General features: G+C 52.0%; 101 protein-coding genes, 1 tRNA gene and 3 rRNA genes (2 of these 105 only partly in view). 49 read left to right on the forward strand and 56 right to left on the reverse strand.

What is annotated here, in order from left to right; genetic code table 11:
* Nucleotides 1-1,274 carry the 5' portion of an ATPase RavA gene (gene ravA / locus ABSH60_RS09690; protein WP_390973750.1) on the reverse strand. 235 nt of this gene lie to the left of the window's left edge, so 1,274 of the gene's 1,509 nt are visible here — the first part of the coding sequence; the start codon lies at nucleotides 1,272-1,274; the stop codon falls past the left edge of the window.
* A gap of 267 nt (nucleotides 1,275-1,541) precedes the next feature.
* On the opposite strand from ravA, the gene kup reads away from it, so the two are divergent.
* From kup to rbsR, 7 genes are all read left to right on the forward strand, one after another.
* Entirely contained in the window at nucleotides 1,542-3,410 is a 1,869-nt protein-coding gene (gene kup / locus ABSH60_RS09695; protein ID WP_112165435.1) for a low affinity potassium transporter Kup, read from the forward strand.
* A 214-nt stretch (nucleotides 3,411-3,624) separates the two neighbouring features.
* The gene (rbsD, locus tag ABSH60_RS09700) at nucleotides 3,625-4,044 is read left to right on the forward strand and encodes a D-ribose pyranase (protein WP_112165437.1); all 420 of its coding nucleotides are present in this window, start codon (nucleotides 3,625-3,627) and stop codon (nucleotides 4,042-4,044) included.
* 7 nt (nucleotides 4,045-4,051) lie between these two features.
* Nucleotides 4,052-5,557, forward strand: coding sequence for a ribose ABC transporter ATP-binding protein RbsA (rbsA, locus tag ABSH60_RS09705; RefSeq protein ID WP_056775974.1), 1,506 nt, complete (start codon nucleotides 4,052-4,054; stop codon nucleotides 5,555-5,557).
* 6 nt (nucleotides 5,558-5,563) lie between these two features.
* Entirely contained in the window at nucleotides 5,564-6,535 is a 972-nt protein-coding gene (rbsC, locus tag ABSH60_RS09710; RefSeq protein ID WP_056775976.1) for a ribose ABC transporter permease, read from the forward strand.
* 23 nt (nucleotides 6,536-6,558) lie between these two features.
* Nucleotides 6,559-7,449 (forward strand): ribose ABC transporter substrate-binding protein RbsB, encoded by an 891-nt coding sequence (gene rbsB / locus ABSH60_RS09715; RefSeq protein ID WP_056775977.1) that lies wholly within the window; start codon nucleotides 6,559-6,561, stop codon nucleotides 7,447-7,449.
* Between the two features lie 70 nt (nucleotides 7,450-7,519).
* Nucleotides 7,520-8,449 (forward strand): ribokinase, encoded by a 930-nt coding sequence (gene rbsK / locus ABSH60_RS09720; RefSeq protein WP_122097117.1) that lies wholly within the window; start codon nucleotides 7,520-7,522, stop codon nucleotides 8,447-8,449.
* Entirely contained in the window at nucleotides 8,450-9,460 is a 1,011-nt protein-coding gene (rbsR, locus tag ABSH60_RS09725; RefSeq protein ID WP_390973755.1) for a ribose operon transcriptional repressor RbsR, read from the forward strand.
* Here rbsR and ABSH60_RS09730 read toward each other — a convergent pair.
* On the reverse strand, nucleotides 9,443-10,132 hold the full coding sequence (locus ABSH60_RS09730; RefSeq protein ID WP_390973757.1) for an FCD domain-containing protein: 690 nt from the start codon (nucleotides 10,130-10,132) through the stop codon (nucleotides 9,443-9,445). The two genes, rbsR and ABSH60_RS09730, sit on opposite strands and share 18 nt — an antisense overlap.
* Nucleotides 10,133-10,664: 532 nt before the next feature.
* Here ABSH60_RS09730 and ABSH60_RS09735 point away from each other — a divergent pair.
* The 4 genes from ABSH60_RS09735 (at nucleotide 10,665) to rrf (ending at nucleotide 15,788) form a co-directional block, all read left to right on the forward strand.
* Nucleotides 10,665-12,207, forward strand: a 16S ribosomal RNA gene (locus tag ABSH60_RS09735).
* Nucleotides 12,208-12,349: 142 nt separating this feature from the next.
* Nucleotides 12,350-12,425, forward strand: a tRNA-Glu gene (locus ABSH60_RS09740).
* A 223-nt stretch (nucleotides 12,426-12,648) separates the two neighbouring features.
* Nucleotides 12,649-15,557: ribosomal RNA gene (locus tag ABSH60_RS09745) — 23S ribosomal RNA — on the forward strand.
* A 115-nt stretch (nucleotides 15,558-15,672) separates the two neighbouring features.
* A 5S ribosomal RNA gene (gene rrf / locus ABSH60_RS09750) occupies nucleotides 15,673-15,788 on the forward strand.
* The 16S, 23S and 5S rRNA genes sit together here with 1 tRNA gene alongside, the layout of an rRNA operon.
* Before the next feature lie 82 nt (nucleotides 15,789-15,870).
* Here rrf and mobB read toward each other — a convergent pair.
* Together mobB and mobA are read right to left on the reverse strand one after the other, a co-directional pair.
* Nucleotides 15,871-16,401: a molybdopterin-guanine dinucleotide biosynthesis protein MobB gene (gene mobB / locus ABSH60_RS09755; RefSeq protein ID WP_217203050.1), complete on the reverse strand. Its 531-nt coding sequence runs from the start codon at nucleotides 16,399-16,401 to the stop codon at nucleotides 15,871-15,873.
* On the reverse strand, nucleotides 16,398-16,973 hold the full coding sequence (gene mobA / locus ABSH60_RS09760) for a molybdenum cofactor guanylyltransferase MobA (RefSeq protein WP_390973759.1): 576 nt from the start codon (nucleotides 16,971-16,973) through the stop codon (nucleotides 16,398-16,400). Before mobA ends, mobB begins: the two co-directional genes overlap by 4 nt.
* A gap of 151 nt (nucleotides 16,974-17,124) precedes the next feature.
* Here mobA and ABSH60_RS09765 point away from each other — a divergent pair, with 151 nt between their 5' ends.
* From ABSH60_RS09765 to polA, 4 genes are all read left to right on the forward strand, one after another.
* Nucleotides 17,125-17,394 carry a YihD family protein gene (locus tag ABSH60_RS09765; protein WP_122097113.1) on the forward strand — a complete coding sequence of 90 codons (270 nt, stop codon included), beginning with the start codon at nucleotides 17,125-17,127 and terminating at the stop codon, nucleotides 17,392-17,394.
* A 92-nt stretch (nucleotides 17,395-17,486) separates the two neighbouring features.
* On the forward strand, nucleotides 17,487-18,473 hold the full coding sequence (locus tag ABSH60_RS09770; RefSeq protein WP_056777627.1) for a serine/threonine protein kinase: 987 nt from the start codon (nucleotides 17,487-17,489) through the stop codon (nucleotides 18,471-18,473).
* A gap of 46 nt (nucleotides 18,474-18,519) precedes the next feature.
* On the forward strand, nucleotides 18,520-19,143 hold the full coding sequence (gene dsbA, locus ABSH60_RS09775) for a thiol:disulfide interchange protein DsbA (protein ID WP_056777623.1): 624 nt from the start codon (nucleotides 18,520-18,522) through the stop codon (nucleotides 19,141-19,143).
* Between the two features lie 389 nt (nucleotides 19,144-19,532).
* Nucleotides 19,533-22,337: a DNA polymerase I gene (gene polA, locus ABSH60_RS09780; RefSeq protein ID WP_390973762.1), complete on the forward strand. Its 2,805-nt coding sequence runs from the start codon at nucleotides 19,533-19,535 to the stop codon at nucleotides 22,335-22,337.
* 382 nt (nucleotides 22,338-22,719) lie between these two features.
* On the opposite strand, the gene yihA is transcribed toward polA, so the two are convergent.
* Nucleotides 22,720-23,364, reverse strand: coding sequence for a ribosome biogenesis GTP-binding protein YihA/YsxC (gene yihA, locus ABSH60_RS09785; protein ID WP_390973764.1), 645 nt, complete (start codon nucleotides 23,362-23,364; stop codon nucleotides 22,720-22,722).
* Between the two features lie 586 nt (nucleotides 23,365-23,950).
* Here yihA and yihI point away from each other — a divergent pair.
* On the forward strand, nucleotides 23,951-24,508 hold the full coding sequence (yihI, locus tag ABSH60_RS09790) for a Der GTPase-activating protein YihI (RefSeq protein WP_136375025.1): 558 nt from the start codon (nucleotides 23,951-23,953) through the stop codon (nucleotides 24,506-24,508).
* Nucleotides 24,509-24,694: 186 nt separating this feature from the next.
* Entirely contained in the window at nucleotides 24,695-26,068 is a 1,374-nt protein-coding gene (gene hemN, locus ABSH60_RS09795; protein ID WP_390973766.1) for an oxygen-independent coproporphyrinogen III oxidase, read from the forward strand.
* An 88-nt stretch (nucleotides 26,069-26,156) separates the two neighbouring features.
* Here hemN and glnG read toward each other — a convergent pair whose 3' ends face one another.
* From glnG to glnA, 3 genes are all read right to left on the reverse strand, one after another.
* Nucleotides 26,157-27,569: a nitrogen regulation protein NR(I) gene (gene glnG, locus ABSH60_RS09800; protein ID WP_056777602.1), complete on the reverse strand. Its 1,413-nt coding sequence runs from the start codon at nucleotides 27,567-27,569 to the stop codon at nucleotides 26,157-26,159.
* A 7-nt stretch (nucleotides 27,570-27,576) separates the two neighbouring features.
* Entirely contained in the window at nucleotides 27,577-28,626 is a 1,050-nt protein-coding gene (gene glnL, locus ABSH60_RS09805) for a nitrogen regulation protein NR(II) (RefSeq protein WP_056777597.1), read from the reverse strand.
* 243 nt (nucleotides 28,627-28,869) lie between these two features.
* Complete coding sequence (gene glnA / locus ABSH60_RS09810) at nucleotides 28,870-30,279, reverse strand: glutamate--ammonia ligase (protein WP_056777594.1); 1,410 nt, start codon at nucleotides 30,277-30,279, stop codon at nucleotides 28,870-28,872.
* Nucleotides 30,280-30,735: 456 nt separating this feature from the next.
* Between glnA and typA the strand changes: the two genes are divergently transcribed.
* The 5 genes from typA (at nucleotide 30,736) to fabY (ending at nucleotide 35,614) form a co-directional block, all read left to right on the forward strand.
* Nucleotides 30,736-32,559, forward strand: a complete 1,824-nt coding sequence (typA, locus tag ABSH60_RS09815) for a ribosome-dependent GTPase TypA (protein ID WP_056777589.1) — start codon at nucleotides 30,736-30,738, stop codon at nucleotides 32,557-32,559.
* Nucleotides 32,560-32,722: 163 nt separating this feature from the next.
* Entirely contained in the window at nucleotides 32,723-33,310 is a 588-nt protein-coding gene (yihX, locus tag ABSH60_RS09820) for a glucose-1-phosphatase (protein ID WP_390973770.1), read from the forward strand.
* Between the two features lie 11 nt (nucleotides 33,311-33,321).
* Complete coding sequence (locus ABSH60_RS09825; RefSeq protein WP_056777582.1) at nucleotides 33,322-34,191, forward strand: virulence factor BrkB family protein; 870 nt, start codon at nucleotides 33,322-33,324, stop codon at nucleotides 34,189-34,191.
* Between the two features lie 18 nt (nucleotides 34,192-34,209).
* Entirely contained in the window at nucleotides 34,210-34,647 is a 438-nt protein-coding gene (dtd, locus tag ABSH60_RS09830; RefSeq protein WP_056777579.1) for a D-aminoacyl-tRNA deacylase, read from the forward strand.
* A gap of 34 nt (nucleotides 34,648-34,681) precedes the next feature.
* Nucleotides 34,682-35,614, forward strand: a complete 933-nt coding sequence (gene fabY / locus ABSH60_RS09835) for a fatty acid biosynthesis protein FabY (protein ID WP_056777576.1) — start codon at nucleotides 34,682-34,684, stop codon at nucleotides 35,612-35,614.
* A gap of 66 nt (nucleotides 35,615-35,680) precedes the next feature.
* On the opposite strand, the gene ABSH60_RS09840 is transcribed toward fabY, so the two are convergent.
* Both ABSH60_RS09840 and ABSH60_RS09845 read right to left on the reverse strand, forming a co-directional pair.
* On the reverse strand, nucleotides 35,681-37,372 hold the full coding sequence (locus ABSH60_RS09840; protein ID WP_390973773.1) for an AsmA family protein: 1,692 nt from the start codon (nucleotides 37,370-37,372) through the stop codon (nucleotides 35,681-35,683).
* A gap of 150 nt (nucleotides 37,373-37,522) precedes the next feature.
* Nucleotides 37,523-38,917: a solute carrier family 23 protein gene (locus ABSH60_RS09845; RefSeq protein WP_390973775.1), complete on the reverse strand. Its 1,395-nt coding sequence runs from the start codon at nucleotides 38,915-38,917 to the stop codon at nucleotides 37,523-37,525.
* 238 nt (nucleotides 38,918-39,155) lie between these two features.
* Here ABSH60_RS09845 and gltS point away from each other — a divergent pair, with 238 nt between their 5' ends.
* Complete coding sequence (gene gltS, locus ABSH60_RS09850; RefSeq protein WP_056777567.1) at nucleotides 39,156-40,367, forward strand: sodium/glutamate symporter; 1,212 nt, start codon at nucleotides 39,156-39,158, stop codon at nucleotides 40,365-40,367.
* 57 nt (nucleotides 40,368-40,424) lie between these two features.
* On the opposite strand, the gene ABSH60_RS09855 is transcribed toward gltS, so the two are convergent.
* The 6 genes from ABSH60_RS09855 to gmk all read right to left on the reverse strand — a co-directional run bounded on the left by ABSH60_RS09855 (nucleotide 40,425) and on the right by gmk (nucleotide 47,829).
* A complete protein-coding gene (locus tag ABSH60_RS09855; protein ID WP_183850496.1) occupies nucleotides 40,425-41,750 on the reverse strand; it encodes a PTS sugar transporter subunit IIC in 1,326 nt (441 codons plus the stop codon).
* 215 nt (nucleotides 41,751-41,965) lie between these two features.
* Nucleotides 41,966-44,047 (reverse strand): ATP-dependent DNA helicase RecG, encoded by a 2,082-nt coding sequence (gene recG / locus ABSH60_RS09860; protein ID WP_390973777.1) that lies wholly within the window; start codon nucleotides 44,045-44,047, stop codon nucleotides 41,966-41,968.
* Nucleotides 44,044-44,742 (reverse strand): tRNA (guanosine(18)-2'-O)-methyltransferase TrmH, encoded by a 699-nt coding sequence (gene trmH / locus ABSH60_RS09865; RefSeq protein WP_056777558.1) that lies wholly within the window; start codon nucleotides 44,740-44,742, stop codon nucleotides 44,044-44,046. The genes recG and trmH overlap by 4 nt, the downstream gene beginning before the upstream one ends.
* A 5-nt stretch (nucleotides 44,743-44,747) precedes the next feature.
* On the reverse strand, nucleotides 44,748-46,856 hold the full coding sequence (spoT, locus tag ABSH60_RS09870) for a bifunctional GTP diphosphokinase/guanosine-3',5'-bis pyrophosphate 3'-pyrophosphohydrolase (protein WP_056777553.1): 2,109 nt from the start codon (nucleotides 46,854-46,856) through the stop codon (nucleotides 44,748-44,750).
* A 19-nt stretch (nucleotides 46,857-46,875) separates the two neighbouring features.
* Nucleotides 46,876-47,151: a DNA-directed RNA polymerase subunit omega gene (rpoZ, locus tag ABSH60_RS09875; RefSeq protein ID WP_056777549.1), complete on the reverse strand. Its 276-nt coding sequence runs from the start codon at nucleotides 47,149-47,151 to the stop codon at nucleotides 46,876-46,878.
* 54 nt (nucleotides 47,152-47,205) lie between these two features.
* Nucleotides 47,206-47,829: a guanylate kinase gene (gene gmk / locus ABSH60_RS09880; protein ID WP_056777546.1), complete on the reverse strand. Its 624-nt coding sequence runs from the start codon at nucleotides 47,827-47,829 to the stop codon at nucleotides 47,206-47,208.
* A gap of 281 nt (nucleotides 47,830-48,110) precedes the next feature.
* On the opposite strand from gmk, the gene ligB reads away from it, so the two are divergent.
* Nucleotides 48,111-49,808 carry an NAD-dependent DNA ligase LigB gene (gene ligB, locus ABSH60_RS09885; RefSeq protein ID WP_390973781.1) on the forward strand — a complete coding sequence of 566 codons (1,698 nt, stop codon included), beginning with the start codon at nucleotides 48,111-48,113 and terminating at the stop codon, nucleotides 49,806-49,808.
* Between the two features lie 19 nt (nucleotides 49,809-49,827).
* Here the strand turns inward: ligB and ABSH60_RS09890 are convergent, their stop codons facing one another.
* Nucleotides 49,828-50,448 (reverse strand): trimeric intracellular cation channel family protein, encoded by a 621-nt coding sequence (locus ABSH60_RS09890; protein ID WP_056777538.1) that lies wholly within the window; start codon nucleotides 50,446-50,448, stop codon nucleotides 49,828-49,830.
* A 346-nt stretch (nucleotides 50,449-50,794) separates the two neighbouring features.
* Here ABSH60_RS09890 and ABSH60_RS09895 point away from each other — a divergent pair, with 346 nt between their 5' ends.
* Nucleotides 50,795-51,415, forward strand: a complete 621-nt coding sequence (locus tag ABSH60_RS09895) for a TetR/AcrR family transcriptional regulator (RefSeq protein WP_056777535.1) — start codon at nucleotides 50,795-50,797, stop codon at nucleotides 51,413-51,415.
* A gap of 139 nt (nucleotides 51,416-51,554) precedes the next feature.
* A complete protein-coding gene (gene fabF, locus ABSH60_RS09900) occupies nucleotides 51,555-52,829 on the forward strand; it encodes a beta-ketoacyl-ACP synthase II (RefSeq protein ID WP_183850487.1) in 1,275 nt (424 codons plus the stop codon).
* Nucleotides 52,830-52,909: 80 nt separating this feature from the next.
* On the opposite strand, the gene ABSH60_RS09905 is transcribed toward fabF, so the two are convergent.
* A complete protein-coding gene (locus ABSH60_RS09905) occupies nucleotides 52,910-53,773 on the reverse strand; it encodes a YicC/YloC family endoribonuclease (protein ID WP_122097101.1) in 864 nt (287 codons plus the stop codon).
* 127 nt (nucleotides 53,774-53,900) lie between these two features.
* Here ABSH60_RS09905 and rph point away from each other — a divergent pair, with 127 nt between their 5' ends.
* Entirely contained in the window at nucleotides 53,901-54,617 is a 717-nt protein-coding gene (gene rph / locus ABSH60_RS09910) for a ribonuclease PH (RefSeq protein WP_056777524.1), read from the forward strand.
* 85 nt (nucleotides 54,618-54,702) lie between these two features.
* Nucleotides 54,703-55,344 carry an orotate phosphoribosyltransferase gene (gene pyrE / locus ABSH60_RS09915; RefSeq protein WP_056774439.1) on the forward strand — a complete coding sequence of 214 codons (642 nt, stop codon included), beginning with the start codon at nucleotides 54,703-54,705 and terminating at the stop codon, nucleotides 55,342-55,344.
* A gap of 68 nt (nucleotides 55,345-55,412) precedes the next feature.
* Here pyrE and slmA read toward each other — a convergent pair whose 3' ends face one another.
* From slmA to coaBC, 3 genes are all read right to left on the reverse strand, one after another.
* Nucleotides 55,413-56,009: a nucleoid occlusion factor SlmA gene (gene slmA / locus ABSH60_RS09920; RefSeq protein WP_056774442.1), complete on the reverse strand. Its 597-nt coding sequence runs from the start codon at nucleotides 56,007-56,009 to the stop codon at nucleotides 55,413-55,415.
* Between the two features lie 171 nt (nucleotides 56,010-56,180).
* On the reverse strand, nucleotides 56,181-56,639 hold the full coding sequence (dut, locus tag ABSH60_RS09925; RefSeq protein WP_056774445.1) for a dUTP diphosphatase: 459 nt from the start codon (nucleotides 56,637-56,639) through the stop codon (nucleotides 56,181-56,183).
* Nucleotides 56,617-57,834, reverse strand: a complete 1,218-nt coding sequence (gene coaBC / locus ABSH60_RS09930; RefSeq protein WP_390975720.1) for a bifunctional phosphopantothenoylcysteine decarboxylase/phosphopantothenate--cysteine ligase CoaBC — start codon at nucleotides 57,832-57,834, stop codon at nucleotides 56,617-56,619. The genes dut and coaBC overlap by 23 nt, the downstream gene beginning before the upstream one ends.
* 182 nt (nucleotides 57,835-58,016) lie before the next feature.
* On the opposite strand from coaBC, the gene radC reads away from it, so the two are divergent.
* The 4 genes from radC to mutM all read left to right on the forward strand — a co-directional run bounded on the left by radC (nucleotide 58,017) and on the right by mutM (nucleotide 60,329).
* Complete coding sequence (gene radC / locus ABSH60_RS09935; protein ID WP_390973785.1) at nucleotides 58,017-58,697, forward strand: DNA repair protein RadC; 681 nt, start codon at nucleotides 58,017-58,019, stop codon at nucleotides 58,695-58,697.
* A 266-nt stretch (nucleotides 58,698-58,963) separates the two neighbouring features.
* Nucleotides 58,964-59,200 (forward strand): 50S ribosomal protein L28, encoded by a 237-nt coding sequence (gene rpmB, locus ABSH60_RS09940; protein ID WP_004953342.1) that lies wholly within the window; start codon nucleotides 58,964-58,966, stop codon nucleotides 59,198-59,200.
* An 11-nt stretch (nucleotides 59,201-59,211) separates the two neighbouring features.
* Nucleotides 59,212-59,379: a 50S ribosomal protein L33 gene (gene rpmG, locus ABSH60_RS09945; protein WP_004392084.1), complete on the forward strand. Its 168-nt coding sequence runs from the start codon at nucleotides 59,212-59,214 to the stop codon at nucleotides 59,377-59,379.
* A gap of 140 nt (nucleotides 59,380-59,519) precedes the next feature.
* Complete coding sequence (gene mutM, locus ABSH60_RS09950; RefSeq protein WP_390973788.1) at nucleotides 59,520-60,329, forward strand: bifunctional DNA-formamidopyrimidine glycosylase/DNA-(apurinic or apyrimidinic site) lyase; 810 nt, start codon at nucleotides 59,520-59,522, stop codon at nucleotides 60,327-60,329.
* A gap of 9 nt (nucleotides 60,330-60,338) precedes the next feature.
* Here the strand turns inward: mutM and coaD are convergent, their stop codons facing one another.
* The 12 genes from coaD to rfaD all read right to left on the reverse strand — a co-directional run bounded on the left by coaD (nucleotide 60,339) and on the right by rfaD (nucleotide 72,812).
* Nucleotides 60,339-60,821 (reverse strand): pantetheine-phosphate adenylyltransferase, encoded by a 483-nt coding sequence (gene coaD / locus ABSH60_RS09955; RefSeq protein ID WP_136376048.1) that lies wholly within the window; start codon nucleotides 60,819-60,821, stop codon nucleotides 60,339-60,341.
* Nucleotides 60,822-60,827: 6 nt separating this feature from the next.
* Nucleotides 60,828-61,595 (reverse strand): glycosyltransferase, encoded by a 768-nt coding sequence (locus tag ABSH60_RS09960; protein ID WP_390973791.1) that lies wholly within the window; start codon nucleotides 61,593-61,595, stop codon nucleotides 60,828-60,830.
* Entirely contained in the window at nucleotides 61,595-62,869 is a 1,275-nt protein-coding gene (gene waaA / locus ABSH60_RS09965; protein WP_056774466.1) for a lipid IV(A) 3-deoxy-D-manno-octulosonic acid transferase, read from the reverse strand. Before waaA ends, ABSH60_RS09960 begins: the two co-directional genes overlap by 1 nt.
* A 120-nt stretch (nucleotides 62,870-62,989) precedes the next feature.
* Nucleotides 62,990-64,117: a glycosyltransferase gene (locus ABSH60_RS09970; RefSeq protein WP_390975722.1), complete on the reverse strand. Its 1,128-nt coding sequence runs from the start codon at nucleotides 64,115-64,117 to the stop codon at nucleotides 62,990-62,992.
* A gap of 1 nt (nucleotide 64,118) precedes the next feature.
* On the reverse strand, nucleotides 64,119-65,201 hold the full coding sequence (gene rfaQ / locus ABSH60_RS09975; protein ID WP_390973793.1) for a putative lipopolysaccharide heptosyltransferase III: 1,083 nt from the start codon (nucleotides 65,199-65,201) through the stop codon (nucleotides 64,119-64,121).
* Between the two features lie 159 nt (nucleotides 65,202-65,360).
* On the reverse strand, nucleotides 65,361-66,368 hold the full coding sequence (locus ABSH60_RS09980; protein ID WP_390975724.1) for a glycosyltransferase: 1,008 nt from the start codon (nucleotides 66,366-66,368) through the stop codon (nucleotides 65,361-65,363).
* 68 nt (nucleotides 66,369-66,436) lie between these two features.
* Nucleotides 66,437-67,723 (reverse strand): O-antigen ligase family protein, encoded by a 1,287-nt coding sequence (locus ABSH60_RS09985; protein WP_390973795.1) that lies wholly within the window; start codon nucleotides 67,721-67,723, stop codon nucleotides 66,437-66,439.
* Entirely contained in the window at nucleotides 67,720-68,724 is a 1,005-nt protein-coding gene (locus tag ABSH60_RS09990; protein ID WP_122097094.1) for a glycosyltransferase family 8 protein, read from the reverse strand. Before ABSH60_RS09990 ends, ABSH60_RS09985 begins: the two co-directional genes overlap by 4 nt.
* Nucleotides 68,717-69,814 (reverse strand): glycosyltransferase family 9 protein, encoded by a 1,098-nt coding sequence (locus ABSH60_RS09995; protein WP_390973797.1) that lies wholly within the window; start codon nucleotides 69,812-69,814, stop codon nucleotides 68,717-68,719. The genes ABSH60_RS09990 and ABSH60_RS09995 overlap by 8 nt, the downstream gene beginning before the upstream one ends.
* Nucleotides 69,811-70,800 carry a lipopolysaccharide heptosyltransferase RfaC gene (gene rfaC, locus ABSH60_RS10000; protein WP_390973799.1) on the reverse strand — a complete coding sequence of 330 codons (990 nt, stop codon included), beginning with the start codon at nucleotides 70,798-70,800 and terminating at the stop codon, nucleotides 69,811-69,813. The genes ABSH60_RS09995 and rfaC overlap by 4 nt, the downstream gene beginning before the upstream one ends.
* The gene (gene rfaF, locus ABSH60_RS10005; RefSeq protein ID WP_390973801.1) at nucleotides 70,800-71,849 is read right to left on the reverse strand and encodes an ADP-heptose--LPS heptosyltransferase RfaF; all 1,050 of its coding nucleotides are present in this window, start codon (nucleotides 71,847-71,849) and stop codon (nucleotides 70,800-70,802) included. The genes rfaC and rfaF overlap by 1 nt, the downstream gene beginning before the upstream one ends.
* Nucleotides 71,850-71,879: 30 nt before the next feature.
* On the reverse strand, nucleotides 71,880-72,812 hold the full coding sequence (gene rfaD / locus ABSH60_RS10010; RefSeq protein ID WP_112165143.1) for an ADP-glyceromanno-heptose 6-epimerase: 933 nt from the start codon (nucleotides 72,810-72,812) through the stop codon (nucleotides 71,880-71,882).
* A 241-nt stretch (nucleotides 72,813-73,053) separates the two neighbouring features.
* Here rfaD and kbl point away from each other — a divergent pair, with 241 nt between their 5' ends.
* Both kbl and tdh read left to right on the forward strand, forming a co-directional pair.
* Nucleotides 73,054-74,250: a glycine C-acetyltransferase gene (gene kbl / locus ABSH60_RS10015; protein ID WP_390973803.1), complete on the forward strand. Its 1,197-nt coding sequence runs from the start codon at nucleotides 73,054-73,056 to the stop codon at nucleotides 74,248-74,250.
* A gap of 9 nt (nucleotides 74,251-74,259) precedes the next feature.
* The gene (gene tdh, locus ABSH60_RS10020) at nucleotides 74,260-75,282 is read left to right on the forward strand and encodes an L-threonine 3-dehydrogenase (RefSeq protein WP_056774507.1); all 1,023 of its coding nucleotides are present in this window, start codon (nucleotides 74,260-74,262) and stop codon (nucleotides 75,280-75,282) included.
* Nucleotides 75,283-75,348: 66 nt separating this feature from the next.
* On the opposite strand, the gene ABSH60_RS10025 is transcribed toward tdh, so the two are convergent.
* From ABSH60_RS10025 to gpmM, 5 genes are all read right to left on the reverse strand, one after another.
* A complete protein-coding gene (locus tag ABSH60_RS10025; RefSeq protein WP_390973805.1) occupies nucleotides 75,349-76,278 on the reverse strand; it encodes a hypothetical protein in 930 nt (309 codons plus the stop codon).
* A 2-nt stretch (nucleotides 76,279-76,280) separates the two neighbouring features.
* On the reverse strand, nucleotides 76,281-77,504 hold the full coding sequence (locus ABSH60_RS10030; RefSeq protein ID WP_056774513.1) for a glycosyltransferase: 1,224 nt from the start codon (nucleotides 77,502-77,504) through the stop codon (nucleotides 76,281-76,283).
* 129 nt (nucleotides 77,505-77,633) lie between these two features.
* Nucleotides 77,634-78,614, reverse strand: a complete 981-nt coding sequence (locus tag ABSH60_RS10035) for a divergent polysaccharide deacetylase family protein (RefSeq protein WP_390973807.1) — start codon at nucleotides 78,612-78,614, stop codon at nucleotides 77,634-77,636.
* A 2-nt stretch (nucleotides 78,615-78,616) separates the two neighbouring features.
* Entirely contained in the window at nucleotides 78,617-79,882 is a 1,266-nt protein-coding gene (gene envC / locus ABSH60_RS10040; protein WP_390975726.1) for a murein hydrolase activator EnvC, read from the reverse strand.
* A gap of 172 nt (nucleotides 79,883-80,054) precedes the next feature.
* Nucleotides 80,055-81,599: a 2,3-bisphosphoglycerate-independent phosphoglycerate mutase gene (gpmM, locus tag ABSH60_RS10045; protein WP_136376075.1), complete on the reverse strand. Its 1,545-nt coding sequence runs from the start codon at nucleotides 81,597-81,599 to the stop codon at nucleotides 80,055-80,057.
* A gap of 303 nt (nucleotides 81,600-81,902) precedes the next feature.
* Between gpmM and ABSH60_RS10050 the strand changes: the two genes are divergently transcribed.
* From ABSH60_RS10050 to cysE, 5 genes are all read left to right on the forward strand, one after another.
* Nucleotides 81,903-82,334, forward strand: a complete 432-nt coding sequence (locus ABSH60_RS10050; RefSeq protein WP_056774527.1) for a rhodanese-like domain-containing protein — start codon at nucleotides 81,903-81,905, stop codon at nucleotides 82,332-82,334.
* A 53-nt stretch (nucleotides 82,335-82,387) separates the two neighbouring features.
* Entirely contained in the window at nucleotides 82,388-82,639 is a 252-nt protein-coding gene (grxC, locus tag ABSH60_RS10055; protein ID WP_056774530.1) for a glutaredoxin 3, read from the forward strand.
* 63 nt (nucleotides 82,640-82,702) lie between these two features.
* Nucleotides 82,703-83,173 (forward strand): protein-export chaperone SecB, encoded by a 471-nt coding sequence (gene secB / locus ABSH60_RS10060; RefSeq protein ID WP_056774533.1) that lies wholly within the window; start codon nucleotides 82,703-82,705, stop codon nucleotides 83,171-83,173.
* Nucleotides 83,173-84,192, forward strand: a complete 1,020-nt coding sequence (gpsA, locus tag ABSH60_RS10065) for an NAD(P)H-dependent glycerol-3-phosphate dehydrogenase (protein ID WP_056774536.1) — start codon at nucleotides 83,173-83,175, stop codon at nucleotides 84,190-84,192. The genes secB and gpsA overlap by 1 nt, the downstream gene beginning before the upstream one ends.
* A gap of 89 nt (nucleotides 84,193-84,281) precedes the next feature.
* Nucleotides 84,282-85,103, forward strand: coding sequence for a serine O-acetyltransferase (gene cysE, locus ABSH60_RS10070; RefSeq protein ID WP_056774538.1), 822 nt, complete (start codon nucleotides 84,282-84,284; stop codon nucleotides 85,101-85,103).
* A gap of 49 nt (nucleotides 85,104-85,152) precedes the next feature.
* Here cysE and trmL read toward each other — a convergent pair whose 3' ends face one another.
* Genes trmL through cpxR form a run of 3 tightly spaced genes read right to left on the reverse strand, consistent with a single transcriptional unit; the run spans nucleotide 85,153 to nucleotide 87,732 of the window.
* Nucleotides 85,153-85,626 carry a tRNA (uridine(34)/cytosine(34)/5-carboxymethylaminomethyluridine(34)-2'-O)-methyltransferase TrmL gene (gene trmL / locus ABSH60_RS10075; RefSeq protein WP_056774541.1) on the reverse strand — a complete coding sequence of 158 codons (474 nt, stop codon included), beginning with the start codon at nucleotides 85,624-85,626 and terminating at the stop codon, nucleotides 85,153-85,155.
* A 37-nt stretch (nucleotides 85,627-85,663) separates the two neighbouring features.
* Complete coding sequence (gene cpxA, locus ABSH60_RS10080; RefSeq protein WP_056774544.1) at nucleotides 85,664-87,034, reverse strand: envelope stress sensor histidine kinase CpxA; 1,371 nt, start codon at nucleotides 87,032-87,034, stop codon at nucleotides 85,664-85,666.
* On the reverse strand, nucleotides 87,031-87,732 hold the full coding sequence (cpxR, locus tag ABSH60_RS10085; RefSeq protein WP_056774547.1) for an envelope stress response regulator transcription factor CpxR: 702 nt from the start codon (nucleotides 87,730-87,732) through the stop codon (nucleotides 87,031-87,033). Before cpxR ends, cpxA begins: the two co-directional genes overlap by 4 nt.
* A gap of 151 nt (nucleotides 87,733-87,883) precedes the next feature.
* Here cpxR and cpxP point away from each other — a divergent pair, with 151 nt between their 5' ends.
* The 3 genes from cpxP (at nucleotide 87,884) to ABSH60_RS10100 (ending at nucleotide 90,902) form a co-directional block, all read left to right on the forward strand.
* Nucleotides 87,884-88,393, forward strand: coding sequence for a cell-envelope stress modulator CpxP (gene cpxP / locus ABSH60_RS10090; protein WP_056774550.1), 510 nt, complete (start codon nucleotides 87,884-87,886; stop codon nucleotides 88,391-88,393).
* A gap of 345 nt (nucleotides 88,394-88,738) precedes the next feature.
* Complete coding sequence (pfkA, locus tag ABSH60_RS10095; protein ID WP_056774553.1) at nucleotides 88,739-89,725, forward strand: 6-phosphofructokinase; 987 nt, start codon at nucleotides 88,739-88,741, stop codon at nucleotides 89,723-89,725.
* 187 nt (nucleotides 89,726-89,912) lie between these two features.
* Complete coding sequence (locus ABSH60_RS10100; protein ID WP_056774555.1) at nucleotides 89,913-90,902, forward strand: sulfate ABC transporter substrate-binding protein; 990 nt, start codon at nucleotides 89,913-89,915, stop codon at nucleotides 90,900-90,902.
* A 71-nt stretch (nucleotides 90,903-90,973) separates the two neighbouring features.
* On the opposite strand, the gene tpiA is transcribed toward ABSH60_RS10100, so the two are convergent.
* Complete coding sequence (gene tpiA / locus ABSH60_RS10105; protein WP_122097084.1) at nucleotides 90,974-91,741, reverse strand: triose-phosphate isomerase; 768 nt, start codon at nucleotides 91,739-91,741, stop codon at nucleotides 90,974-90,976.
* Between the two features lie 127 nt (nucleotides 91,742-91,868).
* Entirely contained in the window at nucleotides 91,869-92,477 is a 609-nt protein-coding gene (locus ABSH60_RS10110) for a DUF1454 family protein (protein ID WP_056774560.1), read from the reverse strand.
* A gap of 158 nt (nucleotides 92,478-92,635) precedes the next feature.
* On the opposite strand from ABSH60_RS10110, the gene ABSH60_RS10115 reads away from it, so the two are divergent.
* Nucleotides 92,636-93,058: a DUF805 domain-containing protein gene (locus tag ABSH60_RS10115; protein ID WP_056774563.1), complete on the forward strand. Its 423-nt coding sequence runs from the start codon at nucleotides 92,636-92,638 to the stop codon at nucleotides 93,056-93,058.
* 14 nt (nucleotides 93,059-93,072) lie between these two features.
* Here the strand turns inward: ABSH60_RS10115 and fpr are convergent, their stop codons facing one another.
* On the reverse strand, nucleotides 93,073-93,819 hold the full coding sequence (fpr, locus tag ABSH60_RS10120) for a ferredoxin--NADP(+) reductase (RefSeq protein WP_056774565.1): 747 nt from the start codon (nucleotides 93,817-93,819) through the stop codon (nucleotides 93,073-93,075).
* Between the two features lie 297 nt (nucleotides 93,820-94,116).
* Here fpr and emrD point away from each other — a divergent pair, with 297 nt between their 5' ends.
* Nucleotides 94,117-95,310: a multidrug efflux MFS transporter EmrD gene (emrD, locus tag ABSH60_RS10125; RefSeq protein ID WP_390973813.1), complete on the forward strand. Its 1,194-nt coding sequence runs from the start codon at nucleotides 94,117-94,119 to the stop codon at nucleotides 95,308-95,310.
* A gap of 62 nt (nucleotides 95,311-95,372) precedes the next feature.
* On the opposite strand, the gene glpX is transcribed toward emrD, so the two are convergent.
* From glpX to ABSH60_RS10140, 3 genes are all read right to left on the reverse strand, one after another.
* A complete protein-coding gene (gene glpX / locus ABSH60_RS10130; protein ID WP_136375877.1) occupies nucleotides 95,373-96,383 on the reverse strand; it encodes a class II fructose-bisphosphatase in 1,011 nt (336 codons plus the stop codon).
* A gap of 142 nt (nucleotides 96,384-96,525) precedes the next feature.
* On the reverse strand, nucleotides 96,526-98,049 hold the full coding sequence (gene glpK, locus ABSH60_RS10135; RefSeq protein WP_056774575.1) for a glycerol kinase GlpK: 1,524 nt from the start codon (nucleotides 98,047-98,049) through the stop codon (nucleotides 96,526-96,528).
* Nucleotides 98,050-98,094: 45 nt separating this feature from the next.
* Nucleotides 98,095-98,943 carry an MIP/aquaporin family protein gene (locus ABSH60_RS10140; protein ID WP_056774579.1) on the reverse strand — a complete coding sequence of 283 codons (849 nt, stop codon included), beginning with the start codon at nucleotides 98,941-98,943 and terminating at the stop codon, nucleotides 98,095-98,097.
* Between the two features lie 587 nt (nucleotides 98,944-99,530).
* Between ABSH60_RS10140 and zapB the strand changes: the two genes are divergently transcribed.
* Nucleotides 99,531-99,770 carry a cell division protein ZapB gene (zapB, locus tag ABSH60_RS10145; protein ID WP_056774584.1) on the forward strand — a complete coding sequence of 80 codons (240 nt, stop codon included), beginning with the start codon at nucleotides 99,531-99,533 and terminating at the stop codon, nucleotides 99,768-99,770.
* A 63-nt stretch (nucleotides 99,771-99,833) separates the two neighbouring features.
* On the opposite strand, the gene rraA is transcribed toward zapB, so the two are convergent.
* The 7 genes from rraA to priA form a co-directional block, all read right to left on the reverse strand.
* Nucleotides 99,834-100,319 (reverse strand): ribonuclease E activity regulator RraA, encoded by a 486-nt coding sequence (rraA, locus tag ABSH60_RS10150; protein ID WP_056774588.1) that lies wholly within the window; start codon nucleotides 100,317-100,319, stop codon nucleotides 99,834-99,836.
* Nucleotides 100,320-100,439: 120 nt separating this feature from the next.
* Nucleotides 100,440-101,366 carry a 1,4-dihydroxy-2-naphthoate polyprenyltransferase gene (locus tag ABSH60_RS10155; protein ID WP_136375876.1) on the reverse strand — a complete coding sequence of 309 codons (927 nt, stop codon included), beginning with the start codon at nucleotides 101,364-101,366 and terminating at the stop codon, nucleotides 100,440-100,442.
* Nucleotides 101,367-101,464: 98 nt separating this feature from the next.
* The gene (gene hslU, locus ABSH60_RS10160; protein ID WP_056774596.1) at nucleotides 101,465-102,799 is read right to left on the reverse strand and encodes an HslU--HslV peptidase ATPase subunit; all 1,335 of its coding nucleotides are present in this window, start codon (nucleotides 102,797-102,799) and stop codon (nucleotides 101,465-101,467) included.
* A gap of 12 nt (nucleotides 102,800-102,811) precedes the next feature.
* The gene (gene hslV / locus ABSH60_RS10165) at nucleotides 102,812-103,342 is read right to left on the reverse strand and encodes an ATP-dependent protease subunit HslV (RefSeq protein ID WP_056774599.1); all 531 of its coding nucleotides are present in this window, start codon (nucleotides 103,340-103,342) and stop codon (nucleotides 102,812-102,814) included.
* Between the two features lie 115 nt (nucleotides 103,343-103,457).
* Nucleotides 103,458-104,423 (reverse strand): cell division protein FtsN, encoded by a 966-nt coding sequence (ftsN, locus tag ABSH60_RS10170; protein ID WP_390973817.1) that lies wholly within the window; start codon nucleotides 104,421-104,423, stop codon nucleotides 103,458-103,460.
* A gap of 102 nt (nucleotides 104,424-104,525) precedes the next feature.
* Entirely contained in the window at nucleotides 104,526-105,554 is a 1,029-nt protein-coding gene (gene cytR / locus ABSH60_RS10175; protein WP_056774605.1) for a DNA-binding transcriptional regulator CytR, read from the reverse strand.
* A gap of 194 nt (nucleotides 105,555-105,748) precedes the next feature.
* Nucleotides 105,749-107,944 carry a primosomal protein N' gene (gene priA / locus ABSH60_RS10180; RefSeq protein ID WP_056774608.1) on the reverse strand — a complete coding sequence of 732 codons (2,196 nt, stop codon included), beginning with the start codon at nucleotides 107,942-107,944 and terminating at the stop codon, nucleotides 105,749-105,751.
* Nucleotides 107,945-108,146: 202 nt separating this feature from the next.
* Between priA and rpmE the strand changes: the two genes are divergently transcribed.
* The gene (gene rpmE / locus ABSH60_RS10185; protein WP_072158085.1) at nucleotides 108,147-108,359 is read left to right on the forward strand and encodes a 50S ribosomal protein L31; all 213 of its coding nucleotides are present in this window, start codon (nucleotides 108,147-108,149) and stop codon (nucleotides 108,357-108,359) included.
* A gap of 168 nt (nucleotides 108,360-108,527) precedes the next feature.
* On the opposite strand, the gene metJ is transcribed toward rpmE, so the two are convergent.
* Complete coding sequence (gene metJ / locus ABSH60_RS10190; protein WP_004392248.1) at nucleotides 108,528-108,845, reverse strand: met regulon transcriptional regulator MetJ; 318 nt, start codon at nucleotides 108,843-108,845, stop codon at nucleotides 108,528-108,530.
* A gap of 339 nt (nucleotides 108,846-109,184) precedes the next feature.
* Here metJ and metB point away from each other — a divergent pair, with 339 nt between their 5' ends.
* The 3 genes from metB to metF all read left to right on the forward strand — a co-directional run bounded on the left by metB (nucleotide 109,185) and on the right by metF (nucleotide 113,939).
* Nucleotides 109,185-110,345 carry a cystathionine gamma-synthase gene (metB, locus tag ABSH60_RS10195; RefSeq protein WP_056774610.1) on the forward strand — a complete coding sequence of 387 codons (1,161 nt, stop codon included), beginning with the start codon at nucleotides 109,185-109,187 and terminating at the stop codon, nucleotides 110,343-110,345.
* Between the two features lie 2 nt (nucleotides 110,346-110,347).
* Nucleotides 110,348-112,783 (forward strand): bifunctional aspartate kinase/homoserine dehydrogenase II, encoded by a 2,436-nt coding sequence (locus ABSH60_RS10200; RefSeq protein ID WP_056774613.1) that lies wholly within the window; start codon nucleotides 110,348-110,350, stop codon nucleotides 112,781-112,783.
* Nucleotides 112,784-113,030: 247 nt separating this feature from the next.
* Nucleotides 113,031-113,939 (forward strand): methylenetetrahydrofolate reductase, encoded by a 909-nt coding sequence (gene metF / locus ABSH60_RS10205; protein ID WP_056774615.1) that lies wholly within the window; start codon nucleotides 113,031-113,033, stop codon nucleotides 113,937-113,939.
* A gap of 72 nt (nucleotides 113,940-114,011) precedes the next feature.
* On the opposite strand, the gene ppc is transcribed toward metF, so the two are convergent.
* Nucleotides 114,012-115,343 carry the 3' portion of a phosphoenolpyruvate carboxylase gene (ppc, locus tag ABSH60_RS10210; RefSeq protein ID WP_056774619.1) on the reverse strand. The gene runs 1,314 nt beyond the window's last position, so the window shows 1,332 of its 2,646 coding nt (coding positions 1,315-2,646); its start codon lies beyond the right edge, outside the window; it ends in the stop codon at nucleotides 114,012-114,014.

Consider the following 115,343-nt stretch of genomic DNA (forward strand, 5'->3'; position numbering starts at 1 on the left):
ACGTCCAGCACCAGCAGTTGCTGTTTATCATCAATCTCAGCATCAAGGGTTTGCGCAAAACCAATACCGTTCAGTTTGGCTTTCAGGATGCCGCCTTTATTGAGCCACTCTTCCAGCGCCTTGTGGTCGAAGAGCAGATGCGTGACCTTGATTTCATGCAGGTGCAAAGGCGTTTGCAACAACAGCGTCAGGCTGCTGGCGGAAAGAGTGTCTGGCAGGCTGTGCTGAGGTTTCCGGCTGAAAATTCCGGCTTTTTTGCTCAGTTTTATCGACTGGCGCGAGCTTTGTTGCTGCTGATATTGCATCCATTGCTGATCCAGTTGCTGGATTTTCATCAGGAGTGTTTGCTGATGATAAGCCTGCTCGGTGATCAGCTGTTCAATCTGAGTTTGCAGAAGATGGTAGGTATTGAGGTCATGCCACAGGCAGTCTTTCAGCAGGATCAAATCGACAGGCGTGATGGCGTTTCGTCCGCTGAAAAAGGCGCAGGCCTGCAACAGACGCAAGGCTTTCTTCCAGCGCCGATCCGACACATATGGCGCTGTATCAAGGGCATCAAGGCGCTGACGAAGCTGGAATATCAGTTCAAAGCACTCGTCCGGCAGACTGACTTTTTCTATCTCGCCCTGCCATTGCTGATACTCTTCATCGCTGATGCTCAGAGATTCAGCCACCGGATTGGCGCTTTCGTTAGTCCTGCTGGTCAGCAGGGAGCGGAAATTTTGCTTATCCTGTACCTTATCGAGCCACAAACGGATAAGCATGCGGTCGTATAACGCTTCCAGGCTGCCGTCGGCTTCGGGCAATTCATTGGATGCGCTGACCAGCAAACGCAAAGGGATCGCCTCTTCGCGTTCGCCATTACGAAAGCGACGTTCGTTAATCGCAGTTAGCAGGGTATTGAGGATGGCGGGACCCGCTTTCCATATCTCATCCAGGAAGACGATTTCTGCTTCCGGCAGATACCCTTCGGTCAGACGCAGATAACGGCCCTCATCTTTCAGGGCCTGAATTGAGAGCGGACCAAAGACTTCTTCCGGCGTGGAAAATCGCGTCATCAGATATTCAAAGGCGCGTGCATGGCGGAAGGCATACTTCAGACGACGGGCGATCAAACTTTTCGCAATGCCCGGCGGGCCCAGCAGAAAAACGCTTTCACCGCACAGTGCGGCCAGCAGGCATAAACGAATGGCGTCCTGTCGTTCGTACAAGCCATGTTCCAGTGCGTTAGCAAGACGGGCGATCCGTTCTGCCAGAAGGGGAGATTGCGCCATACTGTCTCTTCCGGTTTCCATTTAGATATTGAATAGTGTACTGGCTCGCAGCGATAAGCCATGATTATTTTTCACTGTATAGCTTGTTGATTACTAAAAATTTTCTATTATCAGAATTGTGACCTCGTTCATCTGAACGCCGGTTTAGCTGCACATTTAAGGGTAGGCAATCTGATTTATTCGTGCATACTGTGCGCCTTTTAGTGGGCATCATTGGACTGAGCGCACGCATCGCTTACGGATGTTCGAGCAAAAAAGAAACGAAATATGAGCACTGAACATAAACGGTCACTCCCAGCAGTAACCCTGGCCGCCATTGGTGTGGTCTATGGCGACATTGGTACCAGTCCTCTCTATACCTTAAGAGAGTGTTTTTCCGGACACTATGGTTTCAATGTTGAGCCTAGCGTCGTATTTGGTTTTCTTTCTCTGATTTTCTGGATGCTGATCCTGATTGTGTCGCTCAAATACCTCACTTATGTGATGCGGGCGGACAATGCGGGCGAAGGCGGTATTTTGACGCTGATGTCTCTGGCGGGCAGGAATACGTCCTCACGCACCACGGCGGTTCTGGTGATCCTCGGCCTCATCGGGGGCAGCTTCTTCTATGGTGAAGTGGTGATCACGCCGGCCATCTCAGTGCTTTCCGCGATGGAAGGTCTGGAGATCGCGGCACCGTCCCTTGATCCTTATATCGTTCCTCTTTCTATTACTGTCCTGACGTTGCTTTTCATTATTCAGAAACACGGTACCGGTATCGTGGGGAAACTTTTTGCCCCGGTAATGCTGGTGTGGTTCCTGACGCTGGCGGTTCTTGGCGTGAACAGCATCATGCAGAACCCGGAAGTGCTGCGTGCCATGAACCCGATGTGGGCAGTTAACTTCTTTATTGAGCATAAATCCTTCTCCTTCCTGGCACTCGGCGCGGTGGTTCTGTCGATTACCGGTGTGGAAGCGCTGTATGCCGATATGGGCCATTTCGGGAAATTCCCGATCCGTCTGGCCTGGTTCACCGTGGTATTGCCGTCTCTGGTTCTGAACTATTTCGGTCAGGGCGCGCTGCTGCTTAAAAATCCGGAAGCGATCAAAAACCCCTTCTTCCTGCTGGCTCCTGACTGGGCGTTGATTCCGTTACTGGTTTTAGCCACGTTAGCGACCATCATCGCTTCTCAGGCGGTGATTTCCGGTGTGTTCTCCCTGACGCGTCAGGCTGTGCGACTGGGCTACTTACCGCCAATGCGCATCATCCACACCTCGGAAATGGAAGCGGGTCAGATTTACATCCCGGCCATAAACTGGTTGCTGTATTTCGCGGTGGTTATCGTTATCGCCAGCTTCGAGCATTCAAGCAATCTGGCGGCGGCGTACGGTATCGCCGTGACCGGCACCATGGTGCTGACCAGCATTCTCTCCTGCACGGTGGCGCTGAAAAACTGGCACTGGAAACCGTTCCTGGTGGGAATTTTGCTGATCGGTCTGCTGTTTATGGATATTCCACTGTTCGCCGCGAATGCCACCAAACTGTTCTCCGGTGGCTGGTTGCCGCTGACGCTCGGTTTGTGCATGTTTATCGTGATGACCACCTGGAAAAGCGAGCGCTTCCGTCTTATGCGCCGTATGAACGAACACGGGAATTCTCTCGAGGCAATGATCGCTTCTCTGGAGAAATCGCCGCCGGTTCGTGTTCCGGGCACCGCGGTCTACATGTCCCGTGCCATCAACGTCATTCCTTTTGCCTTACTGCACAACCTCAAGCACAACAAAGTGCTGCATGAGCGGGTGGTCTTGCTGACGCTGCGAACGGAAGATGCGCCTTATGTGCATAACGTCCGGCGCGTCACCATTGAGCAACTGTCGCCAACGTTCTGGCGGGTGGTGGCGAGTTACGGATTTAAAGAAACGCCGAATGTGGAAGAGATCTTCCATCGCTGCGGTCTGGAAGGGTTGCCGTGCCGGATGATGGAAACGTCGTTCTTTATGTCGCATGAATCGCTGATCCTGACCAAGCGTCCGTGGTATCTCTACTTCCGCGGTAAGCTGTTTATGGCCCTGAGCCGAAACGCCCTGCGCGCGCCAGATCAGTTTGAGATCCCGCCGAACCGCGTTATCGAACTGGGTACTCAGGTGGAAATCTGACGTTCAGTTGAGTCTCTGACAGGGTACCTTCGGGTACCCTGTTTTGTTTGCGCGTAATCCTTTCTGAAACGACTAACTCAAATTGCCCTCTGATTTCTGAATCATTCAGCGAAACGTTTCGACGCTGATCACAATTCCATCACATCTTCGTTGCCTTGTGCGGACATTTTCATAAACTCATCCGTGAGCGAAACGTTTCGCTGTAGGAGTCAAAATGAAGAAGTCACCGCTGTTAAATGCCGAAATCTCAACTGTTATTGCCCGGTTAGGTCATACCGATCAGCTGGTTATTGGCGATGCCGGACTTCCGGTGCCAGCAGCTTGCCAGCGCATCGATCTGGCGCTAACCCAGGGAGTTCCCACCTTTTTACAAGTCTTAGAGGTAGTGACACACGAGATGCAGGTTGAGCGGGCTATCCTCGCAGAGGAAATCCTCACGAAAAATCCTCAACTCCATGAAGCGTTACTCGCCCGTTTGACACAACTCGAACAACACCAGGGAAACACCATTGCTTTGGATTACGTCAGTCATGAGGCATTCAAAGCGCAAACCGAAAAAAGTCGGGCTGTCATCCGCAGCGGGGAATGTTCGCCGTACGCGAATGTGATCCTGTGTGCCGGCGTAACCTTCTGAGGCCTTTATGCAACCTTTGCTGCAACTGACAGGGATTGATAAAGCCTTTCCCGGCGTAAAAGCACTTTCCGGCGCGGCGCTCAGCGTTTATCCGGGACGTGTCATGGCGCTGGTGGGTGAAAACGGCGCGGGTAAATCCACGATGATGAAAGTGCTGACCGGCATCTATCAAAAAGATGCCGGTTCAGTGCATTTCCTCGGAAAGGAAACGGTGTTTAACGGTCCGAAAGCGTCGCAGGAAGCCGGGATCGGCATTATCCATCAGGAATTAAACCTAATCCCTCAACTGACCATTGCCGAGAATATCTTCCTTGGCCGCGAGTTTGTGAACGGTTTTGGCCGCATCAACTGGAAAAAGATGTATGCCGAGGCCGATAAACTGCTGGCGCGCCTGAATCTGCGTTACAAAAGCAACCGGCTGGTGGGGGATTTATCCATCGGCGACCAGCAAATGGTCGAGATTGCCAAGGTGCTGAGCTTTGAATCCAAAGTCATCATTATGGATGAACCGACGGATGCCCTGACCGATACCGAAACCGCCTCTCTGTTCAGCGTCATTCGTGAGCTGAAAGCGGCTGGCTGCGGCGTGGTGTATATCTCCCACCGTATGAAAGAAATCTTTGAAATCTGCGACGACGTCACCGTTTTCCGCGACGGGCAGTTCATCGCTGAGCGTCCGGTCAGTTCGCTGGAGGAAGACACGCTGATTGAAATGATGGTTGGCCGTCGCCTCGAAGAACAATATCCCCGCATTAATCATGAACGCGGTGCGCTGCGTTTGCAGGTGCGTAATGTCAGCGGGCCGGGCGTGGATAACGTCAGCTTTGATCTGCACAGCGGCGAAATCCTCGGCGTTTCCGGGTTGATGGGTGCGGGTCGTACCGAACTGATGAAAATCCTGTATGGCGCGTTGCCGCGCAAAAGTGGCAACGTTTCACTGGATGGCCGCGAAGTGGTGACTCACTCACCGCAGGACGGGCTGGCGAACGGCATCGTTTACATTTCTGAAGACCGCAAACGTGATGGTTTAGTGCTTGGGATGTCAGTGAAAGAGAACATGTCGCTGACAGCGCTGCGTTATTTCAGCCACGGCGGCGGACGTCTCAAACATGCTGATGAACAACAGGCTGTCGGAGATTTCATTCGTCTCTTCAATATTAAAACACCATCGATGATGCAGCCTATTGGCCTGCTCTCCGGTGGTAATCAGCAAAAAGTGGCGATTGCCCGCGGATTAATGACGCGGCCAAAAGTCCTGATCCTCGACGAACCGACGCGCGGCGTTGACGTCGGTGCAAAAAAAGAAATTTACCAGCTTATTAACCAGTTCAAGCGCGAAGGGCTAAGCATCATTTTGGTTTCCTCAGAAATGCCTGAAGTCATTGGCATGAGTGACCGGGTTCTGGTGATGCACGAAGGTCATTTAAGCGGTGAATTCCCGATAGCACAGGCTACGCAAGAAGTGTTGATGGCAGCCGCTGTCGGCAAGCAATACCGCGTGACGCAGGAGTAATCAGATATGAGTTCTCAGACATTATCAGCCAAAAAGCGCTGGATCAGTAAAGAGTGGTTGTTGGAGCAGAAGTCTCTGATTGCGCTGCTGGTGTTGATTGCCGTTGTCTCTTCAATGAGCCCGAATTTCTTCACAGTGAATAACCTGTTTAACATTCTTCAGCAAACCTCCGTTAACGCCATTATGGCCGTGGGCATGACGCTGGTGATCCTGACATCGGGCATTGATTTATCCGTCGGCTCTTTGCTGGCGCTGACCGGTGCGGTTGCCGCCTCGATTGTCGGGCTGGAAGTGAATGCCTTTGTAGCCGTCGGCGCCGCGCTGGCGCTGGGGGCGGCGGTGGGCGGCGTCACCGGTATGATTGTCGCCAAAGGTAAAGTGCAGGCATTCATCGCCACGCTGGTCATGATGCTGCTGTTGCGCGGTATCACGATGGTGTACACCAACGGCAGCCCGATCAGCACCGGTTTTAATGATGTGGCAGATGTCTTTGGCTGGTTTGGTATCGGTCGCCCGCTGGGTATTCCGACACCGGTCTGGCTGATGGCCGTGGTGTTTATTGCAGCCTGGTACATGCTGCATCACACCCGGTTAGGGCGCTATATCTACGCGCTGGGCGGTAATGAATCCGCGACGCGCCTGTCAGGTATCAGCGTTGATAAAGTTAAAATTATCGTCTACTCCCTGTGTGGTTTGTTAGCCGCTCTGGCCAGTATCATCGAAGTGGCGCGCCTGTCTTCTGCGCAGCCTAACGCGGGTACCGGTTACGAGCTGGATGCGATTGCCGCTGTTGTTTTGGGGGGAACCAGCCTGTCCGGGGGTAAAGGACGCATTGTTGGAACGCTGATCGGTGCACTGATCCTTGGCTTCCTGAATAACGGTTTGAACTTATTAGGTGTTTCTTCCTACTACCAGATGATCGTGAAAGCAGTTGTCATTCTGCTGGCGGTTCTGGTGGATAACAAAAGCAACAAATAAACTCTCCTACAGGACTTATGACCATGAATATGAAAAAACTGGCTGTCTGGGTTTCCGCCGCAGCGATCACCGCTTCTTTCAGTGCTAACGTGATGGCGAAAGACACCATTGCCTTGGTCGTTTCAACGCTGAACAACCCGTTCTTCGTTTCCATGAAAGACGGCGCGCAGAAAGAAGCCGACAAACTGGGCTACAACCTGATTGTTCTTGATTCTCAGAATAACCCGGCGAAAGAACTCGCGAACGTGCAGGATCTGACCGTTCGTGGCACGAAGCTGATGCTGATTAACCCGACCGATTCTGATGCCGTAGGCAACGCCGTAGCAATGGCAAACCAGGCCAAAATCCCGGTGATCACCCTTGACCGCCAGGCAACCAAAGGGGTTGTCGCCAGCCATGTCGCTTCTGATAACGCCTTCGGCGGGAAAATGGCCGGTGATTACATCGCGAAAAAACTGGGCGAAAACGCCAAAGTCATCGAACTGGAAGGGATTGCGGGGACGTCCGTTGCCCGTGAACGTGGTAAAGGTTTCGCTCAGGCAGCTGAAAAACACCATTTCCAGATCCTCGCCAGCCAGCCTGCTGACTTCGACCGTACCAAAGGTCTGAACGTTATGCAGAACTTGCTGACTGCGCATCAGGACGTGCAGGCCGTGTTCGCTCAGAATGACGAAATGGCGCTGGGTGCATTGCGTGCTCTGCAAACTGCCGGTAAAACTGACGTTCTGGTTGTCGGCTTCGACGGCACTGAAGACGGTATTAAAGCGGTAAACAGCGGCAAAATGGGCGCGACCGTGGCACAGCGTCCGGAACAAATTGGCGTGATCGGTGTTCAGACTGCCGATAAAGTGCTGAAAGGCGAAAAAGTCCCGGCGGTTATCCCGGTTGATTTGAAACTGGTTGCTCAGCCGTAAAATCCGCATGATTGATGCTGTAACAAGCGCCTCCTGACGGGAGGCGCTCTTTAAACTCAGGGATTTCCACATGAAGACAGGCAAACTGGTGGTACTCGGCAGTATCAACGCTGACCACATTCTGAATATCAACCACTTCCCGCAACCGGGCGAAACGGTGATCGGTAAGCAATACACCGTTGCTTTCGGCGGTAAAGGTGCGAATCAGGCGGTAGCCGCCGGCCGCAGTGGCGCAGATATTTCGTTTATTGCCTGTGTGGGAGACGACGATATTGGCGAAAGGGTTCGCAAACAACTGGCCAGTGACCAGATTGATACGCACCCGGTTGAAGCCATCAAGGATGCCACCACCGGCGTTGCGCTGATTTTTGTGAATGCGGAAGGTGAGAACGTTATTGGTATTGATGCCGGGGCGAATAATGCCGTCACGCCTGAGTACCTCGATCGTTACAAACAGCAGGTCATTGAAGCCTCGGCTTTATTAATGCAACTGGAATCCCCGTTAGACACGGTGATTGCGGCGGCAAAAATAGCCAAAGAACACGACACTCAGGTGATTCTTAACCCTGCACCGGCTTGTGAATTGCCGGACGAATTACTTTCGCGGGTGGATATCATCACTCCGAATGAAACCGAAGCTGAAAAGCTGACCGGTATTAACGTCGACAATAATGAAGATGCCGCACGTGCTGCAAAAGCCCTGCATGACAAAGGTATTGCGACCGTCATTATTACGCTGGGGAGTAAAGGCGTCTGGTTGAGTCAGAACGGTGAAGGGAAGTTAGTCGCAGGTTTCCGTGTGAAAGCCGTCGATACCATTGCGGCTGGTGATACCTTTAATGGCGCCTTAGTGACCGCTTTGCTCGAGGGCAAGCAGATGGACAGCGCGGTACGTTTTGCTCACGCCGCGGCAGCTATTGCCGTGACGCGTCCCGGTGCGCAACCTTCTGTTCCGTGGCGTAAAGAAATAGACGATTTTCTCGCACAGCAGGAGGCCTGATTGGCCACCATGAAAGATGTCGCCCGCCTCGCGGGCGTTTCAACCTCTACCGTTTCTCATGTCATCAACAAAAATCGTTTTGTCAGTGAAGCTATTGCCGGCAAAGTGAATGCCGCCGTAGAACAGCTCAATTACGCGCCTTCAGCCCTTGCCCGCAGTCTTAAATTGAATCAGACCCGCACTATTGGCATGTTGTTGACCGCCAGCAGTAACCCGTTTTATTCAGAAGTGGTACGGGGGGTTGAACGCAGTTGCTATGAACGTGGTTACAGCCTGATCTTGTGCAATACCGACGGCGATGCCGAGCGCATGAATCGCAGCCTGGAAACTCTTCTGCAAAAGCGGGTCGATGGCCTGCTATTAATGTGCACCGAAAATCACCGGCCTTCAAAAGATGCCATCAGCCGCTATCCTTCTTTACCCATAGTAATGATGGACTGGTCACCGTTTGACGGCGCGAATGACGTCATTCAGGACAATGCGCTGCTGGGAGGAGAGATGGCGACGGAATATTTGATCCGTCAGGGCTATCGTAAAATCGCTTGTATCACCGGGCCGCTGGATAAAACGACGGCGCAGGAACGGCTGAATGGTTACCGTCAGGCGATGAATAAAGCTGGCCTGGAAATTTTACCGGGCTATGAAGTCAGTGGAGATTTTGAATTCGAAGGTGGCGTCCCGGCGATGGAAAAACTGCTGGCACTCCCCGAACCGCCTCATGCTGTGTTTGCCGGAAATGATGCCATGGCCGTCGGCGCCTATCAGGCTCTCTATCAGCGCGGATTACGTGTGCCTGACGATGTGGCTGTCATCGGCTACGATGATATCCAGCTGGCGCAATATATGATGCCACCGCTGACGACTATCCATCAGCCGAAAGATTCGCTGGGTGAACTCGCTGTCGATGCTCTCTTGCATCGCCTGCAGGACCCGGAGGCGGAACCGCAAGTCCTGGTACTTACGCCGGAACTGGTTGTGCGTCAGTCCGTAGGGTCATTGGTCACTAAGTAACAGACGCTGACAGGCCAGCAGTGCCGCATTGGCATCGCTGGCAAGGATGGCATCGGTCAGGCGCTGATGATATTCCAGCTTAATCACTTCATTCCCCGTGATCGCCCGGAAGTAACTCTGATAGACCGAACTGAATAAATTCGAAAACGACGTCAGGAAAGGATTTTTCCCCGCCTCATAAATCAGCTGGTGAAACTGAGCATCCACCCTAATCCAGCGCTCCCGATCAAAGCTGTTATGCAGCATTCTCATTTGATACATATAAAGAGAGAGCTGATGCTTTTGATCATCACTGGCCGAAAGAGCGGCTAATGCACAGGCCTGCGGTTCGAGCGCTCTGCGCAATACAATAAAATGTGCCATCACCTGATCGAAGTTTTCACGCGTCATCCACCAGGTGAGCAAATCCTGGTCGAGAAAGTTCCAGCTGGATTGCGGCATCACTCGCGTACCAATACGGGGACGGGGTAAAAGCATGCCTTTTGCCGCCAGCGTCTTCACGGCTTCCCGAACTGCTGTCCGGCTGACGCCAAAAATCTCACCTAACTCATTCTCTCCGGGCAGTATCGAACCTTCCGGGTAATCGCCAGACAGAACCCGCTGGGCAATCTTCTCTGCCAGCAAATAGGAAAGATTGCGCTGGGCAGCTTGTTGCTGTGCATTAAGTAACATGGAGGTGATTCCTGAATACCTTTTCTCTTTATTAAAGAGAGTTTACTCCAGCTCCGGGCTTTAAACCGGCGTGTTTTTCGCTGAAATCGGTCGAAATTTATCCGTTACGGGCTTTTTTGATGAATTAGTGAACGGTTGGTAAAATAATTGAAATTAGGGGTTGCGGCCTTCGGAGAACTCCCTATAATGCGCCTCCACTGACCGGGAACAACGACTCCTCTAACGAGAACAAGTCGCCCAGCCAGGAAGAATCAACCCGGTGAAAACACCGCATCTTGTAAAAGAAAATGGTTGACTCTTCAGGGAGAAAGAGTATTATCTGCCTCCCACGTTGCTGAGTTAAGTCTCGCAACGTACGCTCTTTAACAATTTATCAGACAATCTGTGTGGGCACTCACAAGACGATATCAGCCACCTCGGTGGCAAAAAATATCAAGTCTTAAAGAGTGACCAAGCAGTAATTCATTTTAGTGAATTATTACGAAAGTTAATTTTTGAGCACCGCTTAACTTGTTTAAGCAAATCGAACTTTTAATTGAAGAGTTTGATCATGGCTCAGATTGAACGCTGGCGGCAGGCCTAACACATGCAAGTCGAGCGGTAGCACAGGAGAGCTTGCTCTCTGGGTGACGAGCGGCGGACGGGTGAGTAATGTCTGGGAAACTGCCTGATGGAGGGGGATAACTACTGGAAACGGTAGCTAATACCGCATGACCTCGCAAGAGCAAAGTGGGGGACCTTCGGGCCTCACGCCATCGGATGTGCCCAGATGGGATTAGCTAGTAGGTGGGGTAATGGCTCACCTAGGCGACGATCCCTAGCTGGTCTGAGAGGATGACCAGCCACACTGGAACTGAGACACGGTCCAGACTCCTACGGGAGGCAGCAGTGGGGAATATTGCACAATGGGCGCAAGCCTGATGCAGCCATGCCGCGTGTGTGAAGAAGGCCTTAGGGTTGTAAAGCACTTTCAGCGAGGAGGAAGGGTTCAGTGTTAATAGCACTGTACATTGACGTTACTCGCAGAAGAAGCACCGGCTAACTCCGTGCCAGCAGCCGCGGTAATACGGAGGGTGCAAGCGTTAATCGGAATTACTGGGCGTAAAGCGCACGCAGGCGGTTTGTTAAGTCAGATGTGAAATCCCCGAGCTTAACTTGGGAACTGCATTTGAAACTGGCAAGCTAGAGTCTTGTAGAGGGGGGTAGAATTCCAGGTGTAGCGGTGAAATGCGTAGAGATCTGGAGGAATACCGGTGGCGAAGGCGGCCCCCTGGACAAAGACTGACGCTCAGGTGCGAAAGCGTGGGGAGCAAACAGGATTAGATACCCTGGTAGTCCACGCTGTAAACGATGTCGACTTGGAGGTTGTGCCCTTGAGGCGTGGCTTCCGGAGCTAACGCGTTAAGTCGACCGCCTGGGGAGTACGGCCGCAAGGTTAAAACTCAAATGAATTGACGGGGGCCCGCACAAGCGGTGGAGCATGTGGTTTAATTCGATGCAACGCGAAGAACCTTACCTACTCTTGACATCCAGAGAATTCGCTAGAGATAGCTTAGTGCCTTCGGGAACTCTGAGACAGGTGCTGCATGGCTGTCGTCAGCTCGTGTTGTGAAATGTTGGGTTAAGTCCCGCAACGAGCGCAACCCTTATCCTTTGTTGCCAGCGAGTAATGTCGGGAACTCAAAGGAGACTGCCGGTGATAAACCGGAGGAAGGTGGGGATGACGTCAAGTCATCATGGCCCTTACGAGTAGGGCTACACACGTGCTACAATGGCATATACAAAGAGAAGCAAACTCGCGAGAGCAAGCGGACCTCATAAAGTATGTCGTAGTCCGGATTGGAGTCTGCAACTCGACTCCATGAAGTCGGAATCGCTAGTAATCGTAGATCAGAATGCTACGGTGAATACGTTCCCGGGCCTTGTACACACCGCCCGTCACACCATGGGAGTGGGTTGCAAAAGAAGTAGGTAGCTTAACCTTCGGGAGGGCGCTTACCACTTTGTGATTCATGACTGGGGTGAAGTCGTAACAAGGTAACCGTAGGGGAACCTGCGGTTGGATCACCTCCTTACCTAAAGATACGCATTGTGCAGTGTCCACACAGATTGTCTGATGAAATTAATGAGCAAGAGCACCTGTTGATGCGGTAAGGGCAACCTTACGCTGATGCGAAAAGTGCCAAACCACGGCGTGGTCTGGTGCGGATTTTTCGTGTCCCCATCGTCTAGAGGCCTAGGACACTGCCCTTTCACGGCTGTAACAGGGGTTCGAATCCCCTTGGGGACGCCACTCCGATAATGTGTGAAAGACATTATCACCGAATATCTTAAAGATGACTTTAACGAGTCGTGTTTAAGATATTGCTCTTTAACAATCTGGAACAAGCTGAAAATTGAAAGTTTACAGCTGAACATCACTCTCCGTAGAAGTGCTGAGTGGTGGATTAGTCTGTAACAGAGTCTCTCAAATAATCGCAGCGCGATGATGTCTTTAAGACACCTTCGGGTTGTGAGGTTAAGCGACTAAGCGTACACGGTGGATGCCTAGGCAGTCAGAGGCGATGAAGGGCGTGCTAATCTGCGAAAAGCGTCGGTAAGGTGATATGAACCGTTATAACCGACGATACCCGAATGGGGAAACCCAGTGTGTTTCGACACACTATTGCATGGTGAATACATAGCCATGCAAGGCGAACCGGGGGAACTGAAACATCTAAGTACCCCGAGGAAAAGAAATCAACCGAGATTCCCCCAGTAGCGGCGAGCGAACGGGGAAGAGCCCAGAACCAACATCAGCGTATGTGTTAGTGGAAGCGTCTGGAAAGTCGCACAGTATAGGGTGATAGTCCCGTACACAAAAATGCATGCATTGTGAGTTCGATGAGTAGGGCGGGACACGTGACATCCTGTCTGAATATGGGGGGACCATCCTCCAAGGCTAAATACTCCTGACTGACCGATAGTGAACCAGTACCGTGAGGGAAAGGCGAAAAGAACCCCGGCGAGGGGAGTGAAATAGAACCTGAAACCGTGTACGTACAAGCAGTGGGAGCCTACTTTGTTGGGTGACTGCGTACCTTTTGTATAATGGGTCAGCGACTTATATTTTGTAGCAAGGTTAACCGTATAGGGGAGCCGTAGGGAAACCGAGTCTTAACTGGGCGTCAAGTTGCAAGGTATAGACCCGAAACCCGGTGATCTAGCCATGGGCAGGTTGAAGGTTGGGTAACACTAACTGGAGGACCGAACCGACTAATGTTGAAAAATTAGCGGATGACTTGTGGCTGGGGGTGAAAGGCCAATCAAACCGGGAGATAGCTGGTTCTCCCCGAAAGCTATTTAGGTAGCGCCTCGTGAACTCATCTTCGGGGGTAGAGCACTGTTTCGACTAGGGGGCCATCCCGGCTTACCAACTCGATGCAAACTACGAATACCGAAGAATGTTATCACGGGAGACACACGGCGGGTGCTAACGTCCGTCGTGAAGAGGGAAACAACCCAGACCGCCAGCTAAGGTCCCAAAGTCATGGTTAAGTGGGAAACGATGTGGGAAGGCATAGACAGCCAGGATGTTGGCTTAGAAGCAGCCATCATTTAAAGAAAGCGTAATAGCTCACTGGTCGAGTCGGCCTGCGCGGAAGATGTAACGGGGCTAAACCATGCACCGAAGCTGCGGCAGCGACGCTTAGGCGTTGTTGGGTAGGGGAGCGTTCTGTAAGCCGTCGAAGGTGACCTGTGAGGGTTGCTGGAGGTATCAGAAGTGCGAATGCTGACATAAGTAACGATAATGCGGGTGAAAAACCCGCACGCCGGAAGACCAAGGGTTCCTGTCCAACGTTAATCGGGGCAGGGTGAGTCGACCCCTAAGGCGAGGCTGAAAAGCGTAGTCGATGGGAAGCTGGTTAATATTCCAGCACTTGGTGTTACTGCGAAGGGGGGACGGAGAAGGCTAGGCTAGCCGGGCGACGGTTGTCCCGGTTCAAGCGTGTAGGGGGTGTGACTTGGTAAATCCGGTTACATACTAACCCTGAGGCGTGATAACGAGCCACTACGGTGGTGAAGTAGTTGATGCCATGCTTCCAGGAAAAGCCTCTAAGCTCCAGGTAACACGAAATCGTACCCCAAACCGACACAGGTGGTCAGGTAGAGAATACTCAGGCGCTTGAGAGAACTCGGGTGAAGGAACTAGGCAAAATGGTGCCGTAACTTCGGGAGAAGGCACGCTGGCGCGTAGGTGAAGGGACTTGCTCCCGGAGCTGAAGCCAGTCGCAGATACCAGCTGGCTGCAACTGTTTAATAAAAACACAGCACTGTGCAAACACGAAAGTGGACGTATACGGTGTGACGCCTGCCCGGTGCCGGAAGGTTAATTGATGGGGTTAGCAGCAATGCGAAGCTCTTGATCGAAGCCCCGGTAAACGGCGGCCGTAACTATAACGGTCCTAAGGTAGCGAAATTCCTTGTCGGGTAAGTTCCGACCTGCACGAATGGCGTAATGATGGCCAGGCTGTCTCCACCCGAGACTCAGTGAAATTGAACTCGCTGTGAAGATGCAGTGTACCCGCGGCAAGACGGAAAGACCCCGTGAACCTTTACTATAGCTTGACACTGAACATTGAGCCTTGATGTGTAGGATAGGTGGGAGGCTTTGAAGCGTGGACGCCAGTCTGCGTGGAGCCAACCTTGAAATACCACCCTTTAATGTTTGATGTTCTAACTCGGCCCCGTAATCCGGGGTGAGGACAGTGTCTGGTGGGTAGTTTGACTGGGGCGGTCTCCTCCTAAAGAGTAACGGAGGAGCACGAAGGTTAGCTAATCACGGTCGGACATCGTGAGGTTAGTGCAATGGCATAAGCTAGCTTGACTGCGAGAGTGACGGCTCGAGCAGGTACGAAAGTAGGTCATAGTGATCCGGTGGTTCTGAATGGAAGGGCCATCGCTCAACGGATAAAAGGTACTCCGGGGATAACAGGCTGATACCGCCCAAGAGTTCATATCGACGGCGGTGTTTGGCACCTCGATGTCGGCTCATCACATCCTGGGGCTGAAGTAGGTCCCAAGGGTACGGCTGTTCGCCGTTTAAAGTGGTACGCGAGCTGGGTTTAGAACGTCGTGAGACAGTTCGGTCCCTATCTGCCGTGGGCGTTGGAAGATTGAGAGGGGCTGCTCCTAGTACGAGAGGACCGGAGTGGACGCATCACTGGTGTTCGGGTTGTCATGCCAATGGCATTGCCCGGTAGCTAAATGCGGAAAAGATAAGCGCTGAAAGCATCTAAGCGCGAAACTTGCCTCGAGATGAGTCTTCCCTGTGGCTTTAAGCCACCTGAAGGGACGTTTAAGACTAAGACGTTGATAGGCTGGGTGTGTAAGTGCAGCGATGCATTGAGCTAACCAGTACTAATGACCCGAGAGGCTTAACCTTACAACACCAAAGGTGTTTTAGAGTGGCTCTGAAGTAGATTTTCAGCTGAAGTTCCGAGATTGGTTCGTAGTGCAAGCCTGACTTAAGGTGCGCGTTATGGATAAAACAGAATTTGCCTGGCGGCACTAGCGCGGTGGTCCCACCTGACCCCATGCCGAACTCAGAAGTGAAACGCCGTAGCGCCGATGGTAGTGTGGGGTCTCCCCATGCGAGAGTAGGGAACTGCCAGGCATCAAATAAGTGGAAAGCCCTGTACTGACGTACAGGGCTTTTTGCTATGTGGAATTTAGGGAAAGCAGGAAAGTAAAACCTGCTAATTAGCTTGTTTTTCCAGCCATTCGACAATAAAACACTCTATTTCTTCGATCTTATTGAGATCCAGCACCCTGATTGATTCCAAATTCAGAGCCGGTAATTGATTGCTGGCAACCGCAATGACATAAGAATCAATCAACTGCTCTAAATGCATGCCGCTTTCTTCCCTGTACAACACAATTTTATCTATCCTCTCGTGTTTGAATCCCTCAACCAAAATCATATCGAGACTTTTACTGTCGAAACGTGTCGCAAGGTACCTGAGATCAAGAGGTTCCTGATGCGCTGTCTCTGTCATTAATGCCCATCTGTCACTGCTTGCGACCATAGTTTGATCTGCGCCAGCCTTTCTCAGTTCGAAGCTGTCTTTTCCTGGCGTATCAACGTCAACGTCGTGATGAGTGTGTTTGATAAGGCCTACACGGATGCCTCGTTGGCGAAGATGCGGAATGAGTTGTTTCAATAGTGTCGTTTTGCCCGTGCCACTGTAAGCCACTATTCCGAGCAGTGGTATTTCACGATTGTTCATTGTGATTCGCTCTGCCAACGCGAAACATCTTGCGGGCAATTGAGGTTGGAAAAATCTGCAGCATGATTAAACATAACTGATTTGGCACCGACGTTATGGAAGAAAATCATGAGTTTACGGTCGCCATTTTCAAGATAGGATGTCAAGGCTGGAATAAGATTGCGGTTGAGCAGGCAAAGTGTCGGATGCTCCCGTTCCGGATCTCGTGCATAGAGGGCCTGACAGCCTGATAACTCGGACAAAAACGTTTCGGCTAAGTTAATGGGGAATCCCGGGACGTCACAAGGTACGAACAGCACCCATTCTGTCTGACTTACCGTTAAAGCGGCCAGCATACCGGCAAGTGGACCGGAGAAATCCTGTGTGAGGTCTGGGACAGTCTGAAATTTTTTGCCGTAGCGATCCGCATTTTGGTTACAACTGATCAGTATATTACCCACCTGTGGAGAGAGCCTGTCAGCTATGATTTCGAACAAAGGCTGACCTTTTACCTCAACCAATCCCTTATCCTCCCCCATCCTGCTCGAGCTTCCGCCCGCTAAAATAACGCCGGTAATGCTGCTGCGATCCATAATATTCACCTGCCAAAATCTTTGTATTCCGGCCATTGTAACGTCAAATTTTCAACGCAAGCAGATTTAACTTTGTCATGTCAGCTTGTCCTTCCCCTGAAGAAATAACCCTGTTATTTTTAGGGACTCAACAAATAAAGGAAGAAACCTCATGAAAGAACATCGCGTCAATGAGCTGATTGAATTACTGCACCCAGCCTGGAAAGAAGACAGTGATCTTAACCTGATGGAGTTTATCCAGAAGCTGGCGGGTGAATGCGGTTATCAGGGCCCATTGGCGGAACTGAGTGATGACACATTGATTTATCACCTGAAAATGCGTGGAACAGAAAGCTCTGCGGAAATTCCCGGTCTGAAGAAAGACTATGAGGATGACTTTAAAACGGCGCTTCTGCGAGCCCGTGGTGTGATTAAAGATTGATGTAAACTTATGTGAACTTCATGCGAACCACGAAAAATAGGTGATACTATTTCCCATTATCATTTTTCTGTGCGGCCAATCCGAATGAAGTTATGAATAGTTCAGCTTTCAATTTTCAGGCATTGTCGCCGGATCTTATCCTTGATGCACTCGAGAGTGTCGGTCTGCGCGCAGAGTCCGGGCTCACTGCATTAAACAGCTATGAAAATCGGGTATATCAGTTTCTCTGTGAAGACAGAAAACGCTATGTGGTGAAGTTCTATCGTCCGGAACGCTGGAGTGAGGAACAGATCCATGAAGAGCATCTTTTTTCACATGATATGTCCGAGGCTGAAATACCGGCCGTTGCCCCGCTTTCTATCAATGAAAATACGTTGCATCACCATCAGGGTTACATGTTTACCGTGTTTCCCAGCGTAGGTGGTCGGCAGTATGAAATAGATAACCTTGATCAGCTGGAGTGGGTTGGGCGTTTCCTGGGACGTATTCATCAGGTGGGCAGTGAGAGCCTTTTTACTGCTCGTCCGACAATGGGGCTGGATGAATATCTCGTACAGCCGCGTGAAGTTCTCGCACAATGCCCTCTGATCCCGAAGAGTCTGCGCGAGCCTTTCTTGCTGGCGACAGATAATCTGATCAATACCACACAAACATATTGGCATACGGACTGGAAACCTTTGCGTTTGCACGGCGATTGCCACCCGGGGAACATTCTCTGGCGTGATGGGCCGCTGTTTGTCGATATGGATGATGCCCGCAATGGCCCGGCGATACAGGATCTCTGGATGTTGTTGCACGGGGATCAAAGTGAGCAGCGCCTTCAGCTGGATGTATTGCTCGAAGCGTATGAAGAATTCGCCGATTTTGACTCTCGCGAGCTGGCACTCATTGAACCGCTGCGCGCGATGCGCATGGTTTATTATCTGGCCTGGGTCGCGCGCCGCTGGGAAGACCCTGCATTCCCTAAAAGTTTTCCGTGGATGACGGATGAAGACTTTTGGCGAGGCCAGATTGCTGCTTTTAACGAGCAAATTAAGAAACTAAAGGCACCTCCTTTGCAGTTGATGCCAATGTATTAAGTCACGTTTAATGTTCGAAGTTTAATTAATTGGAGATAGGCTTTATATGAAAAAGATATTCCTGGCACTGGTTGGTATGGTTATGGCCTTCAGTGTGTCTGCGGCACAATTTTCTGATGGTGCACAGTACGTTACTTTAGATAAAACCGTTGCTAATGAGCCGCAGGTACTCGAGTTCTTCTCATTTTATTGCCCGCACTGTTATCAATTTGAACAAGTTTGGCATGTGTCTGACAGCATCCGTAAGAACCTGCCAAAAGACGTTAAATACACCAAATACCATGTGGAATTCCTGGGCCCGTTAGGTAAGCAATTAACTCAGGCATGGGCTGTGGCAATCGCGTTGGGCGTTGAAGATAAAGTCAGCCCACTGATGTTTGATGCCGTACAAAAACAACAGTCCGTTCAGAATGCCGATGATATCCGCAAAGTCTTTATTCAGGCTGGCGTGAAAGGCGAAGATTACGATGCCGCACTGAATAGTTTTGTGGTGAAATCTCTCGTCGTACAGCAGGAAAAAGCCGCCGCTGATTTAGGCCTGCAAGGTGTCCCATCTGTATTTGTGAATGGCAAATATATGGTTAAAAATGATGGCCTTGATACCAGCTCAATGGATATGTATGTCAAACAATATTCAGATGTTATCAATTTCCTAGCCACCAAAAAATAAGATATCGTCTTCTCAATGCCAGCCATCCGGCTGGCATTATATCCTTTCGAATTTACGGCCTGGCCAAATAAAAAATCTGAAATATAATTGATTTTATTTGTATGATGTCGTCTCACAAATATTACTATCCACAATAGCTATTAAGCTTCTATTACATGAATGTTTCATGCAAAAATCAGATAACCTGATGAAAGCAGTGAGTAAAATGGTAAATTTTTTTCTCAATACATCTCATTAATAATTTCTCATCAAAACTATTCACAAAGTTATCCACAGGAAGATCCTTCGAGATCCCCCGCATTATCGCAATGAATTTCCCTCGTAAGGTTCGTCTTTCTCGCTGGCTATGGCATCCTTAGCGTATGTCTGATCACGAATAAAGAAGAGTTATGGCCCAGATAGCAGAAAACCCATTGATACTGGTAGACGGTTCGTCCTACCTCTACCGCGCTTACCATGCGTTCCCCCCGCTGACAAACTCTGTGGGTGAGCCAACCGGCGCGATGTACGGCGTGCTTAACATGTTGCGTAGCTTATTGCTGCAATACACCCCAAGCCACGTTGCTGTGGTGTTTGACGCGAAAGGCAAAACCTTCCGTGATGAGCTCTTTGATCAGTACAAATCTCACCGCCCGCCAATGCCTGACGATCTCCGTTCGCAGATTGAACCATTGCACCAGATGGTTAAAGCCATGGGGCTGCCATTACTGGTGGTATCTGGCGTGGAAGCGGACGACGTGATTGGCACACTGGCTCTCGAAGCTGAAAAGGCCGGACATGCGGTACTGATCAGCACCGGTGATAAAGACATGGCGCAATTGGTCACGCCCGGCGTGACGCTGATTAATACCATGAACAATGCGATCCTTGGGCCGGATGAAGTCGTTGAAAAATACGGCGTCCCTCCTGAACTGATCATCGATTTCCTGGCATTGATGGGTGACTCCTCGGACAACATCCCCGGTGTTCCCGGCGTGGGTGAGAAAACGGCGCAGGCGCTGTTGCAAGGCATCGGTGGTCTTGATGCGCTGTATGCCGATCTCGATAAAATTTCTACATTGAGTTTCCGTGGTTCCAAAACCATGGCTGCTAAACTTGCCGACAATAAAGACGTTGCTTATCTCTCCTATAAACTGGCGACCATCAAAACTGACGTTGAGCTGGACGTCACATGCGCTGAGCTGACCGTTAATGAGCCGAATGCAGATGAACTTCATCAGCTCTTTGGTCGTTATGAGTTCAAGCGCTGGCTGGCAGATGTTGAATCGGGTACCTGGTTGAGCGGTAAAAAGTCAGCGGCAAAAGCGACGACATCCGGTAAGAAAGGTGCCGCAGCTGAAGAGACGCTGGCTTCAGAACCCGTCGAGCGTAATCAGCTAACACAGGACGGTTATGTCACCATTCTGGATCAGGCAACGCTTGATGAATGGATTGGCTACCTGAAAGCTTCTGATGTTTTCGCGTTTGATACGGAAACGGATGGCCTGGATACGCTGACAGCGAATCTGATTGGTTTATCTTTTGCAACGCAAGCGGGTAAAGCGGCGTATCTTCCCGTGGCTCACGACTATCTTGACGCGCCGGTGCAATTAGATCGCGCTGACGTTCTGAAACAGCTCAAGCCTTTACTGGAAGATGAAAAGCAGCTGAAAGTCGGACAAAATCTGAAGTTCGACCGCGGTATTCTGCTGCGTTATGACATTGAGATGAAAGGGATCGCATTCGATACCATGCTTGAGTCATACGTACTCGACAGTGTGTCAGGCCGTCATGATATGGACAGTCTTGCGGATCGTTATCTCGGCCATAAAACGGTCGGTTTTGAAGAGATTGCCGGAAAGGGCAAAAATCAGCTCACTTTCAACCAGATCGCTCTTGAACAAGCCGCCCCGTATGCAGCGGAAGATGCTGATGTCACCTTGCAGTTGCACCAGACGTTGTGGCCGCGCATCCAGGAAAGCGAATCGCTGAAGAAAGTCTTCACCGATATTGAGATGCCGCTGGTCCCTGTTTTGTCGCATATCGAACGCACCGGCGTTCTGATCGACCAGAACATTTTGGCCGCGCACTCTAAAGAACTGGCCATCCGCCTGAATGAATTGGAAACCAGGGCGCATGAACTGGCTGAAGAGCCTTTCAACTTGTCCTCGACCAAGCAGCTGCAGGCCATTCTGTATGAAAAACAGAAATTGCCGATTCTGAAGAAAACACCGGGTGGCGCGCCTTCGACGAACGAAGAAGTGTTAGCTGAACTGGCGCTGGATTATCCATTGCCAAAAGTCATTCTGGAATATCGCGGCCTGGCGAAGCTCAAATCGACCTATACCGACAAACTGCCGTTGATGATCAACCCTCAGTCCGGACGTGTACACACGTCTTACCATCAGGCTGTGACGGCCACCGGGCGTCTGTCCTCCAGTGATCCAAACCTGCAAAACATCCCGGTGCGTAACGACGAAGGCCGACGTATTCGTCAGGCGTTTATCGCTCCGAAAGATTACTGCATTCTGGCTGCCGACTACTCGCAAATCGAACTTAGGATCATGGCGCATCTGTCGAAAGATGCAGGTTTGCTGACAGCATTTGCCGAAGGAAAAGATATCCACCGGGCGACAGCTGCTGAAGTCTTCGGTACGCCGCTGGAAAGTGTGACCGGCGAGCAACGCCGCAGCGCGAAGGCGATTAACTTCGGGCTGATCTACGGTATGAGCGCGTTCGGTCTTTCCCGCCAGCTGAACATTCCGCGTAAAGAGTCCCAGCGTTATATGGATTTGTATTTTGAGCGCTATCCTGGCGTGCTCGAATACATGGAACGCACCCGTACGCAGGCTTCTGAACAGGGCTACGTTGAAACGCTGGATGGTCGCCGGCTGTATCTGCCGGACATCAAGTCCAGCAACGCAATGCGCCGTAAAGGTGCCGAGCGTGCCGCGATCAATGCCCCGATGCAGGGAACTGCGGCTGATATCATCAAACGCGCCATGATAAGCGTCGCTGACTGGCTGAAACAGCCGGATGCTCCGCGCGCGCGCATTATCATGCAGGTACATGATGAACTGGTCTTTGAAGTGCACAATGACGACGTTGCGGCAGCCAGTGAGAAAATTCGTAGCCTGATGGAAGCGAGCATGGAACTGGCCGTTCCATTGAAAGTGGATGTCGGTACGGGTGAGAACTGGGATCAGGCTCACTAAGTGAATAGTTATTAAGCTTTTATTGTAATTAAGCTACAGGATTATGGCCTCAGACCATGAAGGTGATCGCATAATCCGCAGTTTTTGTGTAAGTAAACTACAAAAAGTTCTTTTTCCCCGTCATGAAATAGGGTAAAGTTCCTCTTGTAGGGTACAGAGGTAAGATGTTCTATCTTTCAGACCTTTTACTTCACGTAATCGGATTTGGCTGAATATTTTAGCCGCCCCAGGCATTTATGTCTGGGGCGTTTTTTATTGTGCTTTTCACTGCGTTATCCCGCATTTTTTGGGGTTATAGGCAGCCATGTTAAAAAAGCACATAAAAAAACGGGCGACCTGCAGGCCACCCGTCATGTTCTTTACTTACGATCCTGCCTGCGACTTACTCGCCTGACAATTCGTCTTCCACTACTTCTGGCGGGATTTCATTAAACCAGGTGTCCAGTTTATCACTGAGTTTATCCACACCCATTTTTTTGGGTGAAGAGAACGCTTCAACCTGAATGTCCCCCATAAATTCTTTTACTGCTTCGCGTACCATTTTGATCTGTGCCTGACGTGCGCCGGAAGCCAGTTTATCGGCCTTAGTCAGCAGCAGCATCACCGGCGTACCGACATCCACGGCCCACTGAATCATTTGCTGATCGAGATCTTTCAGCGGGTGACGGATATCCATCAGCACCACCAGCCCTTTCAGTGAATTACGCATTTGCAGATACTCACCCAGTGAGCGCTGCCATTTGCGTTTCATCTCTTCCGGAACCTGAGCATAGCCATAACCCGGAAGGTCGACCAGACGAATTCCTGGCTCCACTTCAAACAGGTTAATTAATTGCGTACGGCCAGGGGTTTTACTGATACGTGCCAGGCTTTTCTGCTGGGTCAGCGTATTCAATGCACTGGATTTGCCGGCGTTTGAGCGACCAGCAAATGCGACTTCAATGCCTGCGTCACTCGGCAGATGCCGGATATCCGGGGCGCTCATGACGAAATGGGTCATATGATAGTTGTAAGTTTGGCTGGTCAAAACGTGCGTCTCCGTGAGGCTTGTGTATCTGGCTGACTGGAGATTATAACTGCAACAGCGCCGCGATACGTTCAGTGTTTTTTACAATCCGAATGATGATGCGAAGGGACCACAGAGATGAAGGCGGGGGAAAATGGCCTTCATGATGTAAGACATTTGCTATTCATAATGCGGGTTATTTCGCTAATTAAGTCGCCGTATATTTTAATTCACTTTAAATTCAATTCGATAACATCAGAGCATCGGCTGAAGGCGTGAGACGGCAGGGCGGTATCTTGAGCCTTTGCGGCGATAGGGTAAAGTCTTTCTTACGCGATGAAGGCAAGAATGGAAACACGGATGATTTACGCCTTCAGGGAATACGGGAAATGCATGGCGCTTTAAGGATGAACGGGGCCGGAAGCCCTGAAAGGCAAAGGAAAAACCGGGACGTTGAGGCTATACAGGGAAAGTGTTTGTTGAATATCCTTCGCAGGAAGGAAAGAAAAAGGCAGCAAGGTCCACTTGCTGCCTTTTTTCTTTGGTCGCTTTCTGCTAGATTCCGCCGCAAATCTATACTAAATGTACACACCTAAGAGCAGAATCCATGAAACAGCCAGCGAAAGCCCCGCGCGCCAATACCGCGACAGCCAAACCGAAGAGAAAAAAGAATCGCGTCGAGCTCGATATTGAAGCGCGCGAACGCAAACGTGACAACCGCCGCCGCGGCCGTAAGGCTGGTTCCCGTGCGAACCCGGATGCCAACCAAAATCAAAGTGGTGCAGCCGCGAAGAAAACCGATCCGCGCATTGGCAGTAAAAAAGCCGTGCCACTGATTGTTGAAACCGTCATGAACAATGCACCTAAAGCGAAGAAAGCGGCGCAGCCTGTGCAAGATGCAAAACCAAAAATGACCCCGGAAGAAGAACTGACATTACTGGAAAATGATCAACGTCTGGATGCTTTGCTGGATCTTATCGATGACGGTAAAGCCCTGAGCGCTGAAGATCAGGCTTATGTTGATCAGACTCTGGATCGCATCGACGTTCTGATGGAACTGCTGGGTATCGAACTTGGCGATGATGAAGATGACGAAGAAGAAGAAGAAAAGAACGAAGACATGATGCAGTTGCTCAAGCGCGGGAATCCAAAAGAAGGTTTCTAAGCCATGAGCTGGGTCATTCCGGCAATAGCCTTACTCTTTGCATGTTATCTGCTTTGGTTATTCGGTAAACTACGACGGTTATCGAAAACCAAAGCACGTTTGCGCAGAGCGACCTTTGCACGGCAGGCCAACAGCCTGCCGGTAAGGCGAACCGGCAGCATCCGACGCCGGAAGGAGTGAGTCACCATGTCAGAACAGACAACCGTTTGGGATTTAGCGCTGATCCAGAAGTACAACTACTCTGGCCCGCGGTACACATCCTACCCAACCGCACTTGAATTCAGCGAAAGCTACAACGACGCAGCCTTTGAAAAAGCCGCTGCCCGTTATCCGGATCGTTCCCTCTCGTTGTATGTCCACATTCCTTTCTGTCATAAGCTCTGCTACTTCTGCGGCTGCAATAAACTGGTTACCCGCCAGCAGCATAAAGCCGAAGAATATCTGAATGTGCTCGGTAAAGAGATCCGCCACCGTGCGCCGCTCTTTAAGGGCCGTCACGTGAGTCAGCTCCATTGGGGCGGTGGTACTCCCACTTATCTCAACAAAGCCCAGATAGGCCGTCTGATGAGCCTTCTGCGTCAACATTTCACTATCCTGCCTGATGCTGAGATGTCGCTGGAGATTGATCCGCGTGAAATTGAGCTGGATGTGCTGGACCATCTGCGCAACGAAGGCTTCAATCGCCTGAGCATGGGCGTGCAGGATTTCAACAAAGAAGTGCAGCGTCTGGTTAACCGCGAGCAGGATGAAGAGTTCATCTTTGCGCTGATTGAACGCGCCAGGGCGCTCGGTTTCAACTCAACCAATATCGATCTGATTTACGGTTTGCCAAAACAAACCGCCGAAAGTTTTGCTTATACTCTGCAACGTGTGGCGGCGCTCAATCCGGACCGTCTCAGCGTTTTCAACTACGCTCACATGCCGAAGCTGTTCGCGGCACAACGCAAAATCAAAGATGCCGACTTACCCGGTGCTGAAGAGAAACTGAAAATCCTGCAGGAAACCATCAGTTCACTGACGGCGTCCGGTTACCGGTTTATCGGGATGGATCACTTTGCGCGCCCTGATGACGAACTGGCGATTGCTCAGCGTGAAGGCAAACTTCACCGTAATTTCCAGGGATATACCACGCAGGGCGACAGCGATTTACTGGGCATGGGCGTGTCGGCCATCAGCATGTTGGGCGACACCTACGCGCAGAACGAGAAAGACCTCAAAACGTATTACGCCAGAGTTGAAGAGCAGGGGAACGCACTGTGGCGCGGTCTGGAAATGACCGATGACGACTGTCTGCGCCGCGATGTTATTAAATCGTTGATCTGCCATTTCGAGCTGAGTTTCGCCGATATCGAACAGCGTTATGGTATCCGCTTTACCGATTATTTTGCCGACGATCTGGCGCTGCTGACGCCGCTGGCGGAAGACGGGCTTGTCGAGGTGAGTGAAAAACACATTCAGGTCACGCCGCGCGGACGTTTGCTGATCCGTAATATCTGCATGTGTTTTGATATTTATCTGCGCCGGCAGGTACGTCAGCAGCAATTCTCCCGCGTTATCTGATTCTTCGCTGCAAATCGATTCGCATCAACGCAAAACAAAGCAAAACAGCCGCATGCGCGGCTGTTTTGCTGTCTGGCGCAGGAAAGGATTATTCCATGCCCAGTTCTTTTAGTTTGCGGGTAAGGGTGTTTCGTCCCCAGCCCAGCAACCGTGCAGCTTCCTGTTTATGCCCCTGAGTATGGCGCAACGCCGTAGTCAGTAATGTCCGCTCCATTTCAGGTTGTGCTTCCGACAGCAGGTTTTGATGACCGGAGCGCAGTGCGCGATCCGCCCACTGTGCCAGCAGCGTTGCCCAGCTGTCCGGCAAACTCTGTCCGCCTGCTTCCGGCGCAGAAGTCTCAAACAGTTCACTCGGCAAATCCTGAATCAGAACTTCCTGGCCCGCCGCCATCACCGTCAGCCAGCGACAAGTGTTTTCCAGCTGGCGCACGTTACCTTGCCACGGCAGACGCGTCAGCGCCGTTTCGGTTTCCGGATGCAGATTTTTTGCTTCCACGCCCAGTTCTTTTGCCGCCACTTGCAGGAAGTAACGCGCCAGACGCGGAATGTCTTCACGACGTTCACGCAGCGGTGGCAGATGGACGCGGATAACGTTCAGGCGATGGAATAAATCCTCACGGAATTTTCCTTCCTGAACCCTAAGCTCCAGATTCTGGTGGGTCGCCGCAATGATTCGCACGTCCACTTTCACCGGTGCATAGCCGCCGACGCGGTAGAACTGACCGTCTGCCAGCACGCGCAGAAGACGGGTTTGCACATCGAGCGGCATATCACCGATTTCATCCAGGAACAGCGTGCCATTGTCGGCCTGCTCGAAACGCCCCTGACGAACGGTATTCGCTCCAGTAAATGCCCCTTTTTCGTGGCCGAACAGTTCGGACTCGATCAGGTCTTTCGGGATTGCCGCCATATTCAGCGCGATAAAAGGCGCTTTAGCGCGAGGGCTGTGACGATGCAAGGCATGAGCCACCAGCTCTTTACCGGTACCGGATTCGCCGTTAATCAGCACGCTGATTGAAGAGCGGGACAAACGGCCGATGATGCGGAACACGTCCTGCATGGCTGGCGCTTCGCCAATAATGTCAGCAGTCGGGCCGCTGGCTGGCTGAGTTCGGGCCGGTTGTTGTTGTTCCTGATAATGACTGATGGCGCGCTCTACCAGCGCCACGGCTTCGTCAATGTCGAACGGTTTTGGCAGATAATCAAACGCGCCTTGCTGATAGGCGCTGACCGCAGCATCCAGATCGGAATGGGCTGTCATTATGATGACCGGAAGCATCGGATGGCGTTGTTTAATCTGCTTAAGCAGCGCTAAACCGTCCATCCCAGGCATGCGGATATCGGATAACAACACGTCAGGGGTTTGAGTCGCAATGGCTTCCAGCACTTCATTACCGCTGTCAAACGTGGTGCAGGTTAAACCGGCTCCAGTGAGCGCACGTTCAAGAACCCAGCGGATGGAGCTATCGTCATCGACGATCCAGACTATCCCTCGTTGCATAAGAACCTCACTGGCGAATAGGCAGGAAAACCGAGAATTCGGTATGACCTGGCCAACTGTTAAATTCAACTTTACCCGAATGCTGATCAATCAAACTGCGCGCGATGGACAGGCCCAAACCGGTGCCCCCCTCGCGGCCACTGACCATGGGGTAAAAAAGGGTGTCCTGCAAATGGCCCGGTACGCCGGGGCCGTCATCTTCAATATCGATGCGGGCCGCCAGACGATAACGCACACCATGTAACGTGATCTGGAAGGCAGTGCGCGTACGCAGTGTAATTGTGCCGCCTTCCTCCCCGAGTGCCTGCAGGGCATTGCGGGTGATGTTTAACAAAATCTGTTCTATCTGATCGGGGTCGTGCGCCAGTTCCGGCAGGCTTGGGTCATAGTCCCTCACCAGTTGAACGTTATCTGGCTTTTCCATCGATACCAGCTGACAAACACGCTCTGCAACCTGATGAATACTTTGCGTAACGTGCTGGCTTGGGCGCTGTGGCCCCAGCAAACGGTCGACCAGATTACGCAGGCGGTCTGCCTGCTCAATAATGACTTTGGTGTATTCCAGCAGCGCCGGATCGGGGAGCGCTCTTGAAAGTAACTGCGCTGCACCACGCAAACCGCCGAGCGGGTTTTTAATTTCATGTGCCAGACCGCGGATTAAATCACGCGCGGCAACCTGTTGAGCGTGCTGCAATTGTTCCTGGCTCAGCTTACGCTGATTATCCATCGGAGCCAGTTCGACCAAAATGAAGCCTTCCGGCAGCATCTGCGCGGTCAGTGACAACACGTGCGCGCGGCCATCCACGACCAGAGTCACTTCGCTGTCTGTAAAGCCCTGTCCGGCAGTCAGACTTTCACGCATCAACTCGATATTCAGGGAAAAATATCCCACCAGCTCAGGCAACGGTGTGCCAAAAAGTTTGCGGGAACTTTGCGCCAGTAATTGCTGAGCCGCCGGATTGGCGTAATGCACAGCCAAATCGTCGTCCAATAACAGAACGCTGTTGATTAAGGAATTCAGGATCTGCCCAGCATCGGGCAGTTTGCCAGTTGCCATACCGCAGTCTCCCGCACCTGATCGGTGCATTTTATCTCGTTACCCGGCGAAATCACGGGGCTGAGGGGTTAAGCAGGAAAGAGTGTGGAGAAAAAAGCCCATCCGGAGATGGGCTGAAAGTTTCCACGGCAACAAATTAAATCGTCTGACTTGATTTTGACGCTGAAGGTTTTCTCACTACCGGGCCTTCAGTCGGGTATTACGCTCAGCGTCCGTCCTGAAGACGAACGCTGAGTTAAGGGCTTAAACGCTGTAATACAGTTCGAATTCAACCGGATGCGGAGTCATACGCACGCGGTCCATTTCTTCTTTACGCAGATCGATATACGCTTCGATAGCGTCGTCAGTGAACACGCCGCCACGGGTCAGGAACTCGCGGTCTTCGTTCAGTGCGTTCAGGGCTTCTTCCAGTGAACCTGCAACTTTTGGAATTTCTGCTTCTTCTTCCGGTGGCAGGTCATACAGGTTTTTGTCCATCGCATCGCCAGGGTGGATCTTGTTGATGATGCCGTCCAGGCCAGCCATCATCAGTGCTGCAAACGCCAGGTATGGGTTAGCCGCTGGATCAGGGAAACGCGCTTCGATACGCATCGCTTTAGGGCTTGATACGTGTGGAATACGGATAGAGGCAGAACGGTTACGCGCAGAGTAAGCCAGCATAACTGGCGCTTCGTAGCCCGGGACCAAACGCTTGTAGGAGTTGGTTGTCGGGTTAGCGTAGGCGTTGATTGCTTTAGCGTGCTTGATGATACCGCCGATGTAGAACAGTGCCATTTCAGACAGGCCGCCGTATTTGTCGCCAGCGAACAGGTTGTTACCGTTCTTGGACAAAGACATGTGGCAGTGCATACCGGAACCGTTATCGCCAAACATTGGTTTAGGCATGAAGGTCGCTGTTTTACCAAATGCGTGAGCCACGTTGTGCACCACGTATTTGTAGATTTGGATTTCGTCTGCTTTTTTGGTCAGGGTGTTGAAGCGGGTTGCCACTTCGTTCTGGCCAGCAGTTGCCACTTCGTGGTGGTGAGCTTCAACAACCAGACCCATTTCTTCCATGGTCAGACACATGGTAGAACGCAGATCCTGGGAGGAGTCGACCGGAGGAACCGGGAAGTAACCGCCTTTCACTGCAGGACGGTGGCCTTTGTTGCCGCCTTCGTATTTGGTGCTGGAGTTCCATGCGCCTTCGATATCATCGATAGCGACGTGGGAACCGGAGATGCTGCTGCCGAAGCGCACATCATCAAACAGGAAGAATTCTGGCTCTGGCCCGAACAGTACGGTGTCCGCGATACCGGAAGAGCGCAGGAAATCTTCTGCACGTTTTGCGGTAGAACGTGGGTCACGGTCATAACCTTGCAGCGTTGTCGGCTCAAGGATGTCGCAACGGATGATCAGCGTGGTTTCTTCATAGAATGGGTCAAGAACAGCAGTGCTGGCATCTGGCATCAGAACCATGTCAGATTCGTTAATGCCTTTCCAGCCACCGATTGAAGAGCCATCAAACATTTTGCCTTCTTCGAAGAAGTCAGCGCTAACCTGGTGTGCAGGAATGGTGACGTGCTGTTCTTTGCCTTTGGTATCAGTGAAACGTAAATCTACGAATTTCACTTCATGCTCATTCAGCATCGTCAAAACGTGTTCAGCGGACATACTAGTTCTCCCGAATTTCTCATTATCGTCGTGGAACGAATAACCATTTTTGGTCTTTAGTTGGAAATAACAGCTTTACTTGAACTGGCGTGTAGCCTAAACCGCACTATCATTTGTCTGGTCAGACTCTTTTCACCCTGTAAAAACTTTTTACCCTAAAAACTATTAGCGAAAAGTGTGCCAACTTTGAGAAAATCCAAACAGCGCCATTTTACAGGGCTCTTGCACTCAATAAGTATGCACCATAACGGAGTTTATGCACTACAATGGTGCTAATCGTGAGATGCAAGGCACCAAAAAGGTGCGTCATATTGGTTCAGTGTTCTTTTTGCACCGTGAAAGGGATCACAAAGTAACCATCCTTAAGTTGTTTCTACAAGATCCTTGTGATCTTGTTTAGAACCTCGCTTAATACGTGTACAATAGCGCGCTATTTCTAATGCCTGAGGCAAAGCTGTGATCGAAAATTTGCGTAACATCGCCATTATTGCCCACGTTGACCATGGTAAAACCACCCTGGTCGACAAGCTGCTGCAACAATCCGGTACTTTCGGAGAGCGTGTAGAAGCCACTGAACGCGTAATGGACTCCAACGATTTGGAGAAAGAGCGTGGGATTACCATCCTCGCAAAAAACACCGCCATTAATTGGAAAGACTACCGCATCAACATCGTGGATACCCCAGGACACGCCGATTTCGGCGGTGAGGTTGAGCGTGTGATGTCAATGGTCGACTCGGTGCTGCTGGTTGTGGATGCAATGGATGGCCCAATGCCGCAAACCCGTTTCGTGACCAAAAAAGCATTCGCTAATGGTCTGAAACCGATCGTGGTAATCAACAAGGTTGACCGCCCTGGCGCGCGTCCTGACTGGGTTGTTGATCAGGTCTTCGACCTGTTCGTAAACCTGGACGCAACCGACGAACAACTCGATTTCCCAATCATCTATGCATCAGCACTGATGGGTATCGCGGGTAACGACCATAACGATATGGCCGAAGACATGACCCCGTTGTACCAGGCGATCGTTGACCACGTATCTCCGCCACAAGTTGAGATGGATGCACCGTTCCAGATGCAAATCTCTCAGCTGGACTACAACAACTATGTTGGCGTCATCGGCATCGGCCGCATCAAACGCGGTACCGTTAAGCCAAACCAACAAATCACTGTCATCGACAGCGAAGGCAAAACCCGTAACGGTAAAGTCGGTAAAGTTCTGACCCATATGGGTCTTGAGCGTATCGAAGCCACCGTTGCTGAAGCGGGCGACATCATCGCGATCACTGGCCTTGGTGAACTGAACATCTCCGACACAATCTGTGATCCGGCGAATGTTGAAGCTCTGCCAGCGCTGAGCGTTGATGAACCAACCGTAACCATGTATTTCTGCGTAAACACCTCTCCGTTCTGTGGTAAAGAAGGCAAGTATGTGACTTCACGTCAGATCCTTGATCGTCTGAACAAAGAACTGGTGCACAACGTGGCACTGCGTGTTGACGAAACTGAAGATGCTGATGCATTCCGTGTTTCAGGCCGTGGTGAACTTCACCTGTCGGTTCTGATCGAAAACATGCGTCGTGAAGGTTTCGAGCTGGCGGTTTCCCGTCCTAAAGTAATCAACCGTAAAATCGATGGCCGCATGCAAGAGCCATTCGAGAACGTGACACTGGATATCGAAGAGCAACACCAGGGTTCTGTTATGCAGGCCATGGGTGAGCGTAAAGGCGATGTCAAAGACATGATCCCAGACGGTAAAGGTCGTATCCGTCTTGATTACCTGATCCCTGCACGTGGCCTGATCGGCTTCCGTACTGAATTCATGACCATGACTTCAGGTACCGGTCTGCTGTACTCCACGTTCAGCCACTACGATGACGTTCGTCAGGGCGAAATCGGCCAGCGTCAGAACGGCGTGCTGATTTCTAACGGTCAGGGTAAAGCAGTTGCGTTCGCACTGTACAGCCTGCAAGACCGCGGTAAATTGTTCCTGGGCCACGGCGCAGAAGTGTATGAAGGCCAGATCATCGGTATTCACTCACGTTCTAACGACCTGACTGTGAACTGTCTGACCGGTAAGAAACTGACCAACATGCGTGCGTCCGGTACTGACGAAGCAACGACTCTGGTTCCTGCAATCAAAATGTCTCTGGAGCAAGCTCTGGAATTCATCGATGATGACGAGCTGGTCGAAGTGACTCCTCAGTCTGTGCGTATTCGTAAACGTCACCTGACCGAGAACGATCGTAAACGTGCAATGCGTGGTCCTAAAGAAGCGTAATCTTCTTTCACGTACGCCGTTACACAGAAACAGGGTGCCTTTGGTACCCTGTTTTTTTTATGTTTTTTTTCTGCTCCTGCGTAACATCCCCTCCTTCTGTCACTGTTCACCTGTACGTTTTACCGCTAAAGTTAACAGTCATCTTTGAAATCAGGAGCATGCAATGCTGTACATTTTTGATATGGGAAACGTCATTATTGATATTGATTTCAAACGTGTCCTTGGCGTCTGGAGCAATTTCAGCGGAACACCGCTTGCCACGCTGACCGAGCGATTCTCGATGGGAGAAGCCTTCCAAAAGCATGAGCGGGGAGAAATCAGCGACCAAGACTTTGCCGCCGAGCTTTGTCATGAGATGGGCATCGCGCTGAGTTTCGAACAATTCAGTTTGGGCTGGCAGTCAGTCTTTGTTGGATTGCGGCCTGAAGTGATTGAAATCTTTAAATCGCTACGTGAGAAAGGGCATCGCGTAGTGGTGTTGTCCAACACCAACCGTTTGCACCTCGATTTCTGGCCGCATAACTACCCGGAAATAGAAGCCAATACTGATGCCATCTATCTCTCACAAAACATTGGTATGCGTAAGCCTGAACCGGGTATTTTCCAGCATGTTCTGGAACAGGAAGGCGTTACAGCGGGCGACGCTGTGTTCTTCGATGACGTGAAAGAGAATATCGAGGCAGCGCGGGAGGCTGGCATCGAATCCGTGTGGGTGGAAGATAACCAGACAGTACCGAAGTACTTTTCCTGAAGGATGCTCAAATGCAGAAAAGGGCGCTGAGCCACTACCTGAAATCATGCTGGAAATTTACGCGTCTGCTTCTGCGGCGTTCAGATAAGGATGGCCTGACGCTTCTGGCGGGCCATTTAGCCTATGTTTCCTTACTTTCGCTTGTACCACTGATTGCGGTGGTCTTCTCACTGTTCGCCTTATTCCCGGTCTTTTCGGATATCAGTGCGCAGCTAAAGACCTTTATTTTCTCCAACTTTATGCCGGCGACCGGCAACACCATTCAGCGCTATCTCGAACAGTTTGTGGCGAACTCCAGCAAAATGACTGCCGTAGGCACCTGTGGCTTAATCGTCACGGCGCTGCTTTTGATAGCCTCGGTAGACAGCGTGCTGAACAAAATCTGGGACAGCAAAACCAAGCGCCCGATCGTGTTCTCTTTTGCCGTTTACTGGATGGTGCTGACGCTCGGGCCGATCCTGCTGGTTGCCAGTGTGGCTATCAGCTCCTATTTGCTCTCGCTGAACTGGCTGAACATCAGTGGCGTACATTCGGTGATCGACCATGCCCTGCGCATTCTGCCCTTGCTGATCTCGTGGATATCCTTCTGGCTGCTGTATCAGGTGGTGCCCACTGTCCGGGTTCCGGCCAAAGATGCGATGATTGGCGCGCTCTTTTCCGGTGCGCTGTTTGAATTGAGTAAGAAAATCTTTGCCTTATACATCCAGCTTTTCCCATCATATCAACTGATTTATGGCGTACTGGCCGTGATCCCGATTTTATTTCTTTGGGTGTATGTCAGCTGGTGTATCGTGCTTTTGGGCGCGGAAATTACCGTCACGCTCGGCGAGTTTCGTTCCCTGAGAAAATTGCAGTCTGCTCAAGATGTAGCAGCAGAATAATCAGTCTGAAGGATTTATATGATTGCGTTAATTCAGCGGGTTTTGAATGCCAGCGTCACGATTGATGGCGAGGTCTGCGGCGAGATCGGGCCGGGACTGTTGGTCTTGCTGGGTGTTGAACAGGGCGATGATGAGCAAAAAGCCAGGCGCCTTTGTGAACGGGTGATCGGGTACCGGATATTCGGTGACGAAAACGACAAAATGAATCTCAACGTTCAGCAGGCGGGCGGAAGTTTGCTGGTCGTGTCGCAGTTTACGCTGGCGGCAGACACCTCAAAGGGTATGCGCCCCGGTTTCTCTCGCGGCGCAGAGCCGCAGGAAGCCGACCGCTTATATCAGTATTTCTGCGGGCAGTGCCGTGAAAAAGGCATCGCGACCGAAACCGGGCGCTTTGCTGCGGACATGAAAGTGGCGCTGGTGAACGACGGGCCGGTGACCTTCTGGCTACACGTCTGATCAAAAAGGCATAAACGCCGGAGAGAAAGCATCTATGTATCATCTGAGAGTACCGACGACCGAAAAAGAGCTGGCCGCCTATTACCGATTCCGCTGGGAAATGCTGCGCAAGCCGTTGCATCAGCCCGAAGGTTCAGAGCGTGATGCGTATGATTCCATCGCGCATCATCAGATGGTCGTTGATGAGCAGGGCGAACCGGTCGCAGTAGGCCGTTTATATATCAATGCCGACAACGAGGCCTCTATCCGCTTCCTGGCGGTTGACCCGGAAGTGCAGGATAAAGGGCTGGGAACGCTGGTTGCGATGACCCTGGAGTCTGTGGCGCGTCAGGAAGGCGTTAAACGCGTGGTGTGTAGCGCCCGTGAAGATGCGGTCGAGTTCTTTGCCAAGCTCGGGTTTGTGAATCAGGGCGAAATTACCACGCCGCAAACCACGCCGGTGCGCCATTTCCTGATGATCAAACCGGTCGAAACGCTGGATGACATTCTCCATCGGCCCGACTGGTGCGGGCAACTGCAACAAGCCTGGTACGATCACATCCCGCTCAGTGAAAAAATGGGCGTGCGCATCAGCCAGTACACCGGTCAGAGATTTGTGACGACGATGCCAGAGAACGGTAATCAGAACCCGCACCACACGTTATTTGCGGGCAGTTTGTTCTCGCTGGCCACGCTGACCGGCTGGGGGCTGATTTGGCTGCTGTTGCGCGAACGTCATCTGGGCGGCACCATCGTGCTGGCGGATGCACACATCCGCTACAGTTCACCGGTGACCGGCAGACCGCGTGCGGTGGCCGATCTCGGTTCCGTCAGCGGCGATCTGGACAGACTGGCGCGTGGACGCAAAGCCCGCGTGCAGCTCGAAGTGAATTTGTACGGCGATGAAGCCGAAGGTGCCGTGTTTGAAGGGACTTATCTGGTACTTCCTGCCGCGCCCGGCGCACCGCTGGAACCGGAAATCAACTGAGTTTTCGGGCACAAAAAAGGCACCGCGATGGCGGTGCCTTTTTCTTATCAGTGCCGCAACCATACCCTATGGCGTCGCAGACCCATTCACCAGCCCGTTGACCATCTTCTGATCGATGACCTGACCTCCGGTGGCGTTAACCTGAAGTGTGCCGTTCAGCGTCGGTTTATAATCCACGCCGGCAGGCATTTTTCCTTGCAGGTTGAGCTGCATATTCGCGTTACCGTCGGGGGCCAGATGCGGCCAGCCCCAGTTTTCCAACTGATTAACGGGTACGGCGCGGCCAGTCACTTTTACTGAGAACTGGCGCTGCGGTTGCTGATCCACTGTCCCGGTCGCTTCCAGCAGCCCTTCCTTGGTGAAAGCACTCAGCTCTGAAATAGTCACCTGATGGTCGTTGGCTTCCAGCATGATGGAAGGGCGGCGCACATCATTTCGGTTGAACGTGGCTTCGCTGGCGTTCAGATTCAGTTTTCCGTCCCACATCCCCCACTGGTGATTACGCGCCAGCAGCAGATTATTGCCGAGGCCGTCGAGCGACGTCAGCTGGAAAGGAAACTGCGGATTGATATCGATAATCAGGTTCCGGTTGGCAATAAACCGGCCCACTGATATTTCCGCCAGTGAATCCGGCAGCGGCTGAAGCCAGAGCTGTTTCCAGTTTTGCGGCAACGTGTATTCCAGCCCGGCGATGGAAAACTCATCGAGTTGCAGCCGCTTATTCGCCCGCCGCCAGTTACCTGTGGTCCGCAGTAAACTGCGCTCCCAGCGCGCGGTGGCCTGCTTGATCGAAATGCCCTGAGGCGACAGGTCGAGATTAATGATCGGATCCTGAATGTGCAGATTGCCGTTAATCATGTCAGTCGCGTTCAGCGTGATCTCACCGTCATCACTTTGCCAGTCGCCTTTTTCCAGCGTCACATCCTCAACGGAAAGATCCACATCGCTGAATGCCCAGTCAGTGCCTTGCAGACGGGCGTCGATCAGGTCCATCCGCTGAATGGTGACTTTTGGAAGGGTTTGGAAATCATCGAAAAATGCAGAAAGTGATTTTGAGGTTTGCAGACGTACATTGCTCAGACGCAGATTTTCGATATTCCAGCTGCCGTCCGCCGCCTGGCTGGCCTTACCCGTAAGCTGGCCCCGCGCCAGGTCGCCGCCGAAATTCGCGAGTGTCAGGTTTTTATTGTTCAGGTTACCCTGGATCAGGACGTGTTCGGCTGGCAGCCCGTTGACGGTCAGCGTCGCGGCACTCAGCTGGAAATCGGCTTTATCGCCCAGCAACTGGTGTGCTTTCGGTTGCCACGGTGAAATACCGGCGTTGATTTGCTGGCCCTGGATCTCCAGCCCCGCCGCGTTACCGGTCAGCGCCATTTTACTCAGCTGAAGCGTGTTCGCCTGCAACGGTAAATTCATGGCGGAAGGACTGACGTTCAGGCGGCCATCAACCAGAACCACTCGGTCGAAAAAGCGCGGTTCTGTTATCTGACGCCAGCTCAAATCCAGATCAACTTCGCCAGCACTGAGCGTCTCAGGCTGATTTTTTTGTCCGAAAATGACATGGGTTAGCGTAATCCGTCCTGGCGTGGACCAGTCATGATCGATTTTTTCGACGGCGAACCGGTAATCACTGTTATCCGTGACCCAGCTGCTGACCCTGCCAGCGGCCCAGCGCGTTTGTAATAGGACGTAAACCAGCACAATCGCCAGTACCAGAAGCAGAACGAACGTCAGCAAAATTTTACCGATAAATTTCATCGTCTGGGGCCTGTAGCGTGAATTAGGGATAAAGGTTCTCTGTTTATGCCGTAAACAGCGAAATTTCTCAACAGCTTAGCAGACTGGAGACAATAAAAAGCGGCAGGGGTTCCAGACTCCCTGCCGCGGTGACATTCATCTTAATGTCGGTTATGACTTTTCGTGAGGGAAAACCAGATTCAGAACAATCGCCGTAATCCCGCCTGCGGCAATCCCGGAGGACAGCAGCGTCTTAATCCAGTCTGGTGCAAACTGCAGGATCAGCGGCTGCTGAGAAACGCCCATGCCGACGGCCAGAGACAGCGCCATGATCATGATCGCGCGGCGGTTCAGACGTTCACGAGCCACTATGCGTACCCCGGAAGCGGCAATGGTGCCAAACATCACGATAGTCGCGCCACCCAGAACCGGCTCTGGAATGTGTTGCACGAATCCGGCGACCGCAGGGAAAAGCCCCAGTACGATCAGCATCAGCGCCACCACAAAACCTACGTAACGGCTGGCAACGCCGGTCAGCTGAATTACGCCATTGTTTTGTCCGAAACAGGAATTCGGGAACGTATTAAATACCGCCGAAAGCATCGAGTTCAGACCGTTTGCCAGTACGCCGCCCTTAATACGTTTCATGTACAGCGGTCCGCTGACCGGCTGCTCTGACACATCAGATGTGGCAGTGATATCCCCGATGGTTTCCAGCGACGTGACCATAAAGATCAGCATCAGCGGGATCAGCAGATTCCAGTCAATTCCCAGTCCGTAGTACAACGGCGTCGGGAAGGTGATCCAGCTGGTTTGCGTCGCTGGCGTAACCGTGGGCAGCATTCCCATCATCCACGCCGCCAGATAGCCCACCGCCATCGCGATGACCAGTGAAGCGACCCGCAGGTACGGGTTACGCTGGCGGTTCAGCAGAATAATGACCACCAGAACAACCGCAGCCAGCATCAGATTTTTCGGTGCGCCAAAGGTGTGGTCGCTCATTGCGGCGTATCCGCCACCAATCGAGGTCAGCCCCACCTGAATTAACGACAGACCGATAATCATCACCACAATCCCGGAAACCAGCGGGGTGATCACCCGGCGCGCCAGATGCAGGAAGCGGGACAGAATGATCTCAGTACAGGACGCCAGCATCAGCGTACCGAACAGAGCGGCCATCATGGTCGGCACATCCGCGCCACCATTTTTCAGCGCCAGTCCACCCATAATCAACGGAGACACAAAGTTAAAACTTGTTCCCTGAATCGAGAGTAAGCCCGAACCCACCGGCCCCCAGGTTTTAATCTGCAAAATGGACGCCAGACCAGAGGCAAACAGCGACATGCTGATGATGTGCTGGGTGTCCTGCGCGGGTAATCCCAGCGCCTGACAAATCAATAATGCCGGAGTAATGACCGCAACAAACATCGCCAGCAAATGCTGGCAGGCGGCAAAAAGTGTCTGCGGGAGTGGCGGCCGGTCTTCGAGCCGGTAAATCAGTTCACTTTTGGGCGGGCGGGAGAGTTCAGGTTGCTGTGTTTCTTGTTCTGCGGTTTGCGTACTCATGTTGTGGCATTCCAATAAGCGGCAAAGCGGGCATTTTTATTGAAAATGACCACAAAAGCAATCGTTTGCTTATGGCAATTTAAAACCATGTATTTGAGTTAAGTTGGCTTATGTGCGCTGTTTTTCTTGCCTGATGCCGGTTTTATGACTTCTAATTCAGTTTCTGGGAAAAAAGAAATTACTGATATTCATATAATTAGATGATTTTATTGGATTTAATACAAAATGGAGTTCTTTAATGATTCAGCTCGATACCTACGGCACGCTGGTGGCTGCCACGCTGGTTCTCCTTTTAGGACGCAAATGCGTCCAGTCGGTCAAACTTCTCAAGAAATACACCATTCCTGAACCCGTTGCGGGCGGTTTACTGGTCGCCGTGATGCTCCTGCTAGCCAACCGGATCATGGGCTGGGAAATCGGATTTGATATCTCGTTAAAAGAACCCCTGATGCTGGCATTTTTCGCGACCATCGGCCTTAACGCCAATCTGGCCAGCCTGCGTTCAGGGGGGAAGAGCCTGATGCTGCTGATATTTGTTGTCGTCGGATTGCTGTTGCTGCAGAACGTCATCGGCATAGGAATGGCAAAAATGCTGGGTATGGACCCGCTGATGGGGTTGCTGGCCGGTTCTATCACGCTCTCCGGCGGGCATGGCACCGGCGCTGCCTGGAGCAAGGTTTTCGTCGAACGCTATGGTTTCGAAAGCGCGACCGAAGTGGCAATGGCCTGCGCGACCTTCGGATTGGTGCTCGGCGGTATTATTGGCGGGCCGGTTGCCCGCTATCTGGTCAGTCACTCTTCCACACCGAACGGTTCTCAGGATGACGCGGCCGATCCCAGCGCATTTGAAAAACCGTCCATTGGTCGCATGATCACGCCCCTGGTGCTGGTGGAAACTATCGCGCTGATTGCCATCTGCCTTACCGCTGGCAGCCACATTTCGTTATTGCTGCAGGGATCCGCCTTTGAAATCCCGACCTTTGTTTGCGTCCTGTTTGTCGGCGTGATCCTCAGCAATCTTCTGGCGTGGCTGGGTTTTTACCGCGTCTTCGATCGTGCAGTGTCGGTGCTCGGTAATGTCAGTTTGTCGTTGTTCCTGGCGATGGCCCTGATGAGCCTGAAACTGTGGGAAATGGCGTCGCTGGCGTTACCGATGATGGCAATTCTGCTGGTGCAAACTGTTGCGATGGCGCTTTACGCCATTTTTGTCACTTACCGGGTCATGGGCAAAAACTATGATGCCGCCGTTCTGGCGGCGGGGCATTGTGGGTTTGGCCTGGGCGCCACGCCGACGGCGATTGCCAATATGCAGGCAATCACTAATCAGTTTGGCCCTTCGCACCTGGCTTTTCTGGTTGTCCCTATGGTGGGGGCGTTCTTCCTGGATATCGCCAATGCCATCGTCATTAAGCTGTTCCTGATGTTGCCTGTCTTCCCGGCGATTCTGTAAAAAAATAAGGGCGCAGAAACGACTGTTTCCGCGCCCATCTTCTCTTTTCAACGTGGCTTAATTCAGGGCGTCTGCCTGCTCCGTATAGACTTTTTCCTCTTCCGCGGCTTTCTCCTGCGTCAGTAACTGCTTCTCGTAGACTTTAAAGAATGGATAGTAAATCACCATGGAAAGCGCCATCAGCATGATGACCAGAATTGAAACTTTGAAATCCCAGCCCATCGCCCACGCCGCACCAATCGGTGCCGGAGATGTCCAGGGAACCAGAGACATCATGTGCGGCAGAAGGTTGGTTGAAACAGCCAGATAGGCGACCACGGCATTGATCATCGGCGCCAGAAGGAAAGGAATGAAAAATACCGGATTCATGACGATCGGCGTGCCGAAGATCACCGGTTCATTAATGTTGAAACAGCTGGGAACCAGGCTCAGTTTCCCCATGGTGCGCAAATGCGCTGATTTACTGCGGCAGAACAGTAACACCAGCCCCATCGTTGCGCCGGAGCCACCAATGACGATCAGAAAATTCCAGAATGCCTCGGTCATAATATGTGTCATCGGCAATCCGGCGGCCAGAGCTGTCTGATTGAGGCCGAGATTGGTTAACCAGAAAGCCTGTAACATGCCCGAAACAATCGCAGAACCGTGGATTCCAGCAAACCATAGCAAATGACAAATCAGCACCGCGAGAAGTACGGCAGGCAGGGAGTCGGCGGCAGAAATCAGCGGTTCGAACAGTGCCATAATCGCCTGTGGCAGCAACATATCAAACCCGGACTGCACCAGTAAGCTGATGGGGAAAAGCGTAATCACGACGGCAATAATGGGGATTAACAGATCAAACGAATGCTTGATGTTCGAGGGAACCTGCTCGGGCAGTCGTATGCCGATATTGTATTTTTTCAGCAACCGCGTCAGTTCGGTTACGTAAATAGCTACCAGTATCGCGGTGAAAATCCCCACGCCGCCCAGCGCTACCGTTGACATCTTTTCATCGACCTGTGGCGCCGCCACCAGCAGGAAAGACATGAGCGACAGCATGGCCGTCATAAACGGATCCAGTTTGTAGCTTCTCGCCAGATTGTAAGCAATCGAGGCGGCGATGTAGATCGACATGATGCCCATGGTCATATTGAACGGCGTGAGTATCTGGACTTCATATTTCGCTGACAACGCCAGCCAGCTGCGGGCGAACCCCCATGATGATTCCGGCGAAAAAGGAGGATGCACGAAAACGAGTAAAAACGATCCGACAATCATAAACGGCATTGCTGAAATAAAGCCGTCACGCACGGCCATAACGTGCCGCTGAGAAGATAACCGGGCCGCGAACGGACTGATTTTTTGTTCTATAAACTGAAAGAGTGACTGACTGATGCTCATAATGATAATGGCCTTATGATGAAGAAATCACACAGGGTTGCCTTAATTATCATCAGTGTAGATGCGGGGTATGAAACCGGTTACCGACTTTGCGCCAGTCTGTGAAGGTCATCAAATAACCCGTGAAGAAAGAGAGTGCAGGCCGTTTTGAACAAAACCCGGAGGAATGTATTCTTCGGAAACATCATTTTTAATTATGTTTTCTGAGGGGAAAGTCAGGCGTTGGTGTAACGAACGCGCTCCGGCAGCCAGCGTTCAATCAGTGCTTTAGTATGGTCGGGGAATTGCTGCTGGAGATAGCGTGCGATGCGCTGTACATCCGGGATCATCGCCTGATCGCGCAGCAGATCGGCCACTTTGAACTCTGCGCTGCCCGTCTGGCGCGTGCCCAGTAATTCTCCCGGACCACGGATTTCTAAATCTTGCTGCGCAATCACAAAGCCGTCGTTGCTGTCACGCAGAACCTGCAAACGCTTCTGTGCAGTCTTGCTGAGCGGCGTTTTGTATAGCAGAACACAATGGGATGCGACTGCGCCACGGCCAACGCGGCCGCGCAGCTGATGCAGCTGCGCCAGACCCAGTCGTTCCGGGTTTTCGATGATCATCAGGCTGGCATTCGGCACGTCTACGCCGACTTCAATGACGGTGGTCGCCACCAGAAGCTGCACTTCGCCTTTTTTGAAGGCCTGCATGACGGCCTGCTTTTCCTGCGCTTTCATTCGGCCATGCACCAGCCCGATATTGAGCGCGGGAAGGGCTTCTTTCAGCCCTTCCCAGGTCGCTTCTGCCGCCTGAGCTTCAAGCATTTCTGATTCTTCGATCAGCGTACAAACCCAATAGGCCTGTCGGTTTTCCTGCTCGCAGGCACTTTTGACGCGGCTGATAATGTCACTGCGGCGGGTGTCAGGAATAGCGACGGTGGTCACCGGCGTACGTCCTGGCGGCAGTTCGTCGATCACGGAGGTATCCAGATCCGCATAGGCCGTCATCGCCAGCGTTCGCGGGATAGGCGTTGCCGTCATGATCAGCTGATGCGGATGGAAGCCCTGCTGTAATCCCTTTTCCCACAGCGCCAGACGCTGATGCACCCCAAATCGGTGTTGTTCATCAATGATCACCAGCGAAAGGGAAGAAAACAGTACCTGCTCCTGGAAGATGGCGTGAGTCCCGACCACCATTGAAACCTGACCGCTGGCAATCGCATCCTGCTGCGCCTGTCGGGCTTTGCCCTTTTGCTTGCCCGCCAGCCAGCCTACCTGAATCCCCAGCGGTTCGAACCACTGGCGGAAGTTATTGGCGTGCTGTTCAGCCAGCAATTCTGTCGGTGCCATTAATCCGACCTGCTGGCCCTGAGCGATAGCGCAAAGTGCCGCGAGAGCCGCCACCAGCGTTTTACCAGAACCCACATCGCCCTGAACCAGACGCATCATCGGATAACTCTTTGCCAGATCCTGCTCAATTTCCGTCACAACACGTTCTTGCGCCCCGGTTGGGCTGAACGGCAGTGAGGCGAGGAACTGTTTTTTCAGGCGATCGTCGTGATGTAACGGCATCGCTTTATAACTTTGCGTACCCGCGCGAACCGCCAGCATGCTGAGGTTATGCGCCAGTAATTCTTCCATAATCAGTCGGCGCTGTGCCGGATGATGGCCTTTCTCAAGATCAGCCAGCTGAATATCCGGCGGCGGGCGATGCAGCAAATGAAGCGCCTGAGGAAGTGATATCAGCGAACGGCTCAGTTCTTCGGGCAACAATTCGGCGATAGGCACGGTATCGAGCAATTCCAGCGCCTGATCGGTCAGCTTACGCAGCGTCGCCTGACGGATACCTTCTGTTGTGGGATAAACCGGTGTCAGCGACTCCTGCAAAACGACTTCGCTGTTCTCGCCCTGAATGCGGTATTCCGGATGAATGATTTCTGCGCCGATCGTGCCGCGTTTGATTTCACCATACGCAGTGACCCGACGGCCTGTCGCCAGACTGTTTTTCATCGCAGCGTTAAAGTTGAAAAAGCGTAACGTCACCATGCCGGTGCCGTCGCTAATCTGACACGTCAGCATTCTGCGGCGACCAAAGCTGATATCGCTACGCAATACTTCGCCTTCAATGGTGGCAAACAGGCCGGGCAGTAAATCGTTTATGGCATACAGGCGGGTACGATCTTCATAACGCAGGGGAAGGTGGAGCAGTAAATCCTGAATAGTTTCAAGGCCGAGCTTAGCGAGTTTATCTGCCTGACTGGCTCCGACGCCAGAAAGTGACGTGAGCGGGATGGCGTCGAGCAGGCGGCCTTTCATCTTTTTTTGACCGTCATTTGCATCGCTGACCACCATTCATCATCGGCAACAATTTGCCCCTGATCGTCAATGAAAGGGCGTGGAAGTTTTTTTCGCTTCGCCACATTCGACAAAACCGGATAACCCCCTTCAAATAGCAAGCGCTGTTGTTCTTTCTCGCTGAGCAGGCTGGTTTCGCGGCGGTAAAGCCCTGCGTTTTCACGCTGGCGCTGGGCTTCGTACAGAATAAGCGCCGAGGCGACAGACACGTTCAGAGATTGCACCATACCGATCATCGGAATAATGATATCGCTGTCTGCCAGAGCTAATGCTTCAGGCGTGATACCGGTTTTTTCCTGGCCAAGCAGAATGCAGGTCGGGCGGGTGTAATCAATTGCACGGAAATCGACGGCTTTTTCAGACAGGTTTGTGGCTAAGATTTGCATGCCCTGCGCCTTCATTTTGGCGACGGCATCCTGAATAGTTTTGTGTGTTTTGACCTGAACCCAGCTGTTACTGCCTGCCGCAGAAGAAACCAGCGTTTTCATTCGCGTTGTAGGCCAGACGGCGTGGATCTCATGAACACCGACGGCATCTGCGGTGCGAATGACCGCCGAAACGTTATGCGGTTTATGCACCTGTTCCATGCAGACCGTCAGGTCTGGCTGGCGAGCCGTCAGCATTTCACGAATACGTGCATAACGTTCTGGAGTCATAACAATCAGTTTCGGTTGCGGGTAACTTTGATAACGTCCGGCATGATACGAATTTTACGCATGATATTCGCCAGATGAACGCGATCGCGGGTCGTCAGGCGGATAAAGGCGCTGTAGACACGGCCGTCTTTTTCTTCAGTGCTCAGGCTTTGAATGTTTGACTGCGCGGCGTTAATCGCGGCGGTCAGGTTCGCCAGTGCGCCCTGATGATTGAACATATCGACTTTGATTTCAGCGATAAATTCCTGATCGGTTTCCTGATGATCATCCCAGTCAACAGCCATGAATTTCTCAGGTTCTTTCTGATAACCACGGATATTACGGCAGGACTCATGGTGAATAACCAGACCTTTGCCCGGACTGATATGAGCAATAATCGGATCACCTGGGATTGGACGACAGCATTTCGCGAACGTAATCAGTACGCCATCTGCACCTTTGATAGGCAGATTGCGCGTGCCTGACGTTGCCATTGAAGACTGGTCACCCATCAGGTTTTTGGCGACCACGACACTCATGGCGTTGCCCAGACCGATTTCAGCCAGTAAATCATCCATAGCGGCGAGCTTCATACGATCCAGCTCGTTTTTGATGTTTTCAGGCGGAATATCTGACAGTTTCTTACCGGCACCCAGTGCATGATTCAGCAGACGACGACCAAGCGAAACAGAGTCATCACGCTTAAGGTTCTTGAGCATCTGGCGAATTTTGGCGCGGGCCCGCGAGCTGACAACAAAGTTCAGCCAGGCCGCATTCGGTCGGGCACCCGGTGCGGTGATGATTTCGATGGTCTGGCCGCTGGTGAGCGGCTGTGAGAGCGGATACGGCTGGCGGTCAACGCGCGCGCCCACGCAGGCATGACCGATATCGGTATGCACGGCGTAAGCAAAGTCGACCGGTGTAGCACCTGCAGGCAGCTCGACGATGCGGCCTTCCGGCGTAAAGACGTAAATCTCGTCCGGGAACAGATCCGATTTCACGCTCTCGATAAATTCAAATGAGTTGCCCGCACTTTGTTGCAGTTCGAGCAAACTCTGTAACCAGCGCTGGGCACGAATTTGTGCCGTTGTGCTGGTTTCACTGTTCTCTTTATAAGCCCAGTGAGCCGCAACCCCCATTTCTGCCATCTGATCCATATCTTCGGTACGGATTTGTACTTCCACCGGCACGCCGTGCGGGCCGATAAGAGAAGTATGCAAAGATTGATAGCCGTTGGCCTTGGGGATAGCGATGTAATCTTTAACCCGGCCTGGGCGCGGTTTGTACAGACTGTGTGCCTGGCCTAACACGCGATAGCAGGTATCGAGTTCTTTAACGATCACCCGGAAGGCGTAGATATCCATAATGGAATGGAAACGCTGTTCCTTCAGGTGCATTTTGCAGTAGATCGAATACAGGTGCTTCTCGCGACCGCTGACACGACACTGAATACCGGCTTCGGTCAAACGGCCTTCTATCTCAGAGAGGATTTTCTGAATCATCTCTTTACGGTTACCACGCGCGGCTTTCACCACTTCTTTAATCACGCGATAACGGTTCGGATAGAGTGCTTCGAAGCCCAGCTCTTCGAGCTCGGTTTTCAAATGATGGATACCCAAACGGTGTGCCAGCGGGCTGTAGATTTCCAGCGTTTCGCGGGCAATGCGGCGACGTTTGTCCGGGCGTAAAGAGCCCAGTGTGCGCATGTTGTGGGTACGGTCAGCCAGTTTGATCAAAATGACGCGGATGTCTTGCACCATCGCCATGACCATTTTGCGGAAGTTTTCCGCCTGTGCTTCTTTCTTATCGCGGAATTTCAGCTTGTCTAACTTTGAAACGCCTTCAACCAGTTCAGCAACGCTTTTGCCAAACAGTTGTTCCATATCCTGGTAGGTTGCAGGCGTGTCTTCGATAACGTCGTGTAATAACGCCGCCATCAGAGTCTCATGATCGAGCCTCATTTCAGCCAAAATACATGCCACGGCGACCGGGTGAGTAATATAAGGCTCACCGCTGGAACGTGTCTGCCCCTCATGCGCGTCCCGCGCCACGAGGTAAGCCTGCACGAGGCGCTTAATTTGCTCCTCCGGCAGGTATTTTTGAATCAGTTGATTCAGGCTTTCAAAGATATACAAGTGAGATCCGTTTCGTTAATTAACGACGACCTTCAGCGATGGCAGTGACTGCCTGAATCTCTGCGGCTTCCTGCTCTTGCTGTTCCTGACGATCGCGAACATCAAGGATCTTATTCGTGATCAGGCCTTCTTCGATTTCGCGCAGAGCGATAACGGTGACCTTGTCGTTTTCTTCAGCGACCAGTGGATCTTTACCACCAGATTGCAGCTGGCGTGCGCGACGAGCAGCCACCAACACCAGGTCAAAACGGTTACCAATTTTCTCTACAGCGTCTTGAACAGTTACGCGTGCCATATATGTGCTACTCCACAGGGGGACGAAAGACTGGGCATAATACTGAAAGTGACTTCAGTCTGCCAATAGTTTGGTGATTAATCCGTCATGACGGAGTTTTTGACGGCTCAGACGAAGACGTTCGGCGCGAATAATGGTTTTTAAATCCGACAGCGCCAGATCAAAATCGTCATTCACGATTAAATAATCGTATTCAGCAAAGTGTGTCATTTCTGCCACCGCTTGCGCCATACGTTTTGCGATCACTTCTTCACTGTCCTGACCACGGCCACGCAGGCGGCGGTCAAGTTCATCCTTCGACGGCGGCAACACGAAAATGCTGCGAGCCTGCGGCATTTTCGCACGGATTTGCTGCGCACCTTGCCAGTCGATATCCAGAAAAACATCCACGCCAGAGGCCAGCACTTGCTCAATGGTGACACGTGAAGTTCCGTAGTAATTACCAAAAACTTCGGCATGCTCTAAAAAGTCATCACTTTCAATCATCTCAAGAAATTCTTCTTTAGAGACAAAGAAATAGTGCTCGCCATGTTTCTCGCCCGGACGTTCTGAACGGGTGGTGTGTGAAATAGAAACCTGCGTGTCGTAGAGCGGTTGCGTTTTAAGTAAAGCCTGAATCAGACTTGATTTACCTGCTCCACTGGGAGCGGAGATGATATATAGCGTGCCTTGAACCATGATGATGACGTTTCAACTGAATGGGTTGATAGGAAGTATGCGAAGAGTGATCTCCCGCACAGTATACACGCTCGCCGCATCCGGTGCAGCGTCCAGTCGTATTTCATCGCAACTTCACGACAGAAAACAGCCCTTCCTGCCAGATTTCCGCGCCACATTCCAAAATTTCTTACTGTTGCTGCAACAAAGTAAATAAGCAGGAAGGCATCCCGCAAAGATGAAAAGTGGCGCTGGCAGCGAAGAAAACACTGGCGTTTACTGGCGGCCACAAGGAGGTGCCTATGCGCCGGATCGTATTTCTTATCAGCCTGTTCTTTCTGCCATTTTATGTACCCGCCAATAATGAGCTGCCGCAGGATTGCCCAGCATGGTCATCAGCGCAACTGACTCAGGAAACCCGGCAACTGACGGCGCAACTCGCGCAATGGGACAAAGATTATCACCAGTCCGGCAGCAGCCCGGTTGAAGATGCGGTTTACGATAATTTGCGCCAAAAACAGCGTTTGTGGCTGCAATGTGCCGGTCAGTCTTCAGAAGACGCGGGAGTACCTGTTGGTGTGAATGATCTTTATCCCCATCCGGTAGCTCATACCGGCCTTAACAAACTGCGTGATAAGCAAGCGGTTTCAGGCTGGATGCGCGGGCGTAAAAATCTCTGGGTGCAGCCCAAAGTCGACGGAATTGCCATCTCACTCGTCTACCGGCACGGGCAGCTTGCTGCGCTGTTAAGCCGTGGGGACGGGGCAAAAGGTCAAAACTGGACAGCCAAAGTGCCTTCAATACCGTCCATCCCCCTCAAAATCCCGGATACCCGCCCCGAGCTGGTTTTGCAGGGCGAACTTTATCTGAAGATGACCGGTCATCAGCAGAGTGTTGCGGGAGGCATGAATGCGAGATCCAAAGTCGCGGGAGCCATGATGCGCACCACCGGCACTGAGCTGCTGTCGCACGTGGGCGTGTTTATCTGGTCATGGCCAAACGGCCCGACCACGATGACCGATCATCTGGGGCAGTTAAGCCTGCTCGGATTCCCGGTCGTTGGCCAGTTCACGATTCCGGTGCATTCGGTGGATGATGTCGATAAATGGCGGCAAAACTGGTTTACCCAACCTCTCCCGTTCGCTACCGACGGTGTCGTTATCCGGCAGGAAGAAGAACCCGCAGGTAAATATTGGCAAAATAAACCTGCTACCTGGGCGGTTGCATGGAAATATCCGCCTGCCAAAGCACTCACGGAAGTTGCCGGGGTTAGCACAACCATCGGACGAAGTGGAAAGGTGACGGTGATTCTGAACCTGAAACCACTCAGGCTCGATGATAAGTGGGTAAGCAAAGTGAATGTGGGTTCCATCTCCCGGTTTAAGCAATGGGATGTCATCGCAGGAGATCAGGTGGCGGTTTCACTGGCCGGGCAGGGGATCCCGCGGCTGGATGATGTCGTGTGGCGGGTACGCGAGCGCACAGAAAGTGTATTGCCAGATCCTGAATCCTACGGGGCACTTTCCTGTTTTACGCCAGAGCCAGGCTGCAAACAGCAGTTTCTCTCACGGCTAATCTGGTTAAGTGGTCCGGAATCGCTGGATATGGCTGGCTTCGGGGGAGCCACCTGGCAAAAACTGCTTGAGGGCGTTCCTCTCAACTCTTTGACCGACTGGCTAGGTCTGAATGAAGACGTGATGTCAGCTGTACCGGGGATAGGCATTAAACAGGCGAAGAAGTTGATGGCGCAAATTCAGCTGGCGCGGAATAAAAGCTTCAGGCACTGGCTTTCCGCGTTGGGTTTCCCCTCTTTTGCCGTGAAATTTGCCGGGCAACAGCCTTCCTGGAATCATCTTCAGGAAATGACGCCACAAGACTGGGAAACGGCCGCAGGTATCGGACAAAAACGCACCGGGCAAATCGCGGACTTCATACATCATCCGCAGGTCATGGCATTAACGGAAGCGTTAAGGCAGGCAAAGGTGCCCGCGTTTCAGTGACGGGCAACGTGCCGGGAACTTAGTCGTGATCCGAATGCGGATAATTAAAGACGGGCAATCCGAGGCGAAATCGCAACGCAATCAGGCGGGCGACAAAACCCACCAGCAGGGTAATGATGATCACCAGGTTATGCGGCATAGCGAAATACTGCAGACCGATATAAACCCATGCCGAGGCGAATGAAATCCCTGCGTAAATCTCTTTCTGAAACACCAGCGGGATCTGGTTGCACATCATGTCCCGCAATACACCCCCGAAGACGCCGGTTATCACCGCACACACGGAAGCGATAATAGCGCCATGGCCCATATCAAGCGCGACCTGAGTCCCGATAATAGAGAACACCACCAGACCCAGCGCATCCAGCACTAAAAACAGCTTTCGCAGATGCTGCATTAATGGCGCAAGCCAGGTCGTCAGGAGGGCTGCAAAGGCAACAATGATTATGTATTCAGGATGTTTTACCCAGCCGAGTGGATAATGCCCCAGCAGCATGTCACGTACTGAACCTCCGCCAATGGCGGTGGCAGAGGCGATAATGATGACGCCAAAAGAGTCCATCTTGCGACGTCCGGCAGCTAAAGCACCGGTCATGGCTTCTGCGGTGATACCAATAATATAAAGAACAGTGAGTAACATGAGTGTGCGCCGGACGGGTCAGAAATGAGGAAACAGTAGCCGCGTAGAGTAATCAGGTTTTAAATTCCTCTCGACTGATTTTTTCTTTTGTATCGTTTTTAAAATTACTAAAACTAATGTGAAAAGGTGTTCAATCATCAGGTGTATAAGGATTTTAGTGAGGCAGCAATAATTTTAGATTAGAAAAATCGTCATTGCTGACTTGTTTACAGGCCACTCTACCTCTCTCAGGCCTACGACTTCCTCTTAACCTGTCAGGAAATATCTTCTGCTAAATAGTGACGAATATGTATAATCGTTACCCACTCACACATCGTTTAATTGCTTTACCTATCCGGAGGAGTTTATGAAACCTGATATTCCGGTTGCGTTAACTCAGCGTGGACCTGCCGAACATGAACGGCGTGAGCAGATCATCAACGCAGCATTTGAGCATTTCCGGCTTTACGGTTATGCCAAAACGTCGGTGGCCGATCTGGCAAAATCCATCGGTGTCTCAAGTGCTTATATTTATAAATTTTTTGAGTCTAAACAGGCCATTGGCGAAGCGATATGTTCTCAACGTGTCGGACAAATTGATCATGCGCTATTACTAATTGCACAAAGTGACCAAAGTGCCACTCTGCGCCTGCGATCCCTGTTTAGAACACTGCTTACGCGTAGTCTTGATCTCTTCTTTCAGGACAGAAAGCTGCATGATCTTGCTGCGATAGCCTCTGCTCAACAATGGAAATCGACGTTAAATCATCGCGCTACGATGTACAGCATCATTGAGAAAATTGTCACGGACGGTCGCGAATCCGGAGAGTTTGAGCGTAAAACGCCGCTGGATGAAGTCTGTATGGCGATCACTACCGTGACGACGCCGTTCTCACATCCGCTGCTGCTGGAACAGAAAACCCCCGAGCAGCTGGAAGAACGCGTAACCGCTATCACCAGCCTGGTTTTACGAAGCCTGGCGAAATAACGAAGACAAAATTTTCGGGTTACGGGTTTACAAAACCGTAATTCGTCACATACTGTCAGCTTTTAAAGACCCTGTTTCTGCCGGACGAATCAAAACCCCTGCAAAAACGTATGCATTAACGGACAGGAAGGAACATTTTATGACTCATCGTCGAGTAGTGATTACCGGCATGGGGGCTGTGAGTCCTCTGGGCTGTGATATCGAAACTATCTGGAAGCGCCTGCTGGCCGGTCAGTCTGGTATCCGTGTATTGCCGGATGAGATTGTTGAAACGCTGAGCGTGAAAATCGGCGGTCAGGTGCAAACTAAAGAACAGGACCCTGAGTCTGGTTTCGATCCGGACCTGTTTGTCGTGCCGAAAGACCAGAAAAAAATGGACCGCTTCATTCTGTTTGCCATGGCCGCAGCCGAAATGGCGATCACTCATGCGGGCTGGAAAGCTGAAACCGCTGAGCAGCAGGAACGTACCGCGACCGTCATCGGTTCTGGTATCGGCGGATTTCCGGCCATCGCCCATGCCGTTCGTACCAACGACAGTCGTGGCGCTAAGCGTTTGTCTCCGTTCACCATTCCTTCATTCCTGGTGAATCTGGCAGCCGGTCAGGTTTCCATTAAACATCAGTTTAAAGGCCCTATTGGTGCTCCGGTAACCGCATGTGCGGCAGGCGTTCAGGCGATCGGCGATGCAGTGCGTTTGATTCGTAACGATGAGGCGGATGTTGCATTGTGCGGTGGCGCTGAAGCGGCGATCGATACCGTCAGCCTGGGTGGTTTTGCTGCCGCGAAAGCGATGTCAGCGGGTCATACCGATCATCCTGAGAAAGCATCCCGTCCGTTCGACAGTGGCCGTGATGGTTTCATCATGGGTGAAGGCGCCGGTATGCTGGTCATCGAAGAGCTGGAACACGCAAAAGCCCGTGGTGCGACTATCCTGGCTGAGATCGTCGGTTACGGCACAAGCGGTGATGCTTATCACATGACTTCAGGTGCAGAAGACGGGAATGGCGCAGGTCGCGCGATGAAAATTGCGTTGCGTCAGGCGGGTATTCAGCCTTCAGACGTACAGCATCTAAATGCTCACGCCACATCTACACCGGTCGGCGATCTGGGTGAAATCAACGCGATTAAAACCCTGTTCGGGACTGATGGTAAACTGGCCGTGACCTCGACTAAATCAGCGACCGGTCATTTATTGGGCGCAGCGGGGGGGCTGGAAACTATCTTCACGATTCTGGCTATCCGTGACCAGATTGTTCCGCCAACGTTGAATCTGGAAAACAAAGATGATGCTGCTGCCGGTCTGAATATCATCGGTAATACTGCGCAGAAACATGGCATTACCTATGCTTTGTCGAACGGTTTTGGTTTCGGCGGCGTGAACGCCTGCGTACTGCTCAAGCGCTGGGAAAAGTAATCCCCCTCACCGCTGACACAAAAAAAAACGCCTCGGGTTGTGATGACCTGAGGCGTTTTTATTACATCGGTACAAATAAATTACTCGATGTTCTGAATCTGTTCGCGCATCTGTTCGATCAACACTTTCAGCTCGATGGCTGATGTGGTGACATCGGCATTAATTGATTTTGACGCCAGCGTGTTCGACTCGCGGTTAAATTCCTGCATCATGAAATCAAGCCGACGGCCGACGGCTTCTTCTTTCTTCATGATTTTATGCGTTTCTTTGACATGCGCTTCAAGCCGGTCCAGCTCTTCGGCCACATCAACACGCTGAGCCATCAGCACTAACTCTTGCTCCAATCGTGTGTTTTCCAGCTGTACCTGCGCATCTTCCAGTTTGCTGACCAGACGCTCACGCTGCCATTGCAGAATATTAGGCATATGGGCGCGGACCTTCAGCACTTCTGCGCTGACACCGTCAAGACGCTGTTCGATCATCACTTTCAGAGCGGCACCTTCGCTTTCACGGGCGCTGATGAAATCATCCAGAGCGGTTTCCAGTGCCTGCAGCAACTCGGTGCTGATAGCGTCCAGATCTTGTTCTTCGGCCAGCATTACGCCAGGCCAGCGCAGAACTTCCAGTGGATTAATTTCACCTTCGTCACTTTGCATTTTTACCCACTGCGCGGCTTCTACCAGCTGTTTAGCCAGTTTTTCGTTCAGCTGCAATGAGCTTTGTGCACCCGGATCGAGGTCAAAACGCAGATTACATTCGACTTTACCACGGGTCAGACGGGCACGAATGCGTTCGCGAACGACCGGCTCCAGGCTGCGGAATTGCTCCGGAAGACGGATATAAGTTTCCAGATAACGTTGGTTTACCGAGCGGAGTTCCCACGCTGCGCTGCCCCAGTCACCCTTAATTTCGCGTCGTGCATAAGCGGTCATACTACGAATCATGTATGCGTACCTGTTAATGTAAAGATGGAGGGATTATAGCCTCGGTGGACGGGTCATGATAGGCATTACCTCATGAAGTCCGTATAATGCGCAGCCAAACATGATTTGCGACCCGGAGTACTATCCCATGCGTCCAGCAGGCCGAAATGCACAACAAGTGCGCCCCGTAACACTGACCCGCCATTACACTAAACACGCTGAAGGTTCCGTGCTGGTGGAGTTTGGTGAAACTAAAGTGCTGTGTACCGCAACGGTAGAAGAAGGCGTTCCGCGTTTTCTGAAAGGCCAGGGCCAGGGCTGGATCACTGCAGAATATGGGATGCTGCCGCGTTCTACTCATACCCGTAATCCGCGTGAAGCCGCTAAAGGCAAACAGGGTGGTCGTACTCTCGAAATCCAGCGCCTGATCGCACGTTCTCTTCGTGCCGCAGTGGATTTGAAAAAACTCGGTGAATTCACCATCACCCTCGACTGTGATGTTTTACAGGCTGACGGCGGTACGCGTACTGCGTCTATCTCGGGTGCTTGCGTTGCGCTGGCCGATGCGCTGAATGCGCTGGTCGCTGCGGGTAAACTTAAAGCCAATCCGATGAAAGGCATGGTCGCGGCGGTTTCTGTCGGTATTGTTAAGGGTGAAGCGCTGTGCGACCTTGAGTATGTAGAGGACTCCGCTGCTGAAACCGACATGAACGTGGTGATGATGGAAGATGGCCGCATGATCGAAGTGCAGGGCACTGCCGAAGGCGAGCCGTTCAGCCACGAAGAGTTACTCAATTTACTGGCCCTCGCGCGAGAGGGAATCGACACAATCTTCCAGGCGCAGAAAGCGGCACTGGCGGAATGATTTTTTAAGGCGACTAAGAAGTCGCCTTTTTTATGGCCTGCGGGCTGACAATGTCAGAAATACGAGATTATCGAGGAGACCATCAATGAAAGCCTATCAGCGCCAATTTATTGAGTTCGCACTGAACAAGCAGGTTTTGAAATTCGGCGAATTCACCCTGAAGTCCGGGCGCATCAGCCCTTACTTCTTCAATGCCGGTCTGTTTAATACCGGACGCGATCTGGCGTTACTGGGACGTTTCTATGCCGAAGCATTGATGGATTCAAAAATTGATTTCGATTTAGTGTTTGGCCCGGCTTACAAAGGTATCCCGATCGCGACGACCACTGCCGTTGCGCTGGCTGAGCATCATGAGCGCGATGTGCCTTATTGCTTCAACCGTAAAGAAGCCAAAGATCATGGCGAAGGCGGTTTACTGGTAGGCAGCCCGCTGCAAGGGCGCGTCATGCTGGTTGATGATGTGATCACGGCGGGAACAGCCATTCGTGAGTCTATGGAAATCATCAATGCGAACCACGCGACGCTCGCCGGGGTTCTGATTTCCCTGGATCGTCAGGAACGCGGACGCGCTGATATCTCCGCCATTCAGGAAGTTGAACGCGACTACCATTGCAAAGTGATTTCTATTATTACGCTGGCAGATCTCATCGACTATCTGGAAGAAAAAACCGAAATGGCTGACCATCTGGCGGCTGTGCGTGCATATCAGCAGACGTACGGCGTTTAAGATTCGCCAAAAATGAAAAAGGGCCGAAAGGCCCTTTTTAACATCTGACACATTATTTCGACGCGACGTTATTGCAACTGAGCCGAGATGAGCGGCCAGCGCGTATCAAAATCCTGCGTGGGACGGTACTTAAACTCTGAGCGCACAAACCGCGATAACATCCCTTCACAGTAAGCCAGCAACTGGCTGGCGAGCAGCGTTTCATCATAGGTAAACCCGCTGCCTTCACGCATTTTCTTTTCCCGCAGTACCTGACGCAACTGGGCTTCAATTCGCTCAAAGAGCTGATTGATGCGGCCCTGCAGGCGGTCCTGTTCAAACATCAAAGCATGTCCGGTCATGATGCGTGTCAGGCCCGGATTGCGTTCTGCAAAACCCAGAACCAGCAGCAAAATCAGACGGATCCGGTTCAACGTATCCTTTTCATCCTGCAAGATGAGATTGATACGCGAGATCAGGCTGTCTTCAATAAACTCGATTAAGCTGTCAAACATCCGCGTTTTACTGGGAAAATGACGATAAAGAGCTGCTTCCGAAACACCTACGCTGGCAGCGAGTTTTGCGGTCGTGATCCGCTGGCTGCCATCACTGGACTGAAGCATTTGCGCTAACGCCTGCAAAATCTCTTCGCGCCGGTTCCTTTTTGTCGTTTCTTTCTCTGCCATGTCTGAATAGACCCTTGCTAAAAAACGGCTAAAATCATGGAGAAACCGCACAACTGCCGCATGAATCGCTATGATCCTGCGGCTTTTTTCGTTCCCTTGGTGTTGTTACGGTCTGATAGTGATAAGGATCTGTTCAATATCGCGTCAAAATCTGCGGTGCTGAACAGGTTCTTATTGACGGCCGGAGTGGCCAAAACCACCTTCACCGCGTTCACTGGCGTTGAAATCTTCCACCAGATTGAATTCAGCCTGAACCACAGGCACAAAGACCATTTGTGCGATTCGCTCGCCCGGTTCAATCACGAACGTTGTTTGCCCACGGTTCCAGACGGAAACCATCAACTGTCCCTGATAATCGGAGTCAATCAGACCCACTAAATTGCCCAGTACCACGCCATGTTTATGCCCCAAACCAGAGCGCGGCAGGATCACCGCTGCCAGGTTTGCATCACCAATGTGAATTGCCAGACCGGTTGGCAGCAGCGTGGTTTCGCCGGGTTTGAGTTCAACAGAAGCATCCAGACAGGCGCGTAAATCCAGACCTGCAGACCCTGGCGTGGCGTAAGCCGGTAAAGGGAAAGTCGAACCGATGCGCGGGTCGAGAATTTTAATGTCGATTTTTTTCATCATAACGGCTGACAATCTCTTCTAATAAACGTTGGCCAAGCAGGGATTTATCGCTAAGCGGTAAGATTTTATCCCCGTCCTGCCAAAAAAGATGCAGGGCATTGCTATCGGTATTAAAACCTTGCCCGGCAAGTGAAACATCGTTGGCGCAAATCAGATCCAGATTCTTACGGATCCTTTTTTGCCGCGCGTATTCTTCCACATTCTGGGTTTCGGCGGCAAACCCCACGACATACGGCCGGTTTTCTGTCATCGCCGCCACGCCGGCAACAATGTCAGGGTTTTTAATCATTTTGACTGTGATTTCATCGCCTTGCTTTTTGATTTTCTCATCAGCAATCAGTTCAGCACGGTAGTCTGCAACCGCGGCACAGGAGATAAAAATATGCTGTGAACTGGCAGAAAGCTGCACAGCGTGTTGCATCTCCAGTGCGCTTTCCACATCTACACGCCGGACATTCGCGGGTGTCGGTTGCGTCACCGGGCCGGCGATAAGTGTGACTTTCGCACCGCGATTGGCGGCGGCTTGCGCAATAGCAAAACCCATTTTTCCTGAACTGTGATTACTGATGAAGCGAACCGGATCCAGCGCTTCACGCGTCGGGCCTGCCGTCACCATAATGTTCAGATGCGCCAGATCCTGGCGTACGGAGAAATGGTTGATTGCCATATCGACAATGACCAGGGGATCGAGCATTCGTCCCGGACCAATATCGCCACAGGCCTGGCTTCCGCTGTCAGGGCCCCATAACAAGGTGCCTCTTGCTGCAATCCGTTGCAGATTCTCCTGCGTGACGGTCGCGCGATACATCTGCTGATTCATCGCCGGAAGCACTGCAATGGGGGCCGCGGTTGCCAGGCAAACCGTGGTCAGCAGGTCATTAGCCATACCTGCAGCCATGCGTGCCAGTAAATCGGCCGTAGCGGGCGCGATCAGCACTAAATCAGCCCATTTACCTAATTCGATGTGACCCATCGCCGCTTCGGCTGCCGGATCAAGCAGGTCATCAGACACCGGATAGCCGGAAACCGCTTGCAGGCTCAGTGGTGTCACAAAAGATTTAGCCGCATCTGTCATCACTACGCGTACTTCCGCGCCACGCTCGCGTAAGCGACGTACCAGTTCTGGTGCTTTATAGGCAGCGATACCACCGCTGATACCGAGCACAATATGTTTGCCGGAAAGTCCCGTCATCATCATTGTCCGATTGATTGAAAGCCTGAAGAAGCGACATTTTAGCATAACGCACAATGATGACAGCTATTGGCGACACCCGAACGAGGTTGAATAAGATTTCTGCGCGATGCCTCGCAAGCTGAAGACGCCGAAAAGCCTGATGGTCGGGGCTGTGGCACAATCGCCGCGAAAAAGGAGTCAGGATGACGAAATCGCACAACGGCTGGCCGGATACGGTGAAACCACGGGAAAAGTTATTAGAGCAGGGCCCCAAAGGGCTGACAGATCAGGAACTGCTGGCGATTTATTTGCGCATCGGATCGCGCGGACAGCATGTGATGGAGCTGGCTAAAAATCTGCTCGATGAGTTTGGCTCACTCCATCAGTTACTGATGGCGGATTTTAACGCGATGTCACGTATTAAAGGCATGGGCGTGGCAAAATATGCCCAGCTTGTTGCGGTGTCTGAGTTATCCCGCCGCGCCTATCTGCGTCATCTCAGTGCGGAAAATGCCATGCTTAGCCCGTCGGTTATTCGGGAGTATCTGCAGAATTTGCTGGTTTTTCGTGAAAGAGAGGTCTTTCTGGTACTTTTTCTCGACAACCAGCATCGGGTTATTCGCCATGAGGAGATGTTTGCTGGTACTATTGGGCACGTAGAAGTGTATCCCCGCGAAATTGTTCGCGGTGCGATGAAGGTTAATGCGGCAGCGTTAATTCTGGCGCATAATCATCCGTCCGGTCGGGCTGAACCCAGTCTGATGGACAGAAAAGTGACTGAACAAATTATTCGTGCGTGCCAACTGCTGGAAATTCGTGTTCTCGACCATTTGGTTGTAGGTCACGGAGAAACGGTGTCTTTTGCCGAACGCGGTTGGATTTAGCGTCGTTTTTTAAAGATCCTTTGGGATCTTTAGCTGTTCGGGACTTGAGCACTTACGCTACAGAGCGTATACTACGCCACCTTTGAGAATCTTGGGTTTGGCGTTAAGAGCCTATCTCAGCAGGTTTCATACCTGATGAAATGGTTTTTACCCGACGACAGTGAGTCGGTTCTCAGTGGAGTTTGCTGAGATGGGCTCTAAAAGCCTGACGAGGCGGCCATACCCTATACGAAGCTCGAGCTGATTTGATTTTTGGAGATATAGACATGTCCCGAGTCTGCCAAGTTACTGGCAAGCGCCCGGTGAGCGGTAACAACCGTTCCCACGCAATGAACGCGACCAAACGCCGTTTTCTGCCAAACCTGCACTCACACCGTTTTTGGGTTGAGGCTGAGAAGCGCTTTGTAACTCTGCGCGTATCTGCTAAAGGTATGCGTGTTATTGATAAGAAGGGTATTGAGACGGTCTTGGCCGATCTGCGTACCCGCGGTGAGAAGTATTAAGGAACTGAATCATGGCTAAAGGTGTTCGCGAGAAGATCAAGCTGGTTTCTTCTGCTGGTACTGGTCACTTCTATACCACTACGAAGAACAAGCGTACTAAGCCGGAAAAATTGGAACTGAAGAAATTCGATCCAGTTGTCCGTCAACACGTGATCTACAAAGAAGCTAAAATTAAATAATTTTAGTGGATTAATAAAACCCGGCTCCGGCCGGGTTTTTTATTGCCTGAAATTTGAGGTCCGGGTTGCGGGCGTCTTTTGTTTGCCTGAGACGGATGTCTGCGACACACTCTGATTTCGATTCTGTTACGGGAGAGGATATGCCTGAATTACCTGAAGTTGAAACCAGCCGCCGGGGGATTGAGCCCTATCTTAAAGGCCACACGATTATGCACGCCGTGGTGCGTAATGCGCGATTACGCTGGCCCGTCTCTGCGGAAATTCTGGCATTAAGCGATCAGCCCGTTCTCAGCGTTCAACGTCGCGCAAAATACCTGCTGGTTGAGCTCAACGCGGGCTGGATCATCATTCATCTGGGAATGTCTGGCAGTTTGCGGGTATTGCCGGAAGAGACTGAGCCGGGCAAACACGATCACGTCGATCTGGTGATGGATACCGGCCATGTGCTGCGTTATACCGATCCCCGTCGTTTTGGCGCATGGCTATGGTCAGCCGATCTGGCTGGCAGTAACGTATTAGCCCACCTTGGCCCGGAACCGCTGAGTGAGGATTTCACCGCTGATTATCTGTTTGAAAAATCACGCACCAGGAAATCGCCGATCAAGCCCTGGCTGATGGATAACAAACTGGTGGTCGGTGTCGGGAATATTTATGCCAGCGAATCCCTTTTTGTTGCAGGCATCTCACCGGACAGACCCGCGCACTCTTTGAAGCGGGAAGAAACGGCGTTGCTGGTCAGCACAATCAAAGCTGTTCTGTTACGTTCAATTGAGCAGGGAGGAACAACGCTGAAAGACTTTTTACAGTCTGATGGAAAGCCGGGGTATTTCGCGCAGGAGCTCCAGGTCTATGGCCGCGCGGGGGAACCCTGCCGGGTGTGTGGCACGCTGATTGAGAGTAAAAAACATGCTCAACGCACCACATTTTTCTGCCCGCGCTGTCAGCGGTAGGATCCGGTTTCAGGCGCTGATTTTTTCCATCAGTGCCTGAGTGACCTCTTGCGGCAGGAAAGGCGTGATGTCGCCACCGTGGCGCGCCACTTCCTTCACCAGAGAGGAGGAGATAAACGACCATTCTTTCGATGGCATCATGAACACGCTTTCCAGCGTCGGCAGTAAGTGCCGGTTCATATTGGCGAGTTGCATCTCATATTCAAAATCTGATACCGCGCGTAATCCACGCACCAGCACGTTCGCCCCCTGTGCTTTGGCAAAATTCGCCATCAAATCGCTGAATCCAATCACTTCGACATTATTCAGATGCGAGGTGACCTGGGTTGCCAGTGCAACGCGTTCATCGAGCGTAAACATGGGTTTTTTGCCCGGGCTGGCGGCAATGGCCAGAATCACGTGATCGAACATCAGTGCTGCGCGGGTGACAATATCGAGATGCCCGTTAGTCATCGGGTCAAAAGTACCGGGATAAATTGCTTTAGTGGTCATGCTGGCTCACTTCTGCAGAGGTTGGCTGAATGCCCACAAGGCGGCATATTTATTGAAAGTATACTGGGCATTGACGCCTGCCAGAATCAAACCCTGCTTTCCATCCAGAAAACCCGCGCGCAGGATCCAGGTTTTCACGAATGCGCCCAGCGTATGGGATATTACGGAGAAGAAACTGCAGCGACGTCCTTGCTGATGACGCTGGGTAGCCCATGCTTGCGCATAGCCGAGCTGTTTACGCTGAAAGGCAAAGAAATCGCGGCATGTCAGATGCAGCAAATCACCCTGAAGCGGGAGGACGCGTGCCCCGTCAGTTTCAAGGGATTCATGAACTAAATCATCGTTATAACGAAAATGTGCCGGATAAAGACGGTTCACGCGATCCGGATACCAGCCGCTGTGACGCATAAATTTCCCGAGGAATAAATTGCTGCGTCCGAGACTGTAAACGGTGTTTTCCTGTGGATCCTTGAGAGCATTTTCAATCGACTGACGAAGTTCGGGAGATACCCGCTCATCAGCATCGATCATCAAAATGTAATCGCCGGTGGCATGGCTTTGTGCCAGCTGTCGCTGTTTACCAAAACCCGGCCACTCAGCGTTCCGGAAGACCAGAGCACCGAAACTGCGCGCGACCTCTACTGTTTCATCTTCACTGCCGGAATCGAGCAGAACGATCTCATCAGCCCAGGCCACCGATTCCAGACATTCCTGCAATAAACCGGCTTCATTGCGTGCAATCAGTACAACAGATAAGCGCTTTTTGTCAGCCATTAATGACCCCGGACAGGCAGGTAAGGCTCCAGTAAATGCAGCAGTCGTTGCAGCGCACCCTGGTTCTGGTGCAGAACTTCAACGGCGTGACGCCCGTAGTACAGTCGATAATCTTCGTCCGTCAGCAGCGTGGAAATCTCTTTCACCAGCGATGCGGTATCCGTCACGGTGATCAGGCCATCGTCCTGAGCCAGTTTGGCGCAAATGTCTTTGAAGTTTATGGTGTGCGGCCCCATCAGAACCGGAATTGCGTGTGCGGCGGCTTCCAGCGGATTATGCCCGCCGCGTTCCACCAGGCTGCCGCCGACAAAGGCCAGGTCGGCGATGCCGTACAGCAACATTAATTCGCCCATGGTATCGCCAATCACCACCTGCGTGCCTGAGGACGGCACTTCGCCGGTGCTGCGCTGGGTGAATGTCAGCCCGGCTTTACGGGTGAGTTCACAGGCAACCGGGAAACGTTCCGGATGGCGCGGTACCAGAATTAACAGCAGCGTCGGATGGTTTTTCAGTAATTCTTTATGCGCTTCCAGCAGCAGCGTTTCTTCACCTTCATGCGTGCTGGTGGCAATCCACACCTGACGCCGCGATGCCCACTGGCTGCGCAGTGCGATGGCTTTGGCAGCCAGTTCCGGAGTGACCGAAATATCAAATTTCAGGCTGCCGGTGACGGCGAGCTGATTGCGTTTCAACCCCAGCGAGAGAAACCGTTCGCCGTCCTCCTGATTTTGCGCAGCAATCAGTGTGATGCGTTGCAAAATAGTACGAATGAATTTGCCGAGTTTTTGATAGCCCTTTGCAGACCGCGCGGAAAGCCGGGCATTGGCAATGACAAGCGGGATTTTACGGCGGTGCAGCGCGCTGATGAGGTTTGGCCACAATTCGGTTTCCATGATGATGACCAGCTTCGGGTTCACTTCATCGAGGAATCGGTTGACCGATCCTGCCAGATCGTAAGGTAAATAGACGTGATGCACACCTTTGCCAAAGGCGGACTGAACGCGTTCAGAGCCTGTCGGGGTCATGGTGGTGACGGTGATCGGCAATGAAGGATAGCGATGGCGCAAAGCGCGAACCAAAGGGATCGCAGCGAGGGTTTCGCCCACCGAGACAGAATGCAGCATGATGCCGCCAGGTACGACTTTACCTTTGCAAAAGCCATAACGTTCAGCCCAACGTTTACGGTAGGCCGGTGATTTACGGCTGCGTAACAGTAAACGGATCCAAATTAATGGCTGAATCAAATATATGATTATATTGTAAAAAATATTCATTTTTTAGGAGGCATTGCGTTAGGGAAAGTCAATTTCATAGAGTGAGCATAATCCCGGCGGTTAGATAGGCACATGGTATCAGATAAGTGCTATCGACTCATCATGCCTGCGTAAACGTCATCAGATAAGCAGCGAGTGATACAGCGCCACCAGCTGTTGTGAAAGGTTTTTTGGAGAATAAGGCAATATGCGTTCTCTTGCCGCATGACTCATCAGAGCATTTTCCAGGCGGGAAGGGATTCTTTTTACAAATTCGGCCAGTTTTACGATATCCAAAGCATCGCAGACATAACCCTCTTGCCCTTCGGTGATGAACTCTGCGCCGCCACAGGTCTGGCTGGTGATCACCGGCAGACCACAGGCCATCGCTTCAAGGATCACGTTAGGAAACGGGTCATACAGTGTTGGCAGGATCATGCCATCGGCCGCGTGGTAATAGGGCAGCACATTATTTTGAACGCCCATAAACCGAATTCGCTCAAAACACCCTAACTGACGCGCAAGAGATTCATATTTCTTCTGCGCCTTATCCTGACCGACGACGATGAGATAGCGGTCACTGGAGGCGATGGCCTGAATAGCCGGTTTGAGCCCTTTGCGCTCGAAGCCTGAACCCACATAAATCAGCGCGACAGCCTGTTCCGGGATCGCCATCTTCACCCGCGATTCACGACGTTGTTCATCTGTCGCAGGCGTAAATTTTTCTGCATCAATGGCGTTATAAATAACGCTAAAACGTGACGCATCAACGCCGTAGCAACGCATGATGTCACGTTTTACCATCTCTGAATTGCAGATGATTTTTTTCAATTCCGCCGAATGAAACATCGCTTCTTCAGCGTGGAGCACATAGCGATGATACGGACTGAGGCGTGTCAGCAGACGCTGGGCGGGAGAAATAATGCGCGCGCGCTGTTCAAGCCAGACGCGGTGCGCGCCATCACCTGCGCGGAAAATATCGCAACCCGGTATACGTTCATGGCTCTGAACAATATCAAACTGAGCCGCTTTCCAGCATGTTTGTGCGGCCGCTGCGAAGCCTTTCTCCCGTGACACCCGGCTGTGTTTGGCCGGATTGCACAGATGAATTTTCCATTTCGGATTAGGTTTGCCTTCCCACTGGCGGGTGATGATATTGAGCTCGATGTTTTGATCGTCCAGCGCTTCGAGGGCGCGGGAGATGAAACGCTCCGCGCCACCATCCGGGCGGTATTTTTGTCTGACGATCGCCAGCCGGATAATTTTCAAATCAGGCATGCAGATAGCTCCGGGCGGCATCCAGCACGTCGCTGACCGGGATAGCATGCAGATATCGCTGCTGGGTTTTCGTATCAATAGAGTCAGGGGTGGGCAGCGGCGCGTAATCGCCCGCCCAAATCGTGGTGTTATGGTTGCCCCATGGACGCCAGTGCTGCATTTTCGTTGGCCCGAACAAAGCGACACAAGGTGTATTGAGTGCAGCGGCCATATGCATTGGCGCCGAATCCACCCCAATAAACAGTTTCGCGCCGTCAATCATGGCGGCAAGTTGTGTCAGCGATAACTGTCCGGCGACGGAAATAACCTGAGGGTTATGCGTCAGATCCTGGATCTTGCTCACCATCTGCAGCTCTTTTTTATCGGGGCCGGATGTCATGACGATAGTCATGCCGGTATCACTCAGACCGTCGATTACGCTGGCAAATTTGTCGTCATCCCAGCATTTGAAAATCCAGCGGGAGGTTGGCTGAATCACAATGTATTCGCCACTCACCTGATTTGTTTCCAGCAGCTGCTGGCAAAATGCTTTGTCACTTTCTGAATAATGCATCGACGTTTGGGCATTTTCGACATAAAGGCCGAGCGCGGTGAGGATCGACATATTTTGCTCAACGGTATGCAATTTGCCGTGGTTTTCCGTTGTCACTAAATCGGTATGACCGGCACGCCAGATAAATGAGCGACGTTTTTTATAGTCAAATCCCAGCCTGACCTTCGCGCCTGAAAGCATCGAAAGCAGTGAACTGCGCCACTGATCGGCGAGGTTTATAACCAGGTCATAATGCCGGGAACGTACCGCTTTAAGTAACAGAAACTCCTGCTTCAGCTGATGCCGAATACCTTGTTTTTTCCATGTTCTGTCAATGACATGAATCGTTGAAATGGCAGGATGTTCACTCAGAATAGGCCGTGTTTCTTTATACAAAAGCACGTCAATTTCAGCATCAGGATAATGCTGGTGAAGCCTGTTTATCACCGGCGTTGTCAGTACCATATCTCCGTGATGACGGAGTTTGACCAGCAGAATTCTTCTGGGGGTGAACGCTGCATATTTGGCTTCAGTGTTAGGCATTCTATTATCTGATTTAGAAGATAGTGAGTTGATTCTAGGTGAAGAACAGGATGCTGTGAAGCTATTTATCTGGCTGATATAGAAAGATAAATAACTTCGTTTATGAATGAGTTATAACGGAGTTACAGACGTAAAAGAATCATCCCTTTCTGAAACATTTCAGGCAAGACGTTTACGCAGCGTGTGGAGGCGTTTCAGCCACAACAATAATTGCCACCATTGCTTAATTCCACGCGCATTGCGCAGCATAATCTGGCGCGTTCCGCTGGTATAAATATCCTCAATCATGGCCTTTTGCGCTGCCGGATCGGGCTCACGACGCACAGAGTGGCATACCGTTAAGGCTTCACGTGTGACCTGGCGCGGAAATTCGGCATAGATTTTTACCCGGTCTTTATATCGCCGGTTCAGATCATCCAGCATTTTAGCAATCTTCAGATAATGTCTCTGATATTCAACATTTTTCATTCCGGTGCGTTTCTGATTACTGATGGACAGACCATGAATATAATAACGATACAGCACTGTCTGCGTGTACCGCACGCGTTGCGCGTTAAACATAAACTCAGTCGTCCAGGGAATATCCTGATGATGTAAACCGGGTTCAAAATAGAGCTGATGTCTTTTAATCAATGCCAGCCGATATACACCGAGCCAAACCACATGCAAATAGCGATTGGTTGCCAGTGCCGTTTTCAGCCAGGTGGCGCCATCCAACACAGGCGTCGAGGATAATCGATCGGCAGGAATGATCGGTTTTACTTTTTTCGTTCCGACGAAATAACGCTCGCCATTACACTGCGCGACGTCCAAATCATCCTGTTCACACATGTCGATCAGCGTCTGATACATATCAGGATTAAGAATGTCATCTGCGTCGGGAAAGGTGACATAGCGGCCTTTGGCGGCAGCGAGCCCGGTGTTACGTGCGAGGGAAACCCCTCCGTTAGGCTGACTGATCACCGTGATATGTGAATATCTTTCCGCGTACTCCTGAGCGACCAGATCTGAGCCATCTGTTGACCCATCGTTCACAATGATGATTTCCAGGCGGGTAAGGGTCTGCGCGACGAGCGAATCCATAAAGTTTCTGAACATCTCCCCCGCATTGTACAAGGGGATGATCGCGCTAAGCCTGATGTCTTCGGGCACCGTTGTCGGGTTCATTTCCACAATTTCCACTGATAAGAATGGCAATAAACGGGGAATCAGTGTGGTTCACTTCCCCGTAAAAATCACTGTTTTACTGACGAAGAGCGGTCACACATTCTCAGCATCAGCAGGTAACCGAACACCAGCACAATAAAGTACGGCGATTCACGGTTGTAGAACTGGGTATCGCCCTGACTGAAAAAAATCACCGGAACGGAGAGCAGTAAAAATTCGTAACCTTTTGGCACCAGCTTAAAGGGATAAAGCAGTAACACCGCGAAGAACATCACCATGATAATGCCGCCAAAAATCCCCTGCAGGGAAAGGCTGTCGAGAATGTCATTGTGGAGGTGGAAGGATAAATTACGGATTGCTTCCGGATTGCCACCTTCATGTTGATCAATATATTGGGTCGCCAGCGCGTTACGGCTGTCAGCCGACTGGCCCAGCGGATGCTGTTTAAATACCTCTATGCCGGCACGCCACATTGAAAAACGGGCACCAACGGAAGTATTACGATCACCCTGACTGTAAGAATTCACTTCGTGCTGGAGATTATCGATACGCTCTACCACACGATTATAATAAGGGTGACCTGAAATCACCGCAGCTAAAATTAAACTGCCAATCGCAAAGCCGTAAATTATTTTCGAAGTATGCGAACTCTTTGCGAAATCATAAAGAATACTCACTGCGCTGAATAAGGTGAACAGCATGATGGCCGAGCGGGTTTCTGTTGCAGCAAGAACACCAAAAGTCATCGTCATAATAATCAGGCACGGTAGTCTGTAATGCTTAAGTGCGTAATATTTCAGACTGTACATGACCAGTAATGAGAAAATGGTGAAGGTATAGGCTCCTGATGTGGAGGCATCAGAGTTAATTTTTATCCGGTCGCCTGTTTTCAGGTAAACCGCGATATGGGTAACCGCGATAATAATGAAAAGCAACGTCATGATGGTCACACCGGTGCGCATCGTTAACGTGGAGATTTTCCACTTTTTCACGTTGTGCTCAATGGCGTAGAGAACAAAGGCGGCGAGTATCAAACGTTTACCACTGATCTGATAATGGTAGGCAATTAACGGATACTGTTCATTGGTGGTTAACGCAACCCAAAGTAATTTACTGACACCTAAAATAAACACGGCCCAGGCGAAAATATAGAAATGGATTTTCTTTTCTTTTCTAAATGTGATGTACAGGAAGTAAATGATGGCGATGTAAGTAATGATATAAAAGAAGTTACGCGTCACTTCACCGGAATACATGAAAAACGAAACAGATATTGCCGTAAATAAGAAGAACACAGCAGCAAGTTTATCATCAACTGATGACTGCTTAATCGCCGATAGCCAGTTCCTGATCATGAAGAGTGCTTCCTGAAGATTTTAGTGTTCATGTATTTAAACATCCAACTTAAGCTTTTCACATATTGATGTTCATGCCAAAGTGCCTGCGCATAACGCTTCATCTCTTTGTAAGAGACAGGCATATCATGTGGAACGTCATGCCATGGCGATTTTGCATAGTACTGATCATAGAGACTGGCTAATTCGCCCATACCCCAGCGATGCCATGGTTTACATTTACCTGTGTAATGAATCAGGATTGCATCTTCAGGCACCGGTGTTTTTTTACCGACTTTGTTCAGGATAATATCGCACACCAGGTTATATTTTTTAGGCAGGAGTAATACCTCATGCTCCAGAGCAATATTGAGTGCATCCTGATCCGGAAACTTGAGTTCTGTGCCATGAATTGCCAGCGTCTGAATGATTCTCTCCGTCGTTTTTTTCTCAATCCACATCGGGATGTTGATATATAAAAATCCAGAGTTGAAGTAATTCCCGCTGGTCAGCCCTAAATGGGGGCAAAGTTTATTGCGAGCCCTTTCGGTATCGTTCACCGCCGCCAGTGTGTAACGGCTTATATCTTTTTCATGCAGCTCTTTATAGCTGCCTACACACAATGTATCAGCATCGAGATAAATGAATTTTGATGTGACATCAGCAAGAAGATACGGAATAAACAAACGATAATAAATCGCCTGTGGGTAACGCCCTATCAGCGGCAAGTCGGTAAAAGCCGATTCTTTGAAAACATTGCAGGTGATGGCTAAAGGACGATTTGCGGCCAGTTCGAGAAGTAATGATTTTGACTTCTCATCAAGCGGACTGCCAAACACGTGGATGTGGAAAGCTAAGTCAGGATTATTTTCCATAACCGAAAACACAGTGATCCCCATGCCGCGCGCATACGCGTTATTAATACCGAACGCGATATGGACAACCGGCAAGTCTGAAAACCCTAAATTGTTAACGAGCTCTTCTTTCTGCTCAAGATAACTCAGGTATTCCTGATTAGGCATGGTGCTGTTCCTGACTTGTATTACTGACGACAAAAGAACGTATCTGGTTTAGCTGTGAATCACTCAGCGAAAACAGTTGTTCCGCACTGTGTCTGAACGTGTAAGGTGCAGAGAATATAAAGGATTCCGGCGAAAGGCTTTCATCTTCCGGCGATAAAATTAATGCAGCGAAGGTGGGATGTTGCTCGGCCAAATCACAAGGCCCCGCGAGACACACCACCGGGACGTCGACGGCATCGGCAATATAAATATTGCCCGAGTCGGAGGCGATATATACATCCATCTGCGAAATGGCATACGGCACTTCATGCAATTTCAGCTTACCTATCAGGCTGGTGATGTTTTTATTGTCATTCCGTTTTTTCAGCAACTGGTCGAGATAGGGCTGTTCGTTTTCAGGGCCAAAAACATAAAACTGACAAGGCAGACCCTTCAGGCAATCGAGTATTTTTATCCAGACGTCGGTTGGGATAGTTTTTGCCTTATTTCCCGCTGAAATACTGATGCCTATTCTTATCGTTTCTTTTATAGCGAGTTCAGGACGGTTTTCTTCCGGCACATAAAGCGGCCAGGTGGCATGTTTTTTATAACTTTCAGCGGTGAGAACAGGATCTGCCAGCTTCAGATAGCTTTCCAGAGTGAAGTCGGTTTTTCTGTGCACCCTGACCACATCTGCCGTCTGATAGAAAATGCCGTGGTACCACTTACGGGTGTAGGCAATCAGAAACGCTTTATAACTGGCATTGCAGAAGGCGGCATAAAAAGCATTCACGCTGTTTGGCTGGAGTAAAAAAACGCGGTCATAGCGATTCAGAAAATGAAACGCCAGACGGATCTTGGAGAATAAAGATTTTTTATAATCTTCAATCAGATAAATGGATTCAATCGTCGTATCGTGCGCGGCAAGTGGTAACACCGTTTTACTGATCAGCACGTCTGATTTTTTTAAATGCTTCAGCAGCGGCGTGATATTAACGAAATCCCCGATCTTGGCGGTTTGGATAACCAGATTGCGGCCAGTGCTTCGATGAAAAGGTTTCATTAGCATTTTGAATGGCCACAGCAAGATAAAAATTATCACGTAGCTCATACTTTGCTCGCTTCCTTTTCCGCGGAGATCATCTCATTCAGTTGCTCAAATACGCGCTCTGCCGTCAGGTTTTCCAGCGAATTGTCCTGTGCTTTGAGAATGAACTGATTCTGCCCGTAGCCGCCGATCAATCCCGGATCTGTCGGTCCGTAGAGCGTGATATTAGGCCGATCAAGTGCAGCCGTCAGATGGCTTAACCCGGTATCGACAGACACGACTGCTTTGGCACCGGCCAAAACCTCCGCCACATTTTCCAGGCTCAGTTTTGGTAAAACCTCGACATCAGGAAAGCCTTCAGCCAGACGTAACGCTCTTTGATATTCGTGCTCTGCTCCCCAGGGAAGCTTGATGCGGATGTGTTGCGCGCTCAGCAGTTCAATCAGTTTACGCCAGTGGGATTCTGGCCAGTGTTTGTCCGCGCGGGTTGTTGCATGGAGAAACACCAAATACTCGTGCGCATCGGCGGGAAGGTGTGACAGGAATCGTGCTGCAATGGCGTAATCACCCTGAGTCGCAGGTTTTTCATAGCCCAGACTTTTTGCAAATAGCTCCCGGGTACGTTCTACCGCATGCTGTTTTTTATCGATTTCATGGCGATGGTTGTAGAACCAGCTGGCGAAAGGTTCACGGGCACTTTTACAGTCCTGACCGTGTTTTTCGCCTTTAGCGACACGGGTGACCAATGCTGCGCTTTTCATCAGGCCCTGTGCGTCTATCACAGCGTCATAGGTCTGAGACTGCACTTCACGTTTGAAATCACAGCGCTGCTGACGGGTTTCAGATCCGAACCAGTTTTTACGCCAGCGTCTTATGGCGACCGGGATCACCCGGTCTACGGCAGGGTGCCAGCCAGGGATCTGTGCAAATCCCTCTTCCACGACCCAGTCAAAGCGGATCCCAGGAATAGCCCTCATGGCATCCGTTAACGCAGGAAGCGTGTGCAATACGTCGCCCATTGACGAGGTTTTGACGATGAGAACCCGCATTACTGCTCCTTCCTTGTGCACAGTAACTGGTTTAATTCCTGATAAACCTGCTCTGGTTGAATATCAATCAGGCTCTGGTGATAACCTTCTTCAGCATCGCCTTTGCGGACTTTATGATAGCCGGTGATCAAACGGATAACTTTTGCCTGATGGCTGAGAGGCGGCGTGAAATCAGGGCTGCTTGGCCCGTAGAGTGCCACCAGCGGTTTATCCAGCGCAGCTGCGACGTGCATCAGACCGGAGTCATTACTGACCACGGCGTGACAGGCAGAAATCATGACAACGGCTTGATCCAGAGACGTTTTTCCTGCGAGATTGAGGCAGAAAGGCTGCGCACTCTCAGACAGAGCAAGGCGGATTTGTTCTCCGGCAGGGTGGTCTTTGGCCGAGCCAAACAGCACCACCTGATTGCCTTCGTGGATCAACTTTTCCGCCAGCGCGGCATAATGAAAATGCGGCCAGCGTTTTGCCGGGCCAAACTCCGCGCCTGGACAGAATCCAATCAGCGGGCGGGCGTTATCGACATTGAACGAGGTGGTGACGGCGGCGATTTCAGCTTCGCTAACCTGCAATTTCGGCCACAAAATGGGCTGCGGAAGATCGGCGGCTGTTTTAATGCGTGGAGCATCGTAAGCCAGCGCGGCATAACGCTGAACCATCAGCGGAAAGGCTGCTTTATCCAGAACGCGCACGTCATTCAGCAGACCATAGCGCATTTCACCGCGCCAGCCTGTACGTTGAGGAATGCGCGCAAAAAACGGAACCAGCGCCGATTTAAACGAGTTGGGTAAAACGTATGCGCGTTGATACTGTTCTGTGCGCAGAGAAATGCCCAGACGGCGGCGCTCACCCAGTTCCAGAGCGCCATGACCCAACGGCATCGACAATGCCCGATTCACTTCTGGCATCCTGTCGAGCAGCGGACGGCACCATGCAGGTGCCATCACGTCAATTTGTGCATCCGGGTGCGCCAGTTTCAGGGTGCGGTAAAGACTTTGTGACATCATCATGTCACCGACCCATGACGGCCCAATTACCAGTATTTTCATACCGTTAATCCATTCCTCAATGTGCGGTTCTTAGACTGTGCGGTTGAGCCAGCTCATGTATTCCGTCACACCTTCGGCAACCGTTTTAAACGGTTTGTCGTAGCCTGCTTTACGCAGAGCCGTCATATCAGCCTGAGTGAAGGACTGATAACGACCTTTCAGTTTTTCCGGGAACGGAATGTATTCGATATCGCCCGACTTGTGGTAAGCCACCACGGCATCTGCCACGGCCTGGAAAGATTCTGAACGGCCAGTCCCGCAGTTGAAAATACCGGATACGCCGTTCTGCCAGAACCACAGATTTACCGCGGCCACGTCACCGACATAGATGAAATCGCGTTTGAAGCCTTCGCTGCCGGAGAATAATTTTGGATTCTCACCGGCGTTGATTTGGTTGTTCAGATGGAACGCAACGCTGGCCATGCTGCCTTTATGACCTTCACGCGGGCCATACACGTTGAAGTAACGGAAACCACAGATTTGCGATTCAGCATGCGGCAGAATTTCGCGTACATACTGGTCAAACAGGAATTTGGAGTAGCCGTAAACGTTCAGCGGTTGCTCGTACTGACGCTCTTCCACAAAGCTGGTGCTCTGGCTGCCGTAAGTGGCGGCGGAAGAGGCATAAAGGAAGGGAATGCTCCGGTCCAGACAGAAGTGCAGGATGTCTTTCGAATACTGATAGTTGTTATCCATCATGTATTTGCCGTCCCACTCGGTGGTGGAAGAGCAGGCGCCTTCATGGAAGATCGCGTCGATATCACCCAGATCATCACCCGCGACGATGCTGGCAATGAAATCTTCTTTGTCGCAGTAATCCGCAATATCCAGATCAACCAGATTGACGAACTTGGTACCGTCTTTCAGGTTATCGACCACTAAAATATCGCGGTATCCCATATCATTGAGCGATTTAATAATATTGCTGCCGATAAAACCAGCGCCGCCAGTGACGATTATCATGGGACTCACCTTTAATCATTTTAAAATCACGCACCATGCGTGATTTATACAGTTGGCAATATCATAACACTTCATTATCAAGCTCACATTGGGAAGGTGTCCGATATCACGCATTCTTATGTTTCAGAGCGTAAGGCGTGAAGTATGCTGCAAAATGAAGATTTTGTGAGCGTTTTCATCGTTATTTCATATGCAGATTAGTAATGTATTCCGTGAATGAGTCATTTCAGGAGAATACTGTATGTCTGTTTCGTTTTATCGCCAGTTGGAAGATCAGCTCGATCAGGCGCGGGTTGAAGGGCTGTTTAAAGAAGAGCGTATTCTGACCACTCCGCAGCAGCCCGAAGTTTCGGTCGCGGGCGGAAAGCCGGTCATTAATTTTTGCGCCAATAACTATCTCGGGCTGGCGAACCATCCTGAATTAATCCGGGCCGCCAAGGCCGGTCTTGACAGCCACGGTTTCGGCATGGCTTCGGTGCGTTTTATTTGCGGCACACAAGATACCCATAAAGAGCTCGAACATCGTCTGGCAGATTTTCTGGGTATGGACGATGCCATTCTCTATTCCTCCTGTTTCGATGCAAACGGCGGCCTGTTCGAAACCCTCCTGGGAGAAGAAGACGCGATTATTTCGGACGCACTCAACCATGCCTCCATTATTGACGGTGTACGGTTATGCAAAGCCAAGCGCTATCGTTACGCCAACAACAATATGGCCGAGCTGGAAGCCCGTTTGCAGCAGGCGAAAGATGACGGTGCACGCCATATTCTGGTCGCGACCGACGGTGTATTTTCGATGGATGGTGTGATCGCCAACCTGAAAGGCGTGTGCGATCTGGCGGAGCGTTTTGATGCGCTGGTAATGGTCGATGATTCTCATGCTGTCGGTTTTGTCGGTGCAGAAGGGCGCGGAACGCATGAATACTGCGATGTGATGGGCCGCGTTGATATTATCACCGGTACGCTCGGCAAAGCGCTGGGTGGGGCATCGGGCGGATATACCGCCGCACGACAAGAGGTCATCGACTGGCTGCGCCAGCGCTCGCGACCTTATCTGTTCTCGAATTCTCTGGCACCTTCGATCGTTGCTGCCTCGCTAAAAGTGTTATCCATGCTCGAAGCCGGCAGTGAGCTGCGCGAGAAGCTGCTCTCCAATTCCAAACTGTTCCGCAAAAAAATGACGGCGGCGGGGTTTAGCCTGGCAGGTGCCGACCACGCCATCATTCCGGTGATGCTGGGCGAGGCACGGCTGGCGCAGGATTTTGCTGCCCAACTTCAGCAGGAAGGAATTTATGTCACCGGGTTCTTCTACCCGGTTGTGCCTCAGGGGCAGGCGCGGATCCGCACCCAAATGTCAGCCGCCCATACGACTGAACAGATCGAACAGGCCGTTGACGCTTTCATCCGTATCGGTAAAAAACTTGGCGTGATCGCCTGAGGAATGTCCATGAAAGCGTTAGCGAAACTGAAACGTGAAGAAGGCATCTGGATGACCGATGCGCCGGTGCCGGAAATGGGCCATAACGATTTGCTGATTAAAATCCGCAAAACGGCGATCTGTGGCACCGATGTGCATATCTACAACTGGGATGCATGGTCACAAAAAACCATTCCGGTGCCGATGGTGGTCGGCCATGAGTACGTCGGTGAAGTGGTCGGGATCGGGCAGGAAGTTAAGGGCTTTAGTCTCGGCGACCGTGTTTCCGGCGAAGGGCATATCACCTGCGGGCATTGCCGCAATTGTCGCGGTGGCCGCACGCATTTGTGCCGAAATGCGCAGGGCGTCGGCGTTAACCGGCCTGGTGCGTTTGCTGAATATCTGGTGTTGCCCGCGTTCAATGCTTTTAAAATCCCGGATAACATTTCTGATGATCTGGCCGCTATTTTCGACCCGCTGGGCAATGCGGTGCATACCGCACTGTCGTTTGATCTGGTGGGTGAAGATGTACTGATCAGTGGTGCCGGGCCGATCGGTATCATGGCGGCGGCCATCTGCAAACACGTCGGTGCGCGCCACGTGGTCATCACGGATATGAACGAATACCGGCTGGAGCTGGCGCGAAAAATGGGCGTCACCCGTGCGGTGAATGTCAGCCAGCAAAGCCTGCCTGAAGTGATGGAAGAGCTGGGAATGACGGAAGGGTTTGACGTCGGTCTGGAAATGTCCGGTGCGCCGGCTGCATTTCGCAGCATGCTCAGCGCGATGAATCACGGCGGCCGGATTGCGATGCTGGGCATCCCTTCGACCGAAATGGCGATCGACTGGAATCAGGTGATCTTCAAAGGGCTGTTTATCAAAGGGATTTACGGGCGTGAGATGTTCGAAACCTGGTACAAAATGGCGGCGCTGATCCAGTCTGGTTTAGATCTCACACCACTGATTACCCATCATTTCCCCATTGATGACTTCCAGAAAGGCTTCGATGCCATGCGTTCAGGGCATTCAGGCAAAGTTATTCTCGACTGGTAACTCAACGCTTCAATGACAAAGGCCCGCAAAATCAGCGGGCCTTTTATTTTCGTACCACAATACATTCTACACCGTGGGGTCTGCCGCTTGCTTCTCGGCATCGGTGAGATAGCGCACTTTGCGGGTGTAATCCTGCCCTTTAAACAGCAACTCATTATCCGGCGAGGCCAGATATTTCTGCCATTCAGACAGCGGGAAACCCCCGTGCGCGCCAATCACTTCTTTTGGAATGACTGACGGCGTGCCACCAATTTTCTTCGACACCGGCCAGTTCATCCAGTCGCCTAAATTGACGCTTTGGATGTCCAGCGTATCGAGCATGGCAGCAAGCGGCAGTTGATCCGTGGGTGGCTGGTTATCAGGCAGAATATTCCAGGTATCGCGGAAAAACATAATCCACAGCGGGCACAGGCGTTCCCAGGTTTTGCGCGTTGCCGCCAAGAATGCCCCGTTAACGTGGTCAACGATGTAAGGTCGCACGCTGTCTTTGTAATAAGCCGGAATGCTGGCCGGATCGCAACCGTCGAGTTTTGCGATCATTTTGCCCTGACGGAAACTCGAATAAATGTGATTTTCATGCAGCTGAATTTCCGGCATTTTCAGGAGATTCAAATCCGAATCGATCATCAAAATACCGTCAGTTCTGGCCTGCAAGGGCGCCATCAGTTTGATTAACCGGCTCAGGTAAATTTGCTTATAGCGATAGTCGCCGGATTTTGTTTCAGGACTGAGCGTCACAATACGGACTTTCTCAGGCAGCGTTCTGAACTGGCTGGCGTCCTGATCGGTAACAATGACGATTTCCTGTAACTTAGTGGCAAATTTGTCGGCAAACTCGGCGCACAAACAGGCTTCTTCAATATAGTCAGCGCCCGTGGAAGGGATCACCACAGACGTCACGCTGTTCTTTGGCATACCGGCAGTCAGCGTCTGCGCATAAGGTAGATTGTGACGCGAAAGAATATGACGATATTTTGAATTCAGAAATTTGAACATGTTCAGCCTTGTTTCTTTTTGACACTGCTTAAAACGGTTTCTACGCCAGAGACATACTTCTCAATGGCAAATTTATCGCGAACATTCAGGTTCGCCCGCTGCGCGATCTCGTGGCGGAGATGCTCGTTGAGATACAGCGTTTTCATATGGTTAAACAGCATCTCAACGTCGCCGTACTCGAACAACATGCCCGTTTCAGTATTCTTCACAAGCTCGGCCGTGCCGGTGACATTGGAACCAATCACTGGGGTTTTCAATAACATAGATTCCAGAACAACACGCGGCAGGCCCTCGCTTTTCGATCCCAGGATAAAGGCATCGAAAGCGGAAAGATATTCCAGCGCATTATTTTGAAAGCCGGTGAACACCACTTTATCCATCATATTCAGGCTGGCAGCCTGCTGGATTAAGCGACGCAAATTTGGGCCTTCGCCCACAAAAACCATCTTCCATTTTGCTTCAGGAAAGGCGCGGTTGAATTTATCCAGCGCGAGCAAGGTGAAGTGATGGGCTTTGCGGTTGATCAGAGAGCCGATGCTGCCAAAGATGAAGGTATCGTCTTTAGCATCCAGCTCCCGGCGAATATTTTTGCCATCAGGCAGCGGCTGATTAATATCAATGCCATTGAAAACGGTGAAACATAATTCGCTGCGCACGCCGCGCTTAAGCAATTGTTCCTGAACGCCCTGAGACACAGAAATAATGCTGTGGCAGAACTTGTTCACAATCCGCACGACATCGCGGTTAAGGACCGGCTCAATGCGGCAATGCTGCACAATTTCTGTCGGTAAACCGGCGGTGGAATAATAGCCTTCAACGTTAGAGCTGGGCTGATTATTCATATATAAAATGTCGAACTGTCCAAGCTCCAGCAGGGAGTGGATTTTGCGGATATTGGGATTGATGCGCCAGATTTTATCGATGGAGTAAATGGCTTTCTGGCGCAAGGCACTGCTGAAGAAAAACAGGGTACGCAGCACTTCTTTACTGATTTTTGCCCATGCAGGTTGCTTAACCTGAGGAATGAAGAAGACCGGAATATTCAGCGAGTTCAGGATCTGGCTGATGGTTTCCCCATTATCACGCGCGTAATCGTTATAAAAGCAGCAGCTGATTTCAAATTTTTCCCGATCGATTCTTTTCAGCAGCTCTAACATACTGTTAGTGCCACCTCCCCATTCTTTGCCGCTGTCGAGCAGCAGAATTTTAGATCGATCTTGTCCCATTTATGAGCGCCCCTGCGCAGTCTGAATCCAAAAACATGCAGCGCCCATTATAAGGGGCAAATTCTTTAAGCTCTACCTATTTGCTTTTAGGCGCTATGAGCTTGCTTATCAATACGTTGCGTACGTGTTTTATTTCTTCGCCTCGGGTGTGGTGTCGGCATGCGGCTCAACCGGTGCCGATCCCACAGACGTGGTCAAAATATGATACTGACGTTCAACGAATACCACAGCCGGTAATGTTGCCAGGCTTTCACCGATAACTTTAAACATCGTGTCTGCGTAAATCTGTGGAGCAGGCTGTTTCACACGGCACACGCTGATGCCTTTACTCGTGGATTTTACCGATGTCGATTTCGGCGGTTTACCCGCTGATGATGAGCTGCGTACCGGCTCGTTAAGTAACTCACTTGGCCGAACCAGAACAATATCGGAAGGCAAATTCGGCAGCATTTGTTGCAGCACTTTTACTGTCGCCGGATGCGGATGCCCGATGGCAATCGCATAGCCATTCTTACGTGCCAGCTGAATGGCGCGTTCAAACTGACGGCGGATCTCGCCCTCATTTTGCACATCATCCAGAAAGACATTGCGCTTGATGACTTTCACGCGCGTTCCCTGAGCCGCATTGACCGACTGGGTATTGCCGATAGTCATGCTGTCGAGAAAAAACAGATTGTGGGCATTCATCGCCTGCATGACATTGTCCATGCCGCTGCGGCTTGAGGTCATCGCGCTGCCCATATGGTTATTGATGCCGATGGCGTAGGGAATATTGCGGATGGCCTGATCAACGATACGTTTGACCTCAGCCGCGCTCATTGACGGCGTGAGGGTATCCTTTTCCAGCGGTTGCTTACTGAGCGGCGCCATCGGCAGGTGAATGAGGATCTCACGTCCCTGCTGATGGGCTTTGTTCATCATCATTTGCGAATCAGGGGCATTGGGGAAAATGGCGACGGATACCGCTTTTGGCATCTGAAGTACCTGGTTTTCCTCATGCTGACGATAACCAAAGTCATCGATCAGGATGGATAATTTCGCTGCCTGAACCTGACAAACGAATAACGCAGTACCACAGAGGGCAACTAAAACGGACTTTTTGTATCGCAATGCTATCTTCCCAACCACGGCTGTGGATTAACGGCCTGGCCCTGACGACGAATTTCAAAATACAGCGATGGCTGGCCTTGTCCGCCGCTGTTCCCTACTTTGGCAATAGCCTGACCGGTTTTCACCTGGTCGCCTACGCTGACCAGCGCATCCTGGTTGTATCCGTACAAACTCATATCGCCCCTGCCGTGATCAATGACCACAACCAGACCATAGCCTTGTAACCAGTCTGCCAAAATAACGCGGCCTTCAGCGATCGCCCGGACATCACTGCCTTCACGCGCTGAAATCACGATGCCTTTCCAGCGTAGTTCACCCTGTAACTGTTCGCCGAAACGGTGTATCAACGAACCATTCACCGGCCACATATTCTGGCCTGATGGTCTGCCCAACCCGCCCGTACGCGCCATGAGTGATTGCTCGCTTTGGGTGGGTTTATAGGTTGACCCTTTTTTCTTCGCCTGCTGCTCTTTGGCCCTGACCGCCGCGGCCTCACGTGCTTCTTTTTCTGCACGGGCTTTTGCCGCACGTTCAGCGGCGGCAATTTTGTTTTGCAGACTGGATTCGTTGGCGCGCAGCTCAGTCAGGCTCTGTTCATCTTTTTGCAAAGAGGATTCCAGCGCCGTCAGCGTTTTCTTACGTGCTAATCGAGCTTGCTCCAGCTTTTGCTGCTGGGTTTGCTGCTCGCCTAACAGGCTTTTCTGTTGGGTTTGTTTGGATTGCAGAGAAACCCGCTGTTCTCCAAGCGTGGTGCGCGTTTTTTTCAGTTCTTCGATGCTCTTCTGCCGGGCTTCGTTCAGGTAGCCGAAATACGCCAGGATCCGCTCGCTGCGTTCGCTTTCTTCACTGCTGAGTAGCAGTTGCAGACCTTTATGCTGGCCCACACGAAAAGCGGAATCGAGCTGTTTGGCGAGGATGGCTTCCTGGGTTTTTTGCTGTTTCTGCAACTTGTCGATAGACGCCGTCAGCCCGGAGATCTCTTTACCGAGCGTGGTTAGCGTGGATTGTGTGGCGCGAAGTTCGCTGCTGGCTGAAGCAATGGTTTTTTCCTGCGCCTGCAATTGTTGCAGCAATGTGCCGCGTTGCAGTTTCTGCTGCTTAACGCTTTTTTCTTTTTCTGCGATGTTTTGCTGAATGGTTTTGAGCTGATCTTTATTGTCATCAGCGTGGGCATTCAGGGAAAGCGTCAGTAATGAGGCACAGAGTAATAAGGCTGAAGATGGGAAGGCGGATGCGCCCTTGTCCGAAGCGGAAAGGCGATTTCTCATCAGGCTGAAATGAATGAATTTGCTCAAACTTTTTTCCGCTTGTCGACCGTGGATGATAGACAATATGGCTGTCCCTGGCCGTATCGTAACACTAATCAACCGGCTGATGCACAAACAAAAAAGGCGTACCAGCCTGAGCTGATACGCCTGTGTTTCAGCGCTTTTTCGGAAATTAACGCGCGATAAACAGCGGTTTGCCGCTCATTTCTGGCGGAATGTCCATTCCCATCAGTGAGAGCATGGTCGGTGCGATATCAGACAGTTTACCGCCTTCCACTGCCACTGCGTTGCCACCCACATAAATCAGTGGAACCGGCAGGCTGGTGTGCGCGGTGTGCGCCTGACCGGTCGCGGGATCACGCATTTGCTCTGCGTTACCGTGGTCAGCGGTGATCAGCAATTGGCCGCCGACGGCTTTCACTGCATCAACAACCTGCGCGACGCATTTATCCAGCGTTTCCACCGCATTGACTGCCGCCTCGTATACACCGGTATGGCCGACCATATCGCCATTCGGGTAGTTACAAATAATGGCGTCGTACTTACCGCTGGCGATGGCGCCGAGCAGTTTGTCTGTCAGTTCAGCAGAGCTCATTTCCGGTTGTAAATCATACGTGGCGACGTTCGGTGACTTCACCAGAATACGATCTTCACCCGTAAACGCATCTTCCATCCCGCCATTAAAGAAGAAGGTGACGTGGGCGTATTTTTCGGTTTCAGAGATGCGCAGTTGCGTTTTGTCATGCGCCATCAGCCATTCGCCCAGGGTGTTTTTCAACGACGCCGGTGGGTAGGCGCAGGCAGCATCAATGTCAGCGGCATATTCGGTCAGCATCACGAAATCGCCGAAGTTAATCACTTTTTCGCGGGTAAAACCGTCGAAGTCCGGGCTGATAAAGGCGCGGGTAATTTCACGTGCACGGTCAGCACGGAAGTTCATAAAGATCATCGCATCGCCATCGTTGATGGCTGCGGTTTCTTCACCGGCTGTTTGCAGGACGGTAGGTTTCACGAATTCATCATTTTCATCGCGGGCATACGCAGCTTGCAGGCCTGCTAATGCGGTATCGGCGGTGAACGCGCCGCTTGCCTGTGTCATCAGGTCATAGGCCAGTTGTACGCGATCCCAGCGGTTATCACGATCCATGGCGTAGTAACGGCCAATAAGGGAGGCGATACGGCCAGTGCCGATTTCAGCGAATTTTTCAGAGAAGCGTTTTAAAGCGGATTCTGCGCTGCGCGGCGGTGTATCACGGCCATCGAGGAATGCATGCAGATAAATCGCTTTTGCGCCGCGACGGTTTGCCAGTTCAATCATCGCCATGATGTGGTCTTCATGGCTGTGCACGCCGCCTGCAGACAGCAGACCCATGATGTGGACGGCTTTGCCCGCGCTGACGGCGCGATCAACAGCGGCAGTCAGTACGCTATTATTAAAGAAATCGCCTTCTTTGATCTCTTTATCAAGGCGGGTCAGGTCCTGATACACAATGCGACCCGCGCCTAAATTGACATGGCCGACTTCAGAATTACCCATCTGGCCGTCAGGCAGGCCAACGTCCAGGCCGGATGCGGCGATCAGTGTATGAGGCTGGGTCGCCCACAGAGAATCCATCACAGGTGTTTTGGCATTCAGAATGGCGTTGTCTTGTTGCTCTTCACGATGGCCGTAACCATCAAGAATCACCAGAACCATCGGTTTTTTGTTGCTCGACATGTCAATTGACCTCAGTTTGAAAGATGAAATGCTCAATAGCCTCGCCGGCTCAACAGGGGAAACGGGCGCGGCTATGGACATTTACGCGGGCTGATTTTACCTCAGCGGGAAAGGTGAATAGCCGTGAGAGATCAAAGATGGGGTGAGGTGAGGGTTAACTTTCGCCATAAAGGCGTGCTAATTTCTCGGGATGTGCCGCAGATTGTGGCATTAGCCCGCGCATACTGGCTGTATTTGCTCCGACGCGCAGGTATACTCTGAAGCCTTGAATTTTCCCCCAACTGACGGGAGTTGCTACACCCCATGCAAGATATTATGCCATTCATCAGTGCGCATCCGGTTCTCAGCCTGGCGTGGGTTGCGTTACTGATTGCAGTAATTGTGACCACCTTTAAAACACGTTTTTCTAAAGTGAAAGAGATCACCCGTGGTGAAGCAACCCGCCTGATCAACAAAGAAGATGCCGTCGTTGTCGATGTGCGTACGCGTGAAGAGTTCCGCAAAGGCCACATCGCCACCTCTTTAAATGTGCTGACCACAGACATTAAAAGCAACAATCTGGGTGAGCTGACAAAACACAAAGCACAGCCGGTCATCGTGGTGTGTGCAACGGGCCAAACTTCCCGTACTGCAGCTGAAGGCCTGATCGCCGCCGGTTTTGAGCGTGTGTTCACGTTGAAAGAAGGCATCAGCGGCTGGAGCGGTGAAAACCTGCCACTGGCGCGCGGTAAGTAAGATCTCAGCCCAATCGCAACGGCATTAAAATCTACGACTTAGAGGTGGAACACATGGCTAAAATTGAAATCTACACCAAGGCAACCTGTCCTTATTGCCATCGTGCGAAAGCTTTGCTGAACAGCAAGGGCGCTTCATTCGATGAAATTGCCATTGATGGCGATGCAGATAAACGTGAAAAAATGATCGCCCGTAGCGGTCGTTCCACCGTTCCTCAGATTTTTATCGATGGACAGCACGTTGGCGGTTGCGATGATTTACATGCACTTGATGCACGCGGTGGCCTTGACCCGTTGCTGGGTTAATTTGGCGGCAGCGTATTTTCGTTAAGTGTTTAAAAGGACTATTAACTCAAGGGTACTACTCACATGTCAGAACAAAACAACACCGAGATGGCTTTCCAGATCCAACGTATTTACACCAAAGACATCTCTTTCGAAGCGCCAAATGCACCTCAGGTTTTCCAGCAAGACTGGCAACCAGAAGTGAAACTGGATCTTGATACCGCATCCAGCCAGCTGGCTGAAGGCGTGTACGAAGTGGTATTGCGTGTAACAGTAACTTCTTCACTGGGCGACGAAACGGCGTTCCTGTGCGAAGTTCAGCAAGGCGGTATCTTCAGCATCTCCGGTATTGATGGCAACCAGATGGCACATTGCCTGGGCGCATATTGCCCGAACATTCTGTTCCCGTATGCCCGTGAGTGCATCACCAGCCTGGTTTCCCGCGGTACCTTCCCGCAACTGAATCTGGCACCTGTTAACTTCGACGCGCTGTTCATGAACTATCTGCAACAGCAAGCTGAAACCGAAGGTGCTGAACCACATCAGGATGCCTGATGAAAACCGTCAATGCGTCAATGACTGTAATCGGTGCCGGATCGTACGGCACCGCTTTAGCAATTACTCTTGCCAGAAATGGCCATCCCGTTGTGCTGTGGGGACACAATCCCGACCACATCAACGCCTTACAACGTGCCCGTTGTAATCAGGAATTCCTTCCTGATGTCCCTTTTCCTGACAATTTACTGCTTGAGACTGATCTGTCCGTCGCGTTAGCGGCCAGCCGTAATGTGCTGGTTGTTGTGCCGAGCCATGTGTTTGGTGATGTGCTGCGTCAGCTGAAACCACATCTGCGCCCTGATGCGCGAGTCGTGTGGGCGACGAAAGGTCTTGAAGCAGAAACCGGTCGGTTGTTGCAGGATGTCGCGCGTGAAGAGCTGGGTGATGCTATTCCGTTAGCGGTTGTCTCCGGCCCAACCTTCGCCAAAGAACTGGCGGCAGGTATGCCAACGGCAATTTCTCTGGCGGCGACCGATGCCAGTTTTGCCGAAGATTTACAGCAGTTGCTGCATTGCGGCAAAAGCTTCCGTGTCTACAGCAACCCTGATTTTATCGGTGTGCAGCTGGGCGGGGCGATTAAAAACGTGATTGCCATCGGAGCCGGGATGTCTGACGGTATTGGCTTTGGCGCCAATGCCAGAACGGCGTTAATCACCCGTGGTCTGGCGGAGATGACGCGTTTAGGTTCCGCTTTAGGCGCCGATCCTGCCACCTTTATGGGCATGGCAGGTTTAGGTGATTTGGTGTTAACTTGCACAGACAATCAGTCCCGCAACCGCCGTTTCGGCATTATGCTGGGGCAAGGCAAGGATGTTCAGACCGCTCAGGACACCATCGGCCAGGTTGTTGAAGGTTACCGCAATACCAAAGAAGTACGGGCTCTGGCGCAGCGTAATAACGTTGAAATGCCGATCACGGAACAGATTTATCAGGTGCTTTACTGCGGTAAAGATGCCCGTGAGGCCGCAATCAGTTTACTTGCCCGTGCGAGCAAGGACGAAAAACACAGCCACTGACAGGCGAATGAGAAGAATAGCCACCTTGTTGGTGTTCCCGACAGGGCGGCTTTTTATTATCCGAACTTGCAAAGTCGTAAGGAACAGTGATGTCGTTAGAAGAATTAGAGCTGGTCTGGAATAACATTAAATCAGAGGCGCGAGCACTGGCTGAGTGTGAACCTATGCTGGCGAGCTTCTTCCACGCGACGTTACTTAAGCATGAAACCTTGGGCGGCGCGCTGAGCTACATCCTTGCCAACAAGCTGGGTAACCCGATCATGCCTGCGATGGCGATCCGTGAAGTTGTCGAAGAAGCCTATCGCAACGATGAACAAATGATTCTTTCTGCCGCGCGCGACATCCTGGCGGTGCATCAGCGCGATGCCGCCGTCGACAAATATTCCACCCCGCTGCTTTACCTGAAAGGGTTCCATGCGTTGCAGGCTTATCGCATCGGCAACTGGCTGTGGAAGCAGGACCGCAAAGCGCTGGCGATATATTTCCAGAATCAAATTTCCGTTTCCTTTGGCGTGGATATCCACCCGGCGGCACGCATTGGTTGCGGCATCATGCTCGACCATGCCACCGGGATTGTGATTGGTGAAACTGCCGTGGTAGAAAATGACGTTTCGATTCTGCAATCGGTCACACTCGGCGGTACCGGTAAAACTTGCGGCGACCGCCACCCGAAAATTCGTGAAGGTGTGATGATTGGCGCAGGCGCGAAAATTCTCGGTAACATTGAAGTTGGCGTGGGTGCAAAAATCGGTGCGGGGTCAGTGGTATTGCAGTCAGTACCCGCACACACAACCGCTGCAGGTGTGCCGGCACGCATCGTCGGCAGGCCGGAGAGCGAACGCCCTTCAATGGATATGGATCAGCACTTTAACGGTATTGTGCAGGGTTTCGAATTCGGAGATGGGATTTGACACTTTGATGGCATGCCTCTGCATGCCATTCTCTTCTCTTGCCGCCCCGTTATTCCTTCAGTAATGCGCCAGGGTATCCCAGCTGGCGCCACGCTTCATACACCACCACCGAAACGGCATTCGACAGATTCATGCTGCGGCTTTCTGCCAGCATTGGAATGCGGATTTTATGTCTGGCGGGCAGGTTATCTAAGATATATGCCGGAAGGCCGCGGGTTTCGGGGCCGAACACTAAAAAATCATTGTCCTGATAGCTGACGGCGCTGTGCGCGGGCGTACCTTTGGTGGTCAGTGCAAACAGGCGTTGTGGATTTTCGCTGCTGAGGAAGGCGTCGTAATTCGCATGATGTTTGATATTGGCGAATTCATGGTAATCCAGCCCGGCACGGCGCAGACGCTTATCGTCCCAGCCGAAACCCAGGGGTTCGATGAGATGAAGCTGACAGCCGGTATTGGCACAAAGGCGGATAATGTTGCCGGTATTTGGCGGGATTTCTGGTTCAAATAAAACGATGTTAAGCATGCGTCCCCCTGATAGAGGGACGCAGAATAGCAGAAACTTAACGCTGGTGCAGTGGCAGCCAGATAATCAGTCTCAGGCCACCCAACGGGCTGTCTTCCGCCCTGACCTTACCACGGTGCTGCTGAACGGCAGTATCGACGATAGCCAGGCCAAGCCCGGTACCGCCAGACTCGCGATCCCGCGCTTCATCAGTGCGATAGAACGGACGGAAAATCTGTTCACGGTCGGTTTCACTGACGCCAGGACCATCATCGTCTACGGTAATGGTGATCCCGTCACTGTCGTGGGCGAAATTCAGTGCGATATGGTGATGTGAATAACGCAGGGCGTTACGCACAATATTCTCCAGTGCACTGTCGAGAGCAGCCGCATTACCGATGAGTTTCCACGGACCCGGAGGTGACGTTACTTCCAGCGTTTTGCCCATTTGCTCGGCTTCAAACTGCGCATCGTCAATCACGCCAGCCCACAATTCATTGGCTTTTAGCGTTTCCCGGGACAACTCATTCTTATGCTGACTGCGTGAAAGCACCAGTAAGTCATTGATCATGCTATCAAGACGCTGGGCTTCGTTTTCGATGCGTTGCAGCTCTTTACCTTCACCGTGACGACGGCGCATCAGCGCAGTAGCCAGTTGCAGACGCGTCAGAGGTGTTCGCAGCTCATGCGAGATGTCCGAAATCAGGCGTTGCTGTGCCGTCACCATGCGTTCGAGCGCACTCACCATCTGATTAAAGCTGGCGCCGGTAGCGAGGAATTCCTGCGGTCCGGCTTCAAGCTCCGGATGCTGTTTCAGATTTCCCCGCGCCACGTCGTCTGCCGCATTTTTCAGCTTACGCGCCGGTTTTGCCAGACTCCACGCCAGCCAAAGCAGCAGCGGGGCGCTTATCAGCATGGTCACGATGAGCAGCAACAGTGGACGGTCGAACATCAGGTTGATGAAATCAGACTGAGAACTGCTGGCCGGGCGCATCAGATAGAGCTGGTAATTGTCTTCGCCGTCCCGAACTGAGAACGGGCCAACCATTTCAACACGACCGTATTTTTTCTTTTTCGGACGATCTGAGTTATCAGACTGACCGATAAAGTTACGCACAATCTGCATTTCATTGCGTTGTGCGCCTATCACACGACCTTCGCTGGTGACCAGCAGTAAACGCTGGCCGGGCGGAGCCCACTTATCAATTGCGCGAAACAATCTGCGCCACCACATCAAATCATTTGCCGGATCGTTCACCAGCTCAGCTTCGACGTGTTGTTCAATCATCAGGCCTTGCCGTTGTTCGTTATCGAGCAACGGCGTTATCTGGCGTGAATCGAGTTTCGGCACCATCAGTACCAACATTAACACCAGGGCTAATGTGAACCAGAAAATGGCAAAAATGCGTGCCGTAAGGCTGTTTATCATGAAGCAGAAACCATCAGATAGCCGCGTCCGCGCAAGGTTTTAAACCACGGATGTCCGTCCTGACGGTCGGGCAATTTACGGCGCAAATTCGAGATATGCATGTCAATCGCGCGGTCAAACGGCGTCAGACGTTTACCCAACACTTCCTGACTCAGATGTTCACGGGAAACCACCTGGCCGAGATGTTTTGCCAGTAAATACAACAGGGTAAATTCGGTCCCCGTTAAGTCCAGCGCCTCACCATCGAAGCTGGCTTCCTGACGCCCCGGGTTAAGTTGCAGGCCATCCACTTCCAGCGTAGGGGAACCGTTGTTCTCATTGGTTTGCTGTTGTTCACTCCAGTTGGAACGACGCAACATCGCCCGAATGCGGGCAACCAGTTCACGGTCATTAAACGGTTTTGGCAGATAGTCATCGGCACCCAGTTCGAGGCCAAGAACACGGTCTAATTCACTGCCGCGAGCGGTTAACATAATCACCGGCGTCTGATGGCGCTGGCGTAATTCTTTAAGGGTTTCAATGCCGTTTTTCTTCGGCATCATGACGTCAAGCAACAGCAGATCGATGGTGTTATCAACTTTCTCTAATGCCTGCTCACCATCGTGAGCAACCACAACATTAAAGCCTTCCATTTCGAGCAATTCTTTCAAAAGTGAAGTCAGTTCACGGTCATCATCAACTAACAAAATTTTATTCATTGTATTTACCTCTAGACGCAAAATACGTCATCAATTGCCGCTATTCCATGACTTTACGTACTTTTACAAGCACTGACGCTTGTTTGCAGCAGCAGGTTTAGACTGCTTTTCAATGATTCGCGATAAGCGATAAAGACTTTAGGAGTGTGTGATGTTTAAGGCAGCTTCACTGGGTTTGGCCACGCTACTGACACTGGGTTCAGGTGTCGCTTTAGCAGAGGGTGCAAAACCGATGTCGGCGATGCCAGCAGAACATAATAGCACGATGTTGGAGAAGCCTCAGGATCGCAACACCATGTTTGATGGTGTAAATCTGACGGAGCAACAACGACAGCAAATGCGTGACCTCATGCATCAGGCACGTAAAGATTTGCCTGATATTAATGTAGAACAGTTAGAAACAATGCACCGCCTGGTTACCGCTGAGAAATTCGATCAGCAGGCTGTTCGGGCGCAAGCCGAATTGATGGCTCAGGAGCAGGTGGATCGACAGGTTGAAATGGCCCGCATCCGCAATCAGATGTTTAATCTGCTGACGCCTGAGCAAAAAAACGTATTGAACCAGAAACACGAGCAGCGCATTAAACAAATGCAAATGCAGTTATCTGGCTTACAACCCTCTTCTGCCCAGAAGACGAGTAGTACCAGCACGACCGAGTAAGATCCCTGTTTTTCCTTGCCATAGACACCATCCCTGTCTTCCCCCACCGAAAGGTGGGGTTTTTTTTGTCCTGAGTTTGCCCTCTTTCTCATAAAGCTGAATTAACAAGCTGGAAATCTGTCTGTAACGAACGGGAAATATGTTGTAAAAGCCGTATGAATCAGTAAATTGCGAAGTACAGAGCGTTGTAAGCGAGTTCTTGCTGACTTGAATCAATTCAGCTCCGGTGTTTTGTTATACTATAGGCTCAAACGCTAATAAGCCCTTTGGCTGCTTAAAGTAAATTCGCCCAACAGGCAGGCTCAAAATTCTTAAGAAATTGCATCTACAAGTTCAGAGGTAGTCATGATCAAAAAAATTGGTGTACTGACAAGCGGTGGCGATGCCCCAGGCATGAATGCTGCGATCCGTGGCGTTGTGCGTGCGGCTTTATCGGCAGATTTGGAAGTTTTCGGTATTGAAGATGGCTACCTCGGCATGTATGAAAACCGCATGAGAAAACTGGACCGCTATAGCGTGTCAGATATGATCAACCGCGGTGGTACTTTCCTGGGTTCTGCGCGTTTCCCTGAGTTCCGTGATCCGGACATGCGTAAAGTTGCCCTGCAGAATATGAAAGATCGCGGTATCGACGGCCTGGTAGTGATCGGGGGTGATGGCTCCTACGCAGGTGCAGACCTGCTGACGAAAGAAGGCGGCATTCGTTGCATCGGCCTGCCAGGAACTATCGATAACGACGTAGCGGGTACCGACTACACTATCGGTTTCTTCACTGCGCTGGGTACTGTGGTTGAAGCGATTGACCGCCTGCGTGATACCTCCTCTTCACATCAGCGTATCTCTATCGTGGAAGTGATGGGCCGTTATTGCGGTGACCTGACTCTGGCAGCTGCCATTGCCGGTGGTTGCGAGTTTATCGCTATTCCTGAAGTTGAATTCAAACGTGATGATCTGGTTGCTGAAATTAAAGCCGGTATCGCGAAAGGTAAAAAGCACGCTATCGTTGCTATCACTGAAAAGTTAGATGATATCGATGAGCTGGCTAAATACATCGAGAAAGAAACCTGTCGTGAAACGCGTGGCACCGTATTGGGCCACATCCAGCGCGGCGGTGCGCCAGTCGCTTACGACCGTATCCTGGCTTCCCGCATGGGCGCTTATGCCGTCGACCTGCTGTTGGAAGAAGGCCGTGACTACACCCATGGCGGTTTCTGCGTCGGTGTTGAAAACGAGAAAATGGTCCATGAATTAATCTCTGTGTGTATTTCCCCAGAGAACAAGAAAAGTAAATTCAAAGAAGACTGGTACGACACAGCGAAAAAACTGTTCTAAAACAGAATTTTACTTGTGTGAAAGAGCCTCCTTAACGGGAGGTTTTTTTTGACCTGCTTTCTGGTTATTCCATAAAGTAATAGTAAAAAACCTTTTATTCTTTATTCGTTTTCTTTTTCTCTGGCAGGCTCTCTTCATCAGACCAAACAAATGAAATTCATAGAAACTACTTCTGGGAGAGAGTGCGATGCGTAAATGGGGTGCAGGCCTGGCTTTACTGCTGGTAGCAACAGGGGCGATTGCCAAAGACATTCAGATTCTGAACGTGTCGTACGATCCAACCCGCGAATTCTATGAGCAATACAATAAAGCCTTCAGCAAATACTGGCTGGGAAAAACCGGCGACACGGTCACAGTACGCCAGTCGCATGGCGGTTCGGGCAAGCAGGCCACCTCAGTCATCAATGGTATTGAAGCAGACGTTGTGACCCTGGCACTGGCCTATGATGTTGATGCGATTGCTGAACGTGGTCGCATCGATAAGAACTGGATCACCCGGTTGCCGGATAACTCCGCGCCTTACACCTCCACCATTGTGTTCCTGGTGCGTAAGGGCAACCCGAAACAAATTCATGACTGGAATGATTTGATCAAACCGGGCGTGTCAGTGATTACGCCGAACCCTAAAACGTCAGGCGGCGCACGCTGGAACTATCTGGCTGCGTGGGGTTATGCCCTGCATCACAACAATAATGACAAAGCCAAAGCGCAGGACTTTGTGAAAGCGCTGTATAAAAACGTCGAAGTGCTGGATTCCGGCGCCCGTGGCGCAACCAACACTTTCGTTGAGCGTGGTATCGGTGATGTGCTGATCGCATGGGAAAACGAAGCGCTGCTGGCGACCAAGGAAGTCGGCAAAGACAAGTTTGAAATTGTGACACCGAGTGAGTCAATCCTGGCTGAACCGACAGTTTCTGTGGTGGACAAAGTGGTCGACAAGCGTGACAGTCGCACCGTAGCAGACGCTTATCTGAAATACCTGTATTCACCGGAAGGCCAAACTATCGCGGCGGAAAATTATTATCGTCCACGTGATCCTGAAGTAGAGAAAAAGTTCGCGTCTGAATTCCCTAAACTGAAGCTGTTCACCATTGATCAGGTTGCAGGCACCTGGGCTCAGGCGCAGAAAGAGCACTTCGCGACTGACGGGATTTTCGACCAAATCTCTAAGCGTTAATGCCGAGCAGTAAATTCAGGCAATAAAAAACCCCGGCGTGCCGGGGTTTTTTGTGCGCGAAAGAAACAGGCTTACGCTTGTTTAGCTTCAGCTGCCGCTTTAACGATCACAGCGAAAGCATCTGCTTTCAGTGACGCGCCGCCAACCAGTGCACCGTCGATGTCTGGCTGAGTGAACAGTTCTGCCGCATTAGCCGCGTTAACAGAACCGCCGTACTGGATGATCACTTGTTCAGCAACCGCAGCGTCTTGTTTTGCAACGTGGTCACGGATGAACTTGTGTACAGCCTGAGCCTGGGCAGGCGTGGCTGATTTGCCGGTACCGATCGCCCATACGGGTTCGTAAGCGATAACCGCACCTTCGAACGCTTTTGCGCCCAGGGTGGTCAGAACGGCGTCCAGTTGTTTAGCGCAAACGGCTTCAGTCTGACCCGCTTCGTTTTCTGCTTCAGTTTCGCCGATGCACAGAACAGGGATCAGGCCAGCGTCTTTCAGCACGCCGAATTTCTTGGCGATGAACTCATCGCTTTCTTTGTGGTAAGTGCGGCGTTCTGAGTGACCGATGATGATGTATTTCGCACCGATATCTTTCAGCATGTCGGCAGAGATTTCACCGGTGAATGCGCCGGACAGGTTAGCGTCAACGTTCTGAGCGCCCAACGCAATGCGGCTGCCAGCCAGAGCGTGTTTAGCCTGTGACAGGTAAACTTCTGGTGGAGCAATCGCAACGCCACAACCTTCGACCGTGCTCAGTTCAGTGCGCAGAGCAGCAATCAGTTCGTTAACCATGTGGGTGCTACCGTTAAGCTTCCAGTTACCCATCACTAATGGATGTCGCATGTTTTTTCCTCCAAAAGGGGACGCGAATGTCGATTAAAATTTCTGCCAAACAAGCAGATTACCTGTGCAACAGTATAGAGATCATTGAAGATAAAGGCTTTGCTTTTCGTCATTAAAAACCGTCATCTCATGGCTCAGCCAGGGCCAGCTTGACCGGCTCAACGGCAAACGTCAGGCCTTTTTCGCCATTATCCGAAACCACAAAACGGACCGCGCCAACTTCCTGCTGATAAAACTGCTGGCCTTTCCCTTTTTGGATCAACGACGCCACTTTTGCCACACTTTGCTCTGTCGAAAGGGTGGCATCGAACTGGCGCATCAGGTTAGCCATATAGCTCATCGCCAGAGTGCGGGCGGCCTTTTCTTCTGCCCCCTGGATAGGAAGATAAGTGATTTGCAGCGTTTTGATTTTACCGGTGCCTTTTTCAAGTGCAGTAGAGGCATACAGATTTTCATTAATTTTACTGGCCGCGCGGGTCAGAGGGCTGTTGGCCGCTTTTTCATTTATCGAGCGGAATTCACCAATCTGTTGCGTTGGATTGGCTTCATTGTACTTTGCCCGAAAGTTGATCAGGGTTGTTTCGAACGTCGGGGCGCCGGCCAAAAGGTAAGGTGCTTTCGGCATCTCTTCTGCGCCAGAATGTTCAGCGGGCGGATCGGCAAGGGCAATGTTCGGGCCTGCGAGCGTCAGCAAAACCGGTAGCGCCAGAGATAAAATGGATTTTGCAGCATTCATAGTATTTTTCTTATCCTCTCTGTATAGACCGATTAAAGCGGGGATCAGGGGGTAATGTCAAAAGGAGACCGTAAACATTCTCATGGCGGCGATCGCTGGGTTACACTCGCTCCGGCTTCACTTTTTACTCCCATTGTCTTCTACGGAACTGATTGTCAATGACGTTACAGCACGCACTGTTTTCTTTTAATGGCCGCATGGGCCGACGGGATTTTTGGCTCTGGATGGTCAGCTGGCTGATTCTGATGGCGGCAGATTTTTTCTTTGCTGCACAGGGATGGGTCACCTATCAGTCTGCCGGATTTGCACTGGTGGTTTTACTGTGGCCGACCGCCGCTGTGCTGGTGAAAAGGTTGCATGACCGTAATAAATCGGCATGGTGGGCGCTGCTGTTTGTGCTGGCATGGATGCTGGTGGCCGGAAACTGGGCGGCAGCGATGCCGCAGACATGGAGCTGGGTATTAGGCCGTCTGGCGCCTTCGGTGATTTTCATCATGCTGATCGTCGACTGTGGCGCTTTCGTGGGGACGCCGGGCACAAATCGCTTTGGCCCGGAGCCGGACGAGGTCAAATTCAAATAACGTTGCGGCGAAATCTACCAGTAATGTTCGCTGGTCATATGGCCCGGTTTACGTTTCAGGTGTTTGCGCATGCCCCGGGTATCTTTCAGAACCTGCTGGGTATCGCGCACCATCTGAGGATTTCCGCACAGCATAACGTGGCTGTCTTCCGCTGACATTTTCAGGCCAACGGCCTCCTCGAGCGCACCGCTTTCAATCAGCGCCGGTACACGGCCAGACAGTGAACCTGAGATTTCTTCGCGGCTGACGACGGTTTGAATGCGCAGTTTGCCCTCATAACGGCGTTGTAGTTCCTGCATCAGAGGCAAATAGCTGAGATCGGCGGAGAAACGCGCGGCGTGAACCAGAACGATGTGTTTAAAACGTTCCAGCCCCTGGCCCTCCTGCAAAATGGACAGATACGGCCCGATGGCGGTGCCGGTCGCCAGCATCCACAGCTGGTCACATTCCGGAACTTCATCAATCACGAAAAATCCTGCGGCCTCTTTGGTGATCTGAATCTCGTCGCCGGGCTGCATGACGTGCAGTTTAGGGCTGAGCTTCCCTTCCGGCACGTTGACCAGATAGAACTCCAAATCAGCGCTGGATGGGGGATTTACATAGGAATAGGCACGCTGTACCCGCTCGCCGTCTATCTCCAGAGAGAGTTTCGCAAACTGACCTGCGGTAAAAGGATCGGCTGGCGCATTGACCGTGATGCTGAACAAATTATCCGTCCAGTGCTCAACTTTTGTGACTTTTCCCGTGACCCAGTCAGCCATAAAAACTCCCGTCTTTTTTGATTACCGAATGTAGGTGCTGATTTTATTTCAATTTTTTCCGATCCCTTATCGGTTAAATGTTATCAGCCTGTTCCTCTGCCGTTATCTGTTGTCGAAATTCGTACACTGTGCGTTACACCAGTGGCTCCCCTTGCTGCCATCCGTTGCACCGGAGAGTTTGCCGCAACACTCGCTTATTCATCTTAATTTGTTAACTTATGCGCCGCCGTAAGATAAACGGATTTACCGGTTATTTATTCTGCACTTTCCCTACTCCATTTGATAATGAACTGAAAAATGAAAAATCTGGAAAACATTCACCTGCTGGTAATGTTGATTTTGCTGGTGGCCGTCGGTCAGATGGCGCAAACCATTTACGTGCCGAATATCGCCGATATGGCGACCAGTCTGTCGGTTAAACCCGGCGCGGTGCAGCGGGTGATGGCCGCGTATCTGATCACCTACGGGGCTTCGCAGCTGGTCTATGGGCCACTGTCAGACAACATTGGTCGCAAGCCGGTGATCCTGGCCGGGTTGATGGTTTTTCTGGTGGGTGCCGCGGGCGCGATGATGTCCTCCAGCCTCAATATGCTGATCGTGGCCAGTGCGGTGCAGGGAATGGGAACCGGCGTGGCGGGCGTGATGGCGCGGACAATGCCGCGTGACCTTTACAGTGGTGGGGCGTTACGCCACGCCAACAGTTTGCTGAATATGGGGATTCTGATCAGCCCGTTGCTTGCGCCGGTGATTGGTGGCGCGCTGTCTGCATGGTTAGGCTGGCGCGCCAGCTTTGGTTTTCTGCTGATGCTTTGCGCAGGCGTTGCATTTTCAATGTACCGCTGGTTGCCGGAAACCCGTCCTGAATTCACTGCTGACCATCAGCCTCGTAAAATGCTCAGCAGTCTGCGCTTGCTGCTGGCGGACGGTAACTTCAGTCGTTATCTGGTGATGCTGGTGGGTGCGCTGGCCGGTGTGGCGGTGTTTGAGGCCAGCTGCGGCGTGCTGATGGGCGGCGTTCTCGGGCTGAGCGGCGTCATGGTCAGTATTCTGTTTATTCTGCCGATCCCGGCGGCATTTTTTGGCGCCTGGTATGCCGGACGTTCTGAGAAAAGTTTCCAGCAGCTCATGTGGCATTCTGTGATCAGCTGTCTGCTGGCGGGCCTGACGATGTGGATCCCCGGCTGGCTGGGCATCATGAACATCTGGACGCTGATCGTTCCGGCCTCCTTGTTCTTCTTTGGTGCAGGGATGTTATTCCCGCTGGCGACCACCGGCGCGATGGAGCCTTTCCCGTATCTCGCCGGTGCGGCTGGTGCGCTGGTGGGCGGATTACAAAATATGGGATCGGGGCTGGTGGCATGGTTATCGGCGATGTTGCCGCAAACCGGTCAGTTCAGTCTGGGGTTGCTGATGTTTTCGATGTCGTTACTGATTTTGCTGTGCTGGTGGCCGATGTCGAATCGTCTTCAGGAGCAAGGGCATCGGGTTTAAGCCTCTCCTCAGGTGAAAAAAAGCAGAGCCAGGTGCTCTGCTTTTGCCTTTCTTGTCTCGCTTCAGATGATAAACGCGTGCAGTGCGGCGTCTTTACGGTCGAGATAATGCGTCGAACGTATACGACGGATGGTGCGGGATTTACCCCGGATCAGCAGCGTTTCGGTCGTCGCCATATTTCCCTGACGGCTGATGCCTTCCAGCAGATCCCCCTTGGTAATGCCGGTCGCAGAGAAAATCACGTTGTCATTACGCGCCATATCATCCAGTTGCAGCACTTTGCCTGCTTCAATGCCCATCGCCTGACAGCGTGTCAGCTCTTCTTCGCCTATGCGGCGGTTTTCCGGGGTATCGCCTTTCACGTCATGTCGTGCCAGTAAGCGGCCCTGCATGTCACCGTCCAGCGCGCGGATCACCGCGGCGGAAATCACCCCTTCCGGCGCGCCGCCAATGCCATACAACACATCAACTTCACTGTCCGGCATGCAGGTGAGAATAGTGGCTGCCACATCGCCGTCCGGGAAGGCAAAAACCCGTACTCCGGCCGCCAGCATTTCTCGAATCGCCTCGTCGTGACGCGGTTTCGCCAGCACGGCCACGGTCAGCTCAGTCAGCGGTTTGTTTAGCGCGCGGGCAACATTTGCGAGGTTTTCCGCCAGCGTCAGATCCAGATTAATCGCGCCTTTTGCGCCGGGCCCGACGGCGATTTTTTCCATGTACATATCCGGCGCATTGAGGAACGAGCCTTTATCGCCGACGGCCAGAACGGCCAGTGCATTGGATTGCCCCATTGCCGTCATGCGGGTACCTTCAATAGGATCGACGGCGATATCCACGGCATCGCCGCGGCCTGTTCCGACTTTTTCGCCGATATACAGCATTGGCGCTTCGTCAATTTCCCCTTCGCCAATCACGATGGTGCCATCGATATCGACGTTATTAAGCATGATGCGCATCGCCTGAACGGCGGCGTTGTCAGCGAGGTTTTTATCGCCACGGCCAAGCCATTTATACCCAGCCAGGGCGGCCGCTTCGGTCACGCGGGAGAACTCGATTGCTAATTCACGTTTCATTGGAAAGCCTGTAGGAAGAAAAAAGAGATCGGTGAGGCAAAGGCTCATCTGTGCGGGGGATTTTAGCACAATGGGAAAGGCGCATAAAAAAACTCCCCGACGGGGAGTTTTCAAGAAGGTGTTGGCGAAAAAAAGGCGGCGATTACTCGTCGTGATCTTCCCATGAACGAACGCGTGCCACGGCTTTTTGCCAGCCTTTGTAGCGTACATTACGTTCTGTGGTTTCAATGCTTGGGCGGAATTCACGTTCGATGGTCGCTTTGCTGCGCACTTCGTCCAGATCGTTCCAGAAACCGACGGCCAGCCCGGCAAGGAAAGCAGAACCCAGCGCGGTGACTTCCAGAACGGCAGGGCGCTCAACGCGGGTACCGAGAATGTCTGACTGGAATTGCATCAGGAAGTTGTTCGCTACCGCACCGCCATCCACGCGCAGAGACTGCAGGCGGGTACCGGAATCAGCCTGCATGGCATCGAGCACGTCACGCGTCTGATAGGCGATAGACTCCAGCGTTGCACGGATGATGTGGTTGCTGTTTGCACCACGGCTCAGACCGAAGATCGCGCCACGGGCATACGGGTCCCAGTAAGGGGCGCCAAGGCCGGTGAAGGCAGGCACCACATACACGCCGTTGGTGTCTTTCACTTTGCTGGCGAAATATTCGGAGTCTGTGGCATCGCTGATCAATTTCAGTTCGTCGCGCAGCCACTGAATGGAGGCACCCCCGACGAATACCGCACCTTCCAGCGCATAATTCACTTCGCCTCGCGGACCACAGGCAATCGTCGTCAGCAGGCCATTTTTGGAGGTTACTGCTTCTGTGCCGGTGTTCATCAGCAGGAAGCAGCCAGTACCATAGGTATTTTTCGCCATACCCGGTTGTACGCACAGCTGACCATACAGCGCGGCCTGCTGGTCACCGGCGATACCGGCGATAGGAATACGCGTACCGCCTTTACCCCCGATGTTGGTCTGACCGTAAATTTCAGAAGAAGGGCGAACTTCCGGCAGCATGGCGCGCGGAATATCCAGCACTTCCAGCATACGTTCATCCCATTCCAGATTATGAATGTTGAACATCATGGTACGCGAGGCGTTAGTGTAATCAGTAACGTGAACACGTCCCTGAGTCATTTTCCACACCAGCCAGGTATCCACGGTGCCGAACAACAGTTCGCCGCGTGCAGCGCGTTCACGGGAACCTTCAACGTGGTCGAGGATCCATTTCAGTTTGGTACCAGAGAAGTACGGGTCAACCACCAGACCGGTGTTATGACGGATGTACTCTTCCATCCCGTCTTTCTTCAGCTTTTCACAGATGTCAGCAGTACGACGGCATTGCCACACAATCGCGTTATAAATCGGCTTGCCGGTTTCTTTTTCCCACACGATGGTGGTTTCACGCTGGTTGGTGATACCGATACCGGCGATCTGATCGGAGTTGATGTCGGCTTTCGCCAGCACTTCTACCAGTACCGAGCTCTGGGAAGACCAGATTTCCATCGGGTCATGTTCCACCCAGCCGGATTTCGGGTAGATCTGGGTGAATTCGCGCTGTGAAACGCTGACGATGTTGGCATCGTGATCCAGAACTACGGCGCGTGAGCTGGTTGTACCCTGATCAAGTGCGACGATGTATTTTTTTTCGTGAGTCGTATCTGCTGACATAATTTTCATCCTGCGAATAAGTTAGCTTTGGAACAGTTTAGCCGATCAGGCTTTACGCTGTTTGGAAGGCTGAGGCGCTTTTTCATCTGCAATATCATTGATCTGATGTGGCAGATGACGACCAATCAACGCTTTGTACGCGATGGCACCGAGTGAAGCGCCGAGCAGCGGGCCAAAAATCGGAACCAGGAAGTAAGGAATATCACGTGCACCGGTGAAGGCGACTTTGCCCCAGCCAGCGAAGTAAGCGAACACTTTCGGACCGAAATCACGCGCCGGGTTCAGTGCGAAGCCGGTTAACGGACCCATTGACGCACCGATAACCGCGATCAGAATACCGATCAGCAGCGGAGCCAGCGGGCCGCGTGGAATGCCGTTGCCGTCATCCGTCAGGCCGAGGATCAGCGCCATCAGAATGGCAGTGATCACCGTTTCAACCAGGAAGGCCTGCAGTACGCTGATGTGCGGGTTTGGATAGGTGGAGAAGATACCGGCCAGATCCAGACTTTCGACACTGCCGCGCACCATATTATGGCTTTGCTCGAAATCGAAGAACAGGTTGTAGTAAAGACCGTAGACCAGCGCTGCGGCACAGAAGGCACCGGCGACCTGCGCCACGATGTAAGGCAGAACTTTGCGTCCTTCAAAGTTTGCAAACAAACATAACGCGACGGTCACCGCCGGGTTCAGGTGTGCGCCTGAAATCGCTGCGGTCAGGTAGATGGCCATTGCCACACCCAGACCCCAGATAATGCTAATTTCCCACTGGCCAAAGGTAGCACCGGCCAGTTTCATTGCTGCGACACAACCCGCACCAAAGAAAATGATAAGCCCGGTACCCAGAAACTCAGCGATGCACTGACCTTTTAATGTGGAACTCATGGTTTGGCTCATAGTTGGATCCTGCTAAGGATGATGTTAATGGTTAGTTATAGTTTTTCTGTTATGCGTACGTGAACGTAATCGGATTTTGCCGTTCATCATTAAATGAGAACGTAATGTGAATTTATCGTTAACGAGCATAAACGAGAAATAGCGAAATCGATTTTTGTGTGTTGTGTCATAAAAATGAGCGATTTCGCGTGTTGAAAGGTCCTGCCGACCGGTAAAAAGCCCACACCGTGACATTCCCGTGAAGGCTGTGAAGCTAAACGCGCATGTCGGATGGCGCTCAGGGTATTCGGTATTCGCTGACATTTCTGGAGGGTGACTCTGCTTTTTAAGCATTTCCTGATACTCAGCCCGTCAAAATTGCAACAGACTGCGTGCAGAGAGGGGTTCTTGGTAGACAGGGCAAGGCTGGCTACATACAATCACTCGTTAAGACACCCGCCGTTTTTTTGAAATCCCGGTGAAGTTCAAACGTTATTGCGATTTGAATTTATTATAGAAATCGGCGAAGTGCAGGAATTTTTGAGCCGTGTCCGGACGATGCGGCAGAACATAAGATGTGCGCCTTGCGAACATAAGGGGACCGAAAAATGTCATTTGAAGTATTTGAGAAACTAGAAGCTAAAGTTCAGCAAGCGATCGATACCATTACTCTGTTGCAGATGGAAATCGAAGAACTGAAAGAGCAAAACAACACCTTGTCTCATGAAGTTCAGCAGGCGAGTGGTAATCACGAGTCGCTGGTGCGCGAAAACGCACAGCTGAAAGAAGAGCAACATGTCTGGCAGGATCGTCTGCGTGCACTGTTGGGAAAAATGGAAGAAGTCTAACGGCTTCATTTTCCAAATAAAAAAGGACGCCCAGGCGTCCTTTTTTGTTGCTGTAAGCGAAGGTTATTCGATATCGAGCGGGTCTTCTGACAGGATGATACCGGTGTTATCAGCATACAAGTGGTCGCCGGAGAAGAAGGTCACGCCGCCGAAATTAACACGAATGTCGCTTTCGCCGATCCCCTCACTGCCTGCGCCAGCCGGAATGGCCGCCATAGCCTGAATGCCAAGGTCGAGCTCTTCCAGGTCATCCACCTGACGAACCGCACCGTAAATCAAAATGCCTTCCCATTCGTTTTGCAATGCCTGACGTGCCAGACCGGCATCAAGTAATGCACGACGAACAGAACCGCCGCCATCGACCACCAACACGCGGCCACGACCATTCTCTTCCAGCAAGTCATAAAGCAAGCCATTGTCTTCGAAACACTTCACTGTCGTGATTTGCCCGCCAAATGAAGTACGGCCACCAAAGTTGGAGAACAGGGGTTCGACAACATTCACTTCTTCATGGTAGATATCGCAAAGTTCGGAAGTATCGTATTTCATAGGATTTCATCTGGTTGCTGCATGAACGTTCAGTATATCCCTTATCGGCGGATGTTGGCAAAATCATCAATTGTTAAATGTGAAAAGTGACCCGATTAGCGCACGCCAGGCCACTTTTCTTCAATTCAGTAACAGACCCACTGCAAACAATACGTTAGTCAGTAACGCAGCTTTTACCATGTGCTCCAGCAGAGGGCGTACTTCCATTGAGGTTTTTGCGCGATTCACCCGGCGGATATGGATTGCCAGCACAGGTACGGCCAGAAGAAACAGCCAGCCGGTCCAGTGATGCAGATATACGGCAGAGAATACCGCCAGACAAATTGCGGCGGCCGTCAGAATCACCGTGTGATAACGACGCGCATTGACCGGCCCCAGACGGACGGCCAGCGTGTTCTTGCCATTGGCGCTGTCGGTGTCGATATCACGCAGGTTGTTAATGTTGAGCACCGCAGTGGAGAGCAGGCCGGTCGCCGTCGCTGGCAGCATCACAATCCAGTCGAAGTATCCCGCCTGCAAATAGAACGTACCGGCAACGCTTATCCAGCCAAAGAAAATCAGCACCGAAATATCACCGAGGCCCATATAACCGTAAGGGCGCGTCCCCACGGTATAGGTGATTGCCGCGCCAATCGACAGCAGCCCGAGGATCAGAAAACCGACTACGTCGCTGGGTTTATGACAGGCCACGGCGATCAGCGCGACGCCACAAATAATGGTCAGCGCGATGGTGAGCATAATCGCGTGTTTCATTTGTGAGGCGGTAATCATCCCTTTTTGCATGCCGCGCAAAGGCCCGACACGATCGGGCGTATCGCTGCCTTTTTCGGCATCGCCATAATCATTCGCCAGATTGGACAGGATTTGCAGACACCCGGCGGTGAGCAGCGCCAGCAACGCCGTCAGCGGATGGAAAACGCCTTGCAGGCTGGCAATGGCCGAACCCATCACGATAGAGGCAAAAGCCAGAGGCAGCGTTTTGGGACGCAGGCTTTCGAGCCAGGCGCGGGCGGGCGTCGTCGGAGTGCAGGGAGTCATAGTGCTCATAGATGGATTCGCTCAGGTGAACAAGTCAGTCCGAAATCTAAAAAAAATCAGGGAGGCAAACGCCTCCCTGAAGATCACTTTCGGAACGTATGAGCAAATTATAAGATAAAACGGCTCAGATCTTCATCAGCTACCAGCTGATCAAGGTGGCTCCTAACATAATCTGCATCAATGTTTATGGAAATACCGTTGCTTTCGCTCGCGTCGTAAGAGATATCTTCCATCAGACGCTCAAGAACCGTATGCAAACGACGGGCACCAATGTTTTCGGTGGTTTCGTTGACCTGCCATGCGGCTTCGGCGATACGGCGGATACCGTCAGCGGTGAAATCAATGGTGACGCCTTCGGTTGCCATCAATGCTTTGTACTGATGAGTCAGCGAAGCACTCGGTTCGGTCAGAATGCGTTCGAAGTCTTCAGTCGACAGCGCCTGCAGTTCAACGCGAATAGGCAGACGCCCCTGCAGTTCAGGGATCAAATCTGACGGGCTGGCAGTCTGGAACGCACCGGAAGCGATAAACAGGATGTGATCTGTTTTCACCATGCCGTGTTTAGTAGAGACTGTGCAGCCTTCCACCAGCGGCAGCAGGTCGCGCTGAACACCTTCGCGGGAAACATCCGGGCCGGAGCTCTGGCCGCCGCGTTTACAGATTTTGTCGATCTCATCGATAAACACAATACCGTGCTGCTCGACGGCTTCTATCGCCTGTTCTTTCAGATCTTCCGGATTCACCAGTTTTGCCGCTTCTTCTTCAACCAACAGCTTGTAGGCTTCTTTGATTTTCAGTTTGCGCGGTTTTTGTTTCTGCCCGGCCATGTTCTGGAACATGGACTGAAGCTGGTTCGTCATCTCTTCCATGCCCGGCGGGGACATGATTTCCACGCCCACAGGTCCGGAAGCCAGACTGATTTCAATTTCTTTGTCGTCGAGCTGGCCTTCACGCAGTTTTTTGCGGAAATTCTGGCGCGCGGCAGAAGGTTCCTGGGTTTCGTCTGCCTGGCCCCAGTTGTTTTTCGCCGGCGGGATCAGCACATCCAGAATACGTTCTTCGGCCAGTTCTTCGGCGCGGAAACGGTTCTTTTCGATGGATTGCAGGCGCACCATTTTCACGGCGGAGTCGGTCAAATCGCGGATAATAGAATCCACTTCTTTACCGACATAACCGACCTCGGTGAATTTGGTCGCTTCGACTTTGATGAACGGTGCGTTCGCCAGTTTCGCCAGACGGCGGGCGATTTCGGTTTTACCCACACCGGTCGGACCGATCATCAGAATGTTTTTCGGGGTGACTTCATGGCGCAGCGCTTCGTCGAGCTGCATGCGACGCCAGCGGTTACGCAGGGCAATGGCCACGGCACGTTTCGCTTTGTCCTGGCCAATGATGTAGCTGTCTAGTTCGCTGACGATCTCGCGCGGGGTCATCTCAGACATAATTTTCGATCCTTACGCTTTAGAAGACAATTCTTCGATGGTGTGGAATTGGTTGGTGTAGATGCAGATGTCACCGGCGATACTCAGCGATTTTTCCACGATGTCGCGGGCGCCCAGCTCTGAATTTTCCAGCAGTGCGCGGGCTGCTGCCTGTGCATACGGGCCACCGGAACCAATGGCGATCAGATCGTTTTCTGGCTGAATAACATCACCGTTGCCGCTGATGATAAGCGACGCGTTTTCATCGGCGACGGCCAGCAGCGCTTCGAGACGGCGCAGCATACGGTCGGTACGCCAGTCTTTCGCCAGTTCTACGGCCGCTTTCACCAGATGACCCTGATGCATTTCCAGCTTGCGCTCGAACAGCTCAAACAGCGTGAACGCATCCGCTGTACCGCCAGCAAAGCCCGCGATCACTTTATCGTTATACAGGCGACGTACTTTTTTGACGTTGCCCTTCATGACGGTATTTCCCAATGTGGCCTGGCCATCACCACCGATAACGACCTTGCCGTTGCGGCGTACACTTACAATTGTTGTCACGAGCGGTTCCTCGTTGCAGACGGGAAAGATCCCCGCAGGCTTGTGGGACACGCTGGGTGTCTCACAAGCTTACGAGGCATATTGAAAGTATAGATTGGGGAAGGATTACGGGTTTTCAACCCCCGGTTGCGAGGGGAATGCAACCGGAGATGCCTGCGTTCTTCAGGCGGGCTAAGGTGCTGTCGGCACCGGAACGATTGTTATAAGGGCCGATCACCACACGATTCCAGCCACCGCCGGTCGTGATACGGCCTTCAAAACCTTCAAAGGCCAGCTTCGCACGCTGAGATTCTGCCTGCTCGGTGCCGTGGAAAGAACCGCACTGAACCATAAAGCGCTGGGTCTTTTCCTGCTCTTTAGGTTTCTCCGGCGTCACCTGTGTGATGGCGGCCGGTTGCTGTGTTTTAGGCTGTTCTTTCACGGTTTCTTTCGGCACAGGTTTAGGTTTCTGCTGTACCGGTTGTGTCTGAGCCTGAGCCTGAGCCTGAGCCTGCGGCGCGCGTACTGGCTGCGTTTGCGGCGTGTACGCAGGTTGTTGCTGAACCTGGCGCGGCTGAGTCTGCACCGGCTGCTGCTGTGCATAGGTCGGTTGCTGCTGCTGTTGCTGAACCTGACGCTGCGCAGGTGCCGTCGTCGTACGCGTGACCTGATTTGGATCGTTATACGGCACTTCAGACAGCTGTGTCGGCGTCTGGCGCATATCGGCCTGCATTTGCTCGAGCAACTGGCGCTGTTCCGGCGTCAGCTGAGTTTTGGATTCCACCTGACCACCCGCCGTCGGTTCTGTCGGCGTGGTCACACCCATCTGGCGGTTTTCCAGTTCTTTAATATAACGCCAGCGTTCTTCAGGCTTAGGAGGCAATCCGTTACCCGGACGGACAGGATGCGTTGGCACCACGACCGCTTCTTCATGCTTATTGTGAGCAATAAAATAGAGGCCACCGACAAACACCACCAGCACCGCAACGGCTAACACCACCATGGTTTTGGAGATCGTTGTGGAATTGCGTTTTTTACTCCGGCTGGTACTTTTCCGCCGCGCTCCTGAGCGCCCACGGCTTACATAGTCTTTCTGTGCCACTATCGTTTCGCTGTGTCGTGATGATTAAAGAAGAAGTGCGTCATGTTACTTAACCCTGAACATTTACTGAAATTAAAACTTCATGGTGGGATAAAAAATGACTCACGCTTTGGGCGCCGCAGTACTTTCACGCACGATGAGTTCGCTGTCGAGCAGCAGTGAACCGTTTTGTACCGGATTTCCCTGCAACTGCTCGAGTAATAATAACATGGCCTGACGACCCAGCTGGAACCTTGGCTGCGCCACGGTGGTCAGCGGAGGATCGGTGAACTGGCTGGCCTTGATGTCATCGAAGCCGACAATCGACAGATCTTGCGGAATACGCAGCCCCATTTTCTTTGCCTGGAACATGGCGCCAATCGCCATCACGTCGTTGTGACAGAAAATCGCCGTCGGCGGTGTCGGCAGTGACATCAGCTCTGTCAGCGCCAGCGCGCCTGATTCATAGCTGAAATCACCATGAACGGTCAGAGCGCTCTCAACGCTCATGCCATTACGACGCAACGCCTGAATATAACCTTGTGAACGGTACTGGCACAGCGGCATATGTTTCGGCCCGGCGATACAGGCAATGCGCTGATGACCCAGCTTCAGAAGGTAATGTACGGCTTCAAATGCGGCAGTCAGGTTATCAATGTGAACGGTCGGCAGTTCAAGTTCCGGGGCAAATTCATTGGCCATCACCATCGGCGGCAAATTTCGCTGTTCTTCTTTACTGGCATCGAAAGGTAAATCCGAGCCGAGCAGCAGCATGCCGTCAATTTGTTTGGTGATGATCAGATTGATAAAGGTTTTTTCTTGCTGGTTCTGGTGAGCGCAATCGCCGATCAGCACCAGATAGCCACTTTGCGCGGCGGTGCGTTCGATCCCCTGGATCAAATCTGCAAAAAACGGATCGCAGATGTCCGGGACGATCACCAGAATGGTGCGTGATTCGTTGCGTTTTAAATTGCGCGACATGGCATGGGGCGAATAGCCCACGGCCATGACGGCCTGATCCACTTTCTGACGGGTGGAAGCGGAAACTTTTTCCGGATTCATTAACGCGCGGGATACCGTTGCTGTTGAAACGCCTGCCTGTTCAGCCACATCTTTCATTGTCGCGGCGGGTAATTCTTTCTTGTGCTCCAACGCATCTCTCCTTGCAACTGCATCAAACGGACACGACAACATCAACATTCCTCACCTGCTACCCCTGCGTGCTGTGTAGCTCATCACATTCTAAACAGAATGTGAGTAGGATTTGTTACCTAATTTGCATTAAAAGTGTGATGCAGATGCTTTTTTTCGATCCACCCCGCAGAAAAACCGGGGCTACCTGCGGATTAGCTGTCAATCGGATCCACATCCAGCGTCCATTTCACTTTTCTGGCCTGAGGAAGGCTGGCGATAAGTGGCTGAGAACTCTTGATCAGATGCTGTAAAACCCGGCGGGAAGGATGCTGTAATAACAGTTGCCAGCGGAAGCGTCCGTTACGTTTGGCGGCAAGCGCCGGAACCGGCCCCAAAATCCACAGCGAATCATCTTTCAGGGGGCTGGATTCCAGAAGATTACGTAACTGCTGGAGGAAAAGCGCCGATTGCTGATTATCATGATCTTCAGAGCGAATCAGAATATGGCTGGTATAAGGCGGCAGGAAGACGCTTTTACGCTCAGCAAGCGTCTGCCTGGCAAATTCGTCGTAGCCTTTTTGCAACAGAACCTGCAACAGCGGGTGTTCAGGATGATGAGTTTGCAGCACCACTTCGCCCTGTTTACCGGCGCGGCCTGCACGTCCTGAAACCTGCGTATAGAGCTGGGCAAATCGCTCGGCAGAACGGAAATCCGCCGAGAACAGCGCGCCGTCGACGTCTAATAAAGACACCAGTGTGACGTCCGGGAAGTGATGCCCTTTCGCCAGCATTTGCGTACCGATAAGAATACGTGCACCGCCGCGATGGATTTCATTCAGATGCAGTTCCAGCGAGCCTTTACGGCTGGTGGTATCGCGGTCGATACGGGTGATGGGGGTATCGGGAAAGAGCGGGGCCAGCTCATTTTCCAGCTGTTCCGTACCGACGCCCACCGAAACCAGCTGCGTCGAGCCGCAGTGCGGGCACTGGTGCGGCACCGCACGCTGGCTGTCGCAATGGTGGCAGCGTAACTGCCGCTGGTTCTGGTGGATCGTGTAATAGTGGTCGCAGCGCTGACATTCGGCAATCCAGCCGCATTCATGGCACAGCAGCGCAGGCGCATAGCCACGGCGGTTGAGAAACAGCATCACCTGATTATCGGCTTTCAGATGTTCATGCATCTTTTGGATCAGCGGCTGCGATAACCCGACTTTCAGCTGCATTCCTTTCAGATCGAGCAAATTCTGGCGGGCGAGTTTGGCGTTACCGGCACGTTTGGTCAGTTTCAGCTGGCGATATTTCCCCAACTCGACGTTGTGCAAGGTTTCCAGCGCCGGTGTGGCCGAGCCCATGATAATCGGAATATTTTCGGCATGGGCACGGTAGACCGCCAGATCACGGGCGTGATAGCGCCAGCCCTCCTGCTGCTTATAAGAGCTGTCGTGTTCTTCATCAATAATGATCACCCCGAGGCGGGCGAAAGGCGTAAATAAAGAAGAACGCGTGCCGATGACGATCCCCGCTTCACCGTTACGCGCACGCAGCCAGACGGCAAGACGTTCGCTGTCATTGAGGCCGGAATGCAGGACATCAACCGGCGCACTGAAACGCTCCCTGAAGCGGGCAATAGTCTGCGGCGTCAGGCCGATTTCCGGCACCATCACCAGCGCCTGCCGACCCTGTTCGAGAATATTTTCCAGCACGCTGAGATACACTTCGGTTTTGCCCGAACCCGTCACCCCGGCCAGCAGCCAGGCGGAAAACTGCTGATCTTCGCTGCGGATAGCACCGACGGCAGTGGCCTGCTCGGTGTTAAGCCGCAAACGCTCGCCCACGACTGAAAAATCTTTGCGCCAGTCCGCTGCATCGGGCGCGATACTGCGTAAATCGGTCAGCCCTTTGGCGCGCAATGCCTGCAATGCGGTATCCGTGAGATCAAGATCGGCGACCTGATGGCGATACACCGGCTTTTGCATCAGCGCGGCCATCGCCTGTTGCTGCTTTGGCGCACGCTTCAGGCTGTCGAGCGGGGTCGCGCGGCCTTGTTCAGTGGCAAACCACTGCCACAACGGCGTCAGTTCAGCGGGTTTTCCCTGGCGCAATAATACCGGCAGCGCGTGGAACAGCACTTCACCAATCGGAAAATGGTAATAGTCGGCAGCCCAGAACAGAATGCGCCACAAGTCGGGAGTAAAGAGGCTGGTACGGTCGAGGACCTCACGCACCGGTTTCAGCTTCTCCAGGCCAAACTCGCTGGAATCGCTGATCTTCGTGACAATGCCAATTGCATCGCGTTTACCAAAAGGCACACTGACCCGGCAACCCTGCGTGACCTGCATGTCGGGCGGCAATAAATAATCAAAAGTACGGGCAAGCGGAACAGGTAAAGCAACGTGGGCAACAGGCATCGGGGGTCCAGACTTTAAAAAAATGACGAGATAGTGTACACTGAGTCCTTCGAAATGCATGAACATGATTGCGCGGTTCTCAGAGATTCTGTATGATTCGCCGCCTTTGGTGCATTTCGTACTCAAAGCCTATCATCCACTACGCGTGGTGTCTGACGGAACAGGGTTGGATAGCGACGCGGCCTTAAGAAGAGGTTTTCCCATGAAACAAGGTATTCACCCTAAATACGTAGAAATTACTGCAAACTGCTCATGCGGTAATGTTATCAAAACTCACTCAACTGTGGGTCACGATCTGAACCTGGACGTTTGTGGCGAATGTCACCCGTTCTACACTGGTAAGCAACGTGAAGTCGCTACCGGTGGCCGTGTTGACCGCTTCAACAAGCGTTTCAGCATGCCAAGCAGCAAGTAATATTGCTGGCTTGAGAGCAAAAAAAGGCGCCGATGGCGCCTTTTTTGTTGCCTGCAGTTTCACTTCCCGCCAGACAAACCTTCCTGATCACGACTCAGCGTTAATCATCACAGACACTGAAACCCGCACAATCGTCCGCACGGGCATGTTCAGCTGCGCTCAGCGCTATCAATATTCCCAGGTATCAGGATCCACACCCAGTTCACGCATCAGGATCTTCGCCGCTTCCGGGATTTCGTCACTGCGTTCTTTACGCAGGTCTTCGTCATTCGGTAAAGGCTGACCGGTAAAGGCGTGCAGGAAAGCCTCGCACAATAATTCACTGTTGGTCGCGTGACGCAGGTTATTCACCTGGCGACGAGTGCGTTCATCGGTGAGGATTTTGAGGACTTTCAGCGGAATGGATACCGTAATTTTCTTAACTTGTTCGCTTTTCTTACCGTGTTCAGCGTAAGGGCTGACATATTCGCCGTTCCACTCAGCCATGGGACACCTTAAATTTATCAAAAAATAAAATTCTGAAAACCCGGTGATTATGCCCGATTTTCACTGTTCTCACTAAATAAATGTCCGTATTTAACAGGGTTATCTCACGATTTTCCCCGTGGCATTCTTCATTTTGTCGCCCGACGCAGGGCCGTGACCGGTTACCTGTGCGTCCGGGATCGGCCAGACATTCGCATAACGCCATAATTTTAGCGGGTATTGCTCTGTTGCTCAATCTATACGCAAAGAAGTTTAGATGTCCAGATGTATTGACGTCTATAACTCCGGGCGTTACTCTTTGTCATCTCACCCTTCGCACATCGCAGGAAGAAAAAGACTATGACGCACAAGCAAGCCACCATTGCCGTGGGCAGTGGCCTGAACAATGATCAGCAATATGGTTGTGTAGTTCCGCCAATCTCGCTTTCCAGCACCTACAACTTTGAAGATTTCAATCAGCCAAGGGCCCACGATTATTCACGCCGCGGTAATCCGACGCGTGATATTGCGCAGCGTGCGCTGGCCGATCTGGAAGGCGGTGCGGGCGCGGTACTGACCAGCAGTGGCATGTCTGCGATTCATCTGGTGTGTACGGTCTTTTTGAAACCCGGCGATTTACTGCTGGCCCCGCACGATTGCTACGGCGGCAGTTACCGTTTGTTTGACAGCCTGAGCAAGCGCGGTGCGTATCGCGTGCTGTTTGTCGATCAGGGCGATCCGCAGGCGCTGGCTGACGCGCTGAAGGAAAAGCCGGCGCTGGTGCTGATCGAATCGCCAAGCAATCCGCTGTTGCGCGTGGTGGATATCGAAGCTATTTGCGCCGCATCGCACGCAGCGGGTGCGTTAACGGTGGTGGATAACACCTTCCTCAGCCCGGCGTTACAGAACCCGTTGCAGCTTGGCGCGGATTTAGTCGTCCATTCTTGTACTAAATATCTTAACGGGCATTCTGATGTGGTCGCCGGTACGGTAATATCTAAGACCGCTGAACATGCGACTGAACTGGCCTGGTGGGCGAATAACATCGGCGTGACGGCAGCGGCCTTCGACAGTTATCTGTTGTTGCGTGGCCTGCGTACCTTAACGGTGCGCGTGAAGCAGCAGCAGGAAAATGCGCTGGCGATTGTTGCCTATTTACAGAAGCAAACGCAGGTCAAAAAGCTGTATCATCCGTCGCTGCCGGAAAACCAGGGGCATGATATTGCCCGCCGCCAGCAACGCGGTTTTGGTGCCATGATCAGTTTTGAATTTAAGGGTGATGAGGCGCAGCTGCGTCATTTCCTGAAAGAATTGAAGTTATTTACCCTCGCAGAATCCTTGGGAGGTGTCGAAAGCCTGATTTCTCATACCGCAACCATGACGCACGCGGGTATGGCGCCCGAAGCGCGTAAAGCCGCCGGGATTTCTGACAGCTTGCTCCGAATTTCTGTAGGTCTTGAAGACAGTGAAGATTTGATTGCTGATCTGGAACACGCATTCCAGTCAGTGGCAACGAGGTAAGTATGAATGCAATAGCGGTCGCAGCACCGGCGGGAAGCCGGCAGTTGCACAAATTTGGTGGCAGCAGTCTGGCCGACGTGAAATGTTATTTGCGCGTCGCAGGCATTATGGCCGAATACGCCAAACCGGGCGACATGATGGTTGTCTCGGCGGCGGGCAGCACCACTAACCAGCTGATCAGCTGGCTGAAGCTTAGCCAGACCGACAGGATTTCCGCGCATCAGGTCCAGCAGACGTTGCGCCGTTATCAGAGTGATTTGATTTCCGGCCTGCTGCCGCCGGAAATGGCCGAGCCGCTTATTGCTTCATTTATTCACGATCTCGAACGTCTGGCCGTGCTGCTCGACGGCAAGATCACCGATGCGATTTATGCCGAAGTGGTCGGTCACGGTGAAATCTGGTCTGCCCGACTGATGTCTGCGGTCTTGTGCAAACTCGAATTACCGGCAGCCTGGCTGGACGCGCGCGAATTCCTGCGTGCCGAACGCGCCGCGCAACCGCAGGTGGATGAAGGCCGTTCTTATCCGCTGCTGCAACAGCTTCTTGCACAACATCCTCAGCAATATCTGGTGGTCACCGGTTTTATCTCGCGCAATGACGCGGGGGAAACCGTGCTGCTTGGCCGTAACGGCAGCGACTATTCCGCCACACAAATCGGTGCACTGGCCGATGCCAGCCGCGTGACCATCTGGAGTGACGTCGCCGGTGTGTACAGTGCTGACCCGCGTAAGGTCAAAGATGCCTGTCTGCTGCCGTTGCTGCGTCTGGACGAAGCCAGCGAACTGGCGCGACTGGCCGCTCCGGTACTCCATACCCGCACTTTACAGCCTGTTTCCGGCAGTGATATCGATTTGCAGCTGCGTTGCAGCTACCAGCCTGAGCAGGGCTCAACGCGTATTGAACGCGTGCTGGCGTCCGGTACCGGCGCGAAGATTGTCACCAGCCATGATGATATTTGCCTTATCGAAGTAGCGATCCCTTCCGGTCATGATTTTGGTCTGGCGCACAAAGACGTCGAGCTGTTGCTCAAGCGTGCGCAGGTCAAGCCACTGTGTACCGGTGTGCATCCCGACCGTAATTTACTGCAACTGTGCTACACCTCCGAAGTGGCGGGCAGTGCATTGCAGGTGCTGGAAGAGGCGGCACTTCCGGGGCGTCTGACGCTGCGGGAAGGGCTGGCGCTGGTGGCGCTGGTCGGTGCGGGCGTGTGTAAAAATCCGCTGCACAGCCATCGTTTCTATCAGGAAATGAAAGATCAGCCGGTCGAATTTATCTGGCAGGCTGAAGACGGCATCAGCCTGGTGGCTGTTCTGCGCGTCGGTCCGACGGCGCACCTGATTCAGGGGCTGCACAAAACGCTGTTCCGCGCTGAAAAACAAATCGGTCTGATGCTGTTTGGTAAAGGCAATATCGGCTCACGCTGGCTGGAGCTGTTTGCCCGTGAGCAAAAGAACATTTCTGCGCGCAGCGGTTTTGAATTTGTGCTGGCCGGTGTGGTGGACAGTAAACGCAGCCTGCTCAATTACGAAGGTCTGGACGCCAGTCGCGCGCTGGCCTTCTTTGATGACGAATCTCAGGCGCACGACGAAGAGTCGCTGTTCCTGTGGATGCGTGCGCACCCTTATGACGATCTGGTGGTGCTGGATGTGACAGCCAGCGCTGAACTGGCGGATCAGTATCTCGATTTCGCCAGCTACGGTTTCCACGTGATCAGCGCCAATAAGCTGGCGGGTGCGTCTGACAGCAATAAATACCGTCAGATCCGTGATGCGTTTTCCAAAACGGACAGCCATTGGTTGTACAACGCCACCGTCGGCGCGGGTTTACCGGTCAACCATACGGTGCGTGATTTACGCGAAAGCGGCGACAGTATTCTGGCGATCAGCGGCATTTTCTCCGGCACCTTATCCTGGTTGTTCCTGCAATTTGACGGCACGTTGCCTTTCACTGAACTGGTGGATTTAGCGTGGCAGCAGGGGCTGACCGAGCCGGATCCGCGCGATGATTTATCCGGGCAGGACGTCATGCGCAAGCTGGTGATTCTGGCGCGTGAGGCGGGATATGACATCGAGCCGACGCAGGTTCGCGTTGAATCTCTGGTCCCGGCAGATTGTGCCACCGGCTCAGTCGATCAGTTCTTTGAAGATGGCGAGGCGCTGAATCAGCAGATGTTGCAACGTCTGGAAGCCGCCCGTGAAATGGGGCTGGTGCTGCGCTACGTGGCGCGTTTCGATGCTAACGGCAAAGCACGCGTCGGCGTTGAAGCCGTGCGTGAAGACCATCCGCTGGCGTCTCTGCTGCCGTGCGATAACGTCTTTGCCATCGAAAGCCGCTGGTATCGCGACAATCCTCTGGTCATCCGCGGGCCGGGTGCCGGGCGTGATGTTACCGCAGGTGCGTTACAGTCAGACCTTAACCGCCTGACGCAACTTCTGTAATCCTTTGCTGCTTCCCCTCTCTGGAGGGGAAGCAGTGAAAAACCTCCACTTTTCCTCATCTTCCCCACAGTACCTTTTCGCCAAAGTGAAATTCTTTCAGTTTGCGTGAAGATTAATCATCCTCTGCCATCATTTTAACGTTGACACCTTGTCCGCTTTCCGTCATTTTCTATCTATACGTTTAGACGTCCAAACGTCTATCATAACGAACCATAATAAAAACGCAGTGATCCATGAGGTAGTGTTTATGAGCTTTTTCCACGCAAACCAGCGCGAAGCGCTGAATCAAAACCTGGCAGAGTTGCAGGGTCAGATTAACGTCTCTTTCGAATTTTTCCCGCCACGAACCAGCGAGATGGAAGACACGTTGTGGAGCTCAATCGACCGCCTGAGCAGCCTCAAACCTAAGTTCGTATCGGTGACTTACGGGGCAAACTCCGGTGAGCGCGACCGCACGCACAGCATCATCAAAGGCATTAAAGAACGCACCGGTCTGGAAGCGGCGCCGCACCTGACCTGTATTGATGCCAGCCGTGATGAACTGCGCCAGATTGCGCAGGATTACTGGCAGAGCGGTATCCGCCATATTGTGGCGCTGCGCGGGGATTTACCTGCTGGTGGCGGCAAGCCGGACATGTACGCGACCGATCTGGTGCATTTACTGAAAGAAGTCGGCGACTTTGATATTTCCGTGGCGGCTTATCCGGAAGTGCATCCCGAAGCCAAAAACGCGCAGTCTGATTTGATTAACCTGAAACGTAAAATTGACGCCGGTGCAAACCGCGCCATTACCCAGTTCTTTTTCGACGTGGAAAGCTACCTGCGTTTTCGCGACCGCTGCGCCGGGCAGGGCATTGATGTAGAGATCGTGCCGGGGATCCTGCCGGTTTCTAACTTCAAACAGCTGACCCGCTTTGCCACCATGACCAACGTGCGCGTGCCTCACTGGATGAACAGCATGTTTGAAGGGCTGGATGACGATGCCGAAACCCGCAAAATGGTCGGCGCGAATATCGCGATGGACATGGTAAAAATCCTCAGCCGCGAAGGGGTGAAAGACTTCCACTTCTATACCCTGAACCGTGCAGAAATGAGTTACGCCATTTGTCATACGCTGGGTGTGCGCCCTGAAGTGGCCGTACCGGTTCGCGCTTAATCTTTTTGCCCTGAACTGAATACAAAAAACCCGCGAATTCGCGGGTTTTTGCTTTCCTGCTTTCAGCAGCCACTAACCGGTATTACGCATACCTGCGGCCACGCCGGCAATTGTCACCATCAATGCCTGTTCGATGTTCGCATCCTGCTTGCCGTCTTTTTCCAGCTCGCGGGAACGGTGCAGCAGTTCAGCCTGCAGCACGTTCAGCGGATCGGTATAGACGTTACGCAGGGCGATAGATTCGGCAATCCACGGCAAATCTTCCATCAGATGATCGTCGTTGGAAATCGCCAGAATCACTTTGATATCGCTGGCTAACTGATCACGCAATTGCTGACCGAGCGGCCACAACTCTTTTTCCACCAGGCGGTGATCGTAGTATTCGGCCAGCCAAAGGTCAGCTTTCGCAAACACCATTTCCAGCATCCCGATCCGGGTGGAGAAGAACGGCCAGTCGCGGCACATGGTTTCCAGCTCATCACGTTTCCCGCCATCCACCACGGCCTGTAAACCGGCACCTGCGCCCAGCCAGGCTGGCAGCATCAGACGGTTTTGCGTCCAGGCGAAGATCCACGGAATGGCCCGCAGGCTTTCAACGCCGCCGCTGGCTTTACGTTTCGCCGGGCGTGAACCCAGTGGCAGTTTCGCCAGTTCCTGCTCAGGCGTGGCGGCGCGGAAGTAAGGCACGAAATCTTTATTCTCACGCACGTAACCGCGGTACATCTTGCAGGAGACGTCAGACAGTTGCTCCATGATATCCACCCAGGCTTGTTTTGGCTCAGGCGGTGGCAACAGGTTGGCTTCCAGGATCGCAGAGGTATAAAGCGCCAGGCTGCTGATGGTGACTTCTGGCAAACCGAATTTGAAGCGGATCATTTCGCCTTGTTCGGTCACGCGCAGGCCGCCTTTCAGGCTGCCCGGAGGCTGAGACAGCAACGCTGCCTGTGCCGGTGCACCGCCACGGCCGATAGAACCGCCGCGTCCGTGGAACAGGGTCAGTGCGATACCGGCTTTTTCGCAGGTCTTGATCAGTGCATCCTGCGCGCGGTATTGCGCCCATGATGCCGCCATCACGCCCGCGTCTTTTGCGGAGTCGGAATAGCCAATCATCACCATCTGTTTGCCCTGAATGAAACCGCGGTACCAGTCGATGCTCAGCAACTGCTTCATCACGTCGTCGGCGTTATTCAGGTCGTCGAGCGTTTCGAACAGCGGCGCGACAGGCATCGGGAACGGGCAACCGGCTTCTTTCAGCAGCAGATGCACCGCCAGCACGTCAGACGGCGTGCGCGCCATTGAGATGACATACGCCGCAATCGAGCCTTCCGGCGCTTCGGCGATGACCTGACAGGTATCCAGCACTTCTTTGGTATCGGCGCTCGGTTCCCAGTGACGCGGGACCAG

The organism is Rahnella sp. R3(2024), from assembly GCF_042920125.1.
GTDB lineage: Bacteria > Pseudomonadota > Gammaproteobacteria > Enterobacterales > Enterobacteriaceae > Rahnella > Rahnella rivi.

Bases quoted from the DNA above. Each gene is read 5' to 3' on its own strand.
- hemN (WP_390973766.1), top strand. From the start codon at position 24,695: ATGTCAGAACAGACAACCGTTTGGGATTTAGCGCTGATCCAGAAGTAC.
- dut (WP_056774445.1), bottom strand. From the start codon at position 56,639: ATGATGAAAAAAATCGACATTAAAATTCTCGACCCGCGCATCGGTTCG.
- ABSH60_RS10030 (WP_056774513.1), bottom strand. From the start codon at position 77,504: ATGGGACAAGATCGATCTAAAATTCTGCTGCTCGACAGCGGCAAAGAA.
- fabF (WP_183850487.1), top strand. From the start codon at position 51,555: ATGACTCATCGTCGAGTAGTGATTACCGGCATGGGGGCTGTGAGTCCT.
- hslU (WP_056774596.1), bottom strand. From the start codon at position 102,799: ATGTCTGAGATGACCCCGCGCGAGATCGTCAGCGAACTAGACAGCTAC.
- kbl (WP_390973803.1), top strand. From the start codon at position 73,054: ATGTCTGTTTCGTTTTATCGCCAGTTGGAAGATCAGCTCGATCAGGCG.
- ABSH60_RS09890 (WP_056777538.1), bottom strand. From the start codon at position 50,448: ATGTTACTCACTGTTCTTTATATTATTGGTATCACCGCAGAAGCCATG.
- tpiA (WP_122097084.1), bottom strand. From the start codon at position 91,741: ATGCGACATCCATTAGTGATGGGTAACTGGAAGCTTAACGGTAGCACC.
- ABSH60_RS09730 (WP_390973757.1), bottom strand. From the start codon at position 10,132: ATGTTACTTAATGCACAGCAACAAGCTGCCCAGCGCAATCTTTCCTAT.
- recG (WP_390973777.1), bottom strand. From the start codon at position 44,047: ATGAAAGGCCGCCTGCTCGACGCCATCCCGCTCACGTCACTTTCTGGC.
- pyrE (WP_056774439.1), top strand. From the start codon at position 54,703: ATGAAAGCCTATCAGCGCCAATTTATTGAGTTCGCACTGAACAAGCAG.
- ABSH60_RS10115 (WP_056774563.1), top strand. From the start codon at position 92,636: ATGACGTTACAGCACGCACTGTTTTCTTTTAATGGCCGCATGGGCCGA.
- tdh (WP_056774507.1), top strand. From the start codon at position 74,260: ATGAAAGCGTTAGCGAAACTGAAACGTGAAGAAGGCATCTGGATGACC.
- ABSH60_RS10050 (WP_056774527.1), top strand. From the start codon at position 81,903: ATGCAAGATATTATGCCATTCATCAGTGCGCATCCGGTTCTCAGCCTG.
- ABSH60_RS10140 (WP_056774579.1), bottom strand. From the start codon at position 98,943: ATGAGCCAAACCATGAGTTCCACATTAAAAGGTCAGTGCATCGCTGAG.
- ABSH60_RS09845 (WP_390973775.1), bottom strand. From the start codon at position 38,917: ATGAGTACGCAAACCGCAGAACAAGAAACACAGCAACCTGAACTCTCC.
- rbsK (WP_122097117.1), top strand. From the start codon at position 7,520: ATGAAGACAGGCAAACTGGTGGTACTCGGCAGTATCAACGCTGACCAC.
- rpmG (WP_004392084.1), top strand. From the start codon at position 59,212: ATGGCTAAAGGTGTTCGCGAGAAGATCAAGCTGGTTTCTTCTGCTGGT.
- rfaF (WP_390973801.1), bottom strand. From the start codon at position 71,849: ATGAAAATACTGGTAATTGGGCCGTCATGGGTCGGTGACATGATGATG.
- ABSH60_RS09985 (WP_390973795.1), bottom strand. From the start codon at position 67,723: ATGATCAGGAACTGGCTATCGGCGATTAAGCAGTCATCAGTTGATGAT.
- slmA (WP_056774442.1), bottom strand. From the start codon at position 56,009: ATGGCAGAGAAAGAAACGACAAAAAGGAACCGGCGCGAAGAGATTTTG.
- rph (WP_056777524.1), top strand. From the start codon at position 53,901: ATGCGTCCAGCAGGCCGAAATGCACAACAAGTGCGCCCCGTAACACTG.
- ABSH60_RS09980 (WP_390975724.1), bottom strand. From the start codon at position 66,368: ATGAACCCGACAACGGTGCCCGAAGACATCAGGCTTAGCGCGATCATC.
- rpmB (WP_004953342.1), top strand. From the start codon at position 58,964: ATGTCCCGAGTCTGCCAAGTTACTGGCAAGCGCCCGGTGAGCGGTAAC.
- priA (WP_056774608.1), bottom strand. From the start codon at position 107,944: ATGCCTGTTGCCCACGTTGCTTTACCTGTTCCGCTTGCCCGTACTTTT.
- ABSH60_RS10200 (WP_056774613.1), top strand. From the start codon at position 110,348: ATGAATGCAATAGCGGTCGCAGCACCGGCGGGAAGCCGGCAGTTGCAC.
- rbsD (WP_112165437.1), top strand. From the start codon at position 3,625: ATGAAGAAGTCACCGCTGTTAAATGCCGAAATCTCAACTGTTATTGCC.
- glpX (WP_136375877.1), bottom strand. From the start codon at position 96,383: ATGAAACGTGAATTAGCAATCGAGTTCTCCCGCGTGACCGAAGCGGCC.
- waaA (WP_056774466.1), bottom strand. From the start codon at position 62,869: ATGAATATTTTTTACAATATAATCATATATTTGATTCAGCCATTAATT.
- trmL (WP_056774541.1), bottom strand. From the start codon at position 85,626: ATGCTTAACATCGTTTTATTTGAACCAGAAATCCCGCCAAATACCGGC.
- metF (WP_056774615.1), top strand. From the start codon at position 113,031: ATGAGCTTTTTCCACGCAAACCAGCGCGAAGCGCTGAATCAAAACCTG.
- envC (WP_390975726.1), bottom strand. From the start codon at position 79,882: ATGAGAAATCGCCTTTCCGCTTCGGACAAGGGCGCATCCGCCTTCCCA.
- rfaC (WP_390973799.1), bottom strand. From the start codon at position 70,800: ATGCGGGTTCTCATCGTCAAAACCTCGTCAATGGGCGACGTATTGCAC.
- coaBC (WP_390975720.1), bottom strand. From the start codon at position 57,834: ATGATGACGGGACTTTCCGGCAAACATATTGTGCTCGGTATCAGCGGT.
- metB (WP_056774610.1), top strand. From the start codon at position 109,185: ATGACGCACAAGCAAGCCACCATTGCCGTGGGCAGTGGCCTGAACAAT.
- gltS (WP_056777567.1), top strand. From the start codon at position 39,156: ATGATTCAGCTCGATACCTACGGCACGCTGGTGGCTGCCACGCTGGTT.
- kup (WP_112165435.1), top strand. From the start codon at position 1,542: ATGAGCACTGAACATAAACGGTCACTCCCAGCAGTAACCCTGGCCGCC.
- ABSH60_RS09825 (WP_056777582.1), top strand. From the start codon at position 33,322: ATGCAGAAAAGGGCGCTGAGCCACTACCTGAAATCATGCTGGAAATTT.
- glnA (WP_056777594.1), bottom strand. From the start codon at position 30,279: ATGTCCGCTGAACACGTTTTGACGATGCTGAATGAGCATGAAGTGAAA.
- rfaQ (WP_390973793.1), bottom strand. From the start codon at position 65,201: ATGCCTAACACTGAAGCCAAATATGCAGCGTTCACCCCCAGAAGAATT.
- mobA (WP_390973759.1), bottom strand. From the start codon at position 16,973: ATGGATCGCAGCAGCATTACCGGCGTTATTTTAGCGGGCGGAAGCTCG.
- ABSH60_RS09990 (WP_122097094.1), bottom strand. From the start codon at position 68,724: ATGCCTAATCAGGAATACCTGAGTTATCTTGAGCAGAAAGAAGAGCTC.
- rpmE (WP_072158085.1), top strand. From the start codon at position 108,147: ATGAAACAAGGTATTCACCCTAAATACGTAGAAATTACTGCAAACTGC.
- rbsC (WP_056775976.1), top strand. From the start codon at position 5,564: ATGAGTTCTCAGACATTATCAGCCAAAAAGCGCTGGATCAGTAAAGAG.
- mobB (WP_217203050.1), bottom strand. From the start codon at position 16,401: ATGAACAATCGTGAAATACCACTGCTCGGAATAGTGGCTTACAGTGGC.
- ABSH60_RS10100 (WP_056774555.1), top strand. From the start codon at position 89,913: ATGCGTAAATGGGGTGCAGGCCTGGCTTTACTGCTGGTAGCAACAGGG.
- rbsB (WP_056775977.1), top strand. From the start codon at position 6,559: ATGAATATGAAAAAACTGGCTGTCTGGGTTTCCGCCGCAGCGATCACC.
- fabY (WP_056777576.1), top strand. From the start codon at position 34,682: ATGTATCATCTGAGAGTACCGACGACCGAAAAAGAGCTGGCCGCCTAT.
- glnL (WP_056777597.1), bottom strand. From the start codon at position 28,626: ATGGCAACTGGCAAACTGCCCGATGCTGGGCAGATCCTGAATTCCTTA.
- ABSH60_RS09995 (WP_390973797.1), bottom strand. From the start codon at position 69,814: ATGAGCTACGTGATAATTTTTATCTTGCTGTGGCCATTCAAAATGCTA.
- cpxR (WP_056774547.1), bottom strand. From the start codon at position 87,732: ATGAATAAAATTTTGTTAGTTGATGATGACCGTGAACTGACTTCACTT.
- fpr (WP_056774565.1), bottom strand. From the start codon at position 93,819: ATGGCTGACTGGGTCACGGGAAAAGTCACAAAAGTTGAGCACTGGACG.
- ABSH60_RS10025 (WP_390973805.1), bottom strand. From the start codon at position 76,278: ATGTTCAAATTTCTGAATTCAAAATATCGTCATATTCTTTCGCGTCAC.
- dsbA (WP_056777623.1), top strand. From the start codon at position 18,520: ATGAAAAAGATATTCCTGGCACTGGTTGGTATGGTTATGGCCTTCAGT.
- dtd (WP_056777579.1), top strand. From the start codon at position 34,210: ATGATTGCGTTAATTCAGCGGGTTTTGAATGCCAGCGTCACGATTGAT.
- cpxA (WP_056774544.1), bottom strand. From the start codon at position 87,034: ATGATAAACAGCCTTACGGCACGCATTTTTGCCATTTTCTGGTTCACA.
- ABSH60_RS09770 (WP_056777627.1), top strand. From the start codon at position 17,487: ATGAATAGTTCAGCTTTCAATTTTCAGGCATTGTCGCCGGATCTTATC.
- metJ (WP_004392248.1), bottom strand. From the start codon at position 108,845: ATGGCTGAGTGGAACGGCGAATATGTCAGCCCTTACGCTGAACACGGT.
- ABSH60_RS09960 (WP_390973791.1), bottom strand. From the start codon at position 61,595: ATGGCTGACAAAAAGCGCTTATCTGTTGTACTGATTGCACGCAATGAA.
- ABSH60_RS10110 (WP_056774560.1), bottom strand. From the start codon at position 92,477: ATGAATGCTGCAAAATCCATTTTATCTCTGGCGCTACCGGTTTTGCTG.
- zapB (WP_056774584.1), top strand. From the start codon at position 99,531: ATGTCATTTGAAGTATTTGAGAAACTAGAAGCTAAAGTTCAGCAAGCG.
- polA (WP_390973762.1), top strand. From the start codon at position 19,533: ATGGCCCAGATAGCAGAAAACCCATTGATACTGGTAGACGGTTCGTCC.
- glpK (WP_056774575.1), bottom strand. From the start codon at position 98,049: ATGTCAGCAGATACGACTCACGAAAAAAAATACATCGTCGCACTTGAT.
- grxC (WP_056774530.1), top strand. From the start codon at position 82,388: ATGGCTAAAATTGAAATCTACACCAAGGCAACCTGTCCTTATTGCCAT.
- rbsA (WP_056775974.1), top strand. From the start codon at position 4,052: ATGCAACCTTTGCTGCAACTGACAGGGATTGATAAAGCCTTTCCCGGC.
- ABSH60_RS09840 (WP_390973773.1), bottom strand. From the start codon at position 37,372: ATGAAATTTATCGGTAAAATTTTGCTGACGTTCGTTCTGCTTCTGGTA.
- ABSH60_RS09855 (WP_183850496.1), bottom strand. From the start codon at position 41,750: ATGAGCATCAGTCAGTCACTCTTTCAGTTTATAGAACAAAAAATCAGT.
- gpmM (WP_136376075.1), bottom strand. From the start codon at position 81,599: ATGTCGAGCAACAAAAAACCGATGGTTCTGGTGATTCTTGATGGTTAC.
- rfaD (WP_112165143.1), bottom strand. From the start codon at position 72,812: ATGATAATCGTCACTGGCGGCGCTGGTTTTATCGGCAGCAATATTATT.
- ABSH60_RS09905 (WP_122097101.1), bottom strand. From the start codon at position 53,773: ATGATTCGTAGTATGACCGCTTATGCACGACGCGAAATTAAGGGTGAC.
- rraA (WP_056774588.1), bottom strand. From the start codon at position 100,319: ATGAAATACGATACTTCCGAACTTTGCGATATCTACCATGAAGAAGTG.
- ABSH60_RS10155 (WP_136375876.1), bottom strand. From the start codon at position 101,366: ATGAGCACTATGACTCCCTGCACTCCGACGACGCCCGCCCGCGCCTGG.
- gpsA (WP_056774536.1), top strand. From the start codon at position 83,173: ATGAAAACCGTCAATGCGTCAATGACTGTAATCGGTGCCGGATCGTAC.
- yihX (WP_390973770.1), top strand. From the start codon at position 32,723: ATGCTGTACATTTTTGATATGGGAAACGTCATTATTGATATTGATTTC.
- glnG (WP_056777602.1), bottom strand. From the start codon at position 27,569: ATGCAACGAGGGATAGTCTGGATCGTCGATGACGATAGCTCCATCCGC.
- cysE (WP_056774538.1), top strand. From the start codon at position 84,282: ATGTCGTTAGAAGAATTAGAGCTGGTCTGGAATAACATTAAATCAGAG.
- emrD (WP_390973813.1), top strand. From the start codon at position 94,117: ATGAAAAATCTGGAAAACATTCACCTGCTGGTAATGTTGATTTTGCTG.
- coaD (WP_136376048.1), bottom strand. From the start codon at position 60,821: ATGACCACTAAAGCAATTTATCCCGGTACTTTTGACCCGATGACTAAC.
- mutM (WP_390973788.1), top strand. From the start codon at position 59,520: ATGCCTGAATTACCTGAAGTTGAAACCAGCCGCCGGGGGATTGAGCCC.
- ABSH60_RS09765 (WP_122097113.1), top strand. From the start codon at position 17,125: ATGAAAGAACATCGCGTCAATGAGCTGATTGAATTACTGCACCCAGCC.
- cpxP (WP_056774550.1), top strand. From the start codon at position 87,884: ATGTTTAAGGCAGCTTCACTGGGTTTGGCCACGCTACTGACACTGGGT.
- secB (WP_056774533.1), top strand. From the start codon at position 82,703: ATGTCAGAACAAAACAACACCGAGATGGCTTTCCAGATCCAACGTATT.
- ABSH60_RS09895 (WP_056777535.1), top strand. From the start codon at position 50,795: ATGAAACCTGATATTCCGGTTGCGTTAACTCAGCGTGGACCTGCCGAA.
- yihI (WP_136375025.1), top strand. From the start codon at position 23,951: ATGAAACAGCCAGCGAAAGCCCCGCGCGCCAATACCGCGACAGCCAAA.
- pfkA (WP_056774553.1), top strand. From the start codon at position 88,739: ATGATCAAAAAAATTGGTGTACTGACAAGCGGTGGCGATGCCCCAGGC.
- radC (WP_390973785.1), top strand. From the start codon at position 58,017: ATGACGAAATCGCACAACGGCTGGCCGGATACGGTGAAACCACGGGAA.
- trmH (WP_056777558.1), bottom strand. From the start codon at position 44,742: ATGACTCCAGAACGTTATGCACGTATTCGTGAAATGCTGACGGCTCGC.
- rpoZ (WP_056777549.1), bottom strand. From the start codon at position 47,151: ATGGCACGCGTAACTGTTCAAGACGCTGTAGAGAAAATTGGTAACCGT.
- gmk (WP_056777546.1), bottom strand. From the start codon at position 47,829: ATGGTTCAAGGCACGCTATATATCATCTCCGCTCCCAGTGGAGCAGGT.
- ligB (WP_390973781.1), top strand. From the start codon at position 48,111: ATGCGCCGGATCGTATTTCTTATCAGCCTGTTCTTTCTGCCATTTTAT.